This is a genomic window from Sphingomonas sp. P4_G2 (genome assembly GCF_056401155.1).
In genome coordinates, this window is the sequence record NZ_JBFUJY010000007.1 from 115,343 (window position 1) to 211,868 (window position 96,526).

The 96,526-nt window shown below is 65.2% G+C and carries 90 protein-coding genes, 1 tRNA gene and 1 other RNA gene (1 of these 92 only partly in view); 44 read left to right on the forward strand and 48 right to left on the reverse strand.

The genetic code is table 11. The features are described 5' to 3' along the window. The 4 genes in view from nagE to AC1DRD_RS18765 are tightly spaced (at most 37 nt apart) and all read right to left on the reverse strand, a layout consistent with a single transcriptional unit that may run on beyond the window. Window positions 1-93 carry the start of an N-acetylglucosamine-specific PTS transporter subunit IIBC gene (gene nagE / locus AC1DRD_RS18750; protein ID WP_478030899.1) on the reverse strand. 1,623 nt of this gene lie to the left of the window's left edge, so only the first 93 of its 1,716 coding nucleotides appear in the window; its start codon is at window positions 91-93; its stop codon lies off the left edge, out of view. Then, window positions 90-2,564 (reverse strand): phosphoenolpyruvate--protein phosphotransferase, encoded by a 2,475-nt coding sequence (ptsP, locus tag AC1DRD_RS18755; RefSeq protein ID WP_478042584.1) that lies wholly within the window; start codon window positions 2,562-2,564, stop codon window positions 90-92. Before ptsP ends, nagE begins: the two co-directional genes overlap by 4 nt. After that, the gene (locus AC1DRD_RS18760) at window positions 2,561-4,813 is read right to left on the reverse strand and encodes a family 20 glycosylhydrolase (RefSeq protein ID WP_478042586.1); all 2,253 of its coding nucleotides are present in this window, start codon (window positions 4,811-4,813) and stop codon (window positions 2,561-2,563) included. The genes ptsP and AC1DRD_RS18760 overlap by 4 nt, the downstream gene beginning before the upstream one ends. 37 nt (window positions 4,814-4,850) lie before the next feature. Beyond that, window positions 4,851-7,619 carry a TonB-dependent receptor gene (locus AC1DRD_RS18765; RefSeq protein ID WP_478042587.1) on the reverse strand — a complete coding sequence of 923 codons (2,769 nt, stop codon included), beginning with the start codon at window positions 7,617-7,619 and terminating at the stop codon, window positions 4,851-4,853. 234 nt (window positions 7,620-7,853) lie between these two features. On the opposite strand from AC1DRD_RS18765, the gene AC1DRD_RS18770 reads away from it, so the two are divergent. From AC1DRD_RS18770 to nagA, 3 genes are read left to right on the forward strand one after another with little or no spacing between them, the layout of a single operon-like run. After that, on the forward strand, window positions 7,854-8,588 hold the full coding sequence (locus tag AC1DRD_RS18770; RefSeq protein WP_478030907.1) for a GntR family transcriptional regulator: 735 nt from the start codon (window positions 7,854-7,856) through the stop codon (window positions 8,586-8,588). A 34-nt stretch (window positions 8,589-8,622) separates the two neighbouring features. Next, complete coding sequence (locus AC1DRD_RS18775) at window positions 8,623-9,630, forward strand: SIS domain-containing protein (protein ID WP_478031365.1); 1,008 nt, start codon at window positions 8,623-8,625, stop codon at window positions 9,628-9,630. Further along, a complete protein-coding gene (nagA, locus tag AC1DRD_RS18780; protein ID WP_478042589.1) occupies window positions 9,627-10,793 on the forward strand; it encodes an N-acetylglucosamine-6-phosphate deacetylase in 1,167 nt (388 codons plus the stop codon). Before AC1DRD_RS18775 ends, nagA begins: the two co-directional genes overlap by 4 nt. A 34-nt stretch (window positions 10,794-10,827) precedes the next feature. Here the strand turns inward: nagA and AC1DRD_RS18785 are convergent, their stop codons facing one another. Further along, the gene (locus tag AC1DRD_RS18785; protein ID WP_478042590.1) at window positions 10,828-11,802 is read right to left on the reverse strand and encodes a cupin-like domain-containing protein; all 975 of its coding nucleotides are present in this window, start codon (window positions 11,800-11,802) and stop codon (window positions 10,828-10,830) included. A gap of 60 nt (window positions 11,803-11,862) precedes the next feature. On the opposite strand from AC1DRD_RS18785, the gene AC1DRD_RS18790 reads away from it, so the two are divergent. From AC1DRD_RS18790 to AC1DRD_RS18810, 5 genes are all read left to right on the forward strand, one after another. Next, on the forward strand, window positions 11,863-12,504 hold the full coding sequence (locus AC1DRD_RS18790) for a TetR/AcrR family transcriptional regulator (RefSeq protein WP_478030912.1): 642 nt from the start codon (window positions 11,863-11,865) through the stop codon (window positions 12,502-12,504). Window positions 12,505-12,850: 346 nt separating this feature from the next. Next, complete coding sequence (locus AC1DRD_RS18795; protein WP_478030914.1) at window positions 12,851-13,252, forward strand: hypothetical protein; 402 nt, start codon at window positions 12,851-12,853, stop codon at window positions 13,250-13,252. Further along, window positions 13,249-14,514 carry an efflux RND transporter periplasmic adaptor subunit gene (locus AC1DRD_RS18800; protein ID WP_478042592.1) on the forward strand — a complete coding sequence of 422 codons (1,266 nt, stop codon included), beginning with the start codon at window positions 13,249-13,251 and terminating at the stop codon, window positions 14,512-14,514. Before AC1DRD_RS18795 ends, AC1DRD_RS18800 begins: the two co-directional genes overlap by 4 nt. Before the next feature lie 129 nt (window positions 14,515-14,643). Beyond that, window positions 14,644-17,838 carry an efflux RND transporter permease subunit gene (locus tag AC1DRD_RS18805; protein WP_478042593.1) on the forward strand — a complete coding sequence of 1,065 codons (3,195 nt, stop codon included), beginning with the start codon at window positions 14,644-14,646 and terminating at the stop codon, window positions 17,836-17,838. Window positions 17,839-17,849: 11 nt separating this feature from the next. After that, a complete protein-coding gene (locus AC1DRD_RS18810) occupies window positions 17,850-19,469 on the forward strand; it encodes an efflux transporter outer membrane subunit (protein ID WP_478042594.1) in 1,620 nt (539 codons plus the stop codon). Between the two features lie 27 nt (window positions 19,470-19,496). Here the strand turns inward: AC1DRD_RS18810 and AC1DRD_RS18815 are convergent, their stop codons facing one another. The 4 genes from AC1DRD_RS18815 to AC1DRD_RS18830 form a co-directional block, all read right to left on the reverse strand. Further along, window positions 19,497-19,904, reverse strand: coding sequence for a winged helix DNA-binding protein (locus tag AC1DRD_RS18815; protein WP_478030919.1), 408 nt, complete (start codon window positions 19,902-19,904; stop codon window positions 19,497-19,499). Further along, window positions 19,850-20,326, reverse strand: a complete 477-nt coding sequence (locus AC1DRD_RS18820) for a hypothetical protein (protein ID WP_478030921.1) — start codon at window positions 20,324-20,326, stop codon at window positions 19,850-19,852. Before AC1DRD_RS18820 ends, AC1DRD_RS18815 begins: the two co-directional genes overlap by 55 nt. A 30-nt stretch (window positions 20,327-20,356) precedes the next feature. Continuing rightward, window positions 20,357-20,728, reverse strand: coding sequence for a hypothetical protein (locus tag AC1DRD_RS18825; protein ID WP_478042596.1), 372 nt, complete (start codon window positions 20,726-20,728; stop codon window positions 20,357-20,359). Window positions 20,729-20,789: 61 nt separating this feature from the next. Further along, on the reverse strand, window positions 20,790-21,224 hold the full coding sequence (locus AC1DRD_RS18830) for a helix-turn-helix domain-containing protein (protein ID WP_478030923.1): 435 nt from the start codon (window positions 21,222-21,224) through the stop codon (window positions 20,790-20,792). Between the two features lie 349 nt (window positions 21,225-21,573). Between AC1DRD_RS18830 and AC1DRD_RS18835 the strand changes: the two genes are divergently transcribed. Then, complete coding sequence (locus AC1DRD_RS18835; RefSeq protein WP_478042597.1) at window positions 21,574-22,446, forward strand: TolB family protein; 873 nt, start codon at window positions 21,574-21,576, stop codon at window positions 22,444-22,446. 10 nt (window positions 22,447-22,456) lie between these two features. Here the strand turns inward: AC1DRD_RS18835 and AC1DRD_RS18840 are convergent, their stop codons facing one another. The 3 genes from AC1DRD_RS18840 to AC1DRD_RS18850 all read right to left on the reverse strand — a co-directional run bounded on the left by AC1DRD_RS18840 (window position 22,457) and on the right by AC1DRD_RS18850 (window position 24,666). Further along, a complete protein-coding gene (locus AC1DRD_RS18840; RefSeq protein WP_478042598.1) occupies window positions 22,457-23,377 on the reverse strand; it encodes an NAD(P)/FAD-dependent oxidoreductase in 921 nt (306 codons plus the stop codon). A gap of 45 nt (window positions 23,378-23,422) precedes the next feature. Then, on the reverse strand, window positions 23,423-23,929 hold the full coding sequence (locus AC1DRD_RS18845; protein WP_478030928.1) for a hemerythrin domain-containing protein: 507 nt from the start codon (window positions 23,927-23,929) through the stop codon (window positions 23,423-23,425). 131 nt (window positions 23,930-24,060) lie between these two features. Beyond that, on the reverse strand, window positions 24,061-24,666 hold the full coding sequence (locus tag AC1DRD_RS18850; RefSeq protein WP_478030929.1) for a TetR/AcrR family transcriptional regulator: 606 nt from the start codon (window positions 24,664-24,666) through the stop codon (window positions 24,061-24,063). A 100-nt stretch (window positions 24,667-24,766) separates the two neighbouring features. On the opposite strand from AC1DRD_RS18850, the gene AC1DRD_RS18855 reads away from it, so the two are divergent. The 7 genes from AC1DRD_RS18855 to AC1DRD_RS18885 all read left to right on the forward strand — a co-directional run bounded on the left by AC1DRD_RS18855 (window position 24,767) and on the right by AC1DRD_RS18885 (window position 34,459). Beyond that, complete coding sequence (locus AC1DRD_RS18855; protein WP_478042599.1) at window positions 24,767-27,706, forward strand: DUF2339 domain-containing protein; 2,940 nt, start codon at window positions 24,767-24,769, stop codon at window positions 27,704-27,706. 1 nt (window position 27,707) lies between these two features. Further along, a complete protein-coding gene (locus AC1DRD_RS18860; RefSeq protein WP_478042600.1) occupies window positions 27,708-31,106 on the forward strand; it encodes an acyl-[ACP]--phospholipid O-acyltransferase in 3,399 nt (1,132 codons plus the stop codon). A gap of 179 nt (window positions 31,107-31,285) precedes the next feature. Further along, complete coding sequence (locus AC1DRD_RS18865; protein WP_478042601.1) at window positions 31,286-32,545, forward strand: chymotrypsin family serine protease; 1,260 nt, start codon at window positions 31,286-31,288, stop codon at window positions 32,543-32,545. Beyond that, the gene (gene dapB, locus AC1DRD_RS18870) at window positions 32,542-33,270 is read left to right on the forward strand and encodes a 4-hydroxy-tetrahydrodipicolinate reductase (protein WP_478042603.1); all 729 of its coding nucleotides are present in this window, start codon (window positions 32,542-32,544) and stop codon (window positions 33,268-33,270) included. The genes AC1DRD_RS18865 and dapB overlap by 4 nt, the downstream gene beginning before the upstream one ends. 19 nt (window positions 33,271-33,289) lie before the next feature. Beyond that, complete coding sequence (gene nth / locus AC1DRD_RS18875) at window positions 33,290-33,943, forward strand: endonuclease III (protein WP_478042604.1); 654 nt, start codon at window positions 33,290-33,292, stop codon at window positions 33,941-33,943. Window positions 33,944-33,960: 17 nt separating this feature from the next. After that, window positions 33,961-34,326, forward strand: coding sequence for a hypothetical protein (locus tag AC1DRD_RS18880; RefSeq protein WP_478042606.1), 366 nt, complete (start codon window positions 33,961-33,963; stop codon window positions 34,324-34,326). A 56-nt stretch (window positions 34,327-34,382) separates the two neighbouring features. Then, window positions 34,383-34,459, forward strand: a tRNA-Arg gene (locus AC1DRD_RS18885). Between the two features lie 110 nt (window positions 34,460-34,569). Here the strand turns inward: AC1DRD_RS18885 and AC1DRD_RS18890 are convergent. Continuing rightward, window positions 34,570-35,580 (reverse strand): LacI family DNA-binding transcriptional regulator, encoded by a 1,011-nt coding sequence (locus tag AC1DRD_RS18890; protein WP_478042663.1) that lies wholly within the window; start codon window positions 35,578-35,580, stop codon window positions 34,570-34,572. Between the two features lie 232 nt (window positions 35,581-35,812). Here AC1DRD_RS18890 and AC1DRD_RS18895 point away from each other — a divergent pair, with 232 nt between their 5' ends. The 6 genes from AC1DRD_RS18895 to AC1DRD_RS18920 are packed head-to-tail and all read left to right on the forward strand — an operon-like array spanning window position 35,813 to window position 45,380. Continuing rightward, window positions 35,813-38,260: a TonB-dependent receptor gene (locus AC1DRD_RS18895; RefSeq protein ID WP_478042607.1), complete on the forward strand. Its 2,448-nt coding sequence runs from the start codon at window positions 35,813-35,815 to the stop codon at window positions 38,258-38,260. Between the two features lie 35 nt (window positions 38,261-38,295). Then, window positions 38,296-39,663, forward strand: a complete 1,368-nt coding sequence (locus AC1DRD_RS18900) for a sulfatase family protein (RefSeq protein WP_478042608.1) — start codon at window positions 38,296-38,298, stop codon at window positions 39,661-39,663. Beyond that, window positions 39,663-40,991, forward strand: a complete 1,329-nt coding sequence (locus AC1DRD_RS18905; protein ID WP_478042610.1) for a spinster family MFS transporter — start codon at window positions 39,663-39,665, stop codon at window positions 40,989-40,991. The genes AC1DRD_RS18900 and AC1DRD_RS18905 overlap by 1 nt, the downstream gene beginning before the upstream one ends. After that, the gene (locus AC1DRD_RS18910) at window positions 40,988-42,706 is read left to right on the forward strand and encodes a glycoside hydrolase family 3 protein (RefSeq protein ID WP_478042611.1); all 1,719 of its coding nucleotides are present in this window, start codon (window positions 40,988-40,990) and stop codon (window positions 42,704-42,706) included. Before AC1DRD_RS18905 ends, AC1DRD_RS18910 begins: the two co-directional genes overlap by 4 nt. Window positions 42,707-42,753: 47 nt before the next feature. Then, the gene (locus AC1DRD_RS18915) at window positions 42,754-43,683 is read left to right on the forward strand and encodes a formylglycine-generating enzyme family protein (RefSeq protein ID WP_478042664.1); all 930 of its coding nucleotides are present in this window, start codon (window positions 42,754-42,756) and stop codon (window positions 43,681-43,683) included. Further along, window positions 43,680-45,380: a sulfatase family protein gene (locus tag AC1DRD_RS18920; protein ID WP_478042612.1), complete on the forward strand. Its 1,701-nt coding sequence runs from the start codon at window positions 43,680-43,682 to the stop codon at window positions 45,378-45,380. Before AC1DRD_RS18915 ends, AC1DRD_RS18920 begins: the two co-directional genes overlap by 4 nt. A gap of 27 nt (window positions 45,381-45,407) precedes the next feature. On the opposite strand, the gene cobA is transcribed toward AC1DRD_RS18920, so the two are convergent. The 9 genes from cobA to AC1DRD_RS18965 form a co-directional block, all read right to left on the reverse strand. Beyond that, a complete protein-coding gene (gene cobA / locus AC1DRD_RS18925) occupies window positions 45,408-46,196 on the reverse strand; it encodes a uroporphyrinogen-III C-methyltransferase (protein ID WP_478042613.1) in 789 nt (262 codons plus the stop codon). Further along, the gene (locus AC1DRD_RS18930; RefSeq protein WP_478042615.1) at window positions 46,183-48,789 is read right to left on the reverse strand and encodes a molybdopterin-dependent oxidoreductase; all 2,607 of its coding nucleotides are present in this window, start codon (window positions 48,787-48,789) and stop codon (window positions 46,183-46,185) included. Before AC1DRD_RS18930 ends, cobA begins: the two co-directional genes overlap by 14 nt. 1 nt (window position 48,790) lies before the next feature. Beyond that, window positions 48,791-49,129: a nitrite reductase small subunit NirD gene (nirD, locus tag AC1DRD_RS18935; protein WP_174543173.1), complete on the reverse strand. Its 339-nt coding sequence runs from the start codon at window positions 49,127-49,129 to the stop codon at window positions 48,791-48,793. Further along, window positions 49,126-51,642 (reverse strand): nitrite reductase large subunit NirB, encoded by a 2,517-nt coding sequence (gene nirB, locus AC1DRD_RS18940; protein ID WP_478030959.1) that lies wholly within the window; start codon window positions 51,640-51,642, stop codon window positions 49,126-49,128. Before nirB ends, nirD begins: the two co-directional genes overlap by 4 nt. Next, complete coding sequence (locus AC1DRD_RS18945; RefSeq protein ID WP_478042617.1) at window positions 51,642-52,847, reverse strand: alginate export family protein; 1,206 nt, start codon at window positions 52,845-52,847, stop codon at window positions 51,642-51,644. The genes nirB and AC1DRD_RS18945 overlap by 1 nt, the downstream gene beginning before the upstream one ends. Window positions 52,848-52,869: 22 nt before the next feature. Then, the gene (locus tag AC1DRD_RS18950; RefSeq protein ID WP_478030962.1) at window positions 52,870-54,108 is read right to left on the reverse strand and encodes a nitrate/nitrite transporter; all 1,239 of its coding nucleotides are present in this window, start codon (window positions 54,106-54,108) and stop codon (window positions 52,870-52,872) included. A 230-nt stretch (window positions 54,109-54,338) separates the two neighbouring features. Next, window positions 54,339-55,550 carry a CmpA/NrtA family ABC transporter substrate-binding protein gene (locus AC1DRD_RS18955; protein WP_478030964.1) on the reverse strand — a complete coding sequence of 404 codons (1,212 nt, stop codon included), beginning with the start codon at window positions 55,548-55,550 and terminating at the stop codon, window positions 54,339-54,341. Continuing rightward, window positions 55,547-56,128, reverse strand: a complete 582-nt coding sequence (locus tag AC1DRD_RS18960; RefSeq protein WP_478042618.1) for an ANTAR domain-containing response regulator — start codon at window positions 56,126-56,128, stop codon at window positions 55,547-55,549. The genes AC1DRD_RS18955 and AC1DRD_RS18960 overlap by 4 nt, the downstream gene beginning before the upstream one ends. 99 nt (window positions 56,129-56,227) lie before the next feature. Next, entirely contained in the window at window positions 56,228-57,331 is a 1,104-nt protein-coding gene (locus AC1DRD_RS18965) for a glycosyltransferase (protein ID WP_478042620.1), read from the reverse strand. A gap of 275 nt (window positions 57,332-57,606) precedes the next feature. Here AC1DRD_RS18965 and AC1DRD_RS18970 point away from each other — a divergent pair, with 275 nt between their 5' ends. Both AC1DRD_RS18970 and AC1DRD_RS18975 read left to right on the forward strand, forming a co-directional pair. Then, a complete protein-coding gene (locus AC1DRD_RS18970) occupies window positions 57,607-58,578 on the forward strand; it encodes a hypothetical protein (RefSeq protein ID WP_478042621.1) in 972 nt (323 codons plus the stop codon). A gap of 10 nt (window positions 58,579-58,588) precedes the next feature. Further along, window positions 58,589-59,785, forward strand: a complete 1,197-nt coding sequence (locus AC1DRD_RS18975; RefSeq protein ID WP_478042622.1) for a glycosyltransferase — start codon at window positions 58,589-58,591, stop codon at window positions 59,783-59,785. Here the strand turns inward: AC1DRD_RS18975 and AC1DRD_RS18980 are convergent. After that, the gene (locus AC1DRD_RS18980) at window positions 59,763-61,220 is read right to left on the reverse strand and encodes a DUF2029 domain-containing protein (protein WP_478042623.1); all 1,458 of its coding nucleotides are present in this window, start codon (window positions 61,218-61,220) and stop codon (window positions 59,763-59,765) included. The two genes, AC1DRD_RS18975 and AC1DRD_RS18980, sit on opposite strands and share 23 nt — an antisense overlap. Before the next feature lie 170 nt (window positions 61,221-61,390). Here AC1DRD_RS18980 and AC1DRD_RS18985 point away from each other — a divergent pair, with 170 nt between their 5' ends. Then, window positions 61,391-63,010 (forward strand): alkaline phosphatase D family protein, encoded by a 1,620-nt coding sequence (locus AC1DRD_RS18985; protein WP_478042624.1) that lies wholly within the window; start codon window positions 61,391-61,393, stop codon window positions 63,008-63,010. A 136-nt stretch (window positions 63,011-63,146) separates the two neighbouring features. Here the strand turns inward: AC1DRD_RS18985 and ubiG are convergent, their stop codons facing one another. Continuing rightward, window positions 63,147-63,887, reverse strand: coding sequence for a bifunctional 2-polyprenyl-6-hydroxyphenol methylase/3-demethylubiquinol 3-O-methyltransferase UbiG (gene ubiG, locus AC1DRD_RS18990; protein ID WP_478030977.1), 741 nt, complete (start codon window positions 63,885-63,887; stop codon window positions 63,147-63,149). 53 nt (window positions 63,888-63,940) lie between these two features. Between ubiG and AC1DRD_RS18995 the strand changes: the two genes are divergently transcribed. The 3 genes from AC1DRD_RS18995 to AC1DRD_RS19005 all read left to right on the forward strand — a co-directional run bounded on the left by AC1DRD_RS18995 (window position 63,941) and on the right by AC1DRD_RS19005 (window position 66,643). Continuing rightward, on the forward strand, window positions 63,941-65,242 hold the full coding sequence (locus AC1DRD_RS18995) for an aspartate kinase (protein WP_478042625.1): 1,302 nt from the start codon (window positions 63,941-63,943) through the stop codon (window positions 65,240-65,242). 101 nt (window positions 65,243-65,343) lie between these two features. Further along, complete coding sequence (locus AC1DRD_RS19000) at window positions 65,344-65,937, forward strand: acetate uptake transporter (RefSeq protein ID WP_478030979.1); 594 nt, start codon at window positions 65,344-65,346, stop codon at window positions 65,935-65,937. Window positions 65,938-66,217: 280 nt separating this feature from the next. Beyond that, window positions 66,218-66,643 (forward strand): DUF1801 domain-containing protein, encoded by a 426-nt coding sequence (locus AC1DRD_RS19005; protein WP_478042627.1) that lies wholly within the window; start codon window positions 66,218-66,220, stop codon window positions 66,641-66,643. A 9-nt stretch (window positions 66,644-66,652) separates the two neighbouring features. On the opposite strand, the gene AC1DRD_RS19010 is transcribed toward AC1DRD_RS19005, so the two are convergent. Next, complete coding sequence (locus AC1DRD_RS19010; protein WP_478042629.1) at window positions 66,653-67,069, reverse strand: secondary thiamine-phosphate synthase enzyme YjbQ; 417 nt, start codon at window positions 67,067-67,069, stop codon at window positions 66,653-66,655. A 46-nt stretch (window positions 67,070-67,115) separates the two neighbouring features. Here AC1DRD_RS19010 and AC1DRD_RS19015 point away from each other — a divergent pair, with 46 nt between their 5' ends. Then, entirely contained in the window at window positions 67,116-68,147 is a 1,032-nt protein-coding gene (locus AC1DRD_RS19015) for an NAD(P)H-dependent flavin oxidoreductase (RefSeq protein WP_478042630.1), read from the forward strand. A gap of 16 nt (window positions 68,148-68,163) precedes the next feature. Here the strand turns inward: AC1DRD_RS19015 and AC1DRD_RS19020 are convergent, their stop codons facing one another. Beyond that, window positions 68,164-68,631 carry a hypothetical protein gene (locus tag AC1DRD_RS19020; protein WP_478042631.1) on the reverse strand — a complete coding sequence of 156 codons (468 nt, stop codon included), beginning with the start codon at window positions 68,629-68,631 and terminating at the stop codon, window positions 68,164-68,166. A 153-nt stretch (window positions 68,632-68,784) separates the two neighbouring features. On the opposite strand from AC1DRD_RS19020, the gene AC1DRD_RS19025 reads away from it, so the two are divergent. Beyond that, window positions 68,785-69,396 carry a TetR/AcrR family transcriptional regulator gene (locus tag AC1DRD_RS19025; RefSeq protein WP_478042632.1) on the forward strand — a complete coding sequence of 204 codons (612 nt, stop codon included), beginning with the start codon at window positions 68,785-68,787 and terminating at the stop codon, window positions 69,394-69,396. A gap of 30 nt (window positions 69,397-69,426) precedes the next feature. On the opposite strand, the gene AC1DRD_RS19030 is transcribed toward AC1DRD_RS19025, so the two are convergent. The 4 genes from AC1DRD_RS19030 to AC1DRD_RS19045 form a co-directional block, all read right to left on the reverse strand. Then, window positions 69,427-69,939: a hypothetical protein gene (locus AC1DRD_RS19030; RefSeq protein WP_478042634.1), complete on the reverse strand. Its 513-nt coding sequence runs from the start codon at window positions 69,937-69,939 to the stop codon at window positions 69,427-69,429. 108 nt (window positions 69,940-70,047) lie between these two features. Continuing rightward, complete coding sequence (locus AC1DRD_RS19035) at window positions 70,048-70,386, reverse strand: hypothetical protein (RefSeq protein ID WP_478042635.1); 339 nt, start codon at window positions 70,384-70,386, stop codon at window positions 70,048-70,050. A 154-nt stretch (window positions 70,387-70,540) separates the two neighbouring features. Beyond that, on the reverse strand, window positions 70,541-71,515 hold the full coding sequence (locus AC1DRD_RS19040; RefSeq protein ID WP_478042637.1) for a hypothetical protein: 975 nt from the start codon (window positions 71,513-71,515) through the stop codon (window positions 70,541-70,543). Window position 71,516: 1 nt separating this feature from the next. After that, on the reverse strand, window positions 71,517-71,858 hold the full coding sequence (locus AC1DRD_RS19045) for a PadR family transcriptional regulator (protein WP_478042638.1): 342 nt from the start codon (window positions 71,856-71,858) through the stop codon (window positions 71,517-71,519). A 107-nt stretch (window positions 71,859-71,965) separates the two neighbouring features. Here AC1DRD_RS19045 and AC1DRD_RS19050 point away from each other — a divergent pair, with 107 nt between their 5' ends. Next, complete coding sequence (locus AC1DRD_RS19050) at window positions 71,966-72,547, forward strand: YdeI/OmpD-associated family protein (protein WP_478042639.1); 582 nt, start codon at window positions 71,966-71,968, stop codon at window positions 72,545-72,547. 124 nt (window positions 72,548-72,671) lie between these two features. Further along, window positions 72,672-73,607 (forward strand): MBL fold metallo-hydrolase, encoded by a 936-nt coding sequence (locus AC1DRD_RS19055; protein WP_478042640.1) that lies wholly within the window; start codon window positions 72,672-72,674, stop codon window positions 73,605-73,607. 19 nt (window positions 73,608-73,626) lie between these two features. On the opposite strand, the gene AC1DRD_RS19060 is transcribed toward AC1DRD_RS19055, so the two are convergent. After that, window positions 73,627-74,661, reverse strand: a complete 1,035-nt coding sequence (locus tag AC1DRD_RS19060; RefSeq protein ID WP_478042641.1) for a hypothetical protein — start codon at window positions 74,659-74,661, stop codon at window positions 73,627-73,629. Window positions 74,662-74,753: 92 nt separating this feature from the next. Then, window positions 74,754-75,182: a DoxX family protein gene (locus AC1DRD_RS19065; RefSeq protein WP_478030998.1), complete on the reverse strand. Its 429-nt coding sequence runs from the start codon at window positions 75,180-75,182 to the stop codon at window positions 74,754-74,756. 183 nt (window positions 75,183-75,365) lie between these two features. On the opposite strand from AC1DRD_RS19065, the gene AC1DRD_RS19070 reads away from it, so the two are divergent. Beyond that, a complete protein-coding gene (locus tag AC1DRD_RS19070; protein ID WP_478031000.1) occupies window positions 75,366-75,842 on the forward strand; it encodes a MarR family winged helix-turn-helix transcriptional regulator in 477 nt (158 codons plus the stop codon). A gap of 27 nt (window positions 75,843-75,869) precedes the next feature. On the opposite strand, the gene AC1DRD_RS19075 is transcribed toward AC1DRD_RS19070, so the two are convergent. Next, on the reverse strand, window positions 75,870-76,301 hold the full coding sequence (locus tag AC1DRD_RS19075; RefSeq protein ID WP_478031001.1) for a winged helix-turn-helix transcriptional regulator: 432 nt from the start codon (window positions 76,299-76,301) through the stop codon (window positions 75,870-75,872). 88 nt (window positions 76,302-76,389) lie between these two features. Between AC1DRD_RS19075 and AC1DRD_RS19080 the strand changes: the two genes are divergently transcribed. The 3 genes from AC1DRD_RS19080 to AC1DRD_RS19090 all read left to right on the forward strand — a co-directional run bounded on the left by AC1DRD_RS19080 (window position 76,390) and on the right by AC1DRD_RS19090 (window position 79,060). Then, window positions 76,390-77,205 (forward strand): oxidoreductase, encoded by an 816-nt coding sequence (locus tag AC1DRD_RS19080; RefSeq protein ID WP_478031002.1) that lies wholly within the window; start codon window positions 76,390-76,392, stop codon window positions 77,203-77,205. A 51-nt stretch (window positions 77,206-77,256) separates the two neighbouring features. Beyond that, the gene (locus AC1DRD_RS19085) at window positions 77,257-78,258 is read left to right on the forward strand and encodes an NADP-dependent oxidoreductase (protein ID WP_478042643.1); all 1,002 of its coding nucleotides are present in this window, start codon (window positions 77,257-77,259) and stop codon (window positions 78,256-78,258) included. A 139-nt stretch (window positions 78,259-78,397) separates the two neighbouring features. Next, window positions 78,398-79,060 (forward strand): hypothetical protein, encoded by a 663-nt coding sequence (locus AC1DRD_RS19090; protein ID WP_478042644.1) that lies wholly within the window; start codon window positions 78,398-78,400, stop codon window positions 79,058-79,060. A 12-nt stretch (window positions 79,061-79,072) separates the two neighbouring features. Here AC1DRD_RS19090 and AC1DRD_RS19095 read toward each other — a convergent pair whose 3' ends face one another. Then, window positions 79,073-79,717 (reverse strand): TetR/AcrR family transcriptional regulator, encoded by a 645-nt coding sequence (locus AC1DRD_RS19095; RefSeq protein WP_478031007.1) that lies wholly within the window; start codon window positions 79,715-79,717, stop codon window positions 79,073-79,075. 104 nt (window positions 79,718-79,821) lie between these two features. Between AC1DRD_RS19095 and AC1DRD_RS19100 the strand changes: the two genes are divergently transcribed. The 3 genes from AC1DRD_RS19100 to AC1DRD_RS19110 all read left to right on the forward strand — a co-directional run bounded on the left by AC1DRD_RS19100 (window position 79,822) and on the right by AC1DRD_RS19110 (window position 81,581). Next, a complete protein-coding gene (locus AC1DRD_RS19100) occupies window positions 79,822-80,244 on the forward strand; it encodes a VOC family protein (RefSeq protein ID WP_478042645.1) in 423 nt (140 codons plus the stop codon). Window positions 80,245-80,387: 143 nt separating this feature from the next. Next, the gene (locus AC1DRD_RS19105) at window positions 80,388-80,861 is read left to right on the forward strand and encodes an NUDIX domain-containing protein (protein WP_478042647.1); all 474 of its coding nucleotides are present in this window, start codon (window positions 80,388-80,390) and stop codon (window positions 80,859-80,861) included. A gap of 219 nt (window positions 80,862-81,080) precedes the next feature. Continuing rightward, window positions 81,081-81,581 carry a hypothetical protein gene (locus AC1DRD_RS19110; protein WP_478042648.1) on the forward strand — a complete coding sequence of 167 codons (501 nt, stop codon included), beginning with the start codon at window positions 81,081-81,083 and terminating at the stop codon, window positions 81,579-81,581. Between the two features lie 69 nt (window positions 81,582-81,650). Here the strand turns inward: AC1DRD_RS19110 and AC1DRD_RS19115 are convergent, their stop codons facing one another. Genes AC1DRD_RS19115 through AC1DRD_RS19135 form a run of 5 tightly spaced genes read right to left on the reverse strand, consistent with a single transcriptional unit; the run spans window position 81,651 to window position 84,808 of the window. Next, window positions 81,651-82,139: an NUDIX hydrolase gene (locus tag AC1DRD_RS19115; RefSeq protein WP_478031372.1), complete on the reverse strand. Its 489-nt coding sequence runs from the start codon at window positions 82,137-82,139 to the stop codon at window positions 81,651-81,653. A 56-nt stretch (window positions 82,140-82,195) separates the two neighbouring features. Further along, window positions 82,196-82,876 (reverse strand): TPM domain-containing protein, encoded by a 681-nt coding sequence (locus AC1DRD_RS19120; protein WP_478031014.1) that lies wholly within the window; start codon window positions 82,874-82,876, stop codon window positions 82,196-82,198. Beyond that, window positions 82,876-83,697 (reverse strand): TPM domain-containing protein, encoded by an 822-nt coding sequence (locus AC1DRD_RS19125; RefSeq protein ID WP_478031015.1) that lies wholly within the window; start codon window positions 83,695-83,697, stop codon window positions 82,876-82,878. The genes AC1DRD_RS19120 and AC1DRD_RS19125 overlap by 1 nt, the downstream gene beginning before the upstream one ends. Continuing rightward, a complete protein-coding gene (locus AC1DRD_RS19130; RefSeq protein WP_478042649.1) occupies window positions 83,694-84,212 on the reverse strand; it encodes a TPM domain-containing protein in 519 nt (172 codons plus the stop codon). The genes AC1DRD_RS19125 and AC1DRD_RS19130 overlap by 4 nt, the downstream gene beginning before the upstream one ends. Before the next feature lie 5 nt (window positions 84,213-84,217). Then, window positions 84,218-84,808, reverse strand: coding sequence for a LemA family protein (locus tag AC1DRD_RS19135; RefSeq protein WP_478042650.1), 591 nt, complete (start codon window positions 84,806-84,808; stop codon window positions 84,218-84,220). A 156-nt stretch (window positions 84,809-84,964) separates the two neighbouring features. On the opposite strand from AC1DRD_RS19135, the gene mscL reads away from it, so the two are divergent. Beyond that, window positions 84,965-85,402: a large conductance mechanosensitive channel protein MscL gene (gene mscL, locus AC1DRD_RS19140; protein ID WP_478042653.1), complete on the forward strand. Its 438-nt coding sequence runs from the start codon at window positions 84,965-84,967 to the stop codon at window positions 85,400-85,402. A 188-nt stretch (window positions 85,403-85,590) separates the two neighbouring features. Here the strand turns inward: mscL and AC1DRD_RS19145 are convergent, their stop codons facing one another. Then, entirely contained in the window at window positions 85,591-86,022 is a 432-nt protein-coding gene (locus AC1DRD_RS19145) for an RrF2 family transcriptional regulator (protein ID WP_066809744.1), read from the reverse strand. 141 nt (window positions 86,023-86,163) lie between these two features. Between AC1DRD_RS19145 and ssrA the strand changes: the two genes are divergently transcribed. Beyond that, window positions 86,164-86,506: a transfer-messenger RNA gene (gene ssrA / locus AC1DRD_RS19150) on the forward strand. A 44-nt stretch (window positions 86,507-86,550) separates the two neighbouring features. On the opposite strand, the gene AC1DRD_RS19155 is transcribed toward ssrA, so the two are convergent. Then, the gene (locus AC1DRD_RS19155; protein WP_478042654.1) at window positions 86,551-87,753 is read right to left on the reverse strand and encodes a histidine-type phosphatase; all 1,203 of its coding nucleotides are present in this window, start codon (window positions 87,751-87,753) and stop codon (window positions 86,551-86,553) included. A 158-nt stretch (window positions 87,754-87,911) separates the two neighbouring features. Here AC1DRD_RS19155 and AC1DRD_RS19160 point away from each other — a divergent pair, with 158 nt between their 5' ends. Next, the gene (locus tag AC1DRD_RS19160; RefSeq protein WP_478042655.1) at window positions 87,912-88,682 is read left to right on the forward strand and encodes a class II aldolase/adducin family protein; all 771 of its coding nucleotides are present in this window, start codon (window positions 87,912-87,914) and stop codon (window positions 88,680-88,682) included. Window positions 88,683-88,731: 49 nt separating this feature from the next. Then, window positions 88,732-90,132 carry a hypothetical protein gene (locus AC1DRD_RS19165; protein ID WP_478042656.1) on the forward strand — a complete coding sequence of 467 codons (1,401 nt, stop codon included), beginning with the start codon at window positions 88,732-88,734 and terminating at the stop codon, window positions 90,130-90,132. A 6-nt stretch (window positions 90,133-90,138) separates the two neighbouring features. Here the strand turns inward: AC1DRD_RS19165 and AC1DRD_RS19170 are convergent, their stop codons facing one another. The 4 genes from AC1DRD_RS19170 to AC1DRD_RS19185 form a co-directional block, all read right to left on the reverse strand. Continuing rightward, a complete protein-coding gene (locus AC1DRD_RS19170; RefSeq protein ID WP_478042657.1) occupies window positions 90,139-90,597 on the reverse strand; it encodes a DUF1003 domain-containing protein in 459 nt (152 codons plus the stop codon). A 237-nt stretch (window positions 90,598-90,834) separates the two neighbouring features. Further along, complete coding sequence (locus AC1DRD_RS19175; protein ID WP_478042658.1) at window positions 90,835-91,491, reverse strand: glutathione S-transferase family protein; 657 nt, start codon at window positions 91,489-91,491, stop codon at window positions 90,835-90,837. 4 nt (window positions 91,492-91,495) lie between these two features. Next, window positions 91,496-91,924: an SRPBCC family protein gene (locus AC1DRD_RS19180; RefSeq protein ID WP_478031030.1), complete on the reverse strand. Its 429-nt coding sequence runs from the start codon at window positions 91,922-91,924 to the stop codon at window positions 91,496-91,498. After that, window positions 91,924-92,259, reverse strand: a complete 336-nt coding sequence (locus AC1DRD_RS19185) for an ArsR/SmtB family transcription factor (RefSeq protein WP_478031032.1) — start codon at window positions 92,257-92,259, stop codon at window positions 91,924-91,926. The genes AC1DRD_RS19180 and AC1DRD_RS19185 overlap by 1 nt, the downstream gene beginning before the upstream one ends. Before the next feature lie 131 nt (window positions 92,260-92,390). Between AC1DRD_RS19185 and AC1DRD_RS19190 the strand changes: the two genes are divergently transcribed. Further along, entirely contained in the window at window positions 92,391-92,939 is a 549-nt protein-coding gene (locus AC1DRD_RS19190; protein WP_478031373.1) for a DUF4272 domain-containing protein, read from the forward strand. Between the two features lie 138 nt (window positions 92,940-93,077). On the opposite strand, the gene pnp is transcribed toward AC1DRD_RS19190, so the two are convergent. The 3 genes from pnp to AC1DRD_RS19205 form a co-directional block, all read right to left on the reverse strand. Further along, a complete protein-coding gene (pnp, locus tag AC1DRD_RS19195) occupies window positions 93,078-95,417 on the reverse strand; it encodes a polyribonucleotide nucleotidyltransferase (RefSeq protein ID WP_478042659.1) in 2,340 nt (779 codons plus the stop codon). 189 nt (window positions 95,418-95,606) lie between these two features. Next, on the reverse strand, window positions 95,607-95,876 hold the full coding sequence (gene rpsO, locus AC1DRD_RS19200; RefSeq protein WP_478031035.1) for a 30S ribosomal protein S15: 270 nt from the start codon (window positions 95,874-95,876) through the stop codon (window positions 95,607-95,609). A 24-nt stretch (window positions 95,877-95,900) separates the two neighbouring features. Beyond that, on the reverse strand, window positions 95,901-96,526 hold a 626-nt coding region (locus AC1DRD_RS19205; RefSeq protein WP_478042660.1), incomplete at its 5' end, for a tRNA pseudouridine synthase B.

Below are 96,526 nucleotides of genomic sequence, written 5' to 3' on the forward strand. Positions count from 1 at the left end.
CAAGCGTAACAACAGCCCTGCGATCGGCAGGACCGCGATCGGCAGCATCAACGCGCGGCCGAGCGGCTGGAGCGATTGCAGCGAGAGCTTCATTGGCCTTGCTCCGACAGAGAAGAGACGAGCGAGCGCACCGCATCGGCATCGGGCGCGGTCAGCGCTTTCGCGGCGATCGCGCGGCATCGGGCGAGATCGAGCGTGCGGACCAATGCCTTGGTCTCGGCGACCGCCGCGCCCGGCACCGACAATTCGGTCACGCCCATTCCGATCAATAAAGGCACTGCCTCCGGATCGGCGGCGAGCCCGCCGCACACGCCGGTCCAGCGTCCGTGCACTGCACCCCCGCGCACCGTCTCGTCGATCAGCCGCAGGACCGCGGGATGCAGTCCATCCAACCCGGCGGCGACCGCCGGATTGGTGCGGTCGCGGGCGAGCGCATATTGCGAGAGGTCGTTGCTGCCGATCGAGAAGAAGTCGGCGTCGACCGCCAGTCCCGCCGCGGTCAGCGCTGCTGCCGGGGTTTCGACCATGATGCCAAGTTCAGGCGCTGCCACGCCAAGATCGTCGGCATGCCGCGCCAGCGCCTCGCGCGCCGCGGTCAGCTCGGCACGATCGGCGACCATCGGCAGCATCAGCTTGAGTGGCGCGTGCGCCTTCACCCGCAGCAAAGCACGCAACTGCGCATCGAGCAGATCGCGCCGCGCGAGCTGAAGCCGGATGCCGCGCAAGCCGAGCGCCGGATTCTCCTCGGCCGCGATCGTCAGATAGGGCGCCGGTTTGTCCGCGCCGATATCGAGCGTGCGCACGATCAGCGGCCGCTCGCCCAGTGCATCGGCGATCGCCTGATAGGCGGCGCGTTGCTCCTCCTCGTCGGGCGGCGTCGCGCGATCGAGGAACAGGAATTCGGTACGCAGCAACCCGCAACCCTCGGCGCCCTCCGCCACCGCAGCGCGCGCATCGGCGGCGGAGCCGAGATTGACGAACACCTCGATCCGCCTGCCGTCGGTAGTGACCGCGGGTTCGTCGGCATGCGCCAACGCTGCCTGGCGGCGCACCTGCCGCGTCTCGATCCGTGCGCGCACCGCCGCCACGTCCGCCGCATCAGGCGCGATCCGCAGCGCACCGTCCTCGATCACCAATTCGGTGCCCGGCTCGATCCGCCCCAGCGCGTCGCCGAGCGAGACCAGCATCGGCAGCCCCATCCCCGCCGCGATGATCGCGACGTGCGAGGTCGTCCCACCGCGCGAGGTCGCGATTCCAGCCAACCCCGCTTCGCCCAGCGCCATCAATTGCGAAGGATAGAGTTCATCGGCGATCAGGATCGCGCCGGGCGGCGGCGGGACCTGATCGGGTTCGCCGTGGATCGCCAGCACCACGCGGCGCCCGAGATCATTGAAATCGTCGATCCGTTCGGCGAAGCGCGCGTCGCCCGCGCCGCGCAATTGGTCGGCATAGAAATCGATCGCTTGCCGCCAGGCGAACCCCGCGCTCTTGCCCGCCACGATCGCCGTGTCCGCCGCGCTCGCCAGCTCGAGATCATCGAGCAAGGCGAGATGCGCCGCCGCGATGCCCGCGCGATCGCCCGCGCCTGCCGCATCCGCCGACAGCTCGGCACGCACACGATCCTTCGCCCCGGCCAGCGCCGCGCGCTCGGCCTCGATTCCCGAACCATTTTCGGAAATATCGGCGACCGGATCGACCGGACGGAAGGCGGGTCCGATCGCCGTTCCCGGCACCGCGGTCACGCCGTTCAGAATCGAGGGCAGCTCGGCAATTGCAGCGCTCGGCGCTGGTTCGGCAGGCCCGCCGACCGGCTTGAGCTCGCCCATCCCGGTCGCCAGCAAGTCCGCCACAGCCGCAACGCCGTCACCATCGCTACCGCGCACCGTGATCGCCGCGCCGTGCGCCAGCGCCAGCGCAAGCATCGCCACCGCGCTCCGCGCCGAGGCAGCCCGGCCCGACGACTCGACGATTTCGATCGTTCCAGGATAGCTAGCCGCGAGTTGCGCGATCCGCGCCGCCGGCCGCGCGTGCAACCCATAAGCGAGCGGCAAGTCGAGCGTTCGACTGATGGTCGCTGCCGTCGCCTCGGTCGCCGCGACCGCATCGCCGAGTGACCGGAAGCGCATCACCGTCTCGCCCGCCGCGATTGCGCGATCGCTCACCGGATCCTCGACCGCGAACGCGTCGCCATTGGTGACGATGACCGGCGTGATCAGGCTCTTCGCGGTCCGTGCCAGCCGATCGAGATCGAATTCGACCAGCAACTCGCCCGCCGCGACGCGCTGGCCGTCGGCGACCTTGGGCGCGAACCCCTCGCCGCCCAGCCCGACCGTTTCCAGACCGATATGCATCAGCAATACCGGTCCGGTATCGAGTTGCAGCGTCACCGCATGCCCCGCCGGGTGCACCGACACCACCACGCCCGCGCCAGGTGCTAGCAATCGCCCCTCGACCGGGTCGATCGCGACGCCGTCGCCCAGCATCTTCTCGGCGAACACCGGATCGGGCACCTCGGCCAATCGCGTCGCCCAGCCCGCCAGCGGGCTCGCGATGGCCAGGCTCATTTCGCCGGGCCCAAGGTCAGCCGGTCGAGCATCCACAGGGGATTGGGGCCGGTCTGGGTGAAAGTCATGCACAGATCGTGGCGTCCTTGTTGCGGCGGCAGCGATCCGTTGATCGTGCTGACGCCGGCATTGCGTATCGCGGCGCCGAGCGGAATGCTCGCGACCACCGGGCCATCGCAGCGATCGAGCCTGACCTCGAGCTCGCCGGTCGGCGTGCGCGGTTTGTCGAACACAACCTTGGTGAGGTCGGCGCCGATCGAGAAGTTGAACGGCACCTGGCCGACCTCCGCCGACAGCGAGGCGATGCCGTCGAGCGAGGCGCGCGTCCAGATCCAGCAGGGATGGAAGATGTCGCCCCAATGCACCCGGCGTAGCCCGTCGGTAACGCCGTCATCCTCGAGCCGCAGCGAGACCGCCGAGGTGCACAAGTCCATCTCAGTCGCGGCGCGAGTCCGCAGCAAGGCCGCGGTCAGCGTCCAGTCGCGCCCGGCGCCTAGCGGCTCGCTCCCGGCAAAGGCGCGCGCGCGGAGCCGGGTTCCCTCCGGCAAGGTCAGCGAACCTTCATAGACCAACGAGGCCGGGTTCGGCGCGCTTCCATCGATCGTATAGCGCAGTGTACCGACATCGGCCTGCTGGCGAAGCTTGATGGTCACTTCCCCATCCTTGCCATCGACACTCGCGAGCGGCTCGAGGGGAGTCATATTGTACCCGAGCCCCAGCCGCCGATAGCGCGCGAACTCCGCCGGCAATCGCGCGGCGAATCCCTTCCAGTCACGCTTCGCCGCCGGCGTCCAGCCGAGTTCGGCGAGCGCGGCCGCGCGCGGCCACAGCATGCGATCGGCATAGGCGGTGGTGCGGACATGCTCGGTCCACAGATTGACCTGCACGCCCAATAGATGCCGCCGCTCGTCCGCGCTCAGCGCATCGGGCAGTGGATCGAAGGTGTAGATATGCTTCCAGTCCATCACCCCGCCGCGCCCCGGCGGCTCGTCGCCTGAATCGCTCTGGATATGGTCGAGGTAGAAATCGGGCGAGGGCGACAGGATCGTGTCGTGCCCTGCCTTGGCCGCAGTGATCGCGCCGGACACGCCGTGCCATGACATCACCGTCGCCGAGGGTGGCACCTTACCCTCCAAGATCTCATCCCAGCCGACCAGCCGTCGGCCGCGCGTCTGGAGATAGTCGCCGATCCGCGCCATGAACCAGCCCTGGAGATGCTCTTCGTCCTTCAGCCCCAGCGCCTTCATCCGCGCCTGGATGCGCGGATCGGCCTTCCATTGATCCTTGACTGCCTCGTCGCCGCCGACATGGACATAGCGCGACGGGAACAGCTCGAGGACTTCGTCGAGCACATTGGCTAGGAAGGTGAAGGTCGCGTCATCGGTGTTGTACAGATTGTACATCACCCCCCAGTCGGAACTGGGAGCCTTGGGCGGCGTCGCGGTCGAACCGAGCGCAGGATAGGCAGCGATCGCCGCCGTGGCGTGCCCCGGCATGTCGACCTCTGGCACGATCGTGACGTGCCGCGCCGCGGCATAAGCGACGATCTCGCGAATCTCTGCCTTGGTGTAGAAGCCGCCATAGCGCACCTGCTTGCCGGTCTTCGGGTCGACACCGGCTGCGCCCGCCGGCTGGCGCCACGCGCCGATCGCGGTCAGGCGCGGATATTTGTCGATCTGGATCCGCCATCCCTGGTCGTCGGTCAGATGCCATTGCAGGATATTGAGCTTCTCCATCGCCAGGCGATCGATCAGCTGTTTGACATAGACCGGCGGCTGGAAATGCCTGGCGGAATCGAGCATCACCCCGCGCCAGGTGAAAGCCGGCGCGTCGTCGATCGTCATCGCGCCGATCCGGCCGTCGCGCGATGCGGCGATCAGCTGCCATAGAGTGGTCGCGCCATAATAGAGCCCGGTGTCGGTGGACGCCGATACCGTAACGCCGGCCGGCGTCACGCGCAGGCGATAGGCCTCATTCCCTTTGATCGACGCGTCGCGGCGGAACCGGATCGCGCCCCCTCTGGCCAGCGCCAGCTTCGGTCCGCCGGTGCGCGCGACAAGTTCGGCCAGGCGTCGCGCGGCGGCGGTGCCGCCGGCATCGTCGGCGGCGATCGTCGCGCGGGCAAAAGAAAAGCTGCCGACCTGCGACGTCACCGTCGCGGGCATCGGCAGCAGGGGGAGGTCAGGTGATGCCCATGCCGCCGCCGGCATGGTCGAGATCATGACGGCGGCGAACAGGGCGGTGCGCATCGGGTAATCCTATTCGGTCTTGCCGATGCGCGACAGGTCAGAAGTGGACTTTGCCACCGACCCAGAAGGTGCGGCCATTGTTGTAATAAGCGCGCGGGATCGAGGGGTCGCCGACAAAGTAATAGAGCTTGTGGTTGAGCAGATTCTGCGCGTCGGCGGTCAACGCGAAATATTTGGTCACGTTGAGCGTCAGCGAACCGTCGAGCGTGCCGAAATCGGCCTGCCACATCGGTGTCGAGCGATCGATGCCCGAGCGGAATTTCGAGCGGAACGTATAAGCGAAGCGGGTCGAGATCAGCGAATTCTCATAATAGGCCGTGACGTTGAACGTGTGCTTCGAATTGCCGTCGATGACACCGCCGTCCGCCGCCTTGGCATCGGCATAAGTGTAGTTCGCCAGCAGCCCGAACCCGCCATAGATCGGCTGTTGCCAATTGACCTCGACGCCCTTGTTGGTGCCGCCCTTTCCGTTGACCGGGCCGGTGATCAGGAAGTTCGCGCCTGCAGGATGCTGCTGCGTGATCAGGAACTGCGTCGTGGTGTTCGTCGTGATGTACGAGTCGATGTCGAGGTAGAACAAATTGACCGAGAACAGCGACTGCTTGCCGTAATACCATTCGGCCGCAAGGTTGAACTGCCAGGCACGAGTCGGATCCAGATAGGGATTGCCGCCCGAAGTACCGGTCAGCGCGAGGTCGCTGACGGTGAAGGCGCCAGCGAGCTGAGCATAGCCCGGCCGCGTCATCGTCTTGGCGGCACTTGCGCGGATCAGGAGGTTGGGCATCGCGTTCACGGTCAGGTTGGCGCTGGGCAAGAAATCCCAATAGCTACGATTGACGCGATTGGTGTCGCACCAGGCCTTCCCGTCCGACTGCGTCGGGCAGAACATCGAATAGACCGGATCGAGGCCGCCAGTAGCCAGCGGGTTCGGCGTGTATTGCGTGGTGTTGAGTTCGGTATGCACTGCACGAACGCCGATATTGCCGCGCCAGCCCTGGCTCTCGCCGCCCAGCTTGGCCATGGCATAGACCGCCTCGGTCTTCTCCTTCACCGAGAAGCTCGCCTGCGGATAGAAAGCGAATTGGCGGCCGCCCTGCGTCGCCAAGGTCGCCAGCACCTTGTCCTTGTCGGCGATCGAATATGGCGGGAAGGCGATCAGGCCGTCGAGGAAATCGTCCGGCGTCGTGCCGCCATTGAACACCGTGCCCAGCCCGACGCCCTTGGTACCTGAATAGAGGCCGTTACCCGCCCAGGAATAGGCGGTGTAGTTCACCTCACGCTTGTGGTCGGTGTAACGGCCGCCGATCTTGATAGACTTCAGGAAATCGCCGTCGAACTTATATTCGGCGTCGGCGCGGACATAGGTTTCCTTGTCGGGCGACAGGATGCGGCCGCCCCACGACCAGCTGTAATAATTGTTGAGATACGCCGCCGATTTCGGGTCGGTCGGCAGCCCGGGATAATTGACCGTCGCGCCCTTACCGGCGAGCGCGTAATTGACGCCGGTGTCCCAATAGGTTTCCCAGGCATAAGTGTCCTTGGTGGCACCCTCACCCTTGGTGTAGCCCACTTCCCCGGACAGCGTCAGGTGATCGGTCGGCTTCCACTCGGTCTCCAGGTTGATCACCCAGGTCGACGAATAGGCGTCGCGGAAGATGTCGTCCTGGACGCGGCCCTGGATCGGATTGCCGCTGGCATCGAGCTGGTTCCACGACGCCGCCGTCAGATAGCCGTTGGTGACGGTGTACGGACCCAATGCGTTGGTCGGCGACCCCGGCGTCGAATTGCTGCCGATCACCCGGCTGATCCACGCCATCGAGTTGCGGTTGACGTTGTTGGCGTCCATCCGCGTGTAGATGCCGTTGAGCGTCACCTCGAACTGGTCGTTCGGCTTGTATTGCAGCGCGACGGTACCGCCCTTGCGGACGCGCTTCTGGCTGAAATAGGCCGCGCCGATCAGATTGGGTGCGGTGACCGTCTGATTGGTGCCGGCGAAATTGTTGTACGTGGTGTAGCCGAGGAATTCCTGGCCATCGCGGCGGAACTCGCGCTCCTGATAATAGCCGGCAATCAGCAGACCGACCGTCCCCGCCTGGTTCTTCCAGCTATAGAGACCCGACACCTGCGGCTTCACCTTGTCGGCCAGGTCATTGTAATTGGCCTGGGCGGTCAGGCTGAACGAATTGGCCGGCAGATCGAGCGGGCGCCGGCTGTGAAGATTGATCGTGCCGCCGATGCCGCCTTCAGGCAGGTCGGCTTCGGACGATTTATAGACTTCCAGCTTGCCGACGATTTCCGACGGCAACAGGCTGAAGTCGAAGCTGCGCCCGCCGCTGGTCTGGTCGAGCACGAACCAGTCGCCGGTCGCGACCGAATGGCCATCGAGCAACGTCAGATTGAGCGTCGGGTCGGTGCCGCGGATCGACACCGACTGATTCTCGCCGAAGCCGCCAGCATTGGCCGATCCGGTGACGACGTTGACGCCGGTCAGACGGCCGAGCGAGTCGGCGACGTTCTTGTCGGGAAACTTGCCGATATCCTGCGCGGTGACGACTTCGGAGACGACGTCATTGGCGCGCTTCGAATCGAGCGACGCCTGGATCGAGGCGCGGATGCCGCTGACGACGATGTCGTTGCTTTGGTCCTGCGGATCGGCAGTGGTGGCTTGACCGCTGCCTCCGACATCGGCAGGCGCCGCCGCTGCTGGAGCGGTCTGCGCAAAAGCAGGCGCCGCGATAGTCAGCGCGAGCACGCTTGCGGTACAGGCGAACATCGCCCGATGCGTTTTGGTTTGGAACGTGACCATGATCTTCCCCTTCAACCCCTGGATTGGACTGTACCAAAGTACGACCAACTGTCGCCATCTGCCCTGTCCGGTCTCATTTTTGGCCCGGATCAGGTCTGTTGCGAGTGTCATAAAGGCGTATTGGTCATTAAATTGCAATACCAAAATCAATACCAGTGCAAATATTTCGCACTTTGGTATTGAAATGGCATTATCTGATGGCTTAAAGAATGTCGTGTCAGGGGGTTGTCCGCCATGTTCGTCGATCGCGTAGGAAAGCTGCCGGAAGGAGATACCGCGCCGCTGTACCAGCAGCTGCAGCGCGTGCTGCGCGCCGCGATCGAGCGCCAGGTTCTCGCCCCCGACGAAGCGCTGCCGCCCGAACGCGATCTTGCCCAGGCCTATAACGTTTCGCGCGTCACCGTGCGCAAAGCGCTCGATGGGCTGGTCGACGCGCGGATGCTGACTCGGCGCCAGGGCGCCGGCACCTTCGTCGCCGCGCGCGTCGAGAAGAATTTCGCGACGATCTCGTCCTTCACCGAGGACATGCAGTCGCGCGGCCGCGTGCCGCACAGCGAGTGGCTGGCGCGCACCGAAGGCACCGTCGCCCCCGAGGAAGCGATGGCGCTGGGGCTCAGCCCCGGCAGCCAGGTTTATCGCTTCACTCGCATCCGCTATGCCGACGGCGTGTCGATGGCGCTCGAATATGCGACCGTCCCGGCGAGCTCGTTGCCCGGGCTCGAGGCGGTGACCGAATCGCTCTACGACGCATTGGGCGATGACCGTCCGGTGCGCGTGCTGCAGCGCTTCCGTGCGGTGCTGTTCACCGACGAGCAGGCCGAATTATTGGCGATCCCGCGCAATTCGCCGGGGCTCGAGATCGAACGCCGCGGTTATACCCAGGATGGCCGTACGGTCGAATTCACCAAATCCTGGTATCGCGGCGACGCATATGACTTCGTCGCCGAACTCAACGTCCCGCCAGCCTGAGAGTCCCGTGCCGCTTCTTCCCCACAATACGCTGATGTTTGCCGAAGCCGCCGAAGCGGCGGAAGCGGTTGCGCGCCAGGCGATCCGCCAGCGCGATGCGCGTATCGCCTTGGCCGCAGCGCTGCGTCAGGCGCCGCCGCGCGCGGTGGTGACCCTGGCGCGCGGCAGCTCGGACAATGCTGCAACCGTCGCACGCTATTTGGTCGAAACGCATCTTCGCCTGCTGACCAGCTCGGCGGCGCCCTCGGTTTCCTCGGTCTACGATTCGGCACCCGATTATGCCGGCACCTTGATGCTGGCGGTCTCGCAATCGGGCCGCAGCCCCGATCTGATCGCCGCCGCCGAGATGGCTAAAACGGGCGGCGCGCGGCTGGTCGCGTTGGTCAACGACGAAAGCTCGCCGCTCGCAGCCCTTGCGGACACCTTCCTGCCGCTCGCCGCGGGCCCGGAAAAGAGCGTCGCCGCGACCAAATCGTTCATCACCAGCGTCGCCGCGCTGATCCATCTGATCGCCGACTGGGCGGAGGATGACGAATTGCTCGCTGCGCTCGACGGGCTGCCGGCACTGCTGGAGCAGGCCTGGGCGCTCGATTGGTCGCCCGCGCTCGAGCCGCTGCGCAACGCCACCAATCTCTATGTCGTCGCGCGCGGCCCGGCGTTCGGCATCGCGCAGGAAATGGCGCTCAAGATCAAGGAGACCTGCGGCTTCCATGCCGAGGCGTTCAGCGCCGCCGAAGTCCGCCACGGCCCGATGGCGATCGTCGAAAAGGGCTTTCCGGTCCTGCTGCTCGGCCAGGATGACGAATCGCGCGACAGCGTCGCCGACCTCGCCCCCGAATTCGCCGAGCGCGGCGCGCTGGTGCTGAGTGCCGGGTTGAAGGATGCGCCGGGCCTGAGCTTGCCAAGCCTCGACGCGCATCCGGTGCTCCAGCCGGTTTTGCTCGTCCAGAGCTTCTACCGCCTCGCCAACGCGCTCGCCGTCGCACGCGGCCGCGATCCCGACCGTCCTCCGCATCTCGCCAAGGTGACCGAAACGGTATGACCCGCACCGCGCTCACCAATGCCCGCGTGCTGCTGCCTTCCGGCCTGCGCGACGATGTCTGCGTCGTGATCGGCGATGGCGAGATTTGCGCGATCTCGTCCGCCCCGCCTCAGGATGCACGGATCGTCGATCTCACCGGCCGATTGCTGCTCCCCGGTTTCATCGACACCCAGGTCAATGGCGGCGGCGGGCGACTGTTCAATGACGATCCCAGCGTCGAGACGATCCGCGTCATCGCCGAAACGCACCGCCGCTTTGGCACCACCGGCCTGCTGCCGACCTTGATCAGCGACGATCTCTCGGTAGTCGAAGCCGGTATCCGTGCGGTCGATGCCGCGATCGACGCCGGACTGCCCGGCGTGCTCGGCATCCATATCGAGGGGCCGTTCCTGTCCAGCGCGCGGCACGGCATCCATTCGGTCGACAAGCTGCAGCCGCTCAAGGACGATTATCTCGATCTGCTGACCTCGGCGAAGCGCGGTCGGACGATGGTCACGCTCGCCCCCGAATGCGCCACCCCCGCGCAGATCGCGCATCTCGCCGCCAAGGGTGTTGTCGTCAGTGCCGGCCATTCGGACGCGCGCTATGAAACCGTCCGCGCCGCGATCGATGCGGGCCTGACCGGCTTCACCCATTTGTTCAACGCCATGTCGCAGCTCGCCAACCGCGCGCCCGGCATGGTCGGCGCCGCGCTCGAAGATGACAGCACCTATGCCGGCATCATCGCCGACGGCCACCATCTCCACGACGCCACGTTGCGCGTCGCGGTCCGCGCCAAGGGGCAACATCGCCTGATGCTGGTGACCGACGCGATGCCGAGCGTCGGCTCGGATGAGACGCGGTTCGTGCTCCAGGGCCGCGAGATCTGGCGCGACGGCGATACCTTGCATGGCGCGGACGGCGTGCTCGCCGGTTCGACCCTGACGATGGCAGGCGCGGTCAAGGGCATGATCGAGCGCGGCCGCGTCTCGCTCGCGACGGCGGTGACGATGGCTTCGGCGACACCGGCGGCGTTTCTGGGACTGAGCGGCCAGACCGGCACGATCGCCGCCGGCATGCGCGCCGATCTCGTCCTGCTCGACGACGATTATGCCGTGCGCGAAACGTGGATCGGCGGTGAGGCGAGTGGTGTGGTGCAACCGGTAGCGGCAGTCGCCAGATAACTCCTGCTCCTGCTTTCCCGGGAGCACCGAAAAATCAACGCGACATCATCTGCCCGAGCTGCCGCCGCACGCGTGCCTTGCTGTCCTCGCTCAACGTCCCGCGAATGCCGCGCCGCTCCTCGGGCACATGATCGAGCGGCGGACCGAACACGAATTCGTCGAACATCGCCCGCCACGCCGCGCGCTGGTTTTCGGGCAGACCGGAAAAAGCCAGGATCGCGTGAACCATCGTGTCGAGCGGCGCGAGCCCGGGCTGCGGCGCGGGCGCTTCGTCCCACCAATAATTGACCAGGATGCTCACCGGATCGAGCGAGCGGACGTGGTGCCACCACATATGGGGAATGAAGAGGGCATCGCCTGGCTCGAGTTCGACGATCCGGGCACGCGCCATCGCCTCGCGCGCCAGCGGGAAGCGATCGAAATCGGGTTCGTCGGGATCGAACAGACCGATCGGCGTGCCCGCAGGGGTAAATTCGATCGGACCGATGTAGAGATTGGCGACCTGATCGGGCGGAAACAACGTGAAGCGCCGCCGCCCCGCCATCACCACGGCGATATTGCTGTTCATGTCATGATGCGTCGCGACCCGCACGCGATTGCCGATCCAGATGCGCGGCGCCACGCCCTCCGGCACCAACGGCATTCGGTTCTCCGCCTCGAAGCCCGGCAGCGCCTCGGGCACCGCCACCGCTTGCGCCGCGATCGCCGGCGGCGTTGACGCGGGTGCGGCGGTGTGGAGCCGCGCAAACAACGAGGCAAGCGTTCCCGAGTCGCGGACGAAGGTCAACGCCGACATGTCGGCATTATACCCCAGTCGTCCATTGGCCTCGGGCGGCGCGATCGCCACGCCGATCGGTTTGCCTGTGTCGAATTGCGCCAGATAGGCGCCAGGGTCGGCGGCCTTCACCGCCGGCCAGTCAGCGGCGATCCCGCGGAAAACCGCCGGCGCCGTGCGATCGGCCAGCACGATGGCGGCATCCGGCGCCAGTTCCTCGACCCTGTTCGTCATCAGCCGACTATGCCGCTAACCCGAGGGATGACAACCGCTCAAGCTGGGTAGGGCGCCGCTATGGACAAACACCGACTCGATAATTATCTACCGACCGATATGGAAACAGCCGTCCTCCGTGGCCGCCCCCGTGAATTCGACGTCGACCAGGCGTTGACGGCGGCTCTGCGCGTGTTCTGGAGCAAAGGGTATGAGGGCGCGTCAATGACCGACCTCACCGATGCGATGGGGATCACTCGTCCCAGCCTCTACGCCGCGTTCGGCAACAAGGAAGCCTTGTTCCGCAAGGCGCTCGACCTCTACGAGCGCGAGAAGCTGTGCTATATGGGCCAGGCGCTCGAGGCACCGACCGCACGCGGCGTCGCCCAGCGTTTGCTCCAGGGCAGCCTGGAAAACCAGACCAGCCGCGACGACCCACGAGGATGTCTCGGCGTGATCAGTTCGGTCGCGTGCGGCGCCGAAGCCGACTGCATCCGACAGGAAGTGCTCGAACGCGGCAGGATCGCGCACGAAGCGCTGATCGAGCGGATGGAGCGCGCGGTCGCCGAAGGCGATTTCCACACTCCGGTCGATGCCGAGGGCATCACCAAATACCTCACCGCGATCCTTCAGGGCATGGCGGTCCAGGCCGGCGCGGGCGCCTCACGCGAGGACTTGCAGCGGCTGGTCGATACCACGCTTGCTGTATGGCCAAGCCGCTGATTGACAAGCCAGGCTTCACGCCGCATTGCAAAAAATATCGCTCGGTACAGAATTTTCCCTTGAACCATTCCACCTGAGTTTCTATACTGCTCGGTATAGAAGATGGACGATCCTCCCCAGGGCGTCCTTCGGGTCGAAGGGAAGAGACCGGATGAACGGCCGAGCGGACACTCACTTCTAGCGTTTGCGTATTATAGGGATAAGCCCTCGCCCCCGAGCGCCGGATGCGGTGCCGGAGCGCGCGACTTGTCACATCTTCATCGGATCACCCCGGCGACTACCCCATCGCCGGGCATGGGCCGCCGCACGCCCCCTGCGGCGGCCCCAACAATAAGGAGGACACGCCATGGCCTATCTCGAATTCGCCCCCGCCGGCGGCGGCGCGCTGCTCGATCGGTCCCCCGTGGCACCCCGCAGCTTCACGCCGAAGCCGGCCGATTTTTCCGCGCTCGAATGGCAGGTCGTCGATCTCGCCCAGCGTGATCGGCTATCGTCGATCAACCGCCCAGGCGCGCTCGCCCGCGCGTTTCGCTGGGCATTTGGCGGCGTGGTCAAGACGGCCCTATCCGATCCGCGGCTCGAGGCATTGCGCCGCATCGCCGTGCTGAGCTGGTATCGCGGTTTCTCCGTCGCGCCGGCCGAAGTCCGCGCTTTCCTCGCCGCCGGCTTCACGCTCGAACAGTACGAAACCCTGCTCTTCCGGATCAATGCGATCCGCACCAATCTTCCCCGGAGCTTCCGCCGATGAACATGATCACCCCGATCAACGACGACGCTACCGCGCATCCGCTCGACGGTAGCGCGCCGGGACGCCGCCAGCTGTGGCAGCGTGCCGCCTGGGTCGCCGCTCCCGTTGCTTTGCTCGCCGCCGGCTATGGCCTGGTCCATCGCTCGGCCCCAGCGATGGCCGCACCGCCACCGCCGACCGTCACCGTCGCCACGCCGCTCGAACGCGACGTCACCGAATGGGACGATTATGTCGGCCGGTTCGAGCCGAGCCGCTCGGTCGAGGTGCGGCCGCGCGTCTCGGGCGCGGTGACCGCGATCCACTTCACCGACGGCCAGATCGTCCGCGCCGGCCAGCCGCTCTTCACGATCGACCCGCGTCCTTATGCCGCCGCTTTGGCGGAAGCGCGCGCCGGCGTCGCGACTGCCAGCAGCGACCTCGCGCTCGCGCGTGCCGATTACGACCGCGCGTCGCGGCTGGTCGACGTCGACGGCGTGTCGAAGAGCGAAATCGATCGCTTGCGTGCCCGCGTCCAGGCGACGACGGCCGCGGTCGCCGCTGCCCAGGCCCGCGTCCGCGCTCGTGCGCTCGACATGGAGTTCACCGTCGTTCGTGCGCCGATTTCGGGTCGGATCTCCGACCGCAAGATCGACGCCGGCAATCTTGTCGCGGCGGGCGAAGGCGGCAGCGCTACTTTGCTCACCACGATCAACGCGCTCGACCCGATCTATTTCAGCTTCGACGGATCGGAGGCCTTGTTCCTCAAGGCCAAGCGCGCCGGAGCCGGCGCCGCGTCGCCGATCGAGGTCAAATTGCAGGACGAGAGCGATTATCGCTGGAAGGGCAGGCTCGACTTCACAGATAACGGCCTCGACATGAAGTCGGGGACGATCCGCGGCCGCGCCGTGCTCGACAACCCGAACCTGTTCCTGACCCCAGGCATGTTCGGCAACATGCGCCTGGCGACCGGCGGCCGCAGCCGCGCGCTGATGGTGCCCGACACCGCGATCGTTACCGACCAGGCGCGCAAGACCGTGCTGGTCGTGGCCAAGGACGGCAGCGTCGCCGCCAAGCCGGTCCAACTCGGCCCGGTGGTCGATGGCCTCCGCGTCATCCGCGGCGGGCTCGCGACGAACGACCGGGTGGTGATCGTCGGCACGCAGATGGCACAGCCGGGGACCAAGGTGCAGACGCTCGCCGGCAAGATCGCGCCGGTCGCGCCCACTGCCACCGCGCCCCAACTGGCAGCGCCGCCCGCGGGTCAGGCCACGCTCGCCCAGTAAGACTCTACTCTTCCCTCGTTCGCCCGGGCGTATCGACGGGCGCCGAGCCTCCTCGTGCTTCGCTGGCTCGGCACGAACGGGGGAGGAGACATCCGGAATTTTCGCCTCTTTCTTCGAGGAACAGGAATCATGCGCCTGTCGCGCTTCTTCATCACGCGCCCGATCTTCGCCGCGGTCATCGCGGTGATCATCACCATCGTCGGCGCGATCGCCTGGGTCAGCCTGCCGGTGTCGCAATATCCCGACATCGTCCCGCCAACCGTCACGGTCAGCGCTTCCTATCCCGGCGCCTCGGCCGAGACGGTGGCGGAAACCGTCGCCGCGCCGATCGAGCAGGAGATCAACGGCGTCGACAACATGCTGTACCAGTCGAGCCAATCGACCGGCGACGGCAACGTCACGATCACCGTCACCTTCAAGATCGGCACCAATCTCGATGCCGCGCAGGTGCTCGTCCAGAACCGCGTCGCGATCGCCGTGCCGCGCCTGCCCGAGGAAGTGCAGCGTCTCGGCGTCGTCACGCGCAAGACCTCGCCCGACTTCCTGATGGTGGTGAACCTGGTCTCGCCCGACAATTCGCTCGATCGCGGCTATCTCTCCAATTACGCGCTGACCCAGGTGCGCGACCGGTTGAGCCGGATCGATGGCGTCGGCGACGTCCGGCTGTTCGGCAGCCGCGATTATGCGATGCGCGTCTGGATCGACCCCAATCGCGCCGCCGCACTCAACCTGACCGCGGGCGAGATCGTTCAGGCGCTCCGCGCGCAGAACGTCCAGGTCGCCGCCGGCTCGCTCGGCCAGCCGCCTTATGCCCAGGGCAACGCCTTCCAGTTCAACGTCGAGACGCAGGGCCGGCTGACCGACCCGGCGCAATTCGCTAATGTCGTTGTCCGCTCGGATCCCGATGGCCGCCAGGTCCGCGTCTCCGACGTCGCGCGCGTCGAGCTTGGCGCCGCCGATTACAATTCCAACACCTATCTGTCGGGCAAGCCGACTGTGGTCCTGGGTATCTTCCAGCGGCCCGGATCGAACGCGCTCGCCGCCGCCGAAAAGGTGAAGGCGGAAATGGACGCGATGTCGGCGAAATTCCCCAAGGGCCTCGCCTATAGCGTCATCTGGAACCCGACCGACTTCATCCAGCAATCGGTCACCGCGGTGATGCACACCTTGCTCGAGGCGATCGTGCTGGTCGTGCTGGTGATCGTCGTGTTCCTGCAGAAATGGCGCGCCGCGATCATCCCGGTGGTGGCGATCCCGGTCTCGCTGATCGGCACCTTCGCCGTCCTTGCCGGGCTCGGCTATTCGCTCAACAACCTGTCGCTGTTCGGCCTGGTGCTGGCGATCGGCATCGTTGTCGACGACGCGATCGTCGTGGTCGAGAATGTCGAGCGCAATCTCGAACACGGGCTCAGCCCATTGGAGGCGGCACGCACGTCGATGGACGAAGTGTCCGCCGCCCTGGTCGCGATCGTCCTCGTGCTCTGCGCGGTGTTCGTGCCGACCCTGTTCCTGACCGGCCTGTCGGGCGCCTTCTATCAGCAGTTCGCGGTGACCATCACCACCGCGACGATCATCTCGCTGCTGCTGTCGCTGACCCTGTCGCCTGCGCTCGCTGCCTTGCTGCTGCGCCCGCGTGCGCAGGAAGCCAAAGGCGGCCGCTTGCACCAGTTGGTGCTGGCGGCGGGCGATCGCTTCAACCGCGGCTTCGAGCGGATGAGCAATGGTTATGCGCGGCTCACCGCGCGTCTCGTCGCGCGACCGAAGCGGATGATGACCATCTATGCCGGCCTGATCGCCGCGACGGGCGCTCTGTTCTGGGCGACGCCGACCGGCTTCATCCCGGCGCAGGATCAGGGCTACTTCCTGACCGTCATCTCGCTGCCGCCCGGTGCCTCGGTCGAACGCACCGACGCGGTGATGCGCAAGGTCGCCGACCGCATCCTGCCGCTCAAGGGCGTCAAGGGTGCGGTGATGCTCGCCGGGTTCGACGGGCCGTCCCAGACGCTCGCGCCAAATTCGGCCGCCGCCTATATCCCGCTCAAGTCGTTCGAGGATCGCGAGAAACTCGGCGTCACGCTTGCCAGCATCATGGGTGAGGCGCGCAAGGCGACCGCCGACATCAACGAGGCACGATTGATGATCGTGCCCCCGCCGTTGATCCAGGGGATCGGTTCGGCCGGCGGCTATCGTCTGATGGTCGAGGACCGCGGCGGGCACGGTTATGCCGACCTTGCCGCCAAGTCCTACGGTCTGATCGGCAAGGCCAATCAGACGCCGGGCCTCAATCAGATCTATACCTTCTTCGACACCAACACGCCGCGCGTCTTCGCCGATATCGACCGGGCCAAGGCCGACCTGATCGGCGTGCCGCCCGAGCGCGTGTTCGAAGCGCTCAACGTCTATCTCGGCTCGGCCTATGTGAACGACTTCAACCTCTTGGGGCGCACCTATCGCGTCACTGCGCAGGCCGATGCCCCGTTCCGTGCGACCGTCGCCGATATCGCCAACCTCAAGACACGGTCCAACTCGGGCGAGATGGTGCCGATCGGATCGGTCGCCAATTTCAGCGACAAGACCGGCCCGTATCGCGTCGTGCGCTACAATCTGTTCCCCGCGGTCGAGGTCGATGGCGACACCGCGCCGGGCTATTCGTCGGGCCAGTCGTTGAAAACCTTCGAGAAGCTCGCCGCCGATAATCTCCCCGCCGATTACGGCACCGAATGGACCGGCATCGCCTATCAGCAAAAGGCCGCGGGCAGCACGGCGGGCGTGGTCTTCGCGCTGGCGGTGGTGTTCGTGTTCCTGGTGCTGGCGGCGCAGTACGAAAGTCTCGTCCTGCCGCTGTCGATCATCCTGATCGTGCCGATGTGTCTGCTCGCCGCGATGGTGGGCGTGAACCTGAGGGGAATGGACAATAACGTCCTGACCCAGATCGGCCTGGTCGTGCTGATCGCGCTGGCAGCGAAGAACGCGATCCTGATCGTCGAGTTCGCCAAACAGGGCGAAGAGCAGGAAGGCCTGTCCCCGGCGCGTGCCGCGATCCAGGCGGCGCAGACCCGGTTGCGGCCGATCCTGATGACCAGCTTCGCCTTCATCCTGGGCACCGTGCCGCTGCTGATCGCGAGCGGCGCGGGATCCGAACTCCGCCAGGCGCTCGGTACCGCCGTGTTCTTCGGGATGATCGGCGTCACTGCCTTCGGCCTGCTGTTCACCCCCACTTTCTACGTCGTGTGCCGAGCGCTGGGCGACCGCATCGCCCGCGCACGCGGCAAGCGGCCGGCCGCCGGCCCGGACCTGTCCGGATCGCTGCAGCCGGCTGAATGAGGAGGAATTCGATGCGTTCGTTTGATGTGAAGCAAACACTCCCTCTCCCCTCTGGAGGGACGGTTACCGAAGCTTGGCCCGCCGACGCAGTCGGCGCGCCTAGCGAAGGTTGGGAGAGGGGTAGGAAGCACTCCGGACAGCGTGCTTCCTCACCCCTCTCCCAGCTCCGACTAAGCCCGCGCTTCGCGCGCGCTAAGTCTGCGCAACCCTCTCCCCTTCCGGGGAGAGGGAGGAAACTGCGGCTGGTTCTCACCGCTGTTTCCGCGCTGTCGCTCGCCGCCTGCGCGGTAGGGCCGAACTACGTCGCCCCGATCACGCCGCCGACCGCGGCCGGCCAGTTCGTCTCGGCCAATTCTCCCGCGCTCAGCAATGATCCGGCGGCGTCGAATTGGTGGCGGCTCTATCAGGACCCCGTCCTCGACGGGCTGATCGCCGATGCGCTCAAATCGAACACCGACATCCGCGTCGCGGTGGCGAATCTCGAACGCGCCCGCGCCTCGCTCCGCGGTGCGCGCAGCGACCGGCTGCCGTCGACCGGCCTCAATGCCGGCGCGACCTATGGCCGCCTGCCCGAAAGCCAACGCGCGCCCGGCAGCCCGCGTGAGGATTGGTCGATCGATACCGGCTTGTCGGTGTCTTACGAGGTCGATCTGTTCGGCCGCGTCAAGCGTGGGATCGAGGCGGCACGCGGCGACGAAGCCGCCGCCGCGGCCGATGCCGATGCCGTCCGCCTCGCGGTGGTCGCCGACACCACCCGCGCTTATGCCGACGCCGCCTCGGGCGCCGCGCGGCTCAAGGTCGCCAACCAGATCGTCGATCTGCTCGACAAATCGCTGCTGCTCACCCAGCGGCGGCACGAGGCCGGCCTTGCCACCCAGCTCGACGTCTCGCGTATCGCCACGCTCCGCCAACAGCGCGCGGCCGACATTCCGGCGCTCGAAGCCGATCGCCAGGCCGCCCTGTTCCGCCTCGCGACCTTGACGGGTCGGCCACCGGCCGACCTTCCGACTGCCGCCGCCGAACGCGTCGTCGGGCTCGAGATCACCCAGCCGATTCCGGTTGGTGACGGCGCTACCCTGCTCAAGCGCCGCCCCGACGTCCTCGCCGCCGACCGCCGGCTCGCTGCCGACACCGCGCGGATCGGGGTCGCCACTGCCGATCTCTATCCGCGTATCAGCCTGGGAGGATCGATCGGTTCGACTGGTCCCAATATCGGTGACGTGTTCGGCGGCGGGCCGCTGCGCTGGCTGCTTGGGCCGTTGATCAACTGGGCCTTTCCCAACCAGGAAGGCGCGCGCGCCAAGATCGCCGCCGCCAAGGCCGATACCCAGGCCTCGCTCGCGACCTTCGATGGCACCGTGTTGCGCGCGCTCGAAGAGACCGAGACCGCGCTCAACAGCTACGCCCGAGCGCTCGACCGCCGTACCGCGCTCAAGGCGGCGCGCGACGAAGCGGCACGCGCCGCGGCGATCACGCGCGCGCAACAGCGGGAAGGCGCAGTCGACTCGCTCGCCTGGCTCGACGCCGAGCGGACCTATGCCGAGACCGAGGCGACGCTCGCCCAGCAGGACGCGCGGATCGCCGACGCCCAGATCGACGTGTTCCGCGCCCTGGCAGGCGGCTGGTCGTAAGCGACCGGCCGGCCCTCCCAAGGCAGTTCAGTCGGTCGCTCCCGCCAGGGCCGCCTTCAGCGCATCGAATTCCGCTTGCAGGCAACCGCCGACGAGTTCCACGCCCTTGGACGTCAATCCGACCAGCGTGCGGCGCGCATCGTCCGGGTCCGGTACTCTGGTGACATAACCCGCTTCCATCAGGAAGATGAGGTGACGCAGCGCGGTCGAATGCGGTGCCGAACTGGCGAGACAGGCATCGCCGGTCGGCACCGCCCGCCGCTCGAAGGCGGAAATGAACAAGTCGAGCAGGATACTCCACTGCGCGCTGACCAGGCGGAGGTCCGACGCTACCTTCGTCCGTCGTCCCGCCGTCTTGAGCAGGAACTTGGCGTAGGCGATTAGACCGGAATCGGCGGGCGAGGCCCGGAGTTCATGCCGCCTGACGTCTCCCACACTCGACGTTGCCGATGCGCGGAAATCACTCCGATCAACAGGCTCACCAGCAGTGGCAGTGCCCAATAGGGTTGCGTGCTGACGTAGAGTTCCTTGGGAAATGCCGGATTCATGATTGCGGGAAAGTGCGCGAGGCACCCTCCCAATTGAGATGCTGCTGTCCATAGCGGCCAGAACCTTGTGCTTTGACGCGCGATCACGACGAGGATGATCAGGAATATGACGTCGACGACGATCACGCCCCAATTGGGTCCATGCCAATGGTTGCCGAACAGGCCGGCGGAGATCGAGGCGATGGCGGCAATCATATAAGAGGTTGCCACCCGTCGCTCGGTCACGCCGCCTCGAAACCATGCGAATACGCATAGTGCCGGAAACGCGATGACGTAGACGACAAGACCGATATAGAGATAGAGTTGCATAGGATCCGATTCCTATATCGGTCGACGAATTTACGCAGCCCTAGCCTTGCGGCCTGCCCCCATCAGTTTGTCGGTCCCGCAGCCGACATCGGACCCGTCCAGCCCCAGTACATCACGTGTGACGGCGAGACGCTGATGGCATTTGATCGTGTCCTCGCGAGCCTCGAATAGATGGGCGAGCGAATGCGCCGCCAGAACCGCCGCGTCGTGACCCACCTCAATCGACGCGCCCATTTCCATACGGCCACGGACGATCGAGCCGATCAGGTCGGTTTGGGCGATGATCGCGCTGTCGATGCCGGTTTCTGCCGGCAGCAACGCACGCATGATCCTCCGTGCCACTGCCAGGTTGGTTGTCGGAATGTCGGCGAGACTGCTAGTTTGCATTGATGCAACGGACATGATTCCCCCTCCGCCGGGACCACTGGTCCGGCCAATCAAAAATCGACTGCTGGATGCGCGCCTAGAGGCGCTCGATGAGCATGCGGATGGCGAGCATGTAGAGAGACACTGCCGTCACCATCAGCGACGCCGCGATTAGGATGGCGGCGATCGTCCCAGGATAGTTCAAGTCATTGGTCGGCCTTTCTCGCGTCGGGAACGGCCAGGGCAGCCGTCCGAGCCACGAGGAAGGCGCGTTAGAAACCTCATTCTCAACGCCGGAAATTGCCGATGAGGAAAAACCCCCTACCATCGCGCTACTGCTCATCAGTGCCCGAACCGCGCTGTCGCGATCGGAGAAACCGAGCTTTCGCACCGCATTGGCAATGTATGCGTCGACCGTTTTGGGGGAGAGTTGCAGGTCGGCCGCAATGTCCTTGGTGCGCTTGTGTTGCGCGACACCCTTCAAACATTCGATCTCCCGAGGGGTCAACGAAGAGAAGCGCGAATCATCCATGATGCTAAGCTAGCCCAATGCTGAACCATTTTGGACCGTTTAGTATTTTTGCGATACCAAGAAATAGTCGCGGTCAGCGTCCCCGGCCCTTTCCGGAGAGCGAGCACCCGACAGGCACCGCGCTATTCAGCTTCGCGGGAGAAGGTGTTTGAGCATCGATATGCTGGTTTGGCCGCTCCCGACGACGGTCGCGAGGAAGTCCGGGAAGGATGGGGCCATTGAGTCGCTCGACCGAGTTCTGCTTCGACCGAAACGCTGCCGCTCTTGCCGATAACCGGCACCAATTACATAGATCGACGATGGCATTTGTTCATCATTGGCCGTGCCGAACGGCGCGACGGCTATCGGCATGATCTCCATCCTGGCCCTTTCGCTCGCACTGGCACCGGCGACCGACGCGCTGGTTCGTCCCGGCATGATTTCGACCGCCGCGGCGGAAGTGCGAATCGCCCATAGCCCCGATGGCAGACGTATTTTGTGGGGCACGATCGGACGCGATGCCGCGGCGGACCAGCAGGATATCTGGGAAATCCACCGCATTCGCAGGGGATGGTCGGCGCCGGCACGGGTGTCGTTCGATACCGACGCGGCCGAATTCGATCCCGCTTTCTCGCCGGACGGCCGTTGGGTGTACTTCCAGTCCGACCGCGCCGGCGGGCTCGGCGGCAGCGACCTCTATGTCGTGTCGATTGATCCGGTCAGCGGCCGCTTCGGTACGCCCCGCAACCTGGGCCCGCAGGTCAACACACCCGGAGAGGAATGGGCCGCGACGCCAACGCCTGCGGGCGGGCTGATCTTTTCCTCAAACGGCTGGGGCGGCCGCGGCAAGCACGATCTGTACGAGGTCGATCTTCGCACGCCCGGTGCCAGGCCGGCCAATCTAGGCGATGCGATCAACGGCCCGCTCGACGAACTCGATGCCGCGGTTACGCCCAATGGCCGCACGCTCGTTTTCAGCGTTGGAGACATGGATGCGGATACGGCCGACGTGCGGCTGTTCATATCTTATCGTACGCGATCGGGTTGGACGTCGAGGCGCCCGCTGGGCATCGGTTGCTCTCCCTTCATCCTCGGCGCGGCGATCGACCGGCGAACGCCGGAGCGGCTTTATTATGCGGCGCATTGTGCGGACAGTCCGGGCCGCATGGACGTGCACGTAGCCAATATCAGCCGAGTCGTGGGGACGCCGGCGATGCCAGCCAGCAACGAAAGCCAGCGCTAAGCTTTTCGCCCTATCCAGGCGGTGCAGAGCGCAGCAGGGCGTGCTCGCTTGCCAGGTCGTTGCGGATCGTGGTCGCCGCCACGCCGCCTTCGCCCATCGCGTGGCTGATCTGGTCGAGCCCCTTGACCACGTCTCCCGCGGCATAGAGGCGACCGACATTGGTTCGCTGATGCGCGTCGACGATCAAGCAGCCTTCCTCCGACCGCGCCGCGCCGAGGCCCGCGGCCACTCCCGAATTGATGTCCGAACCCAGCGCCGGATAGAGGCTGTCGAAGCGCCAATCGCGGTTGGCTGTCCGCAGGCCGATCTCGTCGCCGTCGATCGCAAAAGCAGTGGCCGGACCGTCGACCGTTGCCACCCCGCATTGCGCCAATAGTGCGCGCTCGGCAGGGGTGAGGTCGTGCTTTCCCGCTGGTGCGATCAACGTCACATCGGCGGTGTAACCGCGCAGGAACACCGCTTCGCGCGTCCCGCGGCCGCCGGTGCCGAGCACGCCGACGCGGCGATCGGTCACTTCATAGCCGTCGCAGATCGGGCAATAGCGCAGCAATCCCCGCGCCAAGGCGGTCGCATGCAGATCGTCGGGCATCGGCGGGCGGCGATTGACCACCCCGGTCGCGAGCAGGACACTCCGCGTGGCGATGACCTCGTCACCGACCGAAACGTGCAGGCCGTCGGCAGCCGCCTTTAGCCCGGTGACCTCGGCCCGCACCAACGCCGCGCCATAGCGCCGGGCTTGCGTCCGCATGCGGTCGAGCAGATCGGTGCCGGCGATGCCATCGGGAAATCCGGCATGGTTGCGCGTCATCGGGATCGTCGCCGCGCGGCTGTTGCCGGCATCGATCACGCGCACGCCGAGATGGAAGCGCGCCAGATAGATCGCCGCGGTCAGCCCAGCCGGGCCGCCGCCCACCACCACGCAGTCAAGCATGGGGGTGCGCCGGCCCGGTGCGTGGCGAACGGACGGGCGCGGCCGTCAGACGCTGGCCTCGGTCAAGGTCGTGGTTTCCGGCTTGGCGAGCCCATTCGCGTTATAATTGGCGATCAGCTCTTCCTTGCGCGCGCGCAGCTGATCGCCGAGCACATCCATGTCCAACCCGGCGTGGCGCGCCTGGCTGAACATGCCTTCCATCCGCTTTTCTTCCTCTTCGACATGGTGCTCGATCTGTTCCGACAGCACCTTGACCTTGGCGTCGTAAAACTCGTCGCTCGGCGCGCCCGCTTCGATCTCGGCGATCAGCACCTTGGCGCCGTCATGCTCGACATAGGCTTCCTTGAGCAGATCTTCTTCAACCTTGCCCTCGCAAGCGGGGTAGAAAATCTCTTCCTCGATCTGCGCATGGACCGTCAGCTCGAGGCAGATTTCGAGCGCGATCTTCTGCTTGCGACCCTCACCGCTCGCCTTCTCGAACTGCTCGAACAGGTCTTCGACCTTGCGGTGATCGGATTTCAGCAGCGCGATCGCATCCTGTTTGTCGGCCATGGTGTCTCTCCTGATTTTCCCCCTTCAACCGCACCGAGGTTGGGTTCGTTCCAGGAGTCGCTTTGTTGCGAGTCGTTTGCAGGCTAGGCCGGATCCCGTGCAACGACCCGCAAAACGCTCGTCGCGTTTGCTTATTCGTCGCTCATCGCTCCCGCCGCCGCCAGCACTTCACGCACGCGCGCCAGCGCAGCGCCGTGCGGATCGTGTTCCTCGAGCAGCGCGAACGTGCCGTTGAGCGCGAACACGCAATGGCCATGCACAGTGGCGAGCAACGATCGCGCCAAGGCGGCGGAGCGGTCGCGGCGGTCGTCGGGCAGCACCGCGGCGATTTCACCTCGCAGGATGTCGGTCAGCACCCCGCGCTGACGCGCATAACGTTCGGGAAGCGGTACGCCGACCGGCAGGCGGTGGTCGTAGATCGCCATCCAAAGATTGCGGTTGCTCGTCGCGAAATCGAAATAGGAAGCGACCAGCAATGCGATGCGATCGGGACCGGCATTCTGCAGCGACCGGGCGATCGTTTCCGCCCAGATCAGGAAGGTGCGGCCGTTGATCGCCAGCATGAGGTCGTCGAGGCTGTCGAACACATTGTAGATCGTGCCGACCGAATAGCCGATCCGTTTCGCCACCTCACGCGCCGAGAAGCGCTGATAGCCGACCTCGGCCAGCAAGGTATGCCCCGCACCGATTATCAGCTGTTCGAGTTCGTCGCGCGTATGATCTGACCGCCGTCCCATGGAGTCCGCCTAAAAGCTTAATTGAACACTGTCTAATATTTTTATTGAACACCGCTCAGTTTATGCTATCCAGCGCGCCATCCTGGAGGAGGCTCGGGCAATGACGGCGTTGGTGCTGATCGGTCTGATCGTGGTGGCGGCGGTTTTGTGGCAGCGCGACGATGCGCTCAAACTGCGGATCGCCTCGCTTGAGCTCGCGCTCGATCGCGGGGAGCGGATCGCGCGAGATGCCATGTCTGATCAAGCAAGATTCGAGCGCGCCGACTGGATTGTGCCGGAGCCGAGGCCGCCGTCGTCTGCCGAGGCAGCGCCAATCCCCCAAGCAATCGCCGAGACCGAACCGGTGACGCGCTATGCCGCGCCCGAATCCGAAACCCTCCCCCCTGCCCCGGCTATCGAACCGGTGACGCACGTCGCCGCGCCGGTCGAACATTACGCAAGGCGCTTCGGGTTCGAGGATATCTTCGGGCGCTACCTGCCGATCTGGGCGGGCGGCATCACGCTCGCGGTGGCCGGGTTCCTGATCGTCAAATATTCGATCGATGCCGGGCTATTGTCGCCGCCAGTGCGCGTGATCCTGGGCCTGGCGTTCGGCAGCGCCCTGATCGCCGGCGCGGAGCTCGCGCTGCGCCGCGACGACGTGGCGCGCGATCCGCGCATTCGCCAGGCTTTGTCGGGCGCGGGCATCGCAACGCTCTATGCTTCGGTGCTGGTCGCGGCGAACCTCTATCATTTGATCGGGCCGATGACCGCCTTCGCCGGGCTTGCCGCGATCACCTTGCTCGCCGGGTTGCTGTCGGTCCGCTTCGGCGCCCCGAGCGCAATATTGGGGCTGGTCGGCGGTCTCGCCGCGCCGGCGTTGGTCGGATCGGCTTCCCCCGACGTGCCGTTGCTGGCGAGCTGGCTCGCGTTGACCGCCGGCGGATTGTCGATGCTTGGGCGGCGCCAGAGCTGGTGGTGGCTCGGCGCGCTCGCGGTGGCGGGCGGATTCGGCTGGGGTCTGGTGTTGATCGCCACCGGGTTGCACGACATCGCATCGGTGTTGTCGACCGGCATGCTGATCCTGATGCTCGCGATCGTCTTTCCGCTTGCGATGGCCGGTGATCCCGGGCGCGTGGTCCGCGTGATCGCCGCCTTGTTCGGTTGCGCGCAAATGGCGGCGATCGTTGCGCTCGGCGGTTTCGCTCCGCTCGACTGGGGCCTGTTCGCCTTGCTGTCGGCGGCGATGATCTGGCTGGCACGACGCGAGCCCAGCTTTGCCGAATTGCCGCTAGCCGGATTGGTGGTCGGGCTGCTGCTCACCGCTGTCTGGCCAAGCCCTGACGGCATGATGCTGGCGCTGGTGCTGGCCGGGGGGTCGGCGATCTATGGCTTGCCCGCCTTGTGGCGGCTGTGGCGCCCCGACGGCCGGTTGAGCGACGCGGCACAGGTCGCGGTGCTCGGCTTTGCCGGCGTATTGATCCCCGCGAGCCATTTCTGGCTCCAGCAGCCGCGCGCCGATTTCGCCCCGCTGGCGCTCGTCACCGCGATCGTGACCGGCGCAGCAGCCGGCTGGGGCTGGCGGATAGTCGATCGGCGCGATGATGCGCGGTTCGCGATCCTGGGTATTAGCGCGGTCGTGTTGGCGGGGCTCGGCGCCAGCCTGACGGTGCCGGTATGGGCGATCGGGCCGATCGTCGCGCTGGGTGCGGCCGCTATGCTGTTGCTCGGCCGCACCGCGGACGATGCTCGTATCGGCAACGCGTCGTTCGTGGCGGGAATGACTGCCATGGCGTTGCTCGTCGGCTATGACGCCAATGAGATCGGACGCGCGGTCGGCCTGGTGCAGGATCGCGATGCCGGCATCGCCTTGCTGCGCTGGACCGTCGGGGCGGCAGCGGCGACAAGCTTCGCCCGCTGGTCGATCGACCGGGGAGCACGTCAGGTCAGTGCCGCGATCGCCGTCCTGCTCGTGTATGTCGCCGCGGCGCAGATCGTGCCGGCAACTTGGCTGGCGCTGGTGCCAGCGGCGATGCTTGCCGGCGCGGCGCTGGCGGGCCGGCGCGCACCGCTGACCGTGGCGCCTACGGCTGCCTTGTTGTCGATCGGCTGGGCGGTGCAGCCGCTGCTGATCTGGGCAACCGGCGCGGGCGGAGCGGTTGTCGGCATACCCTTCCTCGTCACGGCGACCCCGGCGATCGACATGACGCTGATCCGCGTCGCCGTGCCGGCCAGCGTGCTGATCGCCCTGCTGCTCCGTAATATCCTGCCCGAGCGGCTGCGCGAGATCGGATCGATTGTCGCGATCGTGCTCAGCCTGATCGCCACCCACTCGCTGTGGAAGCATGTCCTGGCGATCGCCGACGCGGCGCGATTCGCCGCTGCCGGCATGGCCGAGCGAAGCCTGTGGGAAGCCTTGCTCGCCGCCACCGCTTTCGGCGCCTGGCGGCTCGGCGCCCAGCGCATCGCGATCGGACTGGGCGTCGCGGCCTTGCTCCACTTCGCGTGGTTCACCGGCGCGATGCACAACCCGTTATGGACCGACCAGTGGGTTGGGCCCTGGCTGGTGCCGGCTTATAGTCTGGCTTTCGTCTTGCTGTGGCTGTCGAGCCATGCCTTCCCCGAGCCGGGCGCGGACCGCGCACGCGATGGAATACGGATGGCGCTGATCCTGATGCTCGCAGCGTCGCTGCTCCGCCAGGCGTTCCACGGCTCGTTGCTGTCGGAAGCGGGGGTGAGCCAGGCTGAGGATATTGGTCGGTCGCTGACCGCGATCGTGATCGCGATCGGCTTCCTGCAACGGGGCATCCGTCGTGCGTCGCGCGACTGGCGGATCGTCTCGCTGGTGCTGATGCTGGCGGCAGTGGGCAAGGTGTTCCTGCTCGACGCCGCGGGTCTTGACGGACTGCTGCGCATCGCCTCGTTCGCCGCGCTTGGCTTCAGCCTGATCGGGGTGGGATGGCTCTACAGCCGCTATCTTCCCGATGCAGCATTGACCGACGCCGCGTTGACCGAAGAGTCATACTCGGCCGATACCGTTCCTGCCGACACCCGGGGGTAACATGTCCGCACCTGATTTCTCGCTGCTCGCGAAGCGCCGCTTCGGGCCGATGTTCGTCGTCCAGTTCATCGGCGCGTTCAACGACAACGCGCTCAAATATGCGATGCTCTTCCTCGTCACCTTCACCCTCTACAAGGGCGACGAGAATGGCGCGGCGTCGCTTGCGGCGCTCGCCACTGGCCTGTTCATCCTGCCCTATTTCCTGTTCTCCGCGCTGGCCGGGCAGATTGCCGACGGGTGGGACAAGGCGAAATTGATGCGCATCGTGAAGGGCGCGGAAATCGTCTTCATGGCGCTCGGTCTTGCGGGGCTTGCACTGCAATCGGTGCCGCTGCTGCTGACCGTCTTGTTTCTGATGGGGTGCCATTCGACCATTTTCGGCCCGGTCAAATATTCGATCCTGCCTCAGCATCTCGGCCCCAACGAGATCATGGGCGGCACGGGCATGATCGAGGCCGGGACGTTCCTGGCGATCCTCGGCGGCCAGTTGATGCCCAATTTCATCCCGCCCTGGGAAGCCGGGCTGGTCGCGACCGGGATGGCGGTGCTGGGATTCCTTGCCAGCCTGGCGATCCCGCCGGCACCGGCCGCGCCAGGCGTCGTCCGGGTCGAGCGCAATGTGTTCCGCAGCACATGGCATGTGCTCAAATCGGCGCATGACGGGCGCGACGCCTGGCTGTGCATCCTGGGAATCAGCTGGTTCTTCGCGATCGGCGCGGTGCTGCTCAACGATTTCGCGCCGCTGGTGACCAATCGGCTCGGCGCGGACAAACCGGTCGTGACCCTGTTCCTGTTGGTCTTCTCGATCTCGATCGCGATCGGCTCGCTTGCGGTCAACCGCTTGCTCAAGGGCAAGGTATCGGCGCGCTACGTGCCCTTGTCGGCGCTGCTGATGGCCGGGTTCATGATCGACCTGTGGCTGGCCACGCGCGGCTTCGTCGTCACCGCGCCCGGTGCCGATATCGCGCGCTTCGTGGCAGCGCCGGGCAGCTGGCGCATCCTGATCGACCTCGCCGGCCTCGCCTTTGCCGGCGGCATGTTCATCGTCCCGCTCTACGCGTTGCTCCAGACCAACAGCCCGGTCGCCGAGCGGTCGCGGATCATCGCCGCCAACAATATCGTCAATTCGCTCGTCATCGTGCTGGTCATGGCGGTGGTGATCGCGATGGCGCATTATGGTGCAGCGATCCCCGCGGTGATCGCGACGATGGGCTTCGCGACATTGATCGTCGCCTTGGTCAGTTGCTGGCTCCTCCCCGAAACGGTGATCAAGCGGCTGATCCGGACCGTGCTGGAGATCGCCTATCGCGTCGAAGTCCATGGTGCCGAAAATATGCCCAGGCCCGGCGAGCGCGCGGTCGTCGTGGTCAACCATGTGTCGTGGCTCGACGGCCTGCTGCTCGCGGTGTTCCTGCCGGGCAAGCCGGTGTTCGCGGTACACAGCGCGGTGGTCGCGAGCTGGTGGATCAAGCCTGCGCTCAAGCTGTTCCGCGCTTTTCCGGTCGACCCGACCAACCCGATGTCGACCAAGGCGATGGTCAAGGCGGTCAAGGACGGCAACACGCTGGTGATCTTCCCAGAGGGACGGATTACCGTCACCGGCGCGCTGATGAAGGTGTTCGACGGCCCCGGCATGGTCGCCGACAAGGCCGATGCGCCGATCATCCCGGTACGCATCGACGGGGCGCAATATTCCACCTTCTCCAAGCTGCGCGGCAAGGTCCGATTGAAGTTGTTCCCCAAGATCACGCTGACCGTACTGCCGCCGCGGCGGTTCGAGATCCTGGGCGAGATGACCGCGCGCGCGCGCCGCGCGATCGCCGGGCGCCGTCTCTATGACGAGATGAGCAACATGATCTTCGCGACGTCGGACACGGACACGACGTTGTTCCAGGCGCTGCTCGATGCCAAGGACGTCAATGGCGGCAAGTCGGCGATCGTCGAGGACATCAAGCGCGAGCCGATGACCTACAAGAAACTGGTCGTCGGCAGCATGGCGCTGGGCCGCGCCTTCGATCCGATGACGAAGCAGGGCGAAGCGGTCGGCGTGCTGCTGCCCAATGTCGCGGGCGTGGTCGCGACCTTCTTCGCATTGCAGCGGATCGGGCGCGTGCCGGCGATGCTCAACTACACTGCCGGGCTGACCAATTTGAAGGCGGCGTGCCAGGCGGCTGAAGTCAAAACGATCATTACGGCACGCGCCTTCGTCACACAGGGCAAGCTCGAGCCGATCGTCGAAGGACTTGAGGCCGATGGCCGCACAATCGTTTATCTCGAGGATATCGGCGCGGGCATCGGCACGATCGCTAAGCTGCGCGCCTTGGTCGCGGCGCGCTGGGCGGGGCGGCTGCATCGCCGCCGCAAGGTCTCGCCCGACGACGCCGCGGTGATCCTGTTCACCAGCGGGTCGGAGGGGCTGCCCAAGGGCGTCGTGCTGACCCACTGCAACCTGCTGTCCAACTGCAAGCAATTGTCGGCGCGGATCGATTTCAATTCGTCCGACCTGGTGCTCAACGCGCTGCCGGTGTTCCACAGTTTCGGGCTGACCGGGGGAACATTGCTGCCGATCCTGAGCGGAATCCGCACCCTGCTCTATCCCAATCCGCTCCACTACCGGATCGTCCCGGCGTTGGCCTATGATGCCAATGCGACGATCCTGTTCGGCACCGACACGTTCCTGGCCGGCTATGCGCGGATGGGGCACAGTTTCGACTTCTATTCGGTCCGCTACGTCTTTGCCGGCGCCGAGCGCGTCCGCGACGAGACGCGCAAGGCGTGGGCCGAGAAATTCGGCGTGCGCATCTTCGAAGGCTATGGCGCGACCGAGGCGTCGCCGGTGATCGCGGTCAACACGCCGATGCATTTCAAGGCGGGCAGCGTCGGGCGCCTGCTGCCGGGGATCGAGGCCAAGGTCGAGCCGGTCGAGGGTATCTGGGAAGGCGGCAAATTGTCGATCCGCGGGCCCAATATCATGGCCGGCTATATGAAGGCCGACCGCCCCGGCATGCTGCAGCCGCCGGTCGAGGGCTGGCACGATACCGGCGATATCGTGACGATCGACGAGATGGGGTTCATCACCATCCGTGGCCGCGCCAAGCGCTTCGCCAAGATCGGCGGGGAGATGGTCTCGCTGCCCGCGGTCGAGGGCTATGCCGCCGCGGTGTGGCCCGACGCCGACCATGCCGTCGTGACGCGCGCCGATCCGCGCAAGGGCGAGCAACTCGTGCTGTTCACCACCGCCAAGGGCGCGAAGGCGCCGGAGTTGCAGGCCTGGGGCAAGGGCAACGGTATCGCAGAACTCGCCATCCCGCGAGACGTCAGGGTGGTCGAGGCATTGCCGGTGCTGGGAACGGGCAAGCTCGATTATGTGACAATGGGGACGATGGCGGCCGCCAACTAAATCCCCTCACTGGAGGGGAAGGAAAACTCGGGTGCGGCCGCCTGTCTCCTAACGTCACCCCGGCCTTGTGCCGGGGTCCGCCGGGAGGCAGGCGCTGGACAAGAGGCTCTCGCTTCGCGGACGGCGGCACCGTGGATCCCGGGACAAGCCCGGGATGACGATGTAGTGATGGCGGCCATATGCGTATTCTGCTGACCGTCTTTTTGCTTTTCTTCGCGGTTCTGCCCAGCATGGCGAACGCGCAGACCATCGAAACCCAGGCGGAAGCTCTGACCCGCGACGCCGCCGAATACGCCAGGCTGTTCGCCGTCCCGCAGGATGAAGCCGAACGCCGCCTCATCGCGCTCGACGCCAGCGTCCCCGTCACCGACGCAATCGAAGCCAAATATCGCGACCGCATCGCCGGCATCTCGATCCAGCACCGACCCGACTTCCGTATCAACGTTTATCTGACCGGCAGCGACGCCGTTCCCAACGAGACGCTGCGACTGGGCGGGATGACCGTTCCCGTCACCTTCCGCACCGGCGCGCGCGCCTCGCGCGACCGCGTGATCTGGGCGGTGACCTGGCACCAGGCGCAGATCCGCGCGATGTTCTCACGCCCGCCCGCCATGGGCCTCGACCCGCGTACCGGCGAATTGGTCGTGCTGATCACCAGCGGCGAGGCGAAGAGCGGTGTCGAGCAATGGCGCCAGAAGGTCGAGCGCGTGGCGGGCGTGCCGGTCAGCATCCGCGTGGCCGATCAGGTCGACGTCAACCTGGGCGCTGCGGTCGGCGGCGCGCGGCTCGAAGGTACCAGCCCCGACGACGGCAAGCGTTATCTGTGCACCAGCGGCTTCGTCGTCACGGATGGCGCGCGCTACGGGGTCGCCACCGCCGCGCACTGCCTCGACAAGATGAGCTTCATCGCCCCCGACCACAGTGAGGTGCCACTCGATTTCGTCGGCCAATGGGGATGGGGCTATCACGACATCCAGATCGGCACCGTGCAGGGGCCGCTCGCCGGGCTATTCTACGCCGATACCGCCAAGACGATCGAGCGCCCGGTGACGGGATCGCGCACCCGCGACCAGACGCGTGCGGGCGACTTCGTCTGTCATCGCGGCGAGCGCACCGGCTATAGTTGCGCATTGGTCGAGCTGACCGATTTCGCGCCGGCCGGCGATCTGTGCGGGGGCGCCTGCCTGCCGACCTGGGTCACGGTTTCGGGACCGACCTGCAAGGGCGGCGACAGCGGGTCGCCGGTGTTCTCGGGCACCACCGCGCTCGGCATCCTCAAGGGCGCGACCTATCGCCCCGACGGCAGCTGCGCCTTTTATTTCTACATGTCGGTCGACTATCTGCCCCAGCCTTGGTCGCTGGTCCTGGGCACCGCGCCTCAGATCCCTCCCATACCCCCTGTCGCACCGCCGGAGTTTGGTGCAAGGGAACAGCCATGACCGCGATAGGGATTCTGGGGAGCGAGGGCCGGATGGGCCGCGCGATCGCCGCGATCGCCGCCGATTTTGGCGCGACCGTGGCGGGGGGCGTCGATGCCGGCGGCAACCCGTTGACGCTGGCGCGCGGTGCCGATGTCCTGGTCGATTTCACCGCGCCGTCCGCGCTCGAAGCCAATCTGGCGGCGGCATGCGAGGCGGGGACGCCGATCGTCGTCGGCACGACCGGACTGGGCCCGCAGCATCACGATTTGATCGACAATGCCGCCGCGCGCGTCGCGGTGCTGCAGACCAGCACGACCTCGCTCGGCATCACGCTTCTCACCCGACTTGTCGCCGATGCCGCCGCGCGGCTCGGGCCCGATTGGGACATCGAAATCGTCGAGGCGCATCATCGCCACAAAGTCGACGCGCCGTCGGGCACCGCCCTGCTGCTCGGCGAAGCAGCAGCCGAGGGGCGCGGCGCCGCGCTCGCCGATCTCAAGGTCGTCGACCGCGCCGGGCTGAGCGGGGCACGGAGCGAAGGGACGATCGGCTTCTGCGCGATCCGCGGCGGGTCGATCGCGGGCGATCACCAGGTGATTTTCGCCGGACCCGGCGAGCGGTTGGAACTGATCCATCGCGCCGAAAGCCGCGAGATGTTCGCGCGCGGTGCGGTCCGCGCGGCTTTGTGGCTCGCCGACCAGCCGGCCGGGCGCTATACGATGCCCGAGGTGTTGGGCCTGTGACGCAAACGGTGAGGGCCGCATGAACAAGGCCGACGTGGTCGAGTTCTTCAGCCGCCTCGCCGCCGACAATCCGCATCCCGAAACCGAACTCGAATCGGGCAATCCCTATCAATTGCTCGTCGCGGTCGTGCTGTCGGCGCAGGCGACCGATGTCGGGGTCAACAAGGCGACGCGCAAGCTCTTCCAGGAGGTCCTTACCCCCGCGCAGATGGTCGCGCTCGGCGAGGAGAAGCTCAAGGAGCACATCAAGACGATCGGGCTGTTCAACACCAAGGCGAAGAACGTCATCGCCTTGTCCGAGCAATTGATCGCCGATCACCAGGGCGAAGTCCCCGCCGATCGCGACGAACTCGAGAAACTGCCCGGGGTCGGGCGCAAGACCGCCAATGTCGTGATGAACGTCGCGTTCGGCGCCGAGACCTTCGCGGTCGACACCCACATCTTCCGCGTCGGCAACCGCACCGGCCTGGCGCGCGGCAAGACCCCGCTGGCGGTCGAACTCAAGCTGGACAAGGCCGTGCCGCAGCCGTTCCGGCTGCATGCTCATCACTGGTTAATCCTGCACGGCCGATATGTCTGCAAGGCGCGCACGCCCGAATGCTGGCGATGCGTCGTTGCCGATCTTTGTGCGTTCAAGCCCAAGACGCCGCCGCCCAAATCGCGCCCGGCCTGATACTGGAGTAGAAGCAAATGCGCCCGCTGCTGTTCGCCCTCGCCGCCGCCGCGATCGTCGCCCCGCTGAGCGCGAAGGACAAGGAAGTCCCGCCCGCGACCCCCGCCGGTCCCGCGGTCGATTGCGTCAATTTGAGCCAGGTGCGCGAGACGCATGTCCGCAGCGACAGCGTGATCGATTTCGAGATGAACAACCGCAAGATCCTGCGCAACACCTTGCCCAATGCCTGCCCAAGCCTCGGCTTCGAGGAGCGGTTCGCCTATTCGGTCTCGACCAACCAATTATGCTCGGTCGACACGATCACCGTGCTGCAATCGGGTGGCGCCGGCCCCGGCCCGCGTTGCGGCCTGGGCAAGTTCCAGCCGGTCACCATCACGAAATAGGCGCGAAATAGAATCGCTGGCGCGGCCGGCGATGCTTTGCTAGGCGCACCCGGCTCGCACCCGTAGCTCAGCTGGATAGAGCGCTGCCCTCCGAAGGCAGAGGCCACAGGTTCGAATCCTGTCGGGTGCGCCAGTTTTCCCATGGCCTGGCGTTAATTGGCAGGTTCGTGCGGAAACGTATTCTGCCCATCACTTCCGTCCTTCCGATGCTGGTCCCCGCGACACGGGTCGCAAATCAACCGCTCATCCGAGATGTTCCGGAGCGCCGCTCGACCCTCTGATCACGAGCGAATGTTCGGCATAAATCGTGGAAATGGCCGGAGCCAGTCTTGCCTGGGAATCGCCGAGCATCGCTATCAGCGATTCGACGGCAATTGCCGTCATGTCCACGATCGGCTGTCGGATGGTTGTCAGGGCCGGCCAGATCTTGCGCGAAATCGGACTGTCGTCGAAGCCCACGATCGAAAGCTGATCAGGCACGCGAATATCGCGACGATGGGCGACAGAAACGACCGCCGCCGCCATGTCGTCGTTGCTCGCGAAAATCGCGGTGGGCGGATCGCGCAAGGACAGCAATTGCTCCGTTGCCGCCAGACCCGAATCGAAGGTGAGATCCCCATCGACGACGAGGTCGGGATCGAGGTCCACGCCATGCTCGGCCAAAGCGAGACGATAGCCCTCGAACCGCGTCCTGCTGATGACGTGGTTTTGCGCGCCGCGCACGAAGCCGATGCGGCGATGGCCGAGGCCGATCAGATAGTTGGTCATGTCGCGCGCCGCGGCAACGTCGTCGACGCGGACCGAGGACATGTCGGGCAGTTCGTCGCCGGAACAGAGCGCGATGACCGGTACCTTCAGTTGCTCGACCAGGCCGGTGCCACTGATCGCCTCGCAATGCGGGGCCGGCAAGATGAGCGCGTTGGCGCCGCCCGCGACCATGTCGAGCAGGATATCGGCGAGCGAACGCGCCTCGTCGAACCGGCGGATCAGCAATTGCGCGCCGAAGCGCGAGGCGGCGTCGAGCGCCCCCACCAGCAAGGCACTGACGAACGCGCTCTCGGCGCTGTGATACAACAATCCGATGCGCGTGATCGTCGCGCTCGCCAGCGCGCGGGCGGCGACATTCGGCGTGTAATCGAGCTCCTCGATCGCCCGCAATACCGCCTCGCGCGTTGCCGGCCGAACGGTGCGGCCGTTGATCACGTTGGAGACGGACATCGGCGATACGCCCGCACGAACGGCGACGGCGTGCATGGTCACCGCGTTGCTCGACTTCCGAGATCTGTCCTTGTCGCCCACATCCGCATCCTCTCAGAAACCAACTTGTTGCGCTACACAAAGTTGTTGACTCGCTCCAAACCCCAGATCATGTAGCGCTACATCTGACGTAGATCAGAGCCGAGGGGATAGCGGGCACCAAGGGCTCGAGCATCCCGATTTGGGCCGTCATGCATGTGCGGCTTCGGAAAAAGGAGGATGCCCCAACATGGCCGATCTTCGTAGCTTCTATAGCCTCTCCAGCGCGGCGGGCGCGCTCGCCATTTCGCTGGCCATCGGCGCCTTTCCCGCCCATGCGCAGTCCGCACCGGCGCCGGCCCCGACCCCGGCGAGCCCCGCGGCGCCAAGCGACGACCAGGCGTCCGCGCAGGATTCGTCGAACGACATCATCGTCACCGCCCAAAAGCGGAGCGAAAGATTGCAGGACGTGCCGCTCGCGGTAACCGCGGTCAGCGGGGAAACGCTCGCCAGCCGTCAGATCAACGACACCACGGCGCTGACGCGGGCAGTCCCCTCTCTCACCTTCCAACAGGGCAACCACCCGGCGAACACCACCTTCCGTATCCGCGGCGTCGGCACCGCCTTGTTCGGTCAGGGGGTCGAATCGTCGGTCGCTGTGGTCGTCGACGGCGTCCCGATGGTGCGCGCCGCCCAGTCTCTGTCGGACATCGCGGACGTCGACCGCATCGAAGTGCTGCGCGGACCGCAAGGTACGCTGTTCGGCAAGAATGCGAGCGCCGGCGTGCTCAGCATCGTGACCGCCCGCCCCACGTCGACTTTCGAAGCGAAGGGCGATGTGACGATCGCCGAGGACAATGAATATCGCGTCAAGGGCACCCTGTCCGGCCCGATCTCGGACACGCTACGCGTGCGCGTCGGCGGCTTTTACAACAATGTGCAGGGGCCGGCGTACAACGTCACGCTGAAACGCCATGTCAACGGTCAGGAGAGTTGGGGCCTACGCGGCAAGATCGAATGGGAGGCGGCGCCCAATCTGACCTTCCTGCTCGGCGCCGATTATCGCGAGACCTATTCGAGCTGTTGCACCTATTCGTCGATCAGCGTGGTCAACCCGGTGATCGCCCGGCTCGAAGCCCCGGTGGTAGCCTCTCCGACCAATCGCCTGGTCTCGGAGGATACCCCCAACAAGGCCAATAGCCGCCAGACGACAATCTCGCTGCAGGGCGACTGGGATCTGGGCGCGGCCACGATCACGTCGATCACCGCCTATCAGAAATATCACCTGCTGGTGAACCAGCCGGTCGATCGCATCGATTCGAACCCGGTGCTCTATGTCGGCCCATCCGCTTACGCGTCGTGGAATTTCAACCAGGGCATCGTCGATCTGAACCAGATCTCGCAGGAGCTTCGCATCGCCTCCAACGGCAATCGCGACTTCACCTATGTGGTCGGCGCCTTTTACAGCCATGGCGAGGTGAAAAGGCCTTACGCACGCCGCCGCGCGGTCTGCGCGAGCGGCACGATCGGCCAGCCTTGCGCCGCGCCGACCTATCAATCCTCGTCGAGCTTCGCCGACCTCAAGACCGATAATATCGCGGCATTCGGCCAGGTGGAATATCGGGTCGTCGGCGGACTCAAGCTGATCGGCGGGCTGCGCGTCCAATATGAAACGGGCACCAATTTCGGCACGCAGCTTGGCGTCACCAACGCCGGTGACACGTTATTGCCGGGCGTGGCCGCCGTCTCGACGGGAACCCTCAGGGACAGCGACACCGCGGTGACCGGCAAGGCCGGCCTGCAATATGAGTTCAGCCGCAACCTGCAGACCTATGCGACCTATACCAGGGGGTACAAAGGCATCGGCTACAATATGGAGGCCGGCACCGACTTCGCCCATCAGACCGACCTCAAGCCCGAACATGTCAATGCCTATGAGATCGGCCTCAAGGGCCGGACCGGAGACGGGCTGCTCAGTTTCGCGCTCGCCGTCTATCGCGCGGATTATACGAACCTGCAGGTGCAGGCCAACCGCAGCGACCCGATCACCGGCGTCGTTTCCTTCATCTCTACCAATGCCGGCAAATCGCGCAGCCAGGGCGTCGAGCTGGAAGCCACGCTGCATCCTTTGGCGAAACTCGATATCCAGGCGTCGCTGGCCTATACCGACTCGACGGTGAGCATCGACGGTCTGAATTGCCCTTTACAATTCCAGGCTGCCGCACCGACCCTCACCAGCAACTTCCCCACCAATAGCTGTTATCGCGCCAGCACGACGGTGAACGGCGTGACGACCGTTTCGGGCCCGCGCCAGGATTTGCGCAACGCGCCCTTGCCGGCCTCGCCCAAATGGCGGTTCACGGTGGCGCCGCGTTACGATTTCGATGTCGGCAGCGCTTTTGGCGGCTTCGCACAGGTGGCGGTGAGCTATCAGAGTAAGCAAGGCTTCGCCATCGAGCAGGATCCGCTGTTGATCCAGAAGGCCTATACGATCGTCGACCTCAGCATCGGGGCCTATACCGGCGACCGCCGCTTCAGCCTGACATTGTTCGCCAAGAACCTGTTCGACCAGAATTACTATTCGACGATCTCGCACAACTCACTGCTCGCCACGACGACGAATTCGAAAGACATCGTCGCGACCTTCAACAAGGATGCCGACCGTTATGTGGGGGCGACCTTCGCGGTGCATTTCTGATGGCGTGACCGGGCGATTTTTGAAGGAACCAAGGGATGGATCGTCGTCAGCTTCTCGGGTCGGCAGCGGCATTGCTGGCCAGCCAGGCCCTATCCGGCCCGTTGGGTGCACGCGGTTCCAAACGGCCACCCAACTTCATCGTCATCCTTTGCGATGACCTTGGCTATGGCGATATCGAGCCGACGGGCGGACGCCGTATCCCCACGCCCAATCTCAACAAGCTGGCGGCGCAGGGCCTCACCTTCACCGATTATTATTCGCCCGCCAATGTGTGCACGCCCTCGCGTGCCGGGTTGCTGACCGGACGCTATCCGGTCCGTACCGGCCTTGGCTATCAGGTCATCATGCAGAACGACACGCGCGTTTTGCCTCAATCCGAGGTGACGATCGCGCAAGCGCTCAAGCCTGCCGGTTATGTTTCCGGATTGTTCGGCAAATGGCATCTTGGCCATACCGGCGACCATTGGACCCCGATCGCGCACGGCTTCGACTACTTCTTCGGCATTCCCTACAGCCACGACATGGCGCCGCTGCCGCTCTACACGATCGACGGCGACGGACCCGTGCGGGAAGAGAAGTCGGACCTGCCCCAATTGCAGCAACGTTTCTACGCCGAAGCCGAGCGCTTCATCGAGCGGAACGCGTCCCGCCCGTTCTTCGTCGAACTGGCGTTGAGCGCACCGCATTTGCCGGAATATCCCAACAAGGCCTTTCGGGGACGCGCAGCGGTCGGTTCGTATGGCGATGTCGTCGCGGAGATAGACGATATCGTCGGCCGGCTGGTCGCCAAGCTCAAGGCGAACAAGCTCGATCGCGACACGGTGATCCTCTTCACGTCGGACAACGGTCCCTGGTTCGAGGGTTCGGCGGGAGGTCTGCGCCAACGCAAAGGCGGCGGCGGCTATGATGGCGGCTATCGCGTCCCGCTCATCGCCTGGGCGCCGGGTCTGATTCCCGCCGGACGCCGCACCGATGCCATCGCCATGGGAATCGATTTCCTGCCCACGTTATGCAGGCTCGCCGGCGCATCGTTGCCACAGGTCGAGCTCGACGGCCGCGACCTCACGCCGGTTCTTGACGGGTCGGCAGCGCGAACGACCCATGACGAACTGCTGTTGTTCAACAACGAGGACCTTGTCGGCATCCGTACCCAGCGGTGGAAATATGTGGCGTTCGATTATTATCGCGGTCACCTGATCTCGACCGACGCCAAATATCCCCAGCTCTACGATATCGCCGCCGATTCCAGCGAAAGCTACAGCGTCGCCGATCGCTATCCCGAGGTGCTTGCCGACATGCGCGCGCGCTTCGCCAACGCGCGCGCGCGTTTCGCCGGTTTCAAGAAGGGTGTTCCGGCGGTTTTCCGCGACTTCACGCCGCCCGGCCTGGTCCAGCCCGATTGATGGGCGAGGAGTCGACCAGCGCGGACGTCTGGCCGCCCGCGCGCACCGCCTGGTTCGTCGCGATCGTGCTAATGTTGGCGAACACGCTGGCGTTCGTCGACCGTCAGGCACTCGCGCTGCTTGTGCAGCCGATCAAACAGGATCTGCATGCCTCCGATACGGCGATGAGCCTCCTCTATGGATTGAGCTTCACGCTCTTCTATGTCGGCGTCGGCATTCCGGTCGCGCGACTGGCCGATCGCTCCAATCGGCGCAACATCATCGCGGCGTCGATCTTCGTGTGGAGCCTGGCGACCGCAGCGTGCGGGCTCGTTCGATCGTTCGGCGCCTTGTTCGTGGCGCGCATCGGCGTCGGCGCGGGCGAGGCGGGATTCAGCCCGTCCGCTTATTCGTTGCTGTCCGACTATTTTCCCCGCGAACGGCTCGCCTCGGCGATGGGCGTCTATCAGATGGGCGTCTATCTCGGCGGTGCGCTGGCATTGCTCATCGGCGGACTGGTCGCCGGCGTGCTGCCGCCGGAAAGCTCGTTCACGCTCCCGGTGATTGGCGCGGTGAAGGGATGGCACGTCGTCTTCCTCGCACTGGGTATGCCGGGCTTGCTCCTGTCGCTGTTGGTATTGGCGATCCGCGAACCCGCGCGCCGCGGGCTGACGTCGGATTCCGGTTCGGTGCCGCTTACAGCGCTGTTCAGCCATGTCCTGTCGCGCAAGGCGGCCTATTTCGGAATCGGCCTGGGCTTTGCGATGATGATCCTGGTCGGCAACGGCACGGGTGCGTGGATTCCCGCCTTTTTCGGGCGAAAGTTCGGTTGGACGATCGCGGAAATCGGGGCGCGCTACGGATTGATTGTCTTCTTCTGCGGGACGACCGGCGCCTTGGCCGGCGGCTTCTGCGCCAGTTGGCTGCATCGCCTCGGCTTCTCGCGGGGTAATTTGTTGGTGGCGTTGACCGGATTCGTCGCGCTGGTGCCGCTCACGATCGGGTTTCCGCTGGTCGCGGCACCGTGGCTGGCCCTGGCGATGATCGGCGCGATGAACTTCTTCGCGGGCTTCAACCTCGGCGGAGGCCTTGCCGCGCTCCAGGATCTCACGCCCAATCGCATGCGAGCGCTCGTCTCCGCCGGCTACATGCTGCTGGTCAACCTCGTCGGCGGCGTTCTCGGGCCGATGGTAGTGGCGCTCATCACCGATTACGGCTTCCGCGATCCGCAGCGCCTGCCCGAGGCCATCGCCATCACCTGCGCCGTCTTCTCACCGCTCGCCGTAGCCTTTCTCCTGCTCGGCATGCACGGGCTCAAGGCCACCCAATCGGTCGAGGGCACCGAATGACCCCCGAACTCGTGGTCATGCCGCCCATGACCGATCAGACCGGCGCCATGCCGGATCCGCTCGCGCTTCTCCCGGCGGACCGGCAATGGGTGGAACGCACCCGTGACGGTCTGAATACCGAAGCCCGTATCGCGCAGCTTTTCGTGCTGTCGAGCCGCGAAGACACGGCCGAGGAGACCGCGACGCTCACCGCGTTCGCTCCGGGCGGTGTTCACCGCTTCCCCGCCGGCGACCTCGCCGCAAGTTGGCGCGCGACCCGCGACGCGCTGGACCACGCGGAGGTTCCGTTGATCCTTTCGGGCGATATCGAAGGCGGCACGACCAGCTATCCGTTCGTCACGCCCGTTCCCAATCAGATGGGGGTCGCGGCCTGCGCCGATCTGGCCCTGTCCGAAGAAATCGCCGCGATCGTCGCGAGCGAAAGCCGCGCGCTGGGGTATAATTGGTCGTTCACGCCCGTCGTCGACATCAATCGCGCTTTCCGTAACGCCGTGGTGGGTACGCGGTCGTACGGCGCGGATACCGACACGATCATCGCGCAGGCGCGTGCCTATGTCCGGGTGCTGCAGGCGCATGGTATCGCCGCGACCGCAAAGCACTGGCCGGGCGACGGGATTGACGACCGCGACCAGCATCTGACCACCACCGTCAATCCGCTCGATCTCGCGGAATGGGAAGACAGTTTTGGGCGCATCTATCGTTCGCTGATCGGCGATGGCGTGATGACGGTGATGTCGGCGCACATCGCGCTGCCCGCCTTCGTGCGGTCGCTGATCCCCGACGCGGGCCGCGAGGCTTTCCGTCCGGCGTCGGTCTCGCGCCTGCTCAACCAGACATTGTTACGCGATGGCCTGGGTTTTCGCGGACTCATCGTGTCGGACGCGACCCCGATGGGTGGGCTCACCAGCTGGATGGACCGCGAAGAGGCGGTCCCGGCGGTCATCGAGAATGGCTGCGATGTGTTCCTGTTCAGCCGCGACCCGCGATCCGACATGGCGCTGATGCTCAAGGGATTGCGCGAGGGCCGGTTGAGCGAGGCCCGGCTCGACGAAGCGGTAACCCGGATGCTGACATTGAAGGCGAAGCTCGGCCTGCACCGCGCCACCGTGGAGGAGCGGCTCCCACCACTCGATATGGTCCGCGCGCGGCTGCGACGGCCGGCCGATCTCGCCACCGCGCGGCGGGCGGCTGGCGAGGGGCTGACGCTGGTCAAGGATACGCAAGCACTGCTGCCGCTCGACCCTGTGCGCCATCGGCGCGTGACGATGATCGCCGAGCAGGGCTGGAGCTTTTTCTCCGGCGCGCCCGAGCGCAGCTTCGCCCCGTTTGTCGAAGAGATGGAGCGGCGCGGCTTTGAATTGCGCCTGTACGATCGCGATCACTTTCCGACGCCGGCCGACACCGATTTGCTGGTCTATCTGATCGGCCAGGAAGCGACGCCGAGCCTTGGCCATATCTTCCTCGACATGGCCAAACTGCATGGCGGGTCGCGCAAGGCGATGGCCCAGTTCAACCGCGAGGTTCCGACCTTGCTGGTGTCGTTCGGCCAGCCTTATTATCTCTACGACGCGCCCAATTTCTCGACCTATATCAACGCTTATTGTTCGCTGGCCGACAACCAGCGCGAGTTGGTTCGCCGGCTGGTCGGCGAGGCGGGGTTCACCGGACGCAGCCCGGTCGACGCCCTTTGCGGTCAGGAGCAGTTGCGATGGTGACACCGGCGTCCGTCACGACAGGTGAAAGCATCGCGTCGACCGCCGGCATGCGTCATCTCGACGGCGGCGTCTTCAAGATGGGATCGCAGCGTTTCTACCCGGAAGAGTCGCCGGTGCGCCTGGTGCGCGTCGACCCCTTCTGGATCGATGAAGCGCCAGTCACCAACCGCGAATTCGCCCAATTCGTCGCCGCGACCGGTCATCGCACCTTGGCCGAGATCGCTCCCGATCCGGCGGACTATCCCGGCATGCCGATCGAGATGGCGCAACCCGGATCGCTGGTGTTCGAGCCGACCGCGGGACCGGTCGACCTGCAGGATTTCTCCTTGTGGTGGCGCTTCGCCTTCGGTGCGGACTGGCGCCATCCGCTCGGACCGGACAGCGGGATCGACGATCTGGCCGATCACCCCGTAGTCCATGTCGCTTATAGCGATGCGGAAGCTTATGCCGCCTGGGCCGGCAAAAGCCTCCCGAGCGAGGCGGAATGGGAATATGCCGCGCGCGGCGGCCTGGACGGCACCGAATTCGCCTGGGGTGACGAGCTGGCGCCCGAGGGCCGAATGCTCGCCAATTACTGGCAAGGTGCCTTTCCCTTTGCCAACCAGTTGCTCGACGGATGGGAGCGCACGTCGCCGGTCGGCACCTATCCGCCCAACGGCTACGGACTGTTCGACATGATCGGCAATGTCTGGGAGTGGACCGCGGACTGGTGGGCGCTTCCGACGATCGAGAAAAAGAAGCGTAGCAACGCCTGCTGCGTTCCGGCCAATCCGCGTGGCGGCCGCGAGCGCGACAGCCGCGATCCGGTCACGCCGGACGTGCGGATCGGGCGCAAGGTGCTGAAAGGCGGATCGCATCTTTGCGCCGCCAATTACTGCCAGCGCTATCGCCCGGCGGCTCGGCACGCCCAGGCGATCGACTCCTCCACCAGTCATATCGGCTTTCGATGCGTGGTTCGCAGAAAGGACAGACCATGACCGTCCGTCGCCGCTTTCGCCTGAGCATCGTCGCGCTGGGGGCCTGCACCCTGGCGCTCTCTCCGCTGTCCGCCCGAGGACCCGCAACGGTATCTCCGGCGGGAAAACCCAAGCCGGCAAGGCCCGTACCGGCGAAACCCGAAAACATCATCTTCGTGCTGGTCGATGATCTTCGCTTCGATGCGATGGGGTTCCTCACCCCTGGCCTGCGGACTCCCAATATCGATTATCTGGCGAAGAACGGGGTCTATTTCCCCAATGCCGTCGTCACCTCGTCCTTATGCTCGCCGAGCCGCGCGACCATCCTCACCGGACAGACGGCGCGCAATCACGGCGTGATCGACAACAACAATTCGTCGGAAAAAGGCCTGATCTTCTTTCCCGCCTATCTGCAGCAGGCCGGGTATCAGACCGGCTTCTTCGGCAAGTGGCATATGGGCAACGACACCGACGCCCCGCGTCCGGGATTCGACAAATGGGTCAGCTTCAAGGGTCAGGGAACCTATTTCCCGACCGATCAGCTATCGCCAGCCCAGATCGCGGCGGGCGAGCGCCAGACGCTGAATGTCGACGGAAAGGTCGTCAAGCGAACGGGCTATATCACCGACGAGCTGACCGATTATGCGATGGACTGGCTGGAGAAGGGGCGCGATCCGAGCAAGCCGTTCTTCCTCTATCTGAGCCACAAGGCCGTCCATTCGGACGCGGTGCCGCCGGATCGCTACAAGACGCAATATAGCAATCTCGAGATCAAGCTGCCGGCCAGCATGGCGAACACGCCCGAGAATAATCGCGGCAAGCCGATATGGGTGCGTAACCAGCGCAACAGCTGGCATGGCGCCGGCTTCCCGTATCATACCGATCGCAAGCTGACCGAGCAGGTGCGCGATATCTACCGCACGCTGTCGCCGGTCGATGAGAGCCTGGGTCGAATCATCGCCTATCTCAAGAAGGCAGGCCTCGAACGGAACACGATGATCGTCTTCTATTCGGACAATGGCTTCCTGATCGGCGACCATGGCCTGATCGACAAGCGCAATGCCTATGAGCCATCGGTCCGCGTCCCGATGATCGCTTATGCTCCGGGCATGCTGCCGCGCGGCGCGGTCAACCCTGCCCTGGTGCGCAACCTCGATCTGGCACCAACTTTCCTCGATGTCGCCCATCTTGCCGAGCCGAAGCAGATGGAAGGAAAGAGCTGGCTCGCATTGGCCGAAGGCAAAGTGAAACCGGCCGACTGGAAGCCCGGCGATTTCGTCTATGAATATTATTGGGAATGGACCTTCCCGCAAACGCCGACCACCTTTGCCATCGAGCGCGATCGCCTGAAATACATCCAGTATCAGGGGGTATGGGATATTGAGGAACTGTACGACCTCTCCAAAGATCCCGACGAGATGAACAATCTGGTCGACGATCCCGCCTATTTCGATCGCAAGTTGGTGCTGCGCCACGCGCTGTTCGAGCAACTCTCCAACAGCAGGGGGCAGCATGTCGTGCCCTACACCGAGAAGACCAGTAGCGGGTTGGTCAACCGCGACGCGAACGGCACCCGCGCGGCCGATTTTCCGCCGCAATGGTACGTCCAGCCCAATTTGCCGACCAAGATGAACGACCTGTTCCCCGATACGCCGGCCAAGGCAGCTGCGGACAAGGCCGGGCGGCCTTATGTCCCGGATCGCACGACCAAGCGGTAAGCGGGACGCTCCTCACGTCATCACGCTCTAACGTTGCGCGTCGGCCGCTTTCGTCCCGGCGACCTGCGCCATCGCTATCCCAGGCGGCGCGACGACCTCACCGACGATGATCAGCGTCGGGCGATCGTCGGCGATCGCCGCGACCGCGAACGGCAGCAGGTCGAGCCGGGTCTGCAGCCTGGTTTCTCCCGGCAGGCTGATATCGCACGCCACGATCACGGGCGTCGCCGCGGCAAGTCCGGCGGCGATCAGGTTTCGGCTGATATCGGCCGCGGCGCCGCGTCCCATGTAGAAGGCGATCGTCGCTTGGGGATCGGCCAGCCGACTCCAATCGAGGTCAAGCGGGCGGCCCGGTGCGGCGTGCGCGGTGACGAATTCGACGCGGCGCGCCTGACCGCGCAACGACAGCGATAGTCCCGCCGATGCCGCGGCAGCGCTTGCCGCGGTGATGCCGGGGCATATCCGAACAGCGATCCCCTCGCCGGAGAGCGCGGCCACTTCCTCGGCGGACCGGGCGAACAAGGTCGGGTCGCCTCCCTTGAGGCGGACGACGCGCTCGCCGTCGCCGGCCGCCTCGATCAGCAGGCGGTTGATCGCCTCCTGGTCGCGCGAATGGCGCCCGGACCTTTTGCCGACCGAGACCAGCCGGACATGGTCGGGAATGAGAGCCAGCACGCCAGGTCCGACCAGGGCGTCGTGGAACACGACCGAGGCGCGGCGCAACAGCGCCTCGGCCTTGCGCGTCAGCAAATCGGGGTCTCCGGGACCCGCGCCGACCAGCCAGACGCTGCCTGGCGGAAAGTCATCGACCGACATTGACACTCTCCCGATTGGCGTGCTCGGCAATCAATCCGGCGATCGCCGGGCGGCACGATCCGCAATTGGTTCCCGCGCGGAGCGCCGCGCCGACGGCGGCAACGTCCGCCAGGCCATCCGCGCGGATCGCGTCGGTGATCACGCGCGCGCCGATATCGAAACAGACGCAGACGATCGGACCGCGATCGACGCTCGGGCCCGGCGCACGGCCCGCGAGCAGGGTGGGTGCGACCGCGGGCGCCGCCAATTGCGCGATCAGCCAGTCGCGCGATGGCAGCACGCCCTCCGACGTGACGAACAGCAATGCCGCCAGCCGCTCCTCGCGGATGACGGCAATGCGGCGCGATCCCTTGGCTGGATCGAACGCTTCGATGCGGTCGCCTTGCGGCAAGAGGCGCTCGATCGCCGCGGCGTCGCCGTCGCCGGCCAGTTCCCACAATGTCCCTTGCGGCACCGCGACGCGGGTGGCCCACAGGCAGTCCGGCATCGCGGCCGGCTCGCCGCGCATGAGCAGGAAGCCGTGCCACGCGGTAGCCACCGGCGCGATCGCCGCCGGCGTCGTCTTGAAGCCGGGCTGGCCCGAATGCGGATCGACCAGCGGGCGCGGCAGCAGCCCGGTGCGTCCGCCGGTCGACCCGCGATCGGTCCAATGGATCGGGACGAACAATTCGCCGAGCCGCTGCGCGTCCGTCACGGCAACGCGATAGAGGCTCTCGCCGCGCGGCGTCGACACGCGGGCCAGGGCGCCGTCGGCGATGTCCAGCCGCGCGGCGTCGTCGGGATGGATCTCGACCAACGGCTCCTCGCGATGGCGTGCGAGCTTGGGGGCGAGCCCGGTGCGCGTCATCGTATGCCATTGGTCGCGATACCGCCCGGTATTGAGCGTCATCGGCCAGCGGTCGAGCGGCCGCTCGCCGGCGCGCTGGGTGACGGTGACCAGCCGCGCCCGCCCGTCCGGCGTCGGATAGACGCCATCGGCAAAGGCGTCGTCGCCCCAGCGGAACGGCTCCATCGTCTCATAATCACTATTGCCCGGCGTCGCGCGGTCGAGGCGGAAGCGGCGCGCGCCGTCATTCTGATAGGCGCTCAGCCGGACATGTTCGCGCCACACGTCCACCGGACGGTCGAAAGCGAAGGCCGACCGCCAGCCCATGCGACGGCCGACTTCCTTGACGATCCACCAATCGGGCCGCGCCTCGCCCGGCGGCGCGAAGATCGGACGCTGGCGGCTGATGCAGCGCTCGGAATTGGTCACCGTGCCGTCCTTCTCGCCCCAGGCCGTCGCCGGCAGGCGGACATGCGCGAAGCGGCTGGTATCGGTATCGGCGATGACATCGGACACGACGACGAACGGGCATCCAGCCAGTGCCTCGCGCACCTGGCCGGCATCAGGCATCGAGACGGCGGGGTTGGTCGCCATGATCCACACCGCCTTGATCCGCCCCTCGCCAACGCCGCGGAACAGGTCGACGGCCTTCAATCCCGGCTTGGTCGCCATGTTGGGCGCCGCCCAGAACCGGCCGACCCGCGCCACGTTTTCGGGCGCGAAATCCATATGCGCCGCCAGGGTCGAAGAGAGCCCGCCGACTTCGCGTCCGCCCATCGCATTGGGCTGGCCAGTGATCGAGAACGGCGCCGCACCGGGCTTGCCGATCCGGCCGGTCGCGAGGTGAAGGTTGGTGATCGCGTTGACCTGATCGGTGCCGCTGACCGACTGGTTGATGCCCTGGCTGAACATCGTCACCGTGCGCGGATTGGCGGCGAACAGATCGTAGAAACGTCTGAGGTCGGCGGGTTGGACGTCGCACGTCCGCGCCGTCGACCACAGATCGTTCCCCTCTCCAAGCTTGTCCCAGAAATCGCCGGGAACGCTGACATGTCCGGCGAGATAGTCGTGATCGATCAGCCCGGCGTCGCGGCACCAGGCGAGCAGCCCGTTCATCAGCGCGACGTCGCTGCCCGGCCGGATCGCCAGATGGAGGTCAGCCTCGGCCGCGGTTTCGGTGCGGCGCGGATCGATCACCACCAGCTTCGTCCCGCGAGCGGCGCGCGCGGCCATGATCCGCTGATAGACGATCGGATGGCACCAGGCGGTGTTCGACCCGACCAGCACGATCAGGTCGGCCATGTCGAGATCGGCATAGCTTGCCGGCACCACATCCTCGCCGAACGCGCGGACATGGCCGGCGACCGCGCTCGACATGCACAACCGCGAATTGGTGTCGATATTCCCCGAGCCGATGAACCCCTTCATCAGCTTGTTGGCGACGTAATAATCCTCGGTCAGCAATTGGCCGGAGACGTAGAAAGCGACGCTGTTCGGCCCATGGCGCGCGATCGTGTCGCGAAAGCGCCGCGCGACCAAGTCAAGCGCGCGATCCCAGCCGACGCGCTTGGTCCCGATCATCGGATGGAGCAGGCGTCCTTCCAGCCCGACCGTCTCGCCGAGATGCGTGCCCTTCGAGCACAGCCGACCGGCATTGGCGGGATGATCGGGATCGCCGGCAATCTCCACGCTGCGCTCGCCGGTCCGCCGCGCGACGATGCCGCACCCGACCCCGCAATAGGCGCAGGTGGTGCGGACCGCTTCCATGTCAGGCGGCGGCCTTCAGCGTCGAAGTGCGGCACAGCAGCACGCGGCCGGCATCGACCTTGACCGGGATGGTCGGCGCGCAGCCTTTGTCCTCGCCCTGCGCCTCGCCAGTCGCGAGCGCGATCCGCCAATTGTGCAGCGGACAGGCGACGCTGTGGCCGTGGACGATGCCCTGGCTGAGCGGTCCGCCTTTATGCGGACAGCGATTGGCGAGCGCGAAGACGCGATTGTCGGCGGTGCGGAACACCGCGACTTCCTCGCCGCCCGAGACGGTGACGGTGCGGCTGCCGCGAACCGGAATCTGATCGAGCCAGCCAATATCGAGCCAATCGCCGATCATTCCGCGACCTCCAATGCCAAAGGTTGAAAATGCGCCATATGCGCATGTTGTTCGCGCGCCGCACCCGAGGCGCGTTCGGCCCAGGGATCGTCCTGGCTGAATTTCTGCGAATACCAGAAGCGCTCGGCGAGCGCGTCGCGGCCGGCTTCGTCCTCGACCACGCGATCCTTGATATGTTGCAGCCCGACGCGCTCGATCCACGGCGCGGTGCGCTCGAGATAGCGCGCCTCCTCGCGGTAGAGCTGGACGAAGGCGGCGGCGACGTGGATCGCCTCTTCCTCGCTCGCGACTTTGGTCAACAGATCGGTCGCGCGGACATGGATGCCGCCATTGCCGCCGACATGGAGTTCGTAGCCCGAGTCGACGCAGACCACGCCGAAATCCTTGATCGTCGCCTCGGCGCAGTTCCGCGGACAACCGGAGACCGCCATCTTGAACTTGTGCGGCATCCAGCTGCCCCAGAAACCGCGCTCGAGCTTGACGCCCAGCCCGGTCGAATCCTGGGTGCCGAAGCGGCACCATTCGGAGCCGACACAGGTCTTCACCGTGCGCAGCGCCTTGCCGTAGGCATGGCCCGAGACCATGCCGGCGGCGTTGAGGTCGGCCCAGACCGCAGGCAAATCCTCTTTCTTGATCCCGAAAATGTCGAGCCGCTGGCCGCCGGTCACCTTGACCATCGGCGCGTCGTATTTCTCGACCACGTCGGCGATCGCGCGCAGCTCGCGCGGGCTGGTGATGCCGCCCCACATGCGCGGAACGACCGAATAGGTGCCGTCCTTCTGGATGTTGGCGTGGAGGCGTTCGTTGACGAAGCGGCTCTGCTGGTCGTCCTCATACTCGCCGGGCCAGGCGCAGAGCAGATAGTAATTGAGCGCCGGGCGGCAACTCGAACATCCATCCGGCGTCGACCAGTGGAGCTTGTGCATCACCTCGGGGATCGAGCGCATGCCTTGCGCGACGATCTCGCGCCGGACGTCGTCATGGCCGAAGCTGGTGCATTTGCACATCGTCTTCGGGCCCGCCTCGACATCCTCGCCGAGTGTCAGTGCGAGCAGGGTCTCCACCAGCCCGGTACACGATCCGCAACTCGCGCTTGCCTTGCAGCCCGAGCGTACCGCATCGAGGCTGTGCGCACCTTTGGCGATGCAGGAGACGACCTGACCCTTGTTGACGCCGTTGCAGCCGCAAATCTCCGCTCCGTCGGAGAGTGCCGCAACGGCCGCCTTAGGGTCCGCTTGCCCCCCTCCCGAGGCGAAGGCCTGGCCGAAGATCAACAGGTCGCGCGTGGTGGAGATATCCTCCCCTCGCTTCATCAGGTCGAAATACCAGCCGCCATCGGCGGTATCGCCATAGAGCACCGCGCCGACCACGCGGTCGTCCTTGAGCACGACGCGTTTGTAGACGCCGCGGCTGGCATCGCGCAGCACGATGTCCTCGCATCCTTCACCGCCGGCGAAATCACCCGCCGAGAATACGTCGAGCCCGGCCACCTTGAGCTTGGTCGAGGTGACGCTGGCGCGATAGCCGCTCGGCCGCTCGACCAGTCCGTCAGCCAGCGCCCGGCACATATCCCAGAGCGGCGCCACCAGCCCGTAGACCTGACCGTCATGCTCGACGCATTCGCCGACCGCGAGCACGTCGGGGTCGCTGGTGACCATATGGTCGTCGACCTGGATGCCGCGCCCCACCGCCAGGCCGGCCGCGCGCGCCAAACCGACCGCGGGTCGGATGCCGACCGCCATCACTACCAGGTCGGCAGGGATGTCGCGTCCGTCCTTGAGCCGCACCGCTTCGACCTTGCCGTCGCCCAGGATCTCGGCGGTGTCGGCGCCGGTCAGGACGGTCTGGCCGCGCGCCTCCAGCGCCGATTTGAGCAGCCAGGCTGCCGCTTCGTCGAGCTGGCGCTCCATCAGGGTCGGCATCAAGTGGAGCACGGTGACCTTCATCCCGCGCAGCGACAGGCCGTGCGCCGCCTCCAGCCCCAGCAGCCCGCCGCCGATCACCACCGCGCTGCCGCCGCGATCGGCCGCCGCCAGCATATGATCGACGTCGTCCATGTCGCGGAAGGTGATCACGCCGGGCAGCTCCTTGCCCGGCACCGGAATGATGAACGGGTCGGATCCGGTCGCGATCAGCAATTTGTCGTAGCGCACCGACCGGCCCGATCGCGCGGTTACGGTCTTGTCGGCGCGGTCGATCGCCGCCACCGGATCGCCGGCGACCAGCTCGATTCCGTTATCCGCGTACCAGGCGGCGTCGTTGATCACGATGTCGTCGAACGTCTTCTCGCCCGCCAGCACCGGCGACAGCATGATGCGGTTGTAGTTCACCCGCGGTTCGGCGCCGAAGATCGTCACCCGGTAACGCCCGGCGTCGCGAGCGATCAGTTCCTCGACCGCGCGGCATCCGGCCATGCCGTTGCCGATGACGACCAGATGGGGAAGGCCCGACTCCGAGCCGGACGGCGCGTCCGGCTCGGAGTCAGGGTTGGACGCGGAAACAAGGAAATCCATCACAAGCTCCAATCGAGCTGCAGCCAGAATTTGCGGGTATCGGTGGCGAAGCCGTCCGCCTGGTAATCGGCGTAGCGGGCGGAAAGGCTGGTCTTGCCCAGCTTGGCGCTGGCGAGCAGGTCGATCTCGTCGCCATAGAGGCGGCTATGCCGGTCGCTGGCGAAGCGGTGATAGACCGCCTGCAGCGTCAATGCCTTGAACGGCCCCGCCTGTTTCCAGCCATAGCCGAGATTGCCATAGAGATCGCGGACGCCATCGGGCGGCGTCGTCAGGAACTTGTCGGCCCAGCCCTGGAACTTGAAGCCGGTCGCGATCGGCGTCTGGAAGGACGTGAGCGCGGCACCCTTGTCGGCGCCGAGCACTTCATACCCCGCGCCGAGCTTGACCGCGTGGAGATCGAGTCCGCCGTCGATCAGATAATAATCGGCGCGATAGCGATTGGGGTTGCGGTCATAATCGGACTGGGTCGCGTAGCTCAGCTGGTAAGAGAATTTGACCCCCTTGCCGAGCGGGCGCGCGCCAGCCAGCCGCGCGCCATAGGTCTGGCTCGACAGGCGGAACCCCTGCACCGCGGCTTCGTCCTGGTCGACCAGATAGGCGAAGCCGGTGATCGTGCCGAGCGGGCTGGCATAGGACAAATTGCCCAGCACATTGTCGCCCCCGATCGACCGCGGCCGCGCGCCCACGCCGTCGATTCCCCAGACGGTGTTGACCCGCCAGGCATAGGCCAGGTCGGCTTTCAGCCCTTTCACGCCCGTCCATTCGAAGCGTGCGGCATCGAAGGTCTGGCCGTTCTGGCGAAACGGCACCGCACCGACGAAGCGCTCGTCGTCGAGCGCTATCCGCTGGCGGCCGACGGTCAGGGCGACGGCTTTGGTGCGATATTGGAGCTGCGCGCGGTACAGCGCGATATTCTGCGGGTCGGCGATCAGCGGGCGCGTGGCGGCGCCATGCAGTCCGTCATAATAGTCGCCGACCAGCGCAAGGGTGCCCTGCATTTCGACGATCGCGGAAAGCGGCCCGCTGCTCGCCTGCACCCCGCTGCGGATGCGGATGGTCGCCGCCTCCGCATCTTTCGGCAGCCCCGCCTGATCGACAGTTTCATAGCGCAACCGCGCATCGATCAGTGGCTTCAATTTGATGTCCTGCGCCATGGCGGGACTTGCCGCCAGCACGCTTCCAAGGATCAACCAGGCAGGTTTCATCGCGTGTCTCCCCTGCTCTCGTTCAGATCCGCACGCCTGCCGCCGCGCCCCAGCGCCGGCGCCAGGAATGCTTGACGATCAGCAGACCGAGTCCGGCGACCAGTGCGAGTCCCGCGAAGATCAGGAAGCCGGGTGCGAAGCTGCCAGTCAGCTGCTTGGCGATGCCGAGCGAAGAGGCGAGGTAGAAACCGCCAACGCCGCCCGCCATGCCGACCAGCCCGGTCATCACGCCGATCTCTTCGGCAAACCGCTGCGGCACCAGCTGGAACACCGATCCGTTGCCGACCCCCAGCGCCAGCATGGCCAGCACGAACATCGCCATCGCCATGACCAGGGTCGGCGCCATGCTGACCGCCACCAGCGCGAGCGCGGCGGCGGCGAACACGGCGGTCAGTGCCTTCACACCGCCGATCCGGTCGGCGATCGCGCCGCCGAGCGGCCGAACCAGCGAGCCGGCGAACACGCAGGCGGCAGTGCAATAGCCGGCGGCCACCGGCGTCAGCCCGAAGCGATCGGTGAAATAGATCGGCAGCGAGGCGGCGAGTCCGACGAACCCGCCAAAGGTCACCGAATAGAAGCCCATCAGCCACCAGGCGTCGGCCGATTTGAGCGGGTGGAGATATTCGGCGAGCGACTTGGGCGCGGGGCGGTTGGGCGCATCGCGCGCCATCAACTGATAGGCGATCAGCACGAGCACCAGCGGAATACAGGCCAGGCCGAGCACGGCGTTCCAACCGAACGCCTTGGCCAGCAAGGGCGCGAACAGAGCGGCGAGCACGGTGCCCGAATTGCCCATGCCGGCAATCCCCATCGCCTTGCCCTGATGCTGCGGCGGGTACCAGCGGCTCGCCAGCGGCAGCGCGATCGCGAAGCTCGCCCCGGCAAACCCGAGAATGACGCCGAGCGCCAAGGTGCCGGCAAAGCTGGTTACGCCGGCCAACCAGGCGGTCAGCAGTCCGGCGATGACGATGATCTGGCTGATCGTGCCCGAGCGTTTGGGACCGATACGGTCGACGAGCAGGCCGTTGACCACGCGCAGCACTGCGCCGGCGAGCGTCGGCGTCGCCACCATCAGGCCCTTTTCGGCCGGCGTCAGCGCCAATGTCTTGGCGATTTCCGGGGCGAGCGGCCCCAGCAATACCCAGACCATGAAGGCGAGGTCGAAATAAAGGAACGCGGCGATCAGCGTCGGGACATGCCCGCTCGACCAGAAGCCGTCCTGCTGCCTGCCTTGTTCCCTGTTCCAGAATGCGGTCGCCATGCGGATCCCCTTCGCGTGCGATGGACAAGAAAAAAGCCGCCCCGACGGCAGCCAATATTGGCGCGTCGGGGCGGCTTCGTTGCCTTGGCGGATCGTCGGACCCGCCCCGCAATTACCCCCGTCGGTGGAGGTCGTCGCGGTTATTTCGTGCCGAGCGTCATTGCCCTGCGAAAGGGATGATGCGTGATTCGCTCGCCGGACGCAAGCTTATTTCGCACTTGCAGCAAAAATCAGGGCAGCGACGCCAGATACGCCTGCGCATCGTCGGGATCGAACGCGCGGCCGTCGAAGAAGCGATCGGCGCCAAGCACAAGCCGCCCCTGGACCGATCCGGCACCGAGCGGATCGCCGATCGCACCTTCCAGTTTCGAGCTCGCGCCCGGCAGGATCGCCGACGACCCAGCCAGCGCAGCGCGATACAGGTCCGGCCTGAACACGCCTTCGGCGCGGGCGGCTTCTTCGGCCGAGAAAGGCGTGCCGTCCCACCGCGTCATTTGCGAATAGAGCCACGCCGCCTGGCTGCGCCACGGAAAGTTCGCCGCCTCGCGAAACTGGAACATGAAATCGGGAATGTGGAGCGGGGTCGCGCCTTGCGACAAACGGACGCGATCGGTGATCGCGCGCAGGATCGTCTCCTCCGGCGCCGCCAGATAAGCGGGCTGCGCCAGGATCCGTGCATTCTCTTCGGCTGCGTCCGGCTCGACGAAATGCGCCGCGGCATCGTGCAGCGCACGAATCAGCCGTTCGACCAATTCGGGCGATCCGCGCACCGTCTCGCGCCGCATCGCGAGCACCTTCTCGACCCCGCGCCGCCAGATTTGCGCCGTCACCAGCGCAATCCGTCCGACCCCGCGATCGACCGCCACGCTGTTCCACGGTTCGCCGACGCAGATGCCGTCGACCTCTCCCGCGGCAAGCGCGTCCGCGGCGAAAGGCGGGCTGGTCGTGACGATCTCGACATCCATGTCGGGCCGGATGCCGACCGCCGCCAACCAGTAGCGCAGCATGTAATTGTGGCTCGAATAGCGATGGACGACGCCGAAGCGGAGCGGGCGACCCGCTTGCGCCCGCGCCAATGCGACCTGGCGGAGGCGTTCTCCGACGGTCCGCGGGTCGCCGAGTTGGCCGCTTTCCAGCGTTTCGGCCGCGAGCGGGATCGAGAAGGTGATCGCGTTGCCGTTGAGGCCGAGCGCGAACGGCACGTCGATCTCGACCGCCGGGCGGCCACGGCCGAGCGCGGTGGCGATCGCCAGCGGTGCGATCATGTGCGCAGCATCGGTATGGCCATAGAGCAGGCGGTCGCGCACCGTCGCCCAACTGAGATCGCGAACCAATTCGATCTCGAGTCCGTGCGCTGCGGCGAATCCCCGCTCGCGCGCCAGAATCGGCAAGGCGGCGTCGACCAGCGGCAGAAAGCCGATCCGGATGCGGTCGAGCGTCAAATATCGTCCCCCATCAATGCCGCGCTGGTGATGATCGCTTCCGCCACGTCGGCGATGCGGCGGTTGGATTGCATCGCGTGGCTGCGCAGCAAGGCATAAGCGGCGGGCTCGTCGATCGCGCGGCGGCGCATCAGGATCGCCTTCGCCTTGTCGATCGCGGTGCGGTCGGCCAGCGCGTTGCGCGCCTCGTGGAGTTCGTCCTGGAGCCGCGAAAAGGCGTTGAAGCGTCGCACCGCGAGATCGACGATCGGCATGATCCGCTGTTTCGACAGACCGTCGATGATATAGGCCGAGACGCCGGCATCGATCGCCGCGGCGGTCGTCTCGGGATTGCTCTGATCGACGAACATCGCGATCGGTTTGGCCAGCGCCCGCGACACCGCGAAATATTCCTCCAGCACGTCGCGGCTGGGGTTTTCGAGGTTGATCAGCACGACTTCAGGGTTGGCTGCCTCGATTTGCGCGACCAGCGCGTTCGAATTGTCGATCAGGACGAGATCGTCGAGTCCCGCCTCGCGCAGACCTTCGGATATGATCGCCGCACGAGTCGTGCTGGTGTCGATGATCGCGATCCGCATGGGGTAAGCATATGCTGCGCTGCAGCGGCGCGCCAGAGTTACCTATGGCTGGGGGGTTGGCTGGGGGGTAAACCGGACAATGAAAGGTCCGCGGACGGATTAATCCTTCAATGCCCTGAGCTTGCGATCGAGCACCAGCTCTTCGAACAGCCTGACATAGCGTTCGATCGAATCGCGCCCGCGTTCGGGCACCGGGTCGGGGCGTGGCCGGCCGGGGGCGAGCCAATGGTCGAACGCGGAAACCAAAGCGAGCGGATCGTCGGTCGGCACGACGCTGCCGAGGCGTGGATGCGCGACGATTTCGCGGATCGCGACGCTCGAGTCGGTGGCGACCACCGGCGTGCCGAGCGCCAGCGCTTCCTGCAGCACGCCCGGCACGCCCTCGAAGTCCGAGGTCAGCACCAACGCGCGCGCCTGGGCCAAAGCGGGGCGCGGGTTGGTCGAATAGCCGGGCAGATGGACGCGCGAGCGCAGCCCCAGCGCGTCGATCTGGTTCTCCAGTTCGCCGCGAACCTCTCCCTCGCCGACGATCATCAGCTTGACGTCGCGGCGTTCGACCCGCGCCAGCGCGGAGATCGCGCGGTCCCAGCGCTTTTGCGGCGTCAGCCGGCCGATCCCGATCAGATAGTCGGCGCCCGGCAGCGGCGGAGTCGGCGCCCCGATCGGCTCGGGGCTCGGCGGATTGGCGATCACGCTGACGCGATCGGCACCGATTCCCGTCATCCGCACCGTTTCCTCGGCCATTGCCGGGCTCATCGCGACCAGATGATCGATGAAGCTGGGATAGGAACGCAGGAACGCGCGATAGCCCTGCGCCACCGGAAAATGCTGATCCCCGCGGTCGAGCCGGTTGGACACCTTGCCCACCACCGGCGGGCAATCGCGACCGAGCCGCAGCTTCAGCCAGGCGACCGCGCTGGAATAATGATTGCCCGGACAGAACACGATATCGGGCGCCGCGCTCTTCACTGCCTGGGGAAGCGCGCGGATCATGCCGAAATGAGTCGTGCCCAGCTCGATCAGCTGCACGCCGTCGGGGATTTCGGCCGCGAGCGGACCTCGTGCCGAACTCAGCACCAAGGTGACGTGCTGCCCCAATTCGACCCAGCCGCGGATCATCCGCAACATCGCGCGTTCGACCCCGCCGCCCTGAAGGCTATGAGCGAAAGTCAGGATTCTTACGGGGGCGTAAGGACTGAGCATGGATTGGCGCGCTAACGTCGATTTGTGTCAAAAGTTTCTCGGAGGCGAAATAATTAGGGCAAAACCGACTTATTTGCCGCCGAAACGATGCTGCACCGCAACATAGTGCTTGTCATTAGCCCTTTCCACCCCCAAATCGCGCGGCGCTCTCGGCAACCGGCTTGTCGCGGGCCAATTGTCGTGCTCGTGCGTTGCCGCTAAGCGGCCATTATTTCCGGGCAGGTCCGATTGGAGACTAAACTGCCGCATTTGGATGAACAGATTTTGGAGCGTCGATGAACAGCGGCTTTGTCGGGGCATCCAGCAATCCTGCCGCCGGTCTGGCGCCCAAGATTGTTGATGCGGCCGAGGACCTCGCCGGGCTCGAACCCGTCAGGAGCCTGAAGAGCCGCTGGCCGATGATCATCGCCGGCGTGCTGAGCTTGGCGATGATCGCGGGGCTCGCGAAGCAACTGCTCGGCTCGGGCCTGGCCGGGTTCAGCCACGCTGCGCCCAACAGCTGGCTCTATTACATCGCCTTCGCGTTGCTCTACATTTCGCCGCCGACCGGCGATTACATCATCTTCCGCCGGTTGTGGAAAATCCCCTTCGAGGGATTCGGCGCGCTGATCAAGAAGCGCATCGCGAACGAGGCGGTGGTCGGTTATTCGGGCGATGCCTATTTCTACGCCTGGGCGCGGCAACGCGCGGCGATGGTCGCGGCCCCGTTCGGGGCGGTCAAGGACGTCTCGATCCTGTCGGCGATCTCCGGCAACATGATGACCTTGGTCATGACCGCGCTAGCGCTGCCGTTCGCGCTCGAGGTGCTGCCGCCACGTTATTATACCGGCCTGGCCGTCGGCATCCCCGTCGTGATCGCGATGTGCCTGCCGTTCCTGATCTTCTCGCGCAAAGTGTTCTCGCTCGACCGCAAGACGCTTTGGTGGATTTTCTGGATTCATGCCGCGCGCCTGACGGTCGGCTGCGTGCTGATCGCCTTCGCCTGGCATTTCGGGCTGCCCAATGTCGGCATCGGCGCCTGGCTGATCCTGTCCGCCGTGCGCATGCTGGTGTCGCGCCTGCCGTTCGTGAACAAGGATCTGGTCTTCGCGACGATGACCAGTGCGATTCTCGTTCACAGCAACAGCAACGCGACCAATGTCGATCTCGCCAATTTGATCGCCTTCACCACCGCGCTGACCCTCGTGGTCCATGTCGCCTTCGCCGCGTTCTTCGCGGTCCAGGCGCTGATCAAGCGCCAGATCTAGGCCGCGCGCGATGCTGGTCGTCGACGTCAACGAATTCTACTCGCCGACCGGTGGCGGCGTGCGGACCTATATCGACCGCAAGATGTCGATCATGGCCGATATGGGCCACGAACTGATCTGCATCGCCTGCGGCAAGGAAGACCGGGTCGAGGAACGCGCCGGCGGCGGCAAGATCATCTATATCAAGTCGCCGGGTCTGCCGTTTGACAAGAATTACGGCCTGTTCTCACGCTACGAGCCGATCTGGCGCTGGCTCGACCAATTGCAGCCCGACGTCGTCGAAACCTCGTCGCCATGGCGCCCAGCCTGGATCGTCGGCAAGTGGCAGGGCAGTGCGCTCAAGTCGTTCTTCATGCACAACGACAATATCGCGGCCTATCCGATGCGCTGGCTCGAGGGGCTGGCCTCGCCCGAGCAGATCGAGGAGGCCTGCGCCCTCTATGCGCGGTACATGAACCGCTTTCTGACGCTCTACGACACCGTCGTCACCAATGGCCCGGCGCTCCAGAAGCGGCTGACGCGGCGCGGTGTCCGGATCGATGCCGCGATGACCCTGGGCATCGAGCGCAGCCATTTCTCACCCGGTCTGCGCGACGAAAGGTTGCGCGCGGCGATGCTGCGGCAGGTCGACCTGCCGCCCGAAGGGCATCTGCTGATCGGGATCGGCCGCCATCATGGCGAGAAGCGCTGGCCGCTGGTGATCGATGCGGTGCGCATGGCGGGCGACAAATTGCCCGTCGGCCTGATGCTGCTCGGCACGGGCCCCGAGAGCAAGCGGCTCGAGGCGCGGATCGACGGCAACCCGCATATTCGGCTGTTCCGGCCGGTTTACGAACGCAACGAACTGGCGCGGATTATGGCGAGCGCCGACGCGCTGATCCATGGCTCCGAGGCCGAGCCGTTCGGGCTGGTCCCGTCCGAGGCGATGGCGTCGGGCCTGCCGCTGATTGTCCCCGATACCGGCGGCTGTGCCGAGGTCGCCGATTCGCTGACCAGCGAAACCTATCGCGCGCGCGATACCGCTGCGGCCGCAGCGGCGATCCATCGCCTGTTCGCGCGCGAACCCGCGATCCTGCGCAAGGCGACGATCGTCGCCGCCGGCCGCGTCCGCACCGACCGCGAGCATGCGATCGACCTGATGGCCTATTATCAGTCGCTGATCGACGCGCGTGACGGCGCCAGCGTCAGCGCAGCACGTAGAGCGTAAACTTCCCGTTCAACCGCGCGATGCCGACCGCATGCGGTGCCGCCCATGCCGCCAGCTTCGCCTCGAGCGCGGCATCGCCACCTTCGGCATCGGCATCGCCACCGACCAGCACCGCATTGGGCAGCACTGCGCCGTCCAAATTCTTCGCCGACACCAGATTGAGCGTCCGCTCGCTCGCCGGATCGAGCAGATCGTGGCTGCGGAAATAGAACGGCCCGGCGGCGAAGCGCGGATCGATCGCGCGGCCGGTCGCGGCGACATATTGCGGCGACAGCGTCGCGACCATCCCGGTCACGCCTTGCTGATCCATCGCCGCGGTCAGCCGCGCGCCGTCGGTCACCACATTGGCCATCGGCGCGCCATGCTCGGCGGTCAGCACCATCGCCTCGACCGACGGCGCCAGACCGGCGAAGAAGAAGACCGCGAACGCAATCCGCTCCCAGCGCGCAGGCGGCCTGCTTTCCCACAATAATGCCAGCCGCACGAACAACGGCGGCAGAACGGGAAGCAGATATTGCCGCCAGGTCGGCTCGGGCAGCAACGCCGCGACCAGCCCCGCCACGATCAGCATGTCGAACAGGCGCGCCAGGCCCTGTTCGTCGCGCCGCCAGCGCGCCGCGACCGCGACGATCGCGGGCAGCGCGGTGCCGAGCGCGAGAAATTTGAACGTATCGATCGCCTTGAACCCGAGCGACAATTTGAACGCGCGCCCGGCATCGCGGTACATCTGGTCGGGGGCGAGCACTGGAAAGGTCAGCATCTCGAACCGCGCCGCCTCGGGCGCTTGCGCGACCATCCAGCCGATCAGCGCGATTACCGGCAGCGTGCCGAGCGCGATCATCACCGGGCGATGGCGCCGGTCGAGCAATGCCCAGACGAAATAAGCGACCGCCGGGATCGCGTAGCTGATCTTGGCCCCCGCCGCGAGCGCGAGCAGGAACCCGGTCAGCAGCGCGTGGCGCGTCGAGCCTTGCCCTTGCGCCGCGCGCACGATCAGCACCAGCGCACCGGCCAGCGCGGCGGCGGGAAGCGCATCGTTGCGCGCGGTTCCCGCGCTGAACAGCAGGACGTCGGTTCCTGCAAACAAGCCGGCGACGATGATCGCCATCCGCGATGTCGCGCCCGCCGCCCGCGCCGCACGACCGACCATCAGCACCGCGATTACGCCGAGCACCGCATTGAGTACTCGCAGTCCCGGCCAGGCCAGTGTCCCCAGGCCGACCGCGAAGGGTGCGAACAACACCGGCTGCAACGGCGTCTGGAAATAAGCGAAGTCGCGCCACGGCAATGCGTTGCGCGCCAGGATCGCGGCGGCGACATATTGGCTCTCGTCATGATTGACCGGCCGCAGCACCGACAGCACCGCGAACAGGAAGATCAGACCCAGGACCAGCGGCGCGCCCGCTTGCCCCCCACGCATCATCCGTAGCAACATGGCCGCGTCCGTACCGGACCTGTCACGAACGCGCCACATGAAGCGCGCAAGGGAACCGGCGTTTAGATTGGTTTTCACGGTGCCGGCCCGCTCCCCCACCCGGCCACCCATAAGATACTGCCGTTGGGTGGCCGGGTGGGGGAGCGGGCCGGCACCGCAAGGAGAAACGCATGCTTCGGATTGACCGCCGTTCGCTTCTCGTCACCGGCACGTTGGGACTGGGTGCCTGGAGCGTCCCAGGGTTCGCGCAAACCACTAACGTCACCAACGCGACCGGCTTCACCCATTCGGTCGCGAGCGGCGAACCGGCCAGCGACTCGATGCTGTTATGGACGCGCTACGTCCCGGCCGACGGCAAGCCCGTCCATCTGACGGTCGAACTGTCCGAACAGGCCGATTTCGCCAAAATCGCGGGCAACGGCATGGCGATCACCGGACCGTGGCGTGACTGGACGACCAAGATCACCGTCGATGGCCTCAAGCCGGGCACCGATTATTTCTACCGCTTCGTCGGTCCCGATGGCTCCAAATCGCCAACCGGCCGGACGCGTACGCTGCCGACGGGGCCGCAGGCCAATGCGTTCAGGGCGGCGATCTTCTCCTGCTCGAACATGCCGTTCGGCTATTTCAACGCTTATGGTCACGCCGCGGCGCGCGACGATCTCGACCTCGCCATCCATCTCGGCGACTATTTCTACGAATATAAGACCGGCGGCTATCCCGCCCCCAAGGACACGGTGCGTTCGACCGAACCGGCCAACGAATTGGTCCATCTCGCCGATTACCGCATCCGCTATGCCAGCTATCGCAGCGACCCCGACCTCCAGGCGCTCCACGCCCGCCTGCCGATGATCGTGCAATGGGACGACCACGAATCGGCCAATGATTCGTGGGAAGGCGGCGCCGAGAACCACCAGCCCGACGAAGGCGACTGGACGCTGCGCAAGATGGCCGCGATCCAGGTCTATCGCGAATGGATGCCGGTCAGCGACGAGCCGTGGAAAGCCTATGAAATCGGCGATCTCGCCACGCTGTTCCGCACCGAAACGCGCGTGCTGGCGCGCACCGAGCAGCCCGATATCGCGCCCTTGTTCAAGGCGGCCGACCCGGTCGCGGCGCTCAAGGCGTTCCGCGATGGCCCTTGGATGGATCCCGCCGCGACGATGATGGGGACGCAGCAGGAAGACTGGCTGTTCCACGCCATGCGCCGATCGGTCGCGGCAGGGCAGAAATGGCAGTTGGTCGGGTTCGGCACGATCCTGGGCGAGACGGTGATGCCCGCCGCCGCGCTTGGCTGGGTCGACCCGAACGCCAGCGAGCGGGCGAAGAATTACGTCCTCGCCGGTATCCAGGCGGGCAAGCTCGGCCTGCCGTTCAATTACGACAATTGGGGCGGCTATCCGGCCGCGCGTGCTCGTTTCCTGCGCGCGGCACAGGGGACCAACGCCAATCTGGTGGTGATTTCAGGCGACAGCCACAATGGCTGGGCGTTCGATCTCAAGCAGGATGGCAAAGCGGCGGGCGTCGAGTTCGCCGGGCACAGCGTGACCTCGCCCGGCTACGAGCACGAAGTGAAGGTCGATCCCAAGACGGTCGCCGCCGGGCTGGTCGCAGGCAATCCCGAACTCAAATGGTGCGACACCTCGCACCGCGGCTACATGGCGCTGACGATCACGCCGGAGAAGGTGTCGAACGACTGGCTGTTCGTCGATACGGTCCGGGCGAAGTCGCGCAATGCGGTGGTCGGGCATAGCACGAGCGTTGCGCGTGGGCGGAATGTGATGGCGTGACCAAATTCCTCTCCCCTTGGGAGAGGAAGGGAGCCGCGCAGCGGCGGAAAGGTGAGGGCAGGTTGGAGCAACGCTCTGCCCTCACCCTTCCGCGCCCTATGGGCGCTCCCTCCCTCTCCCGAAGGGAGAGGGAAATTTACCCCCGAACCGCGGTCAGGAAATAGTCGAGCTTGGTGTCGTCGCTTACCTTGAACCCCTTACCCGGCGAAAAGCTCAGCCCGCTGACGTCGATCACCTTTAGTCCCGCATCCTCGACCAGCTCCGTCAGTTCCTCAGGCGTCAGGAACTTGCTCCAGTCGTGCGTGCCCTTGGGGATCATCCCGCTGCCTTCACCTACCGTGATCATCGCGAGACGCGACAGCGCGGTGCGGTTCGGCGTCGACAGGATCATCAACCCGCCTTCGGCCAGTGCGGTAGCCAGCCCCGCGACGAACGCCGCCGGGTCGGTGACATGCTCGATCACTTCCATGCTGGTGACGAGGTCGAACCGCTCTCCGGCCAACAGCTCGACACTGCCCGCGCGATAATCGATCGCCAGCCCCGATTGCGCCGCATGCGTGCGCGCCACGCCGATATTCTCCGCCGCGGCATCGATCCCGGTGACCTCGGCGCCTAGCCGCGCCAGCGGCTCGCACAACAACCCGGCACCGCAGCCGACATCGACCGTGCGCTTCCCCGCCAGCGGCGTGAAGCTCGCCAGATCGCCACCCCAATGCGCATCGATTTGGCGCCTGATATAGCCCAGCCGCGGCGGGTTAAGCCGATGGAGCATCGCCGACGAGCCTTTGGGATCCCACCAGTCGCGCGCCAATTTGCCGAAATGCGCGGCTTCCTCGGGGTCGATAGTGGTTACAGACGTTACGGTTGCGCTTGCCATCGCGGCTTCCTATCAGGCGCGCCTCTCCAATCCAAAGGACTTCCGCTCCTCCGATGGCCGCGCCCCCTGCCCGTATTGTCATGAAGTTCGGCGGGACGTCGATGGCCGGGATAGAGCGAATCCGCAATGTCGCCAATCGCGTCAAGCGCGAGGTCGATGCCGGTAACCAGGTCGCCGTGGTGGTATCGGCAATGGCCGGCGAGACCGATCGGCTGGTCAATTTCTGCCGCGAAGCGTCGTCGCTCTACGATCCGCGCGAATATGACGTGGTGGTCTCGGCCGGTGAGCAGGTCACCAGCGGATTGCTTGCGATCGCGCTCCAGGCGATCGGCGTGCCGGCGCGGAGCTGGCTCGGCTGGCAGTTGCCGATTCATACCAGCGACGCCCATGCCTCTGCCCGGATCGAGGAGATCGACACTGCCGCGCTCGACCTCGCGCTCTCCTCGGGCCAGGTCGCGGTGATCCCGGGATTTCAGGGCGTCGCCGACAGCGCCGATGGCGAACAGGGCCGCGTCACGACGCTTGGCCGCGGCGGATCGGACACGTCGGCAGTGGCGGTGGCGGCGGCGATGAAGGCCGATCGCTGCGACATCTATACCGATGTCGACGGCGTCTACACGACCGACCCGCGTATCGTGCCGAGGGCGCGCAAGCTCAAGAAAGTCACGTACGAGGAAATGCTCGAGCTCGCGAGCGTCGGGGCGAAAGTGCTCCAGACGCGCTCGGTGGGCCTTGCGATGAAGGAAAATGTCCGCGTCCAGGTGCTGTCGTCGTTCACTGGCGACGACGCGCCGATGGCGGATACATTGCCCGGGACGATGATCGTGGGCGAAGAGGAGATCGACGACATGGAACGCCAGCTGATCACCGGCATCGCGCACGACAAGAACGAGGCGAAGATCACGCTGACCAACGTGTCCGACACGCCGGGCTCGGTCGCGGCGATCTTCGCGCCGCTCGCCAAGGCCAATATCAACGTCGACATGATCATCCAGAACATCGCGCACCAGAGCGCGGGGCGCGCGGGGTCGACCGACGTCACCTTCACCGTCCCCGCGGTCGACCTGGCGCGGTCGATCCAGGCGCTGAACGAGGCCAAGGAATCGATCGGGTTCGAGGAACTGGTCCACGACACCCGCGTCGCCAAGATCTCGGTGGTCGGCGTCGGGATGAAGAGCCATGCCGGCGTCGCGTCGAAGATGTTCACCACGCTCGGCGAGCGCGGCATCAACATCCAGGCGATCTCGACCAGCGAGATCAAGGTCAGCGTGCTGATCCACGAGGACGAGACCGAGCTCGCGGTGCGCGTGCTGCATACCGCTTATGGGTTGGATGCCGAGGAAGCGGCGGCCTGAAGCACGCTGAACAGGCTCACGGAGCGGCGCACGCTTGACTGTGTGGCGGCGAACCGTGTTTGTTAGGTCAACTGCAAGATCGCTTAGGGGGAGAGAGGTTCGTGCCTGATTCAAACACCGTGCCGGCGCCGGCCAATCCTGCCGCTCTTGGCCTCGTGGGCTTTGGCTTCACGACGATATTGCTCAGCCTCATCAACGCCGGCCTGCTTCCCGCGGGTGGCGAAGGCGTGGTCGTGCCATTGGCGCTCGCTTTTGGCGGGCTGATCCAGCTCATCGCCGGCTTGCTCGAAGTCCGGCTTGCCAACACCTTCGGAATGACGGCCTTTCTGAGCTATGGCGCCTTTTGGCTGTGGTTCGGCCTGCTGCAGATTTTCGCGCACACCGGCGTGATCGATATTTCGTCGGCGGGTCCGACGGTCGGGGTCGCGCTATTGTTGTGGGGCGTGCTGACGCTCGGTCTCTGGATCAGCACCTTTCGATTGGCGCGCATCGTCTTCCTGATCTTCCTCACGCTCTGGCCCACATTCTTCCTGCTGGGACTGGGCGCGGCGCTGGGGCAGCCCGCTTTGGGCCATCTCGGCGGGTGGCTCGGCCTGCTCTGCGGATCGCTGGCGATGTACGGCAGCTTCGCCTTCGTCACCAATGCGACCTGGGGACGACAAATCGTGCCGGTCGGCGGCCCTGTCGTTTCCTGACATTCGAAGTGCCTGCGCAGGGCCCGAGACTCACTCGCCGATAAGATGAAGCGCGAGGTGCCGCCGATGCGGTGCCCGACGGTGCTCGAACACATCATTGCCTGCCGAATGCCGGGGATCAACCAATCGGCGGGATCGACGGCCCGGCCTGATCAGCCGCATCTCGCCCGTGACTGTCCGCCACGGGCGAGATGCGGCTGGGCCGTTGGAGGCACAAAGCCTAGAGTCGCCGTCCGCAGGCGCGCGACGAGCGTGGTGACGATGGAAGGAGGCTCCCGCCATGACCATAGATGAGCAAATCCATGCCTATATTGCCGGGCAGCCCCAGCCGAAAGGCGATGAGCTGCGGGAGCTGCACGAGCTCATCCTGCGCATCTCGCCGACCTGTAAAACATGGTTCCTGGACGGCAGGAACGAGGAAGGCAAAACAGTTTCCAATCCGAATATTGGATATGGAACCCAGACGATCGAATATGCCGATGGTAAAACCAGGGAATTTTACCAAATCGGCCTGAGCGCGAATACGACCGGAATATCGGTCTATATAATCGGCGTAGAAGACAAGAAATACCTCGCCCAGACTTATGGCCAAAAACTCGGAAAAGCATCTGTGACTGGCTATTGCATCAAATTCAAGAAATTGAAGGACATCAATATAGATGTGCTTGAGGAGATAATTCGATTTGGGTTGGGCGTCCGGAATTAGAAGGGCTGCTCACTCGCCGATGAGGTGAAGCGCGAGGTGCCGCCGATGCGGTGCGCGACGGTGCTCGAACACGTAGATTCCCTGCCACGTCCCGAGTGCTAGTCGGCCGCCGATCATCGGGATCGTCAGGCTGGTCTGGGTCAGCGCGGCGCGCAGATGCGCGGGCATGTCGTCCGGTCCTTCGTCGTCATGTTCGTACTCGCGTGATTCGGGCGCGATGCGAGCGAAATAGCGTTCGAGATCGCGGCGCGTGGCAGGCGCGGCATTCTCCTGGATCAGTAGCGACGCGGAGGTGTGGCGGATGAATAGCGTCAGCAGACCGCTATCGATACCAGTGCCCTCGACCCAGCGCCGCACCGCGTCGGTGCAGCCGTGCAATCCCTGACCGCGCGTCTCGACCGTCAGCTCGGTATTATCCTGCCGCATGACGCGGGCTTGCCCCAAACCCCCGGGCAAGGCTAGGTCCGGCGGCATGACATCCCCTTCATCGATCGGCGCCGAGCGCCTCAAGCGGCGCATGGCGCGCGGCGTGGATTTTCTCGGCTCCGAGGTCGCGATCCTGTGCGGCGCGATGTCGTGGGTGAGCGAACGCCATCTCGTCTCGGCGATGTCCAACGCCGGCGGGTTCGGATTGATCGCATGCGGGGCGATGACTCCCGAATTGCTCGATAACGAGATCGCCGAGACCAAAAAGCTCACCGCCAAGCCGTTCGGCGTCAATCTGATCACGATGCACCCGATGCTGTTCGACCTGATCGAGGTCTGCAGCAAGCATGGGGTCGGCCATGTCGTGCTGGCCGGCGGCCTGCCCCCGACGGGGTCGCTCGACGCGATCAAGGCAAACGGCGCCAAGCTCATCTGCTTCGCTCCCGCGCTCGCACTCGCCAAGAAGCTGATCCGCTCGGGCGTCGACGCCCTGGTCGTCGAGGGCATGGAAGCCGGCGGGCATATCGGCCCGGTATCGACCAGCGTGCTGGCGCAGGAAATCCTGCCCGAAGTCGCCGAGCAGGTGCCGGTGTTCGTCGCCGGCGGGATCGGCCGCGGCGAGGCGATTGCCGGCTATCTCGACATGGGCGCGGCCGGCGTCCAGCTCGGCACGCGCTTCGCCTGCGCGACCGAATCGATCGCCCACCCCAATTTCAAGAAGGCGTTCTTCCGCGCCAATGCCCGCGACGCGATCGCCAGCGTCCAGATCGACCCGCGCCTGCCCGTCATCCCGGTCCGCGCGCTCAAGAATGCCGGCACCGAATTGTTCACCGCCAAGCAACTCGAAGTCGCGCAATCGCTCAACGACGGCACGGTCGAGATGGCCGAGGCGCAGTTGCAGATCGAACATTATTGGGCCGGCGCGCTGCGCCGTGCGGTGATCGACGGCGATATCGAGCATGGCAGCCTGATGGCCGGCCAGTCGGTCGGCATGGTGAAAGAGGAAGAACCAGTCGCCGACATCATCGCGCAATTGATGGCCGAAGCCGCGCACGCGCTGGAGAAGCGCGCGGCGTAGCTCGCGCGCAGCCCGATTATCCCGCCGTCGCCCGCCGGAAGCCCCAGCGGACGATCATCGCGACGATCACGCCGAACACCAGCATCGCCAGGACATTGAGCAACAACCAGACCAGCGAGATATGCGCCGGCTTGGGGCCGAACGCCGATAGCGGCACGACGATCAGGTTCATCACGACGAACACGCCGAGACCGAAGGCCAGACCGGCCAGGACGGGGCGCGTCCGTAGCCAGGCGAGCCGCGTCGCGGCGGCGGCGTAGATGCCGGCGATCGCGATCGACATGGCGAGCTGAAGCGCAAGCCCCAAGGTCACCGTCCCGGTGCCACCGGCATAGGATTTCATTCCGATCAGCCCGCTGGCGATGCCCTGAAGGATCAGCGCCGGGCCGACATGGTTGATGAGCGCCGCCGCGCCGATGTCGATCGTGCCGGCGACGAGGCCGGCAATCACGGCCGCGCGGGTAATTTCGATCGTCTTGTCCATGGTTCGAACTCCCTCACGAAAACAGATGATTGTCCTCTGATCGGACGGGCTCAGCATGGTCGCCGCTATGGATACGATGCGCTTTGGCTTGCACTTCGCGGTCCGGTGCCGACAATGGCGTGTGCCCGACTCAGAAACATACATACAGTTTGTATGAAAATGGAACGCCGTACGCAAGCCGAACGGACGACCGCCACGCGCGGCGCACTGATCGCGGCGGGGCGAGCGCTGTTCACCAAGCGCAGCTATGCCGAGGTCAGCGCCGAGGAGATCGTCGCGGCGGCGGGCGTCACGCGCGGCGCGCTCTACCATCATTTCGAGGACAAGAAGGGCCTGTTCGCCGCGGTGTTCGAGGCGATCGAGGAGGAGACGATCGCCCGGCTCGCCGCCGCCGGCAGAGAGGGTGGCGCACTCGACCGGATACGTGACGGAACCAAAAAGTGGCTCGACCTGTGCCGAGAGCCCGAGGTGCATCGCATCGCGCTGATCGAGGCACCGGCCGTGTTGGGCTGGGAACGCTGGCGCGCGATCGGCGACCGCTACAGCCTGGCGCTGGTCGAACATCTGCTGAGCAGCGCGATCGCAGCGGGGGAAATCCCGCCGCAACCGGTGCCGCCGCTGGCGCACATCCTGCTCGGCATGGTGCGCGAAGGCGCGCTGTTCCTGGCGACCGCCGCCGACCCCGCACAGGCGCAACGCGATGTCGGCCGCGTGGTCGATCACTTGCTGCTGGGGCTGGCTCGGCCGGACTGCGCGGCAGCCTGACGAGCAATAGCAAGCCCGTCAAAATAGCGTTCAGGCGCAGGTCGTGCGCTGGTTGAGGCACAATGTCTTGGTCCAGCCGACCCCCGATTTGATGCGGATCTTCACGAAATCGCCCGCACAGCCGAGCAGATAAGCGGGTTGGTCGCCAATCTCCCCTGCCAGAATCTGCGCAGCGCGTTCGTCGTGGTCGGCACGGATCGGCTCTCCGTTGACGAGCCCATCGGACCCGAGGACGGAGCGGTGCATATAGCCGCTGCCGCGGAAGATCGTCTTGCGCGCGTCGCCGACTAGATCGGCGCGGTCGATCGCGAACCAGTCGCCCGCCTGGCCCACGACATGGACCTCTATCCAGTCGTCGCCCGTGCGCGGTGTGCGCAACGTCGCGGCGACAGCGCCGCCGGGGGTCTTGCGCACATTGGTGCCGGCAGGATCGGGATCGATCACGCTGACCATGACGTTGCACGCGGTGGCGGCCGGCGCGGCCGCTTCGAGCGAGCCGAGCGGCCATAGCAGCAGCGGAGCGGCGCAGAGCAGGAGCTTCATCGGGCATCCTCCGAAATAGCGCGGCCGGCCGGACCGCCATGCCGGGAGCATGGCGGTCGATCACGATATCGGCAACTCGTTCGCGTCGGATACCCGATACGAGCAAGGCTAGGACACGTCGAATTGCTCGGTCTGATTGGCCCCGATTACCTCGATCCCCCTGGTGCCGGTGATACCGGTGAGCGGCAAGGAGACATGATACGGTTTCACCGCGTCGAGGCAGATACCGCCAGCCAAGGTGCCGACCACCTCGATGCCCCAATAATCGGGCTGGCGGATGTAGATCAGCGGAACGAGTTTGACGGTCATGTTGAAACACGGCGCGGTGCCGGTGACGATCAGGAAAAAGGTGCCGTTGACGATCCCTGGTACCACCTCGGCGCTCTCGAACGCGATCACGCGGCTGCTTTCGGCGGCCTTGGTCGATTGCATTAGTTTTTCGGACATCGCTCATCTCCCCACGACTCGCCCGCTGGGCGGGACGATCAAGTTCAGGAGACGATCATTCGCAATACTTTGGAATATCTTATCGTGTCCATTATGGTCGGAGCCGTTATTCAAACATTATTTCAGACATTTGGTTTCGACCACTAGAGCCGGATTAGATCGCCTTCATGCCCACCGTCCCTGGTCGCGCCGTGGCGAGGCGCCACACTTCCTGCAGACCCTGAAGCACCAGGATCGCGCCGACCACGATGATCGCCCAGTGGATGCCGATGTTCACGCCACGATCGATCTGCGCCAGTTTGTCGGCGGGGAGCGTGCCGCTCGCGGTGAGCCAATGGCCCGCCTGATAGATCACATAGGCCAGGCCAAGCCCGCCCGCCGCTGTGGCGACCGCAAGCATCGCCAGCAGGGCTTTCCAGCGCGGGCGCAGCCATTGGACGAGGTTGAACACCAGACGCGCGACCAACAGCGCGAGCACCGGCCACCAGATTGCGGTCCAGATCGGATCGGGCGTCAGGGTCAGTCCCTTCACGTTGCTGTAATAAGCCGGGAACGGCACCAGGCCGCACCACCACAGGATGAAATAGACCCCGATCGCGACCTCGAACGCCGATCCCCAGACATTGGGTTGCTTGTCCTTGACCTCGGGCAGGTCCTGCGGCCGCCATTTGGCGAGATGGTCGGCGGGGAAGCCGGTGCGTTCGAGCGCGTAGAACACCGCGGCGACCGTGCCGAAGGCGAGCATCGCCGAACTGAACAGGTTGGACATCGCGCGGCCGAGGGCATGGGCGATATCGGCATGGCCGAACACCACGCTCGACGCCGCGGTGACCGCGAAGGCCAGCGCCAGGACCATCGCGACGATGCGCAAGGTCGCGACGAAGAACGGAAAGGCGTCCGGCCCGATCAGATATTGCTGCGGCCGATAGCGCGAGGCGACGATCAGCGGGTGACCGACCTCCTTGATCAACGCGGCGACCTCTTTCCTGTCGAGCGGGCGGCCGAGCGCGTCCTCGCGCACTTCCTGGCGGGTGAGCAGGTCGTCGCGAATCTCGGCAACGATATCGTCGGCCTTGTCCGCCGGCAGGCGCCGCGCGATCGCGGCGAGATAGCGGTCGATCAGGTCCATCTCATTTGTCCTTTTCGGTAAGGCGCAGGATCGATTCTGAAATCGCATTCCATTCGTGGAGCAGCGCGGCGAGCGTGTCGGTGCCGTCGATCGAGAGGCGGTAGAAGCGCTTGGTGCGCTTGGCCTCCTCGCGCCATTCGCTGATCAGCAGGCCCTGCGATTCGAGCCGGCGCAGCAGTGGATAGAGCGCGCCCTCGTCGATCAGCAGCCCGGCATCCTCGAGCGATTGGCGCAGCGTATAGCCATAGCGCTCCTCGCGCAGCGCCCCGAGCACGGCGAGCACCAGCGATCCCCGCCGGAGTTCGACGCGCAGTTTCTCGAATGTGTCGTCATCGACCGGCATGAGCTGTGCTTCACATAGTGTGTGATATACACTGTATGATGCACAGTAATTGAAGTGTCAAGCCCGGCGATGCCAAGGGATATGCGGGAGCGGCGATGGAGAGCGCGATGGATAAGGAACGCGGCGGGTTGCCGGTGCTGGACTTCGTCGATGCCGAAGCGTGGGAGACGTGGCTGGCGACGCACGGCGGAAATGCCGCCGGCCTGTGGCTGAAGATCGCCAAGGCGGGCAACGCTGCGTCGAGCCTGACCAAGGCGCAGGCGATCGACGGCGCGCTATGCCATGGCTGGATCGACGGGCAGATCGATAAATATGACGAAGCCTGGTTCCTGACCCGCTTCACCCCGCGCAAGCGCACCAGCAAATGGTCGGAAAACAACCGCAAGCGTGCCGAGCAGCTGGCGGCGGAGGGCCGCGTAGCCCCGGCGGGACTGGCCGAGATCGAGGCGGCCAAGGCCGATGGGCGCTGGGACAAGGCCTATGCCCCAGCCTCGACCGCGGCGGAGCCGGAGGATTTGACGGCCGCGCTGGACGCGGTGCCCGCCGCGCGGGCGTTCTTCGACACGCTGACCGGGGCGAACCGCTACGCGATCCTGTATCGCGTGCAGACCGCGAAGAAGCCGGAAACGCGGGCCGCGCGGATCGCGAAATTCGTCGGGATGTGCGCGCGCGGCGAGACGATTCATTGAGGCGATCGGAAATGGCCTGTCCGGACTGACGGCTTTCTCGCGCACGTCTCTGACAAGTAGAGCCCGTGGCGATTGCCATGATATTACGTTTGTCGGAATAGGTAATACCTCATATGGTGAGCCTATGGACCTGCTCGCCTCGTTTCGCACCGCCCGCCGCCTGGCCACCTGCCGTCATTCCATGGCGCTGATCGGTTCGGTATTGCTGCTTGGCTCAGCGCCTTCCGGGCCCAATTTGCCGCGGTTCGCGCACTGGATCGACGGTGCAACGGCGAACGAACCCGAGACACAGGTCCAGATGATCGATGCCAACACATTCGTCATTCGTCAGTCGGTCGAAACCAACTTCGAAGCGCCGTTCCTCTATCTGCTGTTCGGCAAGGATCGTGCGCTGTTGATCGACACCGGCGCAGGAGGACTCAGGATCCGTCCGACCATCGACCGGATAATAAGCGAATGGCGGACAAAACATCGCGATCGTTCGCTCCACCTCATCGTTGCGCACTCGCACGGCCATGGCGATCATCATGCGGGTGACGATGAATTTCGCGATCGTCCCGACACCGACATCGTCGGCCTCGCCCCGGAAGATGTCGCGACCTTCTTTCGCATCAAGAATTGGCCGAACGATATCGCCCGTTTCGATCTCGGCGGACGCACTCTCGACATTATCCCGACCCCCGGCCACCAGCCGGCGCACATCATGGTCTATGATGCGCGCACACAATTGCTGTTTTCGGGCGACATGCTCTACCCGGGGAGGCTTTATGTGCCGCGTGGACAGTTCGGCCAGTTCCGCGCGAGCGTCGACCGGCTAGCCGCCTTCGCGGCCAGCCATCCGATTCGCGCGCTGCTCGGGGCGCATATCGAGATGACCAACGCGCCCGGGCAGGACTATCCGATGAAGGCTGCGGCGCACCCCTTGGAACACCCCCTCCCGCTGCCGCCGTCGGCGATCGGAGAACTCCAGCGGGCGGTTGCAAAGATGAGTTCGGCGCCGATGGTCGATCGGCATACCGACTTCATTGTCTATCCGCTTCCGCCACAACCCGCTTCCTGAGCCTCCGATCCGGGCGACCTCAGATGCGCAGCCCGCAAAGGGCAGCTGTGATCAGAAGCGACACGCCGCCCGCGCATAGAAGACCGGACGCCCATAGACGGTTCGCGGCCGGCGGCCTGACGCCGTGCGCCAACAAGACCGTGCGCAAGCCGCAAAAGACGTGGGCAATGACGAAGAAGACGCCGAGCGCATAATGCGGCAGCAGCCTGATGTTCCACGCGTCCATCAACAGTCCATCCGGGGCACCCGTCGCCCAGGCCCAGTCGGTCGGGATGTTGTGCACCCATCGCGCCGAGACGAAGGCCGAGTTGAGATGGGTGAGGATGAACGCTGCGAGATACGCGCCCGATCCGACCTGTAGCACCCCTGCGGCATCAAGCGGACGAGCACTCCATCGCCATGCCAGCTTGGCGCCGCTCGCAACCTGGAAAAGCAGGATCGCGACGAAAACCGGCTCGACGAATCGAGAGCGGTATACCACCCGCCCAATCGCCATCACCTGCGCATGCGTGACGGGTCCGAACAACCCGAACAGATGATTGGTCAGATGGAAGGCCAGGAAGAGGAGGATGGCCAAAGCGGAGACGCCGTGCGCCACACGCAAACGACCCGTCATGACACCCGGCGGCCGCGGTTGCCCTTTGGAACTCACGACCGCCGCGCCGACGCCGAGGGCGAGCCACAGGATAGACCATGCCCATAGGTCGGGGAGAGGAGAATGGATCAAACTCGAAACCACGCCGGTCGACACGAACAACGGGGGGGCCGCCAAGGCGACGAAAGCGACGCGCCGTACAACCGGCAGTACATCGCCAGATCGCTCCGCGTGGCGCCAGGCGAAGACCAGGCATGAGAGGGGCAGAGCGAAGGCGAGGATCAGCCAGATTGCCGGAACGACGCTCCGGGGCTGCGCGACGATTGCCTCGTGGAAAAGGCGCAACGTCCAAGGATAGGCGAGCGCCATGCCGATGGGGATCCATGGCAGCAGGCGCTTCGGCCAGCCGCGTTGGCGACCGGCATCCGCGCTTTCGGCCGAAATGCAGGGTTCGGGCAATTGAATCCCCGTTTGTTTGGACGAACCTGATGGTCAGCTCGGCGCGCTCGGGACGCGGCGGCTTGGCTCGAATAGGTCAGCGATGGCCAGAATCAGGCGACCGAGCGCCGAAGGGCATGATCTTCCGGATCGCGCGCCCGGACATTGTCGATTGCCCAGGCGCCAGGGCCGGCCGCTGCGAAATAAAGGAAGATGAAGCAATAGAGGATGGCCGCAGTCCCCATGTTCGCGACCGGCCAGAATCCCATCGGCACGTGGAACCCCCAATAAGCGACCGCCATCATTCCCGACAAAAGGAAGGCAGTCGGACGGGTGAAGAGCCCGACGATGAGCAGCATGCTTCCGACGAACTCGAGCAGACCGGCCGCGAACAGCCAGGGCGCCATTTCGGGCGGTGGCGCGGGCATCGGCAATGCCGGCCATTCAAAGAGGTGGTATACCCCCGCCTCCAGGAACAGGAGTGCGGCGACGATCCGCAAGATCGCCAAAAAATATGCCGAACGGGCTGCGAGAACCTTCATTGTCCATCCTCCTTCGCTGTTTGCGACCAGTTCATTGCGTACTCGGCGGCGGCATATCCCGACCGCCCGAGTCGACACGCGCCCACCGTGGTGCTCCATGACAGCGGCCCGCATCAGCGGCCCCGCGTTGATTTACTACGGTATGACGTATATTACGGTAGACCGTAACACTTTGAGGTCATTATGTCAAAACAGCACGAGGAGACGGACCGTTTGGACAAGGTTCCGGCCGACCTGGCTGCGGCCCTGAATGCGCATAGCGAGGCCGTGGTGCTGTTCCATTCGTCGGTTGCCCAGAGCATGGGCCTCGACCCGTCAGCCTATAAGACGCTGTTTCTGCTAGGCCGCCTGGGCCCGCTCAGCGCAGGGGAGATCGCGAAGGAAACCGGGCTGGCGACCGCGTCGGTAACCGACCTGATCGATCGCCTCGTTGCGAAGGGTTATGTCAGCAGAGGCCCCCACCCCACGGATCGGCGGCGGATCGTCGTGACGCTGAACGAAGCTTCCGTGACGACCTCGCGTCGCGGCTTCGGCGTGCCGAACCCGTCTTTGGCCGAACTATGCGAGCGCTACGATGGCGAGGAGCTGGAGCTTATCGCCGACTTCCTCAAGCGAAACGCGCAAAGGCTGAGGGACGATCTGGCTGACACCCTGGTTTAGCCGAGGCCGTAACGGCGTTTGTCCCCGTCAATCGGGCAGCACAATCCGAATGGCCCGCGTTCCGATCGGCGCGCCGGTCGACCGATCGATGGTGACGGGGTCGATCTCGCTGCCCGCCTCCGCGTCGAAGAAGCGGGTCACGCCGTCGCCATTGCGGTGCTTCCGGCCCCAGGCGCTGATCGCGAACAACACCGGCAGGAAGTCGCGTCCCGCTTCGCTCAGCACGTATTCGTCGCGCGGCGGGCGTTCCGAATAGCGCCGTTTTTCGAGCAGCCCCTCCTTGGTGAGCATCGCGAGGCGACGAGTCAGGATCGTCGGCGCGATGCCCAGGCTTTTGCGGAACTCGTCGAAACGGGTGAGCCCGGCATGGGCATCGCGCAGGATGAGCATGCTCCACGCATCCCCCACCAAAGCGAGGCTGCGGGCGATCAGGCAAGGTTGTTCCGAGAGATTCGACATGTCAGTATCTTTTTAGTAGTGCCTTAATATCGAATCGATAGTAACAGGGTTCGCGACGGTGTTCCACGACAAAGTGAAGGCAAGATCGATGAGCAAGACTGAACGCGGCGTCGCGCTGGTCACAGGCGCTTCCTCCGGAATCGGACTGGCGACCGCACGGGCGCTGCACCGGGACGGCTATCGGGTGTTCGGCACCAGCCGCAAAAAGATGGCCGAAACCGATCAGGGCGTGACGATGCTGGTCTGCGACGTCACCGATGACGCGTCCGTGCAGGCGCTGGTCGACGAAGTCGTGGGCCGCGCGGGGCGGATCGACCTGCTGGTCAACAATGCCGGAATCGGGTTGCTTGGCGGTGCCGAGGAATCGTCCCCAGCCCAGGCAAAGGCGCTGTTCGACGTGAACGTCTTCGGCGTGTTGCGGGTGACCAATGCCGTTCTGCCCGTGATGCGGCGCCAGGGAAGCGGCAGGATCGTCAATCTCGGCTCACTGGTCGGCCTCATCCCGGCGCCGTTCAACGCGCTTTATTCGTCGTCCAAGCACGCGATCGAGGGCTATTCGGAATCGCTCGACCACGAAGTGCGAACCCAGAATATCCGCGTCGTATTGGTCGAGCCGGGCGGCATCCGCACCTCGTTCGAAGACAATTTGACGCGCGCGGATCGCCCGCTTCCCGTCTACGATACCGTCCGAACAGCCGCCGAGGTGCTGATGCGCGAGGTTATCGAAAAGGGCGAGGCTCCCGAGATCGTCGCCGACACGGTCGTCAAGGCCGCCAATGCGGTGGTACCCAAGCGACGCTACACGGCCGGAAAAGTGGCGGCCCAGGTGCGCTTCATACGCCGCTTCATGCCCGAGTCGTTCGTCGACCGGAATCTCAGGAAGTTCAACGGGCTCCCCGCCTGAACGTTCGGCGGGGTCGCTGATCCCGCCCCGCATTTGGCAAGGACATCGCGCATGAAGGCCTATATCGTCGATCGCTACCGGAAGAACGAACCCCTGCGCTATGGCGACGTGCCGGAGCCGGTACCGGGGCAAGACGACGTCCTGGTCGAAGTCCACGCCGCTGGGCTCAATCCGCTCGATGGCAAGATTCGCGACGGCGCGTTCAAGGCCATCCTTCCCTATCGGCCGCCTTTCATTCTGGGCCACGACGTGGCCGGTATCGTTATTGGGGTCGGCGCGAACGTCCGGCGCTTCAAGCTTGGCGATGCGGTCTATGCCCGGCCGCGCGACGGCCGGATCGGGGCCTTCGCCGAACGGATCGCCATCGACCAGGCGGATGTCGCGCTGAAGCCCGGAACGATCGGCATGGAGGAAGCGGCCTCGATCCCGCTGACCGGGCTGACCGCCTGGCAGGCGCTGGTCGAACGAGCGGGTCTGGAGCAAGGGCAGAAGGTCCTTATCCATGCGGGTTCCGGCGGGGTCGGCACTGCCGCCATCCAGCTCGCCAAGCATCTCGGCGCGACGGTGGCGACCACCACGAGCACGGCCAATGTGGATCTGGTCAAGCACCTCGGCGCCGACATCGTCATCGATTACCGCAATCAGGAATTCGACAAGCTGCTGTCCGGCTACGATGTCGTCCTCAACAGCCTCGATAGCACCACGCTTCGCAAGTCGCTGGATGTGCTCAAGCCGGGCGGCAAGCTGATCTCGATCTCCGGTCCGCCCGACCCGGATTTCGCCCGGGAGCAGGGGTTGAGCTGGGCGCTGCGGCAAGTGATGCGGCTGCTGAGCCTCGGCATCCGACGAAAGGCCGCGGCGCGCGGCGTCCATTATTCCTTCCTGTTCATGCGTGCGAACGGCAACCAGCTCGGCCAGATCGCGACGCTGATCGACAAGGGCATCATCCGCCCGGTCGTCGAGCGGATCTTCCCATTCGACGATACCAACGAAGCCCTGGCCTTGGTCGAAACGGGACGGGCGAAGGGAAAGGTCGTCGTCAAGCTGCGGTGACGCCGGATCGGATCGGCGACGAATCCTGGCCGGTATCCGAAACTACGTGACATGCACAAAATGCCCGGGAAAGGCATTTTGCCCATATCAACGTGATCCCGACTCAGGAGCACCCGTCATCGCCACCCTAAAGCGAACCTTGACCACCGGCACGCTGGCAGTGCTGACGCTCGGCGCGTCGCCCGCACGGACGGCTTGGCCGGACGCACCGATCGCCAGGCTCGAAATACTGGCCGAACTCCAGACGCTGAATGCCGATCTGCTGAGCCATGACAGCGCGACGCTGACGCTCGACCGCTGGTGCTCGCACCACCATCTCGCCGATGGCGCCAAGATCGTGGCGGACCGCGTCCGCGGCCAGGACAAGGCACCGCCCGCCGCGGTCCGTGAACAATTGCATGCCGGGGCCGACCAGCCGATCGCCTATCGCCGGGTGCGATTGCGCTGCGGCGAACACATCCTGTCCGAAGCCGATAATTGGTACGTGCCGTCGCGCCTCACGCCCGACATGAACCGAACGCTGGAAACCAGCGATACGGCATTCGGTCGCGTCGTACAGCCGCTTCGGTTCCAGCGTCACACCGTCGCGGCCAAGCTCCTCTGGTCGCCGTTGCCCGAGGGTTGGGATAGCGGCGGCGCGCCCTTGCCGCGCGCCAATCCAGGCGCTTCCTTGCTGATTCCCGACAAGGTGATCGAGCATCAGGCCCTGCTGACGCGCGCCGATGGCGAGCCGTTCAGTTACGTGGTCGAAACCTATACCGGCGCGGTGCTCGACTTTCCGCCATCGTTCGACCCGTCCTAGTTTGGCGATCCCTCAACGGGCTTGGCCGGACGTCCTTCCATAAAGGGCGAGAAAGGCCTCGACCGAGGCGTCGGCATGCCGCTCCAGCTCGGTCCTCGATCGGGGATGGCGGTTTCCGGTGAACATCGCTTCGTTCATCGGAATCCACAGCAGCATTCCGAAGAAATGGCTGGCGGCGAGATCGGCGTCATCGGCTCGCATGAGGCCTTGAGCCGACAGCTTTCGAAAGCAGGATGCCATGGTGCCGAGCATTCGCTCGAAACCCTTTTCGTACCAATCGCGGCCGAGGCTCGGCATCCGATCGGCATTGGCGATGATCAGGCGCCGGAGTTTCACCAATTCGTCGTCCAACAGCGTCGTCACCACGAGCCGACCGAGCTCGACGAGACCGCCCTGCCGGAATTTGGTGTCGGACAGCAAGGTCGTCACCGACTCGACGATGTCGTTCGCCCCGGCCGCGGTCGAGCGGACGACCTCTCCGAACAACGTCTCCTTGTCGGTGAAGTGCTTGTAGATGGTCTGTTTGGAGACCGCCGCCTTGGTGGCGATCTCCTCCATGCTGGTGCCGTCATAGCCCTGGCTGATGAAGGTGGCCGTCGCCGCCTGGATGATGTCGCGCTCCTTGCGCGCCGATCTCGTCTCGCCGTCAGTTTTCATGCGCCCTCGCCGACGCGGTACTAGACAGTACCGACACCGAATGCTAGCTCGCCACCAGTACTAGCCGGTCTAGTACTAGATTCGAGCTAGCAGTGGAGCAGACCATGCCCAAAATGATTTTCGTGAACCTCCCCGTACGCGATCTGGCGGCCTCGACAGCCTTTTACGTCGCGCTGGGCGGCACGGTTAACCCACAGTTTTCGGGAGAGACTTCGACCTCCCTTATGTTCTCCGACACGATCTTCGTCATGCTTCTCACCCATGCGCATTATGGCGAATTCACCAAGCGTCCGATTGCCGATGCGCATGCGTCCAGCCCCTTGCTGCTCGCGCTGTCGGCCGACAGCCGGGATGAGGTGGACGCACTCGTCGATCGCGCCGTGGTAGCGGGCGGCACCGCCGATCCCAATCCCGCGCAGGACCTGGGCTTCATGTATAACCGTCATGTCGAGGATCTCGACGGTTACGTCTGGGAGATCCTGTGGATGGACCCGTCGGCGACTGGCGGCGCTTCAGAGGACGAATAAGAGTACCAATTGTCGAGTTGCTGCGTCAGTTTGCCGAGGGTGGAATTCGCATTGTCGGTGCGCCACCATGTACGCTCGATCCAGTTTGATTGGGTGCATTGGTAAACGCGCGCCGCAGCCGGCGCCTGCGAAGGAGGCCGGGGATGGCGTGGACGCATCGGCTGGCCGGCAAGGCCGCGCGCATCGTGTGGCGGATCACCAAGCCACGGACAATCGGGGTTCGTGCAATCCTGCTCGATCGGGGTGGTCGCATCGCGCTGGTCCGCCACACCTATATGGATCAATGGTATCTGCCCGGCGGCGGAGTGAAAAAAGGCGAGAGTATCGACGCCGCTCTATTCCGCGAGCTTGCGGAAGAAGTGGGCGTGACCGACGCCAGGATCGAGCGCATCCTCGGCGTCTATCATAGCCGGCAGGAGGGCAAGGACGACCATATCGTCATTTTCGTCGCGCAGGCCGGTCCCGATGCGAGCGCCGAGTTGCGCCGCGCCGACCTTGCCGAGATAGAAGAGGCTGGCTGGTTCGCGCCGGACGCCCTGCCCGCTCCACTGTCCCTCGCCACCGCGCGCCGGATCGCCGAATATCGGCAAGGGCTCACGGGGCTCGGCGCCTGGTAAGCCGCGGTGTGCGTCAGGGGCACGCCGCGCCAAGCGCCATCGCAATCGGGTACAGACGATCGCAAACTCTCGAATCCATAACGGCCGCTATCAGGATACAGGCCGAGTGGAGAAAACTGGGTGATAAGGCGAATATCCGCTTTCGGTCGTGGGACGTCCGTGATGGACATTGGATCAGCACGTTTTGTCCCCTATGACCGGGCTAAGCATGGGGCGCTTATGTTCACCAGAGCGATATTACTGACACTGATTTCCCTTGGAGCTGTCGCAGCCCGAGCCGACACGCTCGACAAACCCGTCATCGGCCCAAAACTAATCTGCTTCAAATACAGCACATTCTACCTCGACGAGGGCGAGAGTATCGCAGAGTTGTCTGGCTCGCCGGAAGGAATCTCGGTATCCGTCACCAGCAGGTCCGGTCACTTCTCGATTGGTGAGGGCGAGATATTCGCGCCAGCAAAAGGGCTGAAGCGCTTGGTCTACGCCAACGGAAGCACGTCGGTTTATCGCGTGCGGGGAAGGGGCGGCCGTTACGCCATCTATGGTCCGACCAGCTTCTCGAACGGCAAGCCCCGTCTCATAATATGGCTCACGGGCATAAACCTGAGGGGGCGGAAGAATGATAAAAGCGTATATAGTCGTTTTGAAATTCGGGACCCTTCAGGGCTGAAGTGCGAGCACACATTTACGTATTCCTGGGATTTTTTGCCGGAGCAGTAACGCCCGTCTCGGGCGGCTCTGTTCGCCTCCAAGAGTTAACCAATGAGTCGCTTGCCGAAATCCGGCTTTCTATGAATCTACCGCCTGATCGGAAAGCAACGATGGCCCGAGCAGCGTCAGCAGCTTGACGTCGATCGCTACACCCGCAGCGCGGCGCTCGGCGATGAAGTCTGCTATTGTCGCCGCTGGCACGCGGTGGACGATGATATTCTCATCCGGCGTCCCGCCGCCCTCGCTTACCCGCATCAGCCCTTTCGCACGGACCAAGGTGAAGCATTCGCTGACCATGCCGGGCGAGGCATAGAAGGTCCCCAAGGGGGTGCATTTGGCTGGACGATAGCCGGTTTCTTCCTCGAGCTCGCGCGCGGCCGACATTTCGGCAGTCTCGCCTTCGCTCTCGTCGCCGACCAGGCCGGCGGGCAGTTCGAGGCACGAGCGTCCCAGCGGTACGCGATATTGCTCGACGAGTATCACGTGCCCGTCGTCGATCGCGATGATGACCGCAGCCTGGACGCCACCGACGCGCCCGACATATTCCCAGCGGCCGCGTTTCTTCATTTCGAGGAAACGGCCTTTCCAGACGGTTTCCTCGGGCAGCTCCGCGTCGGTGACGCTCACAATTCGATCAGCCGGTCGGGGAGCTCGTTCACGTCGCTTTCCGTCTTGGGGAAATGTTCGGCGACGATGGTGCCGATCGCGGTCACCGCGGCGGCCATGCCGTCGCCCGGATGGCCCGCGCGCACCCGGTCGATCAGCGCCGCCATCGCCGCGCCCCAGCGTTCGGGCGGGACCTTGGCATGGATTGCTTCATCGGCGACGATCTCGGCCAGCCGCTCGTCGAGCGAGAGATAGAGCAGCACCCCGATCCGAGCGGCGGTGCGACGTTCGGCGCCGACCTTGAAATATTGGATCGCGCGGCGCCGCACCCGACGCGACCGCACCGCCTTGGGCGTCAGCGCCATCCGAAGCGGCGCCCAATAGAGCGCGCCGCGCACCAGCAGGAACACGACCGCCTCCACCACCATCAGCGCGAAGAACGACCGGCCCAGGTTGACCCCGCCCTGCCAGCCATTCTGGAACCAGGCGATCTTGTCTTCGATCGCGGTGGGATTGAGCGCGGCGATCCCCGCCACCAACAGCATCGCGACGATGCCGAGGTTGAGGCCGATATCGTGATAGGGGTCCGATCGCGGCGCCACGATGGTGACGATCTCGGCATCGGTGCCGGCTTCGGCGGCGATGACCGCCTGGGTCACTTGCTCGCGCTCGGCCGGGGTCAGGATCGGTCCGCGCATCACCAGCTCCCCGACGCGCCGCCGCCACCGAACGACCCGCCGCCGCCGGAAAAGCCGCCGCCACCGCCGCCCCAGTCGCTGCCGCCGCTGCTCCAGCTGCTCGACGACGATCCGCCGCCGCTGCCCCAGCCGCCGCCCAGCCCCGGACCCCACAGCACCACCGGCCCACGCCCGCCGCGATATTTCCGGCCGCGCGCACCGCGAAAGACGATCGGCAGCACGAAGAACAGGATGATGACGATCCAGAAGATCGCGATGAAGCCGTCCGATGACGAGCCCGATGACCGCGCCGCCTGCGGTTTAACGGCGGCCGCCTTGACTCTCGCCTCGGCGGCTTCGGGTGGCGCCTTCATCTGCTCGGCAATCGCCTGCGCCCCTGCCATGATGCCTCCCGCCATGTCGCCGGCGCGGAATTTGGGCAGGATCTGGTCATCGATGATCGTCTGCGCCAAAGCGTCGGTCATGATCGGCTCTAGCCCATAGCCGACCTCGATCCGCACTTTCCGCTCATTGGGCGCGACGATCAGGATGATGCCGTTATTGGCGTCCTTTTGCCCGATCTTCCATTCGCGGCCGAGCTTGTAGCCGTAATCCTCGATCGGATAGCCCTGCAGATCAGGAATCGTCGCCACCACGAACTGGCGTTGCGCGACATTGCCGACATCGGTCGACAGCGCCTCGAGCTGCTGCTTCTGCGCGGGGCTGAGCAGGCTCGCGGCATCGACCACGCGTCCCGACAGCGCCGGAAAGGTTTGTGCGGAGGCCAGTTGCGGGACGACCAGCAGCGCGAGCATCAGGATCAGGGCACGGAGCGTCTTCATGCGCCACCTCCCGCCGGCCCGACGTCGCGGATCACGCCATCGACGCCATTATCGATCCCGCGAACGAAATCGCCCGACCTGAATGCCGGGAGGATGTCGGTGTCGATGATCCGCTGCGCTTCGGCATTGGTGAGCGTCGTTTCCAACCCCTTGCCGATTTCGATCCGGACCTTGCGCTCGGTCGGGGCAACCACCAGCAGCACGCCGTCATTGGCGCCCTTGCGGCCGACTCCCCAATTGCTGCCGAGCGCTCGCGAATACTCCTCGATGGCATGGCCGCCCAGGGTCGGGACCGTCACGACAACGAATTGATGGCCAGTAGTGCGCTCGAGGGCATCCGATTTGGCGACGATCCGCACCTCGTCGGCTGTCGGCAGTATGTCAGCGCGGTCGACTACCCGGCCGGTCAACGCCGGGAAATCATATCCCGGCGTCGCCGTTGCGGTCCGGGCGCTCGTCGCCGGCTGGCCGCACGCGGCCAGCGCCAGCAGAACAGGGGTCAGCACCCGGATCACGCCGGTCAGTTCGTGTTGCCGAAATCGACCGTCGGGTTGGTCTCGGCGCCCGGCTGCGCCTGGAACGGGACCATCGGCTTGGCGCCATAGAAGATCTTCGCGCCGACCGCGTCGGGGAAGGTGCGGATACGCGTATTATACGCCTGGACCGCGGTGTTATAGTCCCGGATCGCGATCGTGATGCGGTTGTTGCTGCCCTCGATCTCGGTGATCAGCGAGCGGAAATTCTCCTGGCTCTTGAGATCGGGATAGGCCTCGACCGTCGCCAGCAACCGGCCGAGCGACGAGCCCAATTGGTTCTGCGCGGCCTGGAAGCTCGCGACCTTGGCCGGATCGGTCAGGTCGGTGGCGTTGACCTGGACCCGCGTCGCATTGGCGCGCGCGTTGATCACGTCGGTCAGGATCTTGCCTTCGGACGCGGCGCTGCCCTTCACCGTCGCGACGACGTTGGGAATGGTATCGGCACGCCGCTGATAGGCGGCCTGGACGTCGGCCCAGCGTGCCTTGGCATTTTCCTCCGCGGTCGGGACGGAGTTGATCCCGCAAGCCGACAGCATCGCCATGGCGGCCAGCACGATCATCGCACGAAACTTCATCGAGATATCCTCCAGTGCCCCTTGCGTGGCGGCAATGTAGTGACGCCCGGCGCCGTCGTGAAGCGGATTCGGTTGCGCGGGCGCAACGGACCGCCGCTTGCATCCATGCAATCCAGGTTTAGGCTGTGCCGCGCTGAGACAGGGAAAGACCGGATCATGTTCAAGGAATTCAAGGCGTTCATTGCCCGCGGCAACGTGCTCGATCTGGCGGTCGCGGTGATCGTCGGTGCGGCATTCGGCAAGATCGTCACCTCGCTGACCGACGACCTCATCATGCCGCTGATCGGCAAAGTCTTCGGCGGGCTCGATTTCTCGAGCCATTTCATCATCCTGTCGCCCGAAAAGGTGCCGCCGGCGCTGGCCGGATCGACCGATTACGCCGCGCTCAAGAAAGCCGGCGTCGCGTTGTTCGGCTATGGCGAGTTCATCACCGCCGCGGTCAATTTCGTGATCGTCGCGTTCATCATCTTCCTACTGGTCCGCGCGGTGAACCGCGTCGCGCCCAAGCCCGAGGAAGCCGCGCCGGCCGATCCCGCCGATGTCGTGCTGCTGCGCGAGATCCGCGACGAATTGCGGGCACGCAAGGGGGTTTAGGCTTCAACCTTCAAGACTCCCCTCCCTAGTCAAGGGAGGGGTTGGGGGTGGGTGGGCGTGTGGAAACTGCTGCGCTCGCTCCTAGGCGCAGCTAGGGTGTGGCGTCCGAAGATCAGCATCATCTCGATGGCGTTACTGAGAGCCACCCACCCCTAACCCCTCCCTTCCAGGGAGGGGAACCGGCTTGCTCAAGCGGCCGCGAGATCCTCGCTGACCGCATCGGCCAGGCTGGTACCGTCGAGGATGCGCGCGGTCTCGTCGCGGACGCGCGCCATAGCGTGACGGATCGCGCAGGCGGCTTCGTCCTTGCAATCGGCGCAGCGGCGATAGGCGGTGCGGCTGACGCAGGGGACCAGCGCCAGGGGCCCCTCGATCACGCGGATGATCTCTCCAAGCGAGATCAAATGGGTCGGGCGCGATAGGCAATAGCCGCCGGTCTTGCCGCGATGGCTATGCAGGAAGCCTGCCTCGCGCAGATCGGCCAGGATCAATTCGAGGAATTTGCGCGGGACATTGGCATGTTCGGCGATCCGGTTCATCGGGATCGGGGGGCCGCCTGCGGGCGCCTCAGCCAGATAAAGCATCGCGCGAAGCGCGTAACGGGAACGCTGCGTCAACATAATAGGTAACCTTATTACCCGATAATGTGGCGACCGAAAGGCGAAGTACAGGCAAAACTCGCGAAAAAGCGTGTTTTCTGGCCGTTTTGATATCGGCGGGAGCGGCCAGTGCCGACCATCCGCCCGAGCCGATTGCGGGCACCACTTTCCTTTAAGCGCGCGGTGCCTATATTGGGGGAGCCGGTTCGCCGGCTATGGCGATAAATGATGGCGTGCAATAGACGCAGCGGACCCGGGGGCAGTACCCGGCGGCTCCACCAGAAATGGTGGTGGATCTGGACACCGTTTCTGACGGGGCCGAACCAGGATCGACGTGTGTTGAAAAGCGCCGACGTTCGCTCAGAACGGGCCACTGTGACGGCTCATTACACAAGTGCCAACGATAACGAAGCACTCGCTATTGCGGCGTAACCCCAAGGCCTAACGGCTTAAGGTTATTCTAAAATGCGCGGTTGGACCGCACCGGGCAACAGAAGCGGATTCCAGCGGTACGGGGAGCACCGGGCAACAGAAGCTCCCCACTTACCCTTATTTCCCCGACATCACCGTCTGGAACTGCGCGAGCGTGCACAGGCCAGCGACACCGCGCGCCTTGCAGCCCGCGATCGGCAAAATCTGGCGATAGCCCGGCGCCGCGCCCGCACGGAGCTGATCGAGCGTCTGGGCGCGATAATAAGCGCGGACAAAGGCATTCCCGACGCCGTCCTTCAGCCGCTCGAAGATCACTGCTCCGCCCGGCGCAGGATCGTCGGCGGCGAAACCCGGCACGCGCCAGTGCAGGCCGAGCATCCCGCCAAGATTGGCGACATTGGTGTCGTGGCCCGAAATCATCAGCAGCTTCGGACCTTCGCCCGCCATTGCGCGCAGGATCGGCGGGGTCAGCCCGGCCATGTTCGCGGCCGCGATCGGCTTGGGCCGCGCCAGGATGGCGAATTCGAGCGCGTGGAATTCGGACAAGGCCGTGACGTCCGCCGCCGTCGCGCGGCCCCAGCCGACCTCGCGCATCGGCTTGCCGTCGGCATATTCGAGCAGCAGGATTTGCGCCGCGGTCGACGCGCGGTCGAGCGCGCCTGTGAGATCGGGACGCTTGTTCGGTGCGGCCGGCGTGATCGCGGTCTTCTCCGCGCTCACCCCGCAAACCGGCTTCTTCGCGCACAGGATCGCGTCGAGCCGGTTGAGCAACGGCCGCATCCGCGCCTCGACCACGGCGATCCCGCCCGGCCCGATCGCCTTGGCCATCGCGGCATTGGCGGCTGGCGCGTCGACCGTGCCCAGCCCCTGCTCGATCGCCGAAAAGCGCGGATCGTCGGCGCCCTGCGGCTGATGATCGATCGCCATCGTACAGCCCGGCGCCAACGTGCCGGCATAAGCCTGGGCCGTGGCGATCGTCCGCTGGTCGCTATCGGCGATCATCGCGGCATCGGGGCAACCGCGCGCGAACAGACCGGCACGCGCGTAGAAAGCGCGATCGGCGGCACCGATTGCAGCGACGGCCTGCGCGCCATGCTGGGTCAGCCAGCCGGGATTGACCGACCAGCCGGGCCAGGCATCGGCGGCATATTTGGCGGGCATGGCGGGGTTCTTGGTCGGGGGGCGGACGCCATGACGCATCATCACCACGACGCGGTCGACCATCAGCGCATCGGCCGACGTCCGCGCGGGCGCCGACGCGCCGAGGGCGAATCCCAAGCCGAGCAGCGCCGCCGCTCCGACCATCCACCGTCCCGCCATGTCGCTTCTCCCGCTGTCGCCGGCTGCTTGGCCGGCGAATGTTACAGATTCGAGAGAAGTAGCGCATTATTCCGTCGTCGAACCCAGAGCCCACCATACCCATTGTTCGATTGCGCTCGCCGAGCTAGGTTCGGCGCAACGGAATCGGAGAGGCTGACATGGCGACACTGGCACAGGTCGAGGATACCGGCATGGCCCCGGGCGAATGGGAAGCGCGGGTCGATCTCGCTGCCGCCTACCGGCTGGTTGCGCTCTACGGCTGGGACGACCTCATCTTCACCCACCTCTCGGCACGCGTGCCGGGGCCGGAGCATCATTTCCTGATCAACCCCTATGACATGATGTTCGAGGAGATCACCGCATCGAGCCTGGTCAAGATCGACGTCGAGGGCAACCCGGTCGGCAAGTCCGAGCATCCGGTCAATCCGGCAGGCTTCACCATCCATTCGGCGATCCACATGGCACGCGACGATGCGGCGGCGGTGATGCACCTCCACACCCCGCACGGCCAGGCGGTGTCGGCGATGGAATTCGGCCTGTTGCCGCATACCCAGACGGCGATGATCGCCAAGCACAATGTCGCGTACCACGACTATGAAGGCATCGCGACCGACCTCGATGAGCGCGAGCGGCTGGTGCAGGATCTCGGCGACAAGCATGCGATGATCCTGCGCAACCACGGCACGCTCGCGGTGGGCAAGACCGTCGGCGATTGCTTCCTGCGGCTCTATTTCCTCGAACGCGCGTGCCAGGCGCAGGTGATGATGCTGTCGGCCGGCTACGATCATCTCTCCAACCCGCCCCAGGGAACCGAGGAAAAGGTCGCCGGCCAGACCCCGCCCGCGGGCATGGCGATGGCGGCCGAACGGCTGGCCTGGCCGGCGTTGCTGAGGAAACTCGATCGCATCGACCCGAGCTTCCGTAACTGACCGCAACCGCGCTTGCGTCGGCGCCGGTAATCGGCGCAGACCGGCCGGCGTGCCGATCCGCTGGACCGACTATCGACTGATCGCGGCCTTGCTGCTGGCGATGGCGCTCGTGTGCGCCGCACAGGCCTATGCCTATGCCCCCGGATTGATGACCTGGGATTCGATCCGCCAATATGGCCAGGCATTGAGCGGCGATTTCGACGATTGGCATCCGCCAGCGATGGAATGGCTGTGGCGGCGCCTGTTGCCGATCGCGCATGGGCCCGCGCCGATGCTGGCGATCCAGCTCGGGCTCTATTGGGCGGCGTTTGCCGGCCTGGTCGTCTGGGCGGTGCGCGCGGGTCGGCGGCGGCTCGGCATTGCCTTGGCGATCGCCTCGGTTCTGCCGCTCCCGGTCGTGCTGATGGCGGAGATCATCAAGGACAGTTTGATGGCCGCGCTGCTGCTTGCGGCGAGCGCGATCCTGGTCGCGATCCCGACGCGCGGCAGATCCCTCGCCCGCGTGATCGCGCTGATCCTGATCGCCTGTGCGGCGACGTTGCGCTTCAACGCGCTTCCCGCCTGCCTGCCACTCGCGATCGCGCTGCTCCCGGCATCGTGGCGCGCGACGCGAATGCGGTTCGGCGCCGCGCTGCTGATCGGCGCCGCGGTGATCGCCGCCGCGCTGCCGCTCGCCAATCGAGCGGTCGGCGCCAAACCGAGCGGCGTCGGGCTGTCGCTGGTCATCTTCGACCTCGGCGGCATCACCCGGTTCAGCGGGGTCGACGCCTTTCCCGCGGACGACGATGTCGATGATCCGGTCGCGGTCAATCGCCATTGCTACAAGCCCGAGCGCTGGGATTCCTATAGCTGGTGGGTGCCCGATCCCTGCCCGCTCGGGTTCGACGCGATGGACGATCTGTTCAAGCAGAGCGGCGAGAATCCGTACCGCCACTGGCTCGGCGCGGTGCTGACGCACCCGATCGCTTATGCCGAGCATCGCCTGACGCATTTTAACATCAACATCCGCTTCCTCGTCCATGACGAGGTCGAACGCCCGGTCATGGGCCAGATCCCGCCCAATGACTGGGGCTTCCGCCTCACGCCCAATCCGGTGCTGACCTGGCTCGACCGCGGCGCGCGCTGGTCGGCGCATACGCCCTTGGGCTGGCCGGTCTGGTGGATGGCGCTGGCGATCGGATTGCTTGTCATCGCGCCCGGCCAGCCGTCGCGGCGGCTGGTCATCCCGCTGGCTTTATCGGGGCTGCTCTATGGCCTCGGCTATCTGCCGGCGAGCGTGGCGTGCGAGTTGCGCTATCACCTCTGGACTATGCTCGCGGTGCTGATCGCCGCGCTCATCGCCGCCAGTGACATGGCCGGCGGCGACATGCCGGGCCGTCACCGCATGTTCGCGGCCGCGGCGCCGGTGGTGCTCGTCACGATCCTCTGCCTGGTCTGGCGACTGACCTGAGGCGCATCACTTCGAGGCCTGCGCCATCTCGCGCAGCGCGATCGCCTCGTCTCCCGCCATTGCCAGCAGCAGGTCGATCTTCTCGTGCAGGCTGGCAATCTCCTGTTCCGAGCGCAAGTTGGTCTCGTAATCCAGCCGCATGTCGAGCCGGTCCTTCGCGGCCTGCCGGTTCTGGCTCATCATGATGATCGGCGCCTGCAGCGCGGCAAGCATCGACAGCATCAGGTTGAGGAAGATGAAGGGGAACGGGTCGAAGGCGTGGCGGACAAGAACGACCGTGTTCAGGATGGCCCAGACCACCATGAACAAGGTGAACCCGATGATGAAGTTCCACGATCCCCCGATCGCAGCGACGCGATCGGCGAGCCGGTCGCCAAAGGTCAGGCGCGCCTCGAAAACCTCGTTGACGTCGCGGACGCGCGGGACACGCCGGAAGGGGCCGGCAAAGAAACGGATTGCGTTCATAACTCACCTATTGCTGCGACCGCCCCCTGGGGGCGCCGCCGGTGAGATGAACCTCAGTTCACTCCGCCAGTCGCCTCCAGAGGGACGGTCGATCGACTATGGTCGTTGTCGGACATGGGTCCCTCTGAGAGGAAAAATGGGTTGCGACTCCAAGCGGAGCCGTGGGCGCAAGTGGTTCGGCGAGCGCGATTCGTCAACCCCGTTGCGACCAATTGTGGGGCCTGATCTCGATGCGGCTCACGGAGCGGTCCCCGCCTCGTCCGCCGCGGCGAAATGCGCCATCTGGTCGGCATGCGCCTTGACGAACGCCGGCCGCGCCGTCGCGCGCTCGACATAGCCGCGGCAGGCGGGATAGTCCGCCAGTCCGTCGAACCGATCGACCAGGCGCAGCACATCGGACATCAGGATGTCGGCAACCGAAAAGTTCCCGGCCAGCCATTCCCTGTCGCCCAGCACGATTTCCATATGCTTGAGCCGAGCCTCGAGGAAGCCATCGAAGAACTTCCGCATCGGGTTTTCGCCGGTATCGCCGGAGAACATGAAGAACGACCAGGGCTGGCTCGCGGCCTCGACCGACGCGAGTGCTGCGAACAGCCATTCCTTGGTGTCGCTTTGCCCTTGGACGTCGCTCGGCATCAGCGTGTCGCTCAAGCCGCCGAGATGAAGCAGGATGGCGCCACTCTCGAAGATCGACAGGTCGCCATCGGTCAGCCAGGGGATCTGGCCGAACGGCTGGTGCGCGAAATGCTCGGGACCGCGGTCCTTGAACGGCACGCTCGCGACGCGATAGGGCAATCCGGCTTCTTCGAGCGCCCAGCGCAAGCGTATGTCGCGCACGAAGCCGCGCGGCGGCTCGGGAACCCAATTGTAGGTGAACAGGGTCAGATCGCCCATGTCATCAGACTCCAAGGAATAGGGGTAATTTGTCGAGCAGGCCGCGCCAGCCTTGCTCATGGCTCTCGCGCTCGGCTTCGTTGGGAAGATGCTCGTGGAGCAACGTCAGTTCGGTGCCTCCGTCGATCGGCTTGAGCAGGAAGGTGACCAGTGATTCGCGCTCGCCGGGCAGATCCCAGGTGAAGACCAGCTTTCGCTCAGGAACCACTTCCCGGTAGATCCCGGTGGGATTGTGCTCGTCGCCGTTGAGCAAGCGGAACACCACGCTGAACCGGCCGCCGGGGCGCACATCCACGTCGGCACGCAGCGTCGGCCCGGCATCGGGCCCCCACCATTGGATCATCTGATCGGGCCGCGTGATCGCCGCCCAGACCTTGGCCGGCGAAGCCTTGATGCGGCGGACGATGGTCACGCTCGGCAGAGTGTCGGCCATTATTCGCCATCCTGTTCGACGTAGGCGACGAGCCGATCGATGCTCACTGTCCAGAGACGCTCGTACCGTTGCAGCCACGCCATCGCCTCCTGCATCGGCCCGACCGACAGATTGACCGACACCGTGCGCCCGGTCTTGGCCCGCGTGATCAGCCCGGCATCGGACAGCACGTCGAGATGCTTCATCATGCCGGGAAGCTTGAGCGACAAAGGTCGCGCGAGTTCGCTCACCGACAGGCCGGGCTCGTCCTTCAGCCGCAACAGGATGTGCCGTCGCGTCGGGTCGGCCAGCGCGGAAAAGGTGCGGTCGATCGCGGATGACTGATACTTCACCATGTAGCGAAGTATTGTTCATACCGTAGTTCGCGTCAACCCCAGGCACCGCCACGGATCGAAAACTCGTTATCATACATGCCGATACCGATTGGTATGACGCTGGCAGTTTGGGGGAGGCCGCATTGAACGACGTGAGTGGTTACGGGGCGGTGAGGACCGGCGAAGAAACAATGCGCCGAGCCATGTGCCTTTTCGCGGTCAGTTATGCCGCGATCCACAATGCCGTCGACAAGGGCGTGGATCTGTTGCGTGCATGGGATCTTGAGGGTTCTCTGACGCCAATAGAAAGAGGCTTTCTCACCACCGATCCTATGCCCGCCAAACAGCGCGTTGCCTTGAGCTGGCGGCGCGAGGCGATGGTCCCATTGATGTGGGCCACTGGGTTGTTCGAGATGATGCCGGAGCCGACCGACACCTTCGACTTCGAATATCTGTCCGAGTTCTGGCTCACTGTCCCGGCCGGATATTGGAAAGACGTGGAGATAAGGCCGGAAGCGGAGATTATATCTGCGACCGATCATATCCGCGACCTGCACTGGCGGCTGCGCGACGCGGAACTGCACCATCGTCCTCCGCCTCCCGGCATCGACCAGGGTGTCGTGATTGAACGCCATCATGCTCTGAACTGGCTTTGCCGATATGAGGATGATGATTGGGACGATGTCGCCACCGACACCTGAATTGCGCTGAGACCCAAACGGCAAAGCGGCCCGGGATTGCTCCCGAGCCGCTTCATCCTCCCCGGCTTTCCCGGTGTTATGCCTTTTGTCGTCCTATCGCTTTTGCGGGAAAGCGGTAGCCGCTTTCCCGCGCAAAGCTCAGTCGTCGTTGCGCTCGGTCAGGAACGCCGGCGCGAACTCGGGCTCGGGGCCTTCGTCCTTGCCGCCTTCGCTGCGCTCGCGACGCGGGCCGCGATCGCCACCACGGTCGGGACCACGGTCGCGACGCGGGCCGCGATCGCCGCCGCCGTCACGGCGCGGACCACGGTCACCGCCGCCGCTGCGCGGACCACGATCACGGTTGCCACCTTCGCGCGGCTCGCGCGGGGGACGGGTGTCCTCCAGCTCGGCGCCGGTTTCCTGGTCGACGACGCGCATCGACAGGCGAACCTTGCCGCGCGGATCGATCTCGAGGACCTTGACCTTGACTTCCTGGCCTTCGGAAACGACGTCGCCGGGCTTCTCGACCCGCTCGTTCTTCATTTCGCTGACGTGGACGAGACCGTCCTTGCCACCCATGAAGTTCACGAACGCGCCGAAGTCGACGATGTTGACGACCTTGCCGTTATAGACCTTGCCGACCTCGGGCTCCTCGACGATGCCCTTGATCCAGTTGATCGCGGCTTCGATCTGGCTGACGTCGGACGACGAGACCTTGATGATGCCCTCGTCGTCGATGTCGACCTTGGCGCCGGTGGTGGCGACGATCTCACGGATGACCTTGCCGCCGGTGCCGATGACGTCACGAATCTTGGTCTTGTCGATCGTGAAGGTCTCGATCCGCGGCGCGTGCGCCGACAGTTCCGAACGGGTGTGGTCGAGCGCCTTGGCCATTTCGCCCAGGATGTGCGCGCGGCCTTCATTGGCCTGCGCCAGCGCGACCTTCATGATCTCCTCGGTGATGCCGGCGATCTTGATGTCCATCTGAAGGCTGGTGATGCCTTCCGAGGTGCCCGCCACCTTGAAATCCATGTCGCCGAGGTGATCCTCGTCGCCCAGGATGTCGGACAGGACCGCGAAGTCCTTGCCTTCGAGGATCAGGCCCATCGCGATGCCCGAGACCGGGCGCTTGATCGGCACACCGGCGTCCATCAGGCTCAGCGAACCGCCGCACACCGTCGCCATCGACGACGAGCCGTTCGACTCGGTGATGTCGCTGGTGACGCGGATCGTGTAGGGGAACTCTTCCTTCGACGGCAGCACCGCGTGCAATGCGCGCCAGGCGAGCTTGCCATGGCCGATGTCGCGGCGGCTGGGCGCCCCGAAGCGGCCGACTTCGCCGACCGAATAAGGCGGGAAGTTATAGTGCAGCATGAAGTGTTGGTAGCTCAGGCCACCCAGCCCATCGATCATCTGCTCGGCGTCCTTGGTGCCCAGGGTCGTCGTCGCGATGGTCTGCGTCTCGCCACGCGTGAACAAGGCCGAGCCGTGCGCGCGCGGCAGGAAGTGGACTTCCGCCTCGATCGGACGGACCGTCTTGGTGTCGCGGCCGTCGATGCGGCGGCCGGTCTTGAGGATCGCGCCGCGGACGATTTCCGCTTCGAGCTTCTTGACCAGCTTCATCGCCACCATCTGCTCTTGCGGCGCCTTGTCGGCCATCGCGGCCTTGGCGGCGGCGCGAGCTTCGTTGAGCGCGTTCGAGCGGGCCGACTTGTCGACCAGCTTGTAGGCCGCGTCGATGTCCTTGCCGATCAGCTTCTTCAGCTCAGCCTTGATCGCCGAATTGTCGTCGCTGTTCTTGAGCTCCCAGGGCTCCTTGGCCGATTGCTCGGCCAGCTTGATGATCGCCTTGATGACGTCCTGCGACGCGCGGTGCGCGAACATCACGGCGCCCAGCATGACCTCTTCCGACAGCTCCTTGGCTTCGGATTCGACCATCATCACCGCGTCATGGGTGGCGGCGACGACCAGGTCGAGCTCGCCTTCGGCGATTTCGGCGTCGGTCGGGTTGAGCTGATATTCGCCGTCCTTGTAGCCGACGCGCGCGGCGCCGATCGGGCCCATGAATGGCACGCCCGAAATGGTCAGCGCGGCCGAGGCGGCGATCATCGCCAGGATGTCGGGCTCGTTCTCGCCGTCATACGACATCACCTGAGCGATGACGTTGATCTCGTTGTAGAAGCCTTCCGGGAAGAGCGGACGGATCGGGCGGTCGGTAAGACGGCTGATCAGCGTCTCGCGCTCGGTGGCGCCGCGCTCGCGCTTGAAGAAGCCGCCCGGGATACGACCCGAGGACGAGAACTTCTCCTGGTAATGGACGGTGAGCGGGAAGAAATCCTGCCCTTCCTTGACCGACTTGGCGGCCGTGACCGCGCACAACACGACGGTCTCGCCGAGGGTCGCGATCACCGCGCCGTCGGCCTGACGGGCAACCTTGCCCGTTTCGAGCGTGAGGGTCTTGCCGCCCCACTCGATGCTTACCTTCTTGGTATCGAACATTCTATTTCCTTCGTCCGGCGGCCCTATGCCTGCCGGTGCCTGAAGGGACCCCATGAAAGTAATGCTTTCATGGGAACCCAAATGAGGACCTGCCTTCAGGTCCTGGTGGCGGAGAGTTCCGCCGCCGGCCCGTACCGAATTGTACGGGGCCGAATAAGCGAAACGGCGCCCTGAGGCGCCGTCCCTGAATTACTTGCGAAGACCGAGCTTCGCGATGAGGGCGAGATAACGGTCGCCATCCGATTTGCGCAGATAATCGAGCAACGAGCGGCGCTTGTTGACCATCATCAAGAGACCGCGGCGCGAGTGATTGTCCTTCGCGTGGGTCTTGAAATGCTCGGTGAGCGTCTTGATGCGGTCGGTCAGGATAGCGACCTGGACCTCGGGGCTGCCGGTGTCGCCTTCGCCACGGGCGTGGTCCTTGATAACTGCTTCTTTGCGCTCGGGGGTAATCGACATTCTGTTTCCTTCGACATCGCGTGACTAACAATTGAACCCGCGGACGATACGGGCTTCCCCGCTTTCGACTTCCACCAACGCCACCGGGGTTTCGCCCAGCATTGCGAAGTGAAGGCCATCGTCTTCGGCAATCCCGACCAGAACGCGCCCCTGTCGGAGCGCCCCTGCCTGGTCGGGGTTGAGGGAGAGAGCCGGGATGTCGTCCAGCCCCGCCCTCAATGGCAGGAGAATCTGTTCAAGGCGCCGCGCATTAGCGGATTCGGTCAATTTGTCCAGCGATATCGCGTGGGAGAGGTCGAACGGGCCTGCCTTGACCCGTCTGAGATAAGTGACGTGGCCGACAGTGCCAAGGGCGTGTGCGATGTCGCGGGCAAGGCTGCGGATATAGGTGCCCTTGGAGACGTGGGCGGTGAGGGCGACGGCAAGAGAATGCACCGTCACGCTCCTCGTCGCGAGCACCACCTCTTCCCCCGCCCGCGCCAGATCATACGCCCGCTCGCCATCCACCTTCAGCGCCGAATAGGCCGGCGGTACCTGCTCGATCGGTCCGGTGAAGCGCGGCAGCACCGCTTCCACCTCGGCCAGCGTTGGCCGCGCATCGCTCTCCGCGATCGCAATACCCTCACCATCGAGCGTGTCGGTCTCAACCC

Excerpts from the sequence above, each read along its gene's own strand:
- AC1DRD_RS19050 (WP_478042639.1), top strand. The coding sequence starts at position 71,966 with ATGGATAAGGAACGCGGCGGGTTGCCGGTGCTGGACTTCGTCGATGCC.
- AC1DRD_RS18965 (WP_478042620.1), bottom strand. The coding sequence starts at position 57,331 with ATGCTCAGTCCTTACGCCCCCGTAAGAATCCTGACTTTCGCTCATAGC.
- AC1DRD_RS18800 (WP_478042592.1), top strand. The coding sequence starts at position 13,249 with ATGAACATGATCACCCCGATCAACGACGACGCTACCGCGCATCCGCTC.
- AC1DRD_RS18805 (WP_478042593.1), top strand. The coding sequence starts at position 14,644 with ATGCGCCTGTCGCGCTTCTTCATCACGCGCCCGATCTTCGCCGCGGTC.
- AC1DRD_RS19160 (WP_478042655.1), top strand. The coding sequence starts at position 87,912 with ATGGCGACACTGGCACAGGTCGAGGATACCGGCATGGCCCCGGGCGAA.
- AC1DRD_RS18840 (WP_478042598.1), bottom strand. The coding sequence starts at position 23,377 with ATGCTTGACTGCGTGGTGGTGGGCGGCGGCCCGGCTGGGCTGACCGCG.
- AC1DRD_RS19055 (WP_478042640.1), top strand. The coding sequence starts at position 72,672 with ATGGACCTGCTCGCCTCGTTTCGCACCGCCCGCCGCCTGGCCACCTGC.
- AC1DRD_RS19135 (WP_478042650.1), bottom strand. The coding sequence starts at position 84,808 with ATGAAGTTTCGTGCGATGATCGTGCTGGCCGCCATGGCGATGCTGTCG.
- AC1DRD_RS18855 (WP_478042599.1), top strand. The coding sequence starts at position 24,767 with ATGACGGCGTTGGTGCTGATCGGTCTGATCGTGGTGGCGGCGGTTTTG.
- AC1DRD_RS19065 (WP_478030998.1), bottom strand. The coding sequence starts at position 75,182 with ATGAAGGTTCTCGCAGCCCGTTCGGCATATTTTTTGGCGATCTTGCGG.
- AC1DRD_RS19170 (WP_478042657.1), bottom strand. The coding sequence starts at position 90,597 with ATGAACGCAATCCGTTTCTTTGCCGGCCCCTTCCGGCGTGTCCCGCGC.
- AC1DRD_RS18810 (WP_478042594.1), top strand. The coding sequence starts at position 17,850 with ATGCGTTCGTTTGATGTGAAGCAAACACTCCCTCTCCCCTCTGGAGGG.
- AC1DRD_RS19100 (WP_478042645.1), top strand. The coding sequence starts at position 79,822 with ATGCCCAAAATGATTTTCGTGAACCTCCCCGTACGCGATCTGGCGGCC.
- AC1DRD_RS18890 (WP_478042663.1), bottom strand. The coding sequence starts at position 35,580 with ATGCACGCCGTCGCCGTTCGTGCGGGCGTATCGCCGATGTCCGTCTCC.
- AC1DRD_RS18830 (WP_478030923.1), bottom strand. The coding sequence starts at position 21,224 with ATGGATGATTCGCGCTTCTCTTCGTTGACCCCTCGGGAGATCGAATGT.
- AC1DRD_RS19110 (WP_478042648.1), top strand. The coding sequence starts at position 81,081 with ATGTTCACCAGAGCGATATTACTGACACTGATTTCCCTTGGAGCTGTC.
- AC1DRD_RS19075 (WP_478031001.1), bottom strand. The coding sequence starts at position 76,301 with ATGTCGAATCTCTCGGAACAACCTTGCCTGATCGCCCGCAGCCTCGCT.
- pnp (WP_478042659.1), bottom strand. The coding sequence starts at position 95,417 with ATGTTCGATACCAAGAAGGTAAGCATCGAGTGGGGCGGCAAGACCCTC.
- nirD (WP_174543173.1), bottom strand. The coding sequence starts at position 49,129 with ATGATCGGCGATTGGCTCGATATTGGCTGGCTCGATCAGATTCCGGTT.
- AC1DRD_RS19030 (WP_478042634.1), bottom strand. The coding sequence starts at position 69,939 with ATGAAGCTCCTGCTCTGCGCCGCTCCGCTGCTGCTATGGCCGCTCGGC.
- AC1DRD_RS19080 (WP_478031002.1), top strand. The coding sequence starts at position 76,390 with ATGAGCAAGACTGAACGCGGCGTCGCGCTGGTCACAGGCGCTTCCTCC.
- AC1DRD_RS19020 (WP_478042631.1), bottom strand. The coding sequence starts at position 68,631 with ATGGACAAGACGATCGAAATTACCCGCGCGGCCGTGATTGCCGGCCTC.
- dapB (WP_478042603.1), top strand. The coding sequence starts at position 32,542 with ATGACCGCGATAGGGATTCTGGGGAGCGAGGGCCGGATGGGCCGCGCG.
- AC1DRD_RS19145 (WP_066809744.1), bottom strand. The coding sequence starts at position 86,022 with ATGTTGACGCAGCGTTCCCGTTACGCGCTTCGCGCGATGCTTTATCTG.
- AC1DRD_RS19070 (WP_478031000.1), top strand. The coding sequence starts at position 75,366 with ATGTCAAAACAGCACGAGGAGACGGACCGTTTGGACAAGGTTCCGGCC.
- AC1DRD_RS18880 (WP_478042606.1), top strand. The coding sequence starts at position 33,961 with ATGCGCCCGCTGCTGTTCGCCCTCGCCGCCGCCGCGATCGTCGCCCCG.
- AC1DRD_RS18895 (WP_478042607.1), top strand. The coding sequence starts at position 35,813 with ATGGCCGATCTTCGTAGCTTCTATAGCCTCTCCAGCGCGGCGGGCGCG.
- rpsO (WP_478031035.1), bottom strand. The coding sequence starts at position 95,876 with ATGTCGATTACCCCCGAGCGCAAAGAAGCAGTTATCAAGGACCACGCC.
- AC1DRD_RS19175 (WP_478042658.1), bottom strand. The coding sequence starts at position 91,491 with ATGGGCGATCTGACCCTGTTCACCTACAATTGGGTTCCCGAGCCGCCG.
- AC1DRD_RS19025 (WP_478042632.1), top strand. The coding sequence starts at position 68,785 with ATGAAAATGGAACGCCGTACGCAAGCCGAACGGACGACCGCCACGCGC.
- AC1DRD_RS18985 (WP_478042624.1), top strand. The coding sequence starts at position 61,391 with ATGCTTCGGATTGACCGCCGTTCGCTTCTCGTCACCGGCACGTTGGGA.
- AC1DRD_RS19155 (WP_478042654.1), bottom strand. The coding sequence starts at position 87,753 with ATGGCGGGACGGTGGATGGTCGGAGCGGCGGCGCTGCTCGGCTTGGGA.
- AC1DRD_RS19180 (WP_478031030.1), bottom strand. The coding sequence starts at position 91,924 with ATGGCCGACACTCTGCCGAGCGTGACCATCGTCCGCCGCATCAAGGCT.
- AC1DRD_RS18980 (WP_478042623.1), bottom strand. The coding sequence starts at position 61,220 with ATGTTGCTACGGATGATGCGTGGGGGGCAAGCGGGCGCGCCGCTGGTC.
- AC1DRD_RS18775 (WP_478031365.1), top strand. The coding sequence starts at position 8,623 with ATGTTTGCCGAAGCCGCCGAAGCGGCGGAAGCGGTTGCGCGCCAGGCG.
- AC1DRD_RS19045 (WP_478042638.1), bottom strand. The coding sequence starts at position 71,858 with ATGCCGGTCGATGACGACACATTCGAGAAACTGCGCGTCGAACTCCGG.
- AC1DRD_RS19120 (WP_478031014.1), bottom strand. The coding sequence starts at position 82,876 with ATGCGCGGACCGATCCTGACCCCGGCCGAGCGCGAGCAAGTGACCCAG.
- AC1DRD_RS18760 (WP_478042586.1), bottom strand. The coding sequence starts at position 4,813 with ATGCGCACCGCCCTGTTCGCCGCCGTCATGATCTCGACCATGCCGGCG.
- AC1DRD_RS18960 (WP_478042618.1), bottom strand. The coding sequence starts at position 56,128 with ATGCGGATCGCGATCATCGACACCAGCACGACTCGTGCGGCGATCATA.
- AC1DRD_RS19185 (WP_478031032.1), bottom strand. The coding sequence starts at position 92,259 with ATGGTGAAGTATCAGTCATCCGCGATCGACCGCACCTTTTCCGCGCTG.
- AC1DRD_RS18820 (WP_478030921.1), bottom strand. The coding sequence starts at position 20,326 with ATGCAACTCTATCTCTATATCGGTCTTGTCGTCTACGTCATCGCGTTT.
- nirB (WP_478030959.1), bottom strand. The coding sequence starts at position 51,642 with ATGGATTTCCTTGTTTCCGCGTCCAACCCTGACTCCGAGCCGGACGCG.
- AC1DRD_RS18825 (WP_478042596.1), bottom strand. The coding sequence starts at position 20,728 with ATGTCCGTTGCATCAATGCAAACTAGCAGTCTCGCCGACATTCCGACA.
- AC1DRD_RS19040 (WP_478042637.1), bottom strand. The coding sequence starts at position 71,515 with ATGGACCTGATCGACCGCTATCTCGCCGCGATCGCGCGGCGCCTGCCG.
- AC1DRD_RS19005 (WP_478042627.1), top strand. The coding sequence starts at position 66,218 with ATGACCATAGATGAGCAAATCCATGCCTATATTGCCGGGCAGCCCCAG.
- AC1DRD_RS18975 (WP_478042622.1), top strand. The coding sequence starts at position 58,589 with ATGCTGGTCGTCGACGTCAACGAATTCTACTCGCCGACCGGTGGCGGC.
- AC1DRD_RS18865 (WP_478042601.1), top strand. The coding sequence starts at position 31,286 with ATGCGTATTCTGCTGACCGTCTTTTTGCTTTTCTTCGCGGTTCTGCCC.
- AC1DRD_RS18835 (WP_478042597.1), top strand. The coding sequence starts at position 21,574 with ATGATCTCCATCCTGGCCCTTTCGCTCGCACTGGCACCGGCGACCGAC.
- AC1DRD_RS19105 (WP_478042647.1), top strand. The coding sequence starts at position 80,388 with ATGGCGTGGACGCATCGGCTGGCCGGCAAGGCCGCGCGCATCGTGTGG.
- AC1DRD_RS18995 (WP_478042625.1), top strand. The coding sequence starts at position 63,941 with ATGGCCGCGCCCCCTGCCCGTATTGTCATGAAGTTCGGCGGGACGTCG.
- AC1DRD_RS18795 (WP_478030914.1), top strand. The coding sequence starts at position 12,851 with ATGGCCTATCTCGAATTCGCCCCCGCCGGCGGCGGCGCGCTGCTCGAT.
- AC1DRD_RS18770 (WP_478030907.1), top strand. The coding sequence starts at position 7,854 with ATGTTCGTCGATCGCGTAGGAAAGCTGCCGGAAGGAGATACCGCGCCG.
- AC1DRD_RS18790 (WP_478030912.1), top strand. The coding sequence starts at position 11,863 with ATGGACAAACACCGACTCGATAATTATCTACCGACCGATATGGAAACA.
- AC1DRD_RS18785 (WP_478042590.1), bottom strand. The coding sequence starts at position 11,802 with ATGACGAACAGGGTCGAGGAACTGGCGCCGGATGCCGCCATCGTGCTG.
- AC1DRD_RS18945 (WP_478042617.1), bottom strand. The coding sequence starts at position 52,847 with ATGAAACCTGCCTGGTTGATCCTTGGAAGCGTGCTGGCGGCAAGTCCC.
- AC1DRD_RS18930 (WP_478042615.1), bottom strand. The coding sequence starts at position 48,789 with ATGGAAGCGGTCCGCACCACCTGCGCCTATTGCGGGGTCGGGTGCGGC.
- AC1DRD_RS19085 (WP_478042643.1), top strand. The coding sequence starts at position 77,257 with ATGAAGGCCTATATCGTCGATCGCTACCGGAAGAACGAACCCCTGCGC.
- ptsP (WP_478042584.1), bottom strand. The coding sequence starts at position 2,564 with ATGAGCCTGGCCATCGCGAGCCCGCTGGCGGGCTGGGCGACGCGATTG.
- AC1DRD_RS19035 (WP_478042635.1), bottom strand. The coding sequence starts at position 70,386 with ATGTCCGAAAAACTAATGCAATCGACCAAGGCCGCCGAAAGCAGCCGC.
- mscL (WP_478042653.1), top strand. The coding sequence starts at position 84,965 with ATGTTCAAGGAATTCAAGGCGTTCATTGCCCGCGGCAACGTGCTCGAT.
- AC1DRD_RS19125 (WP_478031015.1), bottom strand. The coding sequence starts at position 83,697 with ATGAAGACGCTCCGTGCCCTGATCCTGATGCTCGCGCTGCTGGTCGTC.
- AC1DRD_RS18850 (WP_478030929.1), bottom strand. The coding sequence starts at position 24,666 with ATGGGACGGCGGTCAGATCATACGCGCGACGAACTCGAACAGCTGATA.
- AC1DRD_RS18920 (WP_478042612.1), top strand. The coding sequence starts at position 43,680 with ATGACCGTCCGTCGCCGCTTTCGCCTGAGCATCGTCGCGCTGGGGGCC.
- AC1DRD_RS18900 (WP_478042608.1), top strand. The coding sequence starts at position 38,296 with ATGGATCGTCGTCAGCTTCTCGGGTCGGCAGCGGCATTGCTGGCCAGC.
- AC1DRD_RS18950 (WP_478030962.1), bottom strand. The coding sequence starts at position 54,108 with ATGGCGACCGCATTCTGGAACAGGGAACAAGGCAGGCAGCAGGACGGC.
- nagA (WP_478042589.1), top strand. The coding sequence starts at position 9,627 with ATGACCCGCACCGCGCTCACCAATGCCCGCGTGCTGCTGCCTTCCGGC.
- AC1DRD_RS18860 (WP_478042600.1), top strand. The coding sequence starts at position 27,708 with ATGTCCGCACCTGATTTCTCGCTGCTCGCGAAGCGCCGCTTCGGGCCG.
- AC1DRD_RS19010 (WP_478042629.1), bottom strand. The coding sequence starts at position 67,069 with ATGCGGCAGGATAATACCGAGCTGACGGTCGAGACGCGCGGTCAGGGA.
- nth (WP_478042604.1), top strand. The coding sequence starts at position 33,290 with ATGAACAAGGCCGACGTGGTCGAGTTCTTCAGCCGCCTCGCCGCCGAC.
- AC1DRD_RS18970 (WP_478042621.1), top strand. The coding sequence starts at position 57,607 with ATGAACAGCGGCTTTGTCGGGGCATCCAGCAATCCTGCCGCCGGTCTG.
- AC1DRD_RS18765 (WP_478042587.1), bottom strand. The coding sequence starts at position 7,619 with ATGGTCACGTTCCAAACCAAAACGCATCGGGCGATGTTCGCCTGTACC.
- AC1DRD_RS19095 (WP_478031007.1), bottom strand. The coding sequence starts at position 79,717 with ATGAAAACTGACGGCGAGACGAGATCGGCGCGCAAGGAGCGCGACATC.
- AC1DRD_RS18905 (WP_478042610.1), top strand. The coding sequence starts at position 39,663 with ATGGGCGAGGAGTCGACCAGCGCGGACGTCTGGCCGCCCGCGCGCACC.
- AC1DRD_RS19015 (WP_478042630.1), top strand. The coding sequence starts at position 67,116 with ATGACATCCCCTTCATCGATCGGCGCCGAGCGCCTCAAGCGGCGCATG.
- cobA (WP_478042613.1), bottom strand. The coding sequence starts at position 46,196 with ATGTCGGTCGATGACTTTCCGCCAGGCAGCGTCTGGCTGGTCGGCGCG.
- ubiG (WP_478030977.1), bottom strand. The coding sequence starts at position 63,887 with ATGGCAAGCGCAACCGTAACGTCTGTAACCACTATCGACCCCGAGGAA.
- AC1DRD_RS18915 (WP_478042664.1), top strand. The coding sequence starts at position 42,754 with ATGCGTCATCTCGACGGCGGCGTCTTCAAGATGGGATCGCAGCGTTTC.
- AC1DRD_RS18845 (WP_478030928.1), bottom strand. The coding sequence starts at position 23,929 with ATGGCCGACAAACAGGATGCGATCGCGCTGCTGAAATCCGATCACCGC.
- AC1DRD_RS18910 (WP_478042611.1), top strand. The coding sequence starts at position 40,988 with ATGACCCCCGAACTCGTGGTCATGCCGCCCATGACCGATCAGACCGGC.
- AC1DRD_RS19115 (WP_478031372.1), bottom strand. The coding sequence starts at position 82,139 with ATGAAGAAACGCGGCCGCTGGGAATATGTCGGGCGCGTCGGTGGCGTC.